This is a genomic window from Nocardia altamirensis NBRC 108246 (assembly GCF_001612685.1).
Classification (GTDB): Bacteria; Actinomycetota; Actinomycetes; order Mycobacteriales; family Mycobacteriaceae; genus Nocardia; species Nocardia altamirensis.
This window is the reverse complement of record NZ_BDAY01000012.1, coordinates 1-115343: the sequence shown is the minus strand read 5'-3', so window position 1 is coordinate 115343 and position 115343 is coordinate 1. Positions and strand designations below refer to the sequence as shown.

At 66.5% G+C, this 115343-nt stretch carries 106 protein-coding genes (1 of these 106 running past the window's edge); 67 read left to right on the top strand and 39 right to left on the bottom strand.

Features of this window, described 5'->3' with window-relative positions:
* The 6 genes from NA11_RS08925 to NA11_RS47020 form a co-directional block, all read left to right on the top strand.
* Positions 1 to 258, top strand: the final stretch of a protein-coding gene (locus NA11_RS08925; RefSeq protein ID WP_069161305.1) for an AIM24 family protein. Its footprint begins 366 nt before the window's first position; the window shows 258 of its 624 coding nt (coding positions 367-624); its start codon lies beyond the left edge, outside the window; the stop codon is at positions 256 to 258.
* A gap of 10 nt (positions 259 to 268) precedes the next feature.
* Positions 269 to 970: an AIM24 family protein gene (locus tag NA11_RS08920; RefSeq protein WP_069161304.1), complete on the top strand. Its 702-nt coding sequence runs from the start codon at positions 269 to 271 to the stop codon at positions 968 to 970.
* 2 nt (positions 971 to 972) lie between these two features.
* Positions 973 to 1737 carry an AIM24 family protein gene (locus NA11_RS08915; protein WP_069161303.1) on the top strand — a complete coding sequence of 255 codons (765 nt, stop codon included), beginning with the start codon at positions 973 to 975 and terminating at the stop codon, positions 1735 to 1737.
* A 143-nt stretch (positions 1738 to 1880) separates the two neighbouring features.
* Complete coding sequence (locus NA11_RS08910; protein ID WP_174567671.1) at positions 1881 to 2471, top strand: DUF1453 domain-containing protein; 591 nt, start codon at positions 1881 to 1883, stop codon at positions 2469 to 2471.
* Between the two features lie 122 nt (positions 2472 to 2593).
* A complete protein-coding gene (locus NA11_RS08905) occupies positions 2594 to 2842 on the top strand; it encodes a hypothetical protein (RefSeq protein ID WP_069161301.1) in 249 nt (82 codons plus the stop codon).
* A 296-nt stretch (positions 2843 to 3138) separates the two neighbouring features.
* Entirely contained in the window at positions 3139 to 3993 is an 855-nt protein-coding gene (locus tag NA11_RS47020; RefSeq protein ID WP_218023269.1) for a helix-turn-helix domain-containing protein, read from the top strand.
* 29 nt (positions 3994 to 4022) lie between these two features.
* Here the strand turns inward: NA11_RS47020 and NA11_RS08895 are convergent, their stop codons facing one another.
* The gene (locus NA11_RS08895; protein WP_069161300.1) at positions 4023 to 4820 is read right to left on the bottom strand and encodes an MBL fold metallo-hydrolase; all 798 of its coding nucleotides are present in this window, start codon (positions 4818 to 4820) and stop codon (positions 4023 to 4025) included.
* A 47-nt stretch (positions 4821 to 4867) separates the two neighbouring features.
* Between NA11_RS08895 and NA11_RS08890 the strand changes: the two genes are divergently transcribed.
* Positions 4868 to 5290, top strand: a complete 423-nt coding sequence (locus NA11_RS08890; RefSeq protein ID WP_069161299.1) for a MerR family transcriptional regulator — start codon at positions 4868 to 4870, stop codon at positions 5288 to 5290.
* Here NA11_RS08890 and NA11_RS08885 read toward each other — a convergent pair.
* From NA11_RS08885 to NA11_RS08870, 4 genes are read right to left on the bottom strand one after another with little or no spacing between them, the layout of a single operon-like run.
* Positions 5287 to 6132 (bottom strand): HAD family hydrolase, encoded by an 846-nt coding sequence (locus NA11_RS08885; protein WP_069161298.1) that lies wholly within the window; start codon positions 6130 to 6132, stop codon positions 5287 to 5289. The two genes, NA11_RS08890 and NA11_RS08885, sit on opposite strands and share 4 nt — an antisense overlap.
* Before the next feature lie 33 nt (positions 6133 to 6165).
* Complete coding sequence (locus NA11_RS08880; RefSeq protein ID WP_084654377.1) at positions 6166 to 8715, bottom strand: phosphoribosyltransferase domain-containing protein; 2550 nt, start codon at positions 8713 to 8715, stop codon at positions 6166 to 6168.
* On the bottom strand, positions 8712 to 9926 hold the full coding sequence (locus tag NA11_RS08875) for an HpcH/HpaI aldolase/citrate lyase family protein (protein ID WP_174567670.1): 1215 nt from the start codon (positions 9924 to 9926) through the stop codon (positions 8712 to 8714). Before NA11_RS08875 ends, NA11_RS08880 begins: the two co-directional genes overlap by 4 nt.
* 13 nt (positions 9927 to 9939) lie before the next feature.
* On the bottom strand, positions 9940 to 11157 hold the full coding sequence (locus tag NA11_RS08870) for a hypothetical protein (protein WP_084654376.1): 1218 nt from the start codon (positions 11155 to 11157) through the stop codon (positions 9940 to 9942).
* 286 nt (positions 11158 to 11443) lie between these two features.
* Between NA11_RS08870 and NA11_RS08865 the strand changes: the two genes are divergently transcribed.
* The 3 genes from NA11_RS08865 to NA11_RS08855 all read left to right on the top strand — a co-directional run bounded on the left by NA11_RS08865 (position 11444) and on the right by NA11_RS08855 (position 14156).
* Positions 11444 to 12019 (top strand): TerD family protein, encoded by a 576-nt coding sequence (locus tag NA11_RS08865; RefSeq protein WP_069161296.1) that lies wholly within the window; start codon positions 11444 to 11446, stop codon positions 12017 to 12019.
* Between the two features lie 309 nt (positions 12020 to 12328).
* On the top strand, positions 12329 to 13447 hold the full coding sequence (locus NA11_RS08860) for a DUF475 domain-containing protein (protein WP_069161295.1): 1119 nt from the start codon (positions 12329 to 12331) through the stop codon (positions 13445 to 13447).
* An 85-nt stretch (positions 13448 to 13532) separates the two neighbouring features.
* A complete protein-coding gene (locus tag NA11_RS08855; RefSeq protein ID WP_069161294.1) occupies positions 13533 to 14156 on the top strand; it encodes a TerD family protein in 624 nt (207 codons plus the stop codon).
* A gap of 122 nt (positions 14157 to 14278) precedes the next feature.
* Here the strand turns inward: NA11_RS08855 and NA11_RS08850 are convergent, their stop codons facing one another.
* Positions 14279 to 15163 carry a DMT family transporter gene (locus NA11_RS08850; RefSeq protein WP_245745787.1) on the bottom strand — a complete coding sequence of 295 codons (885 nt, stop codon included), beginning with the start codon at positions 15161 to 15163 and terminating at the stop codon, positions 14279 to 14281.
* A 98-nt stretch (positions 15164 to 15261) separates the two neighbouring features.
* On the opposite strand from NA11_RS08850, the gene NA11_RS08845 reads away from it, so the two are divergent.
* Both NA11_RS08845 and NA11_RS08840 read left to right on the top strand, forming a co-directional pair.
* Positions 15262 to 15789 carry a CGNR zinc finger domain-containing protein gene (locus tag NA11_RS08845; RefSeq protein ID WP_069161331.1) on the top strand — a complete coding sequence of 176 codons (528 nt, stop codon included), beginning with the start codon at positions 15262 to 15264 and terminating at the stop codon, positions 15787 to 15789.
* Positions 15790 to 15897: 108 nt separating this feature from the next.
* A complete protein-coding gene (locus NA11_RS08840) occupies positions 15898 to 16617 on the top strand; it encodes an alpha/beta fold hydrolase (RefSeq protein WP_069161293.1) in 720 nt (239 codons plus the stop codon).
* Between the two features lie 274 nt (positions 16618 to 16891).
* On the opposite strand, the gene NA11_RS08835 is transcribed toward NA11_RS08840, so the two are convergent.
* Together NA11_RS08835 and NA11_RS08830 are read right to left on the bottom strand one after the other, a co-directional pair.
* The gene (locus NA11_RS08835; RefSeq protein ID WP_141717483.1) at positions 16892 to 20551 is read right to left on the bottom strand and encodes an ATP-binding protein; all 3660 of its coding nucleotides are present in this window, start codon (positions 20549 to 20551) and stop codon (positions 16892 to 16894) included.
* A 242-nt stretch (positions 20552 to 20793) separates the two neighbouring features.
* Positions 20794 to 22179 carry a glycosyltransferase family 87 protein gene (locus NA11_RS08830; protein WP_069161291.1) on the bottom strand — a complete coding sequence of 462 codons (1386 nt, stop codon included), beginning with the start codon at positions 22177 to 22179 and terminating at the stop codon, positions 20794 to 20796.
* A 214-nt stretch (positions 22180 to 22393) separates the two neighbouring features.
* Here NA11_RS08830 and rpsF point away from each other — a divergent pair, with 214 nt between their 5' ends.
* The 5 genes from rpsF (at position 22394) to NA11_RS08805 (ending at position 27431) form a co-directional block, all read left to right on the top strand.
* Entirely contained in the window at positions 22394 to 22681 is a 288-nt protein-coding gene (gene rpsF / locus NA11_RS08825; protein ID WP_014989072.1) for a 30S ribosomal protein S6, read from the top strand.
* Between the two features lie 89 nt (positions 22682 to 22770).
* Positions 22771 to 23334 carry a single-stranded DNA-binding protein gene (locus NA11_RS08820; protein ID WP_069161290.1) on the top strand — a complete coding sequence of 188 codons (564 nt, stop codon included), beginning with the start codon at positions 22771 to 22773 and terminating at the stop codon, positions 23332 to 23334.
* 58 nt (positions 23335 to 23392) lie between these two features.
* Entirely contained in the window at positions 23393 to 23644 is a 252-nt protein-coding gene (rpsR, locus tag NA11_RS08815) for a 30S ribosomal protein S18 (RefSeq protein ID WP_014989074.1), read from the top strand.
* A 17-nt stretch (positions 23645 to 23661) separates the two neighbouring features.
* A complete protein-coding gene (gene rplI, locus NA11_RS08810) occupies positions 23662 to 24114 on the top strand; it encodes a 50S ribosomal protein L9 (protein WP_069161289.1) in 453 nt (150 codons plus the stop codon).
* 659 nt (positions 24115 to 24773) lie between these two features.
* A complete protein-coding gene (locus NA11_RS08805) occupies positions 24774 to 27431 on the top strand; it encodes a replicative DNA helicase (RefSeq protein ID WP_069161288.1) in 2658 nt (885 codons plus the stop codon).
* Between the two features lie 107 nt (positions 27432 to 27538).
* Here NA11_RS08805 and NA11_RS08800 read toward each other — a convergent pair whose 3' ends face one another.
* The gene (locus NA11_RS08800) at positions 27539 to 27949 is read right to left on the bottom strand and encodes a Rid family hydrolase (RefSeq protein ID WP_069161287.1); all 411 of its coding nucleotides are present in this window, start codon (positions 27947 to 27949) and stop codon (positions 27539 to 27541) included.
* Between the two features lie 77 nt (positions 27950 to 28026).
* Between NA11_RS08800 and NA11_RS08795 the strand changes: the two genes are divergently transcribed.
* On the top strand, positions 28027 to 28428 hold the full coding sequence (locus NA11_RS08795) for a winged helix-turn-helix transcriptional regulator (RefSeq protein ID WP_069161330.1): 402 nt from the start codon (positions 28027 to 28029) through the stop codon (positions 28426 to 28428).
* 34 nt (positions 28429 to 28462) lie between these two features.
* On the opposite strand, the gene NA11_RS08790 is transcribed toward NA11_RS08795, so the two are convergent.
* The gene (locus tag NA11_RS08790) at positions 28463 to 29086 is read right to left on the bottom strand and encodes a winged helix-turn-helix transcriptional regulator (RefSeq protein WP_069161329.1); all 624 of its coding nucleotides are present in this window, start codon (positions 29084 to 29086) and stop codon (positions 28463 to 28465) included.
* A 68-nt stretch (positions 29087 to 29154) separates the two neighbouring features.
* Here NA11_RS08790 and NA11_RS08785 point away from each other — a divergent pair, with 68 nt between their 5' ends.
* On the top strand, positions 29155 to 30033 hold the full coding sequence (locus NA11_RS08785; protein ID WP_069161286.1) for an alpha/beta fold hydrolase: 879 nt from the start codon (positions 29155 to 29157) through the stop codon (positions 30031 to 30033).
* Between the two features lie 171 nt (positions 30034 to 30204).
* Here the strand turns inward: NA11_RS08785 and NA11_RS08780 are convergent, their stop codons facing one another.
* On the bottom strand, positions 30205 to 30600 hold the full coding sequence (locus NA11_RS08780) for a DUF4186 domain-containing protein (RefSeq protein ID WP_069161285.1): 396 nt from the start codon (positions 30598 to 30600) through the stop codon (positions 30205 to 30207).
* A 120-nt stretch (positions 30601 to 30720) separates the two neighbouring features.
* Positions 30721 to 32067: a M28 family metallopeptidase gene (locus tag NA11_RS08775; RefSeq protein WP_069161284.1), complete on the bottom strand. Its 1347-nt coding sequence runs from the start codon at positions 32065 to 32067 to the stop codon at positions 30721 to 30723.
* A 172-nt stretch (positions 32068 to 32239) separates the two neighbouring features.
* Between NA11_RS08775 and NA11_RS08770 the strand changes: the two genes are divergently transcribed.
* Entirely contained in the window at positions 32240 to 33088 is an 849-nt protein-coding gene (locus tag NA11_RS08770) for a poly(ethylene terephthalate) hydrolase family protein (RefSeq protein ID WP_069161328.1), read from the top strand.
* 171 nt (positions 33089 to 33259) lie between these two features.
* Positions 33260 to 34510: an SGNH/GDSL hydrolase family protein gene (locus NA11_RS08765; protein ID WP_069161283.1), complete on the top strand. Its 1251-nt coding sequence runs from the start codon at positions 33260 to 33262 to the stop codon at positions 34508 to 34510.
* A gap of 99 nt (positions 34511 to 34609) precedes the next feature.
* On the opposite strand, the gene NA11_RS08760 is transcribed toward NA11_RS08765, so the two are convergent.
* Together NA11_RS08760 and NA11_RS08755 are read right to left on the bottom strand one after the other, a co-directional pair.
* Positions 34610 to 35101 carry a DUF488 domain-containing protein gene (locus NA11_RS08760; RefSeq protein ID WP_069161282.1) on the bottom strand — a complete coding sequence of 164 codons (492 nt, stop codon included), beginning with the start codon at positions 35099 to 35101 and terminating at the stop codon, positions 34610 to 34612.
* A 130-nt stretch (positions 35102 to 35231) separates the two neighbouring features.
* Complete coding sequence (locus NA11_RS08755; RefSeq protein ID WP_218023268.1) at positions 35232 to 35585, bottom strand: YybH family protein; 354 nt, start codon at positions 35583 to 35585, stop codon at positions 35232 to 35234.
* 61 nt (positions 35586 to 35646) lie between these two features.
* Here NA11_RS08755 and NA11_RS08750 point away from each other — a divergent pair, with 61 nt between their 5' ends.
* The gene (locus NA11_RS08750; RefSeq protein WP_069161281.1) at positions 35647 to 36618 is read left to right on the top strand and encodes a helix-turn-helix transcriptional regulator; all 972 of its coding nucleotides are present in this window, start codon (positions 35647 to 35649) and stop codon (positions 36616 to 36618) included.
* Positions 36619 to 36709: 91 nt separating this feature from the next.
* Here NA11_RS08750 and NA11_RS08745 read toward each other — a convergent pair whose 3' ends face one another.
* Both NA11_RS08745 and NA11_RS08740 read right to left on the bottom strand, forming a co-directional pair.
* Positions 36710 to 37795 (bottom strand): serine hydrolase domain-containing protein, encoded by a 1086-nt coding sequence (locus tag NA11_RS08745; protein WP_167837601.1) that lies wholly within the window; start codon positions 37793 to 37795, stop codon positions 36710 to 36712.
* A gap of 222 nt (positions 37796 to 38017) precedes the next feature.
* Complete coding sequence (locus NA11_RS08740; RefSeq protein ID WP_501193642.1) at positions 38018 to 38662, bottom strand: DUF8020 domain-containing protein; 645 nt, start codon at positions 38660 to 38662, stop codon at positions 38018 to 38020.
* 321 nt (positions 38663 to 38983) lie between these two features.
* Between NA11_RS08740 and NA11_RS08735 the strand changes: the two genes are divergently transcribed.
* From NA11_RS08735 to NA11_RS08725, 4 genes are all read left to right on the top strand, one after another.
* A complete protein-coding gene (locus tag NA11_RS08735; protein WP_069161279.1) occupies positions 38984 to 39562 on the top strand; it encodes a TetR/AcrR family transcriptional regulator in 579 nt (192 codons plus the stop codon).
* A 93-nt stretch (positions 39563 to 39655) separates the two neighbouring features.
* Complete coding sequence (locus tag NA11_RS08730) at positions 39656 to 40447, top strand: SDR family oxidoreductase (protein WP_069161278.1); 792 nt, start codon at positions 39656 to 39658, stop codon at positions 40445 to 40447.
* Between the two features lie 149 nt (positions 40448 to 40596).
* Entirely contained in the window at positions 40597 to 40740 is a 144-nt protein-coding gene (locus NA11_RS45540; RefSeq protein WP_167837600.1) for a hypothetical protein, read from the top strand.
* Positions 40740 to 41294, top strand: coding sequence for a hypothetical protein (locus tag NA11_RS08725; RefSeq protein WP_069161277.1), 555 nt, complete (start codon positions 40740 to 40742; stop codon positions 41292 to 41294). Before NA11_RS45540 ends, NA11_RS08725 begins: the two co-directional genes overlap by 1 nt.
* On the opposite strand, the gene NA11_RS08720 is transcribed toward NA11_RS08725, so the two are convergent.
* From NA11_RS08720 to NA11_RS08695, 6 genes are all read right to left on the bottom strand, one after another.
* Complete coding sequence (locus tag NA11_RS08720; protein WP_069161325.1) at positions 41201 to 42346, bottom strand: RNA polymerase sigma factor; 1146 nt, start codon at positions 42344 to 42346, stop codon at positions 41201 to 41203. The genes NA11_RS08725 and NA11_RS08720 overlap by 94 nt on opposite strands.
* A 5-nt stretch (positions 42347 to 42351) precedes the next feature.
* Positions 42352 to 42759 carry a YciI family protein gene (locus NA11_RS08715; protein ID WP_069161276.1) on the bottom strand — a complete coding sequence of 136 codons (408 nt, stop codon included), beginning with the start codon at positions 42757 to 42759 and terminating at the stop codon, positions 42352 to 42354.
* 43 nt (positions 42760 to 42802) lie between these two features.
* Positions 42803 to 43300 carry a pyridoxamine 5'-phosphate oxidase family protein gene (locus NA11_RS08710; protein WP_069161275.1) on the bottom strand — a complete coding sequence of 166 codons (498 nt, stop codon included), beginning with the start codon at positions 43298 to 43300 and terminating at the stop codon, positions 42803 to 42805.
* Positions 43301 to 43495: 195 nt separating this feature from the next.
* Positions 43496 to 44671, bottom strand: coding sequence for an NAD(P)/FAD-dependent oxidoreductase (locus NA11_RS08705; RefSeq protein WP_069161274.1), 1176 nt, complete (start codon positions 44669 to 44671; stop codon positions 43496 to 43498).
* Between the two features lie 81 nt (positions 44672 to 44752).
* Complete coding sequence (gene sigJ, locus NA11_RS08700) at positions 44753 to 45721, bottom strand: RNA polymerase sigma factor SigJ (protein WP_084654387.1); 969 nt, start codon at positions 45719 to 45721, stop codon at positions 44753 to 44755.
* A gap of 8 nt (positions 45722 to 45729) precedes the next feature.
* The gene (locus NA11_RS08695) at positions 45730 to 46677 is read right to left on the bottom strand and encodes a hypothetical protein (RefSeq protein WP_069161273.1); all 948 of its coding nucleotides are present in this window, start codon (positions 46675 to 46677) and stop codon (positions 45730 to 45732) included.
* Positions 46678 to 46758: 81 nt separating this feature from the next.
* On the opposite strand from NA11_RS08695, the gene NA11_RS08690 reads away from it, so the two are divergent.
* From NA11_RS08690 to NA11_RS08675, 4 genes are all read left to right on the top strand, one after another.
* Positions 46759 to 47457 carry a helix-turn-helix transcriptional regulator gene (locus NA11_RS08690; protein ID WP_069161272.1) on the top strand — a complete coding sequence of 233 codons (699 nt, stop codon included), beginning with the start codon at positions 46759 to 46761 and terminating at the stop codon, positions 47455 to 47457.
* Positions 47458 to 47537: 80 nt separating this feature from the next.
* On the top strand, positions 47538 to 47900 hold the full coding sequence (locus NA11_RS08685; RefSeq protein ID WP_069161271.1) for a VOC family protein: 363 nt from the start codon (positions 47538 to 47540) through the stop codon (positions 47898 to 47900).
* A 200-nt stretch (positions 47901 to 48100) separates the two neighbouring features.
* The gene (locus tag NA11_RS08680) at positions 48101 to 49441 is read left to right on the top strand and encodes a family 1 glycosylhydrolase (protein WP_069161270.1); all 1341 of its coding nucleotides are present in this window, start codon (positions 48101 to 48103) and stop codon (positions 49439 to 49441) included.
* 87 nt (positions 49442 to 49528) lie between these two features.
* Positions 49529 to 50722: an NAD(P)/FAD-dependent oxidoreductase gene (locus NA11_RS08675; RefSeq protein WP_069161269.1), complete on the top strand. Its 1194-nt coding sequence runs from the start codon at positions 49529 to 49531 to the stop codon at positions 50720 to 50722.
* Positions 50723 to 50778: 56 nt separating this feature from the next.
* Here NA11_RS08675 and rpoB read toward each other — a convergent pair whose 3' ends face one another.
* On the bottom strand, positions 50779 to 54273 hold the full coding sequence (gene rpoB / locus NA11_RS08670) for a DNA-directed RNA polymerase subunit beta (RefSeq protein WP_069161323.1): 3495 nt from the start codon (positions 54271 to 54273) through the stop codon (positions 50779 to 50781).
* Positions 54274 to 54690: 417 nt separating this feature from the next.
* On the opposite strand from rpoB, the gene NA11_RS08665 reads away from it, so the two are divergent.
* Entirely contained in the window at positions 54691 to 55563 is an 873-nt protein-coding gene (locus tag NA11_RS08665; RefSeq protein ID WP_069161268.1) for a hypothetical protein, read from the top strand.
* A 271-nt stretch (positions 55564 to 55834) separates the two neighbouring features.
* A complete protein-coding gene (locus NA11_RS08660; protein WP_069161267.1) occupies positions 55835 to 57580 on the top strand; it encodes a cutinase family protein in 1746 nt (581 codons plus the stop codon).
* A 101-nt stretch (positions 57581 to 57681) separates the two neighbouring features.
* Here the strand turns inward: NA11_RS08660 and NA11_RS08655 are convergent, their stop codons facing one another.
* A complete protein-coding gene (locus tag NA11_RS08655; RefSeq protein ID WP_069161266.1) occupies positions 57682 to 59088 on the bottom strand; it encodes an AMP nucleosidase in 1407 nt (468 codons plus the stop codon).
* Between the two features lie 143 nt (positions 59089 to 59231).
* Here NA11_RS08655 and NA11_RS08650 point away from each other — a divergent pair, with 143 nt between their 5' ends.
* The 6 genes from NA11_RS08650 (at position 59232) to NA11_RS08625 (ending at position 65252) form a co-directional block, all read left to right on the top strand.
* The gene (locus NA11_RS08650; protein ID WP_069161265.1) at positions 59232 to 60026 is read left to right on the top strand and encodes a class I SAM-dependent methyltransferase; all 795 of its coding nucleotides are present in this window, start codon (positions 59232 to 59234) and stop codon (positions 60024 to 60026) included.
* Between the two features lie 165 nt (positions 60027 to 60191).
* The gene (locus NA11_RS08645) at positions 60192 to 61178 is read left to right on the top strand and encodes a DMT family transporter (protein ID WP_084654385.1); all 987 of its coding nucleotides are present in this window, start codon (positions 60192 to 60194) and stop codon (positions 61176 to 61178) included.
* A gap of 57 nt (positions 61179 to 61235) precedes the next feature.
* Positions 61236 to 61730, top strand: a complete 495-nt coding sequence (locus NA11_RS08640) for a nuclear transport factor 2 family protein (protein ID WP_245745789.1) — start codon at positions 61236 to 61238, stop codon at positions 61728 to 61730.
* A gap of 53 nt (positions 61731 to 61783) precedes the next feature.
* Positions 61784 to 62437, top strand: coding sequence for a class I SAM-dependent DNA methyltransferase (locus tag NA11_RS08635; protein WP_069161321.1), 654 nt, complete (start codon positions 61784 to 61786; stop codon positions 62435 to 62437).
* Between the two features lie 133 nt (positions 62438 to 62570).
* The gene (locus NA11_RS08630) at positions 62571 to 63923 is read left to right on the top strand and encodes a WS/DGAT/MGAT family O-acyltransferase (protein WP_069161320.1); all 1353 of its coding nucleotides are present in this window, start codon (positions 62571 to 62573) and stop codon (positions 63921 to 63923) included.
* Between the two features lie 204 nt (positions 63924 to 64127).
* Positions 64128 to 65252 carry an NAD(P)H-dependent flavin oxidoreductase gene (locus NA11_RS08625; RefSeq protein ID WP_069161264.1) on the top strand — a complete coding sequence of 375 codons (1125 nt, stop codon included), beginning with the start codon at positions 64128 to 64130 and terminating at the stop codon, positions 65250 to 65252.
* 15 nt (positions 65253 to 65267) lie between these two features.
* Here the strand turns inward: NA11_RS08625 and NA11_RS08620 are convergent, their stop codons facing one another.
* Positions 65268 to 66173 (bottom strand): SDR family NAD(P)-dependent oxidoreductase, encoded by a 906-nt coding sequence (locus NA11_RS08620; protein ID WP_069161263.1) that lies wholly within the window; start codon positions 66171 to 66173, stop codon positions 65268 to 65270.
* Between the two features lie 122 nt (positions 66174 to 66295).
* Here NA11_RS08620 and NA11_RS08615 point away from each other — a divergent pair, with 122 nt between their 5' ends.
* Genes NA11_RS08615 through NA11_RS08605 form a run of 3 tightly spaced genes read left to right on the top strand, consistent with a single transcriptional unit; the run spans position 66296 to position 68965 of the window.
* Positions 66296 to 67381: an alpha/beta hydrolase gene (locus tag NA11_RS08615; RefSeq protein WP_069161262.1), complete on the top strand. Its 1086-nt coding sequence runs from the start codon at positions 66296 to 66298 to the stop codon at positions 67379 to 67381.
* Positions 67382 to 67397: 16 nt separating this feature from the next.
* Positions 67398 to 68372 (top strand): SDR family NAD(P)-dependent oxidoreductase, encoded by a 975-nt coding sequence (locus NA11_RS08610; RefSeq protein ID WP_069161261.1) that lies wholly within the window; start codon positions 67398 to 67400, stop codon positions 68370 to 68372.
* Complete coding sequence (locus NA11_RS08605; RefSeq protein WP_084654372.1) at positions 68369 to 68965, top strand: SRPBCC family protein; 597 nt, start codon at positions 68369 to 68371, stop codon at positions 68963 to 68965. The genes NA11_RS08610 and NA11_RS08605 overlap by 4 nt, the downstream gene beginning before the upstream one ends.
* 29 nt (positions 68966 to 68994) lie before the next feature.
* Here the strand turns inward: NA11_RS08605 and NA11_RS08600 are convergent, their stop codons facing one another.
* Positions 68995 to 70332 carry an ABC1 kinase family protein gene (locus tag NA11_RS08600; RefSeq protein WP_069161260.1) on the bottom strand — a complete coding sequence of 446 codons (1338 nt, stop codon included), beginning with the start codon at positions 70330 to 70332 and terminating at the stop codon, positions 68995 to 68997.
* Positions 70333 to 70480: 148 nt separating this feature from the next.
* Entirely contained in the window at positions 70481 to 71257 is a 777-nt protein-coding gene (locus tag NA11_RS08595; RefSeq protein ID WP_069161259.1) for a GntR family transcriptional regulator, read from the bottom strand.
* 106 nt (positions 71258 to 71363) lie between these two features.
* Between NA11_RS08595 and NA11_RS08590 the strand changes: the two genes are divergently transcribed.
* The 5 genes from NA11_RS08590 to NA11_RS08570 all read left to right on the top strand — a co-directional run bounded on the left by NA11_RS08590 (position 71364) and on the right by NA11_RS08570 (position 77975).
* The gene (locus NA11_RS08590) at positions 71364 to 72884 is read left to right on the top strand and encodes an ABC1 kinase family protein (protein ID WP_245745786.1); all 1521 of its coding nucleotides are present in this window, start codon (positions 71364 to 71366) and stop codon (positions 72882 to 72884) included.
* Between the two features lie 116 nt (positions 72885 to 73000).
* A complete protein-coding gene (locus NA11_RS08585; protein WP_069161258.1) occupies positions 73001 to 74650 on the top strand; it encodes a flavin-containing monooxygenase in 1650 nt (549 codons plus the stop codon).
* 15 nt (positions 74651 to 74665) lie between these two features.
* Positions 74666 to 76285: a flavin-containing monooxygenase gene (locus NA11_RS08580; protein ID WP_069161257.1), complete on the top strand. Its 1620-nt coding sequence runs from the start codon at positions 74666 to 74668 to the stop codon at positions 76283 to 76285.
* Positions 76286 to 76426: 141 nt separating this feature from the next.
* Positions 76427 to 77224: a 2OG-Fe(II) oxygenase family protein gene (locus tag NA11_RS08575; protein WP_069161256.1), complete on the top strand. Its 798-nt coding sequence runs from the start codon at positions 76427 to 76429 to the stop codon at positions 77222 to 77224.
* Complete coding sequence (locus tag NA11_RS08570) at positions 77211 to 77975, top strand: SDR family NAD(P)-dependent oxidoreductase (RefSeq protein ID WP_245745785.1); 765 nt, start codon at positions 77211 to 77213, stop codon at positions 77973 to 77975. Before NA11_RS08575 ends, NA11_RS08570 begins: the two co-directional genes overlap by 14 nt.
* On the opposite strand, the gene NA11_RS08565 is transcribed toward NA11_RS08570, so the two are convergent.
* Together NA11_RS08565 and NA11_RS08560 are read right to left on the bottom strand one after the other, a co-directional pair.
* A complete protein-coding gene (locus NA11_RS08565) occupies positions 77972 to 78817 on the bottom strand; it encodes an SDR family NAD(P)-dependent oxidoreductase (RefSeq protein WP_245745784.1) in 846 nt (281 codons plus the stop codon). The genes NA11_RS08570 and NA11_RS08565 overlap by 4 nt on opposite strands.
* 21 nt (positions 78818 to 78838) lie before the next feature.
* Entirely contained in the window at positions 78839 to 79738 is a 900-nt protein-coding gene (locus tag NA11_RS08560) for a polysaccharide deacetylase family protein (RefSeq protein ID WP_069161315.1), read from the bottom strand.
* 206 nt (positions 79739 to 79944) lie between these two features.
* Between NA11_RS08560 and NA11_RS08555 the strand changes: the two genes are divergently transcribed.
* Positions 79945 to 82314, top strand: coding sequence for a lysylphosphatidylglycerol synthase transmembrane domain-containing protein (locus NA11_RS08555; protein ID WP_069161255.1), 2370 nt, complete (start codon positions 79945 to 79947; stop codon positions 82312 to 82314).
* 302 nt (positions 82315 to 82616) lie between these two features.
* Positions 82617 to 83189 carry a TetR/AcrR family transcriptional regulator gene (locus NA11_RS08550; protein WP_069161254.1) on the top strand — a complete coding sequence of 191 codons (573 nt, stop codon included), beginning with the start codon at positions 82617 to 82619 and terminating at the stop codon, positions 83187 to 83189.
* A 17-nt stretch (positions 83190 to 83206) separates the two neighbouring features.
* Here the strand turns inward: NA11_RS08550 and NA11_RS08545 are convergent, their stop codons facing one another.
* Positions 83207 to 84184: an NAD(P)H-dependent flavin oxidoreductase gene (locus NA11_RS08545; RefSeq protein WP_174567669.1), complete on the bottom strand. Its 978-nt coding sequence runs from the start codon at positions 84182 to 84184 to the stop codon at positions 83207 to 83209.
* Between the two features lie 344 nt (positions 84185 to 84528).
* Between NA11_RS08545 and fadD5 the strand changes: the two genes are divergently transcribed.
* The 3 genes from fadD5 to NA11_RS08530 all read left to right on the top strand — a co-directional run bounded on the left by fadD5 (position 84529) and on the right by NA11_RS08530 (position 87944).
* Positions 84529 to 86148: a fatty-acid--CoA ligase FadD5 gene (fadD5, locus tag NA11_RS08540; RefSeq protein WP_069161253.1), complete on the top strand. Its 1620-nt coding sequence runs from the start codon at positions 84529 to 84531 to the stop codon at positions 86146 to 86148.
* Positions 86149 to 86176: 28 nt separating this feature from the next.
* Complete coding sequence (locus NA11_RS08535) at positions 86177 to 86782, top strand: cysteine hydrolase family protein (protein WP_069161252.1); 606 nt, start codon at positions 86177 to 86179, stop codon at positions 86780 to 86782.
* Positions 86783 to 86855: 73 nt separating this feature from the next.
* A complete protein-coding gene (locus NA11_RS08530) occupies positions 86856 to 87944 on the top strand; it encodes an RNA ligase (ATP) (protein ID WP_069161251.1) in 1089 nt (362 codons plus the stop codon).
* Between the two features lie 36 nt (positions 87945 to 87980).
* Here NA11_RS08530 and NA11_RS08525 read toward each other — a convergent pair whose 3' ends face one another.
* A complete protein-coding gene (locus NA11_RS08525) occupies positions 87981 to 88940 on the bottom strand; it encodes an MBL fold metallo-hydrolase (RefSeq protein ID WP_245745783.1) in 960 nt (319 codons plus the stop codon).
* A 142-nt stretch (positions 88941 to 89082) separates the two neighbouring features.
* Between NA11_RS08525 and NA11_RS08520 the strand changes: the two genes are divergently transcribed.
* The 5 genes from NA11_RS08520 to NA11_RS08500 all read left to right on the top strand — a co-directional run bounded on the left by NA11_RS08520 (position 89083) and on the right by NA11_RS08500 (position 97398).
* Positions 89083 to 89322: an acyl carrier protein gene (locus NA11_RS08520; protein WP_069161312.1), complete on the top strand. Its 240-nt coding sequence runs from the start codon at positions 89083 to 89085 to the stop codon at positions 89320 to 89322.
* Complete coding sequence (locus NA11_RS08515; protein ID WP_069161250.1) at positions 89319 to 94079, top strand: type I polyketide synthase; 4761 nt, start codon at positions 89319 to 89321, stop codon at positions 94077 to 94079. Before NA11_RS08520 ends, NA11_RS08515 begins: the two co-directional genes overlap by 4 nt.
* A complete protein-coding gene (locus NA11_RS08510) occupies positions 94076 to 95797 on the top strand; it encodes a fatty acyl-AMP ligase (RefSeq protein ID WP_069161249.1) in 1722 nt (573 codons plus the stop codon). The genes NA11_RS08515 and NA11_RS08510 overlap by 4 nt, the downstream gene beginning before the upstream one ends.
* Positions 95798 to 95863: 66 nt before the next feature.
* Positions 95864 to 96253 (top strand): hypothetical protein, encoded by a 390-nt coding sequence (locus tag NA11_RS08505; protein WP_069161248.1) that lies wholly within the window; start codon positions 95864 to 95866, stop codon positions 96251 to 96253.
* Entirely contained in the window at positions 96250 to 97398 is a 1149-nt protein-coding gene (locus NA11_RS08500; RefSeq protein ID WP_069161247.1) for a cation:proton antiporter, read from the top strand. Before NA11_RS08505 ends, NA11_RS08500 begins: the two co-directional genes overlap by 4 nt.
* Positions 97399 to 97472: 74 nt before the next feature.
* Here NA11_RS08500 and NA11_RS08495 read toward each other — a convergent pair whose 3' ends face one another.
* The 3 genes from NA11_RS08495 to NA11_RS08485 all read right to left on the bottom strand — a co-directional run bounded on the left by NA11_RS08495 (position 97473) and on the right by NA11_RS08485 (position 99203).
* Positions 97473 to 97892, bottom strand: coding sequence for an RNA-binding S4 domain-containing protein (locus NA11_RS08495; protein ID WP_245745782.1), 420 nt, complete (start codon positions 97890 to 97892; stop codon positions 97473 to 97475).
* Positions 97893 to 97895: 3 nt separating this feature from the next.
* Entirely contained in the window at positions 97896 to 98486 is a 591-nt protein-coding gene (locus NA11_RS08490) for a C40 family peptidase (protein ID WP_069161246.1), read from the bottom strand.
* Between the two features lie 438 nt (positions 98487 to 98924).
* A complete protein-coding gene (locus NA11_RS08485; RefSeq protein ID WP_069161245.1) occupies positions 98925 to 99203 on the bottom strand; it encodes a hypothetical protein in 279 nt (92 codons plus the stop codon).
* Positions 99204 to 99394: 191 nt separating this feature from the next.
* On the opposite strand from NA11_RS08485, the gene NA11_RS08480 reads away from it, so the two are divergent.
* From NA11_RS08480 to NA11_RS08465, 4 genes are all read left to right on the top strand, one after another.
* Positions 99395 to 100576 carry an ATP-binding protein gene (locus NA11_RS08480; protein WP_069161244.1) on the top strand — a complete coding sequence of 394 codons (1182 nt, stop codon included), beginning with the start codon at positions 99395 to 99397 and terminating at the stop codon, positions 100574 to 100576.
* Between the two features lie 153 nt (positions 100577 to 100729).
* Positions 100730 to 102685: an acyl-CoA dehydrogenase family protein gene (locus NA11_RS08475; RefSeq protein WP_069161310.1), complete on the top strand. Its 1956-nt coding sequence runs from the start codon at positions 100730 to 100732 to the stop codon at positions 102683 to 102685.
* A gap of 559 nt (positions 102686 to 103244) precedes the next feature.
* Positions 103245 to 104210 (top strand): alpha/beta fold hydrolase, encoded by a 966-nt coding sequence (locus NA11_RS08470; RefSeq protein ID WP_069161309.1) that lies wholly within the window; start codon positions 103245 to 103247, stop codon positions 104208 to 104210.
* Between the two features lie 436 nt (positions 104211 to 104646).
* The gene (locus NA11_RS08465; protein WP_069161243.1) at positions 104647 to 104934 is read left to right on the top strand and encodes an Rv0250c family protein; all 288 of its coding nucleotides are present in this window, start codon (positions 104647 to 104649) and stop codon (positions 104932 to 104934) included.
* Between the two features lie 220 nt (positions 104935 to 105154).
* Here the strand turns inward: NA11_RS08465 and NA11_RS08460 are convergent, their stop codons facing one another.
* Positions 105155 to 106381 carry a thiolase family protein gene (locus NA11_RS08460; protein ID WP_084654365.1) on the bottom strand — a complete coding sequence of 409 codons (1227 nt, stop codon included), beginning with the start codon at positions 106379 to 106381 and terminating at the stop codon, positions 105155 to 105157.
* Positions 106382 to 106830: 449 nt separating this feature from the next.
* Here NA11_RS08460 and sdhC point away from each other — a divergent pair, with 449 nt between their 5' ends.
* The 3 genes from sdhC to NA11_RS08445 are packed head-to-tail and all read left to right on the top strand — an operon-like array spanning position 106831 to position 110387.
* Positions 106831 to 107667, top strand: coding sequence for a succinate dehydrogenase subunit SdhC (sdhC, locus tag NA11_RS08455; RefSeq protein WP_069161242.1), 837 nt, complete (start codon positions 106831 to 106833; stop codon positions 107665 to 107667).
* A 30-nt stretch (positions 107668 to 107697) separates the two neighbouring features.
* Positions 107698 to 109638, top strand: a complete 1941-nt coding sequence (locus NA11_RS08450; protein WP_069161241.1) for a fumarate reductase/succinate dehydrogenase flavoprotein subunit — start codon at positions 107698 to 107700, stop codon at positions 109636 to 109638.
* A 2-nt stretch (positions 109639 to 109640) separates the two neighbouring features.
* On the top strand, positions 109641 to 110387 hold the full coding sequence (locus tag NA11_RS08445; protein ID WP_069161240.1) for a succinate dehydrogenase/fumarate reductase iron-sulfur subunit: 747 nt from the start codon (positions 109641 to 109643) through the stop codon (positions 110385 to 110387).
* 62 nt (positions 110388 to 110449) lie between these two features.
* On the opposite strand, the gene NA11_RS47015 is transcribed toward NA11_RS08445, so the two are convergent.
* The 4 genes from NA11_RS47015 to NA11_RS08430 all read right to left on the bottom strand — a co-directional run bounded on the left by NA11_RS47015 (position 110450) and on the right by NA11_RS08430 (position 112316).
* Positions 110450 to 110578 (bottom strand): hypothetical protein, encoded by a 129-nt coding sequence (locus NA11_RS47015; protein ID WP_281196841.1) that lies wholly within the window; start codon positions 110576 to 110578, stop codon positions 110450 to 110452.
* 302 nt (positions 110579 to 110880) lie between these two features.
* The gene (locus tag NA11_RS08435) at positions 110881 to 111105 is read right to left on the bottom strand and encodes a DUF397 domain-containing protein (RefSeq protein WP_069161238.1); all 225 of its coding nucleotides are present in this window, start codon (positions 111103 to 111105) and stop codon (positions 110881 to 110883) included.
* 57 nt (positions 111106 to 111162) lie between these two features.
* Positions 111163 to 111366: a DUF397 domain-containing protein gene (locus NA11_RS43775; RefSeq protein WP_084654363.1), complete on the bottom strand. Its 204-nt coding sequence runs from the start codon at positions 111364 to 111366 to the stop codon at positions 111163 to 111165.
* On the bottom strand, positions 111363 to 112316 hold the full coding sequence (locus tag NA11_RS08430; RefSeq protein WP_069161237.1) for a helix-turn-helix domain-containing protein: 954 nt from the start codon (positions 112314 to 112316) through the stop codon (positions 111363 to 111365). The genes NA11_RS43775 and NA11_RS08430 overlap by 4 nt, the downstream gene beginning before the upstream one ends.
* 303 nt (positions 112317 to 112619) lie before the next feature.
* On the opposite strand from NA11_RS08430, the gene NA11_RS08425 reads away from it, so the two are divergent.
* From NA11_RS08425 to NA11_RS08410, 4 genes are all read left to right on the top strand, one after another.
* The gene (locus NA11_RS08425) at positions 112620 to 112940 is read left to right on the top strand and encodes a hypothetical protein (RefSeq protein ID WP_069161236.1); all 321 of its coding nucleotides are present in this window, start codon (positions 112620 to 112622) and stop codon (positions 112938 to 112940) included.
* Complete coding sequence (locus NA11_RS08420; protein ID WP_069161235.1) at positions 112940 to 113146, top strand: hypothetical protein; 207 nt, start codon at positions 112940 to 112942, stop codon at positions 113144 to 113146. Before NA11_RS08425 ends, NA11_RS08420 begins: the two co-directional genes overlap by 1 nt.
* A 164-nt stretch (positions 113147 to 113310) precedes the next feature.
* A complete protein-coding gene (locus NA11_RS08415; RefSeq protein WP_167837598.1) occupies positions 113311 to 114774 on the top strand; it encodes an alpha/beta hydrolase in 1464 nt (487 codons plus the stop codon).
* 16 nt (positions 114775 to 114790) lie between these two features.
* Positions 114791 to 115186, top strand: a complete 396-nt coding sequence (locus tag NA11_RS08410) for a ferredoxin (protein WP_174567668.1) — start codon at positions 114791 to 114793, stop codon at positions 115184 to 115186.
* Positions 115187 to 115343: the final 157 nt, after the last annotated feature.

Here is a 115343-nt window from a genome sequence, read left to right as displayed (position 1 = left end):
CTGTTCACCACCACGGTGACCGGACAGGGTCAGGTCGCGCTGCTCTCGGCGGGCGGACCGCTGATCCACCTCGAGGTATCGCCGCAGTATCCGCTGGTGGTCGACCCCGACGCGTTCGTCGCGGCGCGCGGCAACCTCAATCAGTCGTTCATCACCGACATCTCGTGGCGCACCGTCGTCGGTCAGGATGCCGGTGAGGCGTTCTCGCTGCGGTGGGACGGTCAAGGCGTCGTGTTGATCCAGCCTGCGGAACGGTAAGGGCGAGCGGATGTTCGAGAAAGTCAACGGCAAGGTCGTCAAGGTCAACGTCGGGATGTCGGGTGGCGTTGTCGCCCGCACCGGCGCGATGCTGTTCTATACCGGCGATGTTTCCTTTGCGCCGCACCAGATTCCGGGCGGCCAAGGGATGGGCGGCGGTGGCGGGCTGATGCGGATGGCCGGGCGCATGATGGCAGGTGAGCACGAGCGCACCATGCTGGCGCAAGGCAACGGCGAGGTGCATTACGGGTTCGCCGGGCTGGAAGTCCATGTGGTGCAGATGCAACCGGGCGCGACACTGCGCGTCGAGGCGTCGCGGCTGCTTGCCAATACCGCAGGCTTGCAGAGTTCGATTGTCTCCGTGATGAGTTCCGGTGGCGGAGGCGGCGGTGGTGGCGGCCTGATGGGTGCGCTGCGCGGCGCCGCGTCCGGCGCGCTGACCGGCCAGGGCATGTTCACCACGCAGCTGTCCGGACAGGGCGCCGCGGTGCTGCTCGCGCACGGCGGATTCCTGGAACTGCAAGTAGGCGGGCCGAATCCGATCGTCGTCGATCCGCAGGCGTTCGTCGCCGCGTACGGCAATGTGCAGACCGAGCTGAAAACGGCGCTCAGCTGGCGCGACGCGGTCGGTCGCGGCGCAGGAGAAGCCATGCAATTGCATTGTGTCGGACAGGGTGTGGTCTACGTGCAGGCCTCCGAAGAGAAGTTGTGAACATGACTGACATCTTGAGCCCGATGAATCTCGGTGAGAGCGACAACATTCCGGGCAACAGCTACGCGTACTGCATCGACCTGAACAAGCCGTGGTTCATGCGCAAGGGCGCGATGATCGCCTACTACGGCGACATGCGCTTCCAGATGCTCACCCACGGCCTGCAGGGCGGGCTGCTGCACATGGTGTCGCAGCAGTTCTCGGCGCCGTTGTTCACCGGCGACTACGTCGTTGCCGAGGGGCACGGCAAGCTGATCATCGGTGACCGCGGCTACGACATCAATTCCTATGACCTCGAGGACAACGGCAACCTCACCATTCGCGCCTCGAACCTGCTGGCGTTCGAACCCGGTCTTTCGCTGAATCAGTCGATCGTGCCCGGCTTCCTCACGCTCATCGGCACCGGTAAATTCCTCGCCTCCTCCAACGGTCCGGTCATGTTCGCCGAGCCGCCGCTGCGGGTCGACCCGGAATCCCTGGTCGGCTGGGCCGACTGCCCGTCGCCGAGCCATCACTACGACCAGCGGTGGGTCAACAGTTTCCTCGCCGCGGGCGCCGCGCGCTTCGGGGTCAGCTCCGGTGAGGAACGCCAGTTCGACTTCACCGGTGCGGGGACGGTGCTGATCCAGTCCAGCGAAAAGGTGCTCAGCGACGCGATGCTCGTGCGCACCATCGAAGGGCAGATCCAGAGCGGGATCTCACCGACCGGACTGCAGCGCTTGCAGGGGTTCATCACCCAGCAGTTGGGTGGGCAACAGCACTACTGATCGAGCGGGGCGCCCGTGCCCGTCGGGCGGGCGCCCTCTCGTCGGACGACTCGGAGTCATCCCCCGACTCATCCATTCGGCGGACTCGACCGAGCTCAGGGCGACGTTAGTTTTCCAGCACGACTTTCATGCTGGGAGGCATCATGAGCATCGGTCTGATGTTCCTCATCATCGCCGGAGCAATCGTCTTGATCGTGAAGCGATTCCTCGGCGAACCTGTCGACGCCCGTGACACATTCGTCACCCCGCTGATCCTGGTCGGTATCGGCATCTACAGCGTCGCGCACGTCGACAACCTCACCGCCACCGACATCAGCTGGCTGATCATCGGCGGCCTGGTCGGCATTGCCTTCGGCGCCCTCCGCGGCACTACCACCATCCTCTTCGCCCGCGACGGCCACCTGTGGCAGCGCTACACCGTCAAAACCCTTGTCGTCTGGGCAACTTCCGCCGCCGCAGGTTTCGCCGTCACCCTCCTCGGCAGCACGATGGGCATGCACCCCGACGCCCGCCCCATCACCCTCTCGCTCGGCGTCGGCATGCTCGGCGAAATGCTCACCCTCGGCCTCCGTGCCCTCGCCACCGGCATCCCCTTCGCCCCCGATAAACGCGCCACCGCACCCACTTCCCAACCCCCACACGACCGTTCCCTCCACGTCGACCCCGAGCACAACGCCTCCCCCACCCTCCGCGACGGCCTCGACTGGCTCAACCGCTCCCTCGGCCGCCGCTAGTGGACATCACACGCACGGTCCACCGATCGGACAGATTTCCTGCCGTTGCACCGCTGGTTCGGTCCGCAGCGGGTATCTCACGGTGAGGGGACGTCGTCTACGGCACGAAGGAGATCGGTCCGATGTTGGATATGAACAAGCGCAATCTCGTGTACTTCGAAAGTCCTTCCATGCGAGGGCTGTACGAGCGCATGGAAGAGTGGCAGCAGGCGAATGAACGACGTCTGCTGTCCGTCAGCGTTCAGCACGATCAGGACAACTACTGTTGCATCGCGCTGACCAATCCGACCGAGGTCGTGATCACCAGCGCCGATGGACACAACCACGCGAGCGTCACTCGGTTCGGGATGCTTGCCGTGGACGCGCAATAGACCTGCCGTAAGAATCGCGGACGCCAGCCACGAGTGGTACCCGGTTGCGGCACGGTACGAGAAGCAGGCTCGGTGGTGTGCCACTCGTGGGTGCGGTGGCAGGTTACGGGTCGGGGATGTGGTTGCGAATTGTTGTGATTTGCGCGGCGGCGCCGTTGACGTGGGTTGGTGGGGGCGTGACGATGAGGTCGAACGATTCGTCGAAACTTTGAGGTAGGTGGGGTCTTGGGTGTGATCCCAGGTATGCGGTTGTGGTGCCGGGTTTTTCGTGACCAGAGTGCGGTCGTCATCGCATCGTGACCGGTAAGCGGAAGGGCTCCGTTGAGCAGGTGCGGCGGGAGCTGGGTGGGCGGCTGCGGGAAGTGCGGCGGGCCGCCGGGCTGACGGGCCGCCAGCTTGCGGCGGCGACGGGGCAGCATTTCACGCGGGTCAGCAAAATCGAGAACGGGGTGCAGGCGCCGACCGAACGGGACGTGCGGGAGTGGTGCGCGGCGTGTGCGGCGGCGGATCAGGAAGCGGACCTGATTGCGGTGCTGCGCGTGGCGGATTCGGCGTCGGTCGAGTCGCGGCGGGAGAGCAGGGCGGGGATGCGGCGGGTGCTCGGGGCGCACACGCTGAAGCAGTACGAGAAGACGGATCTCTTTCGGATCTATGAGCACAACATGATCCCCGGGTTGTTTCAGACGGCCGAGTATTCGGCGGCAATACTGTCGTTCTGGATCAGCTTCCTGCGGGCGCCGAACGATGTGGATCAGGCGGTGGCGGTGCGCATGGAGCGGCGCCAGGTGCTCCAGCTGGAGGGCAAGCGATTCGTGGTCGTGCTCGAGGAGCAGGCGCTGCGGACCTTGTTCGGCTCCGCGGAAACCCAAGTGGGACAACTGGGTCACCTGCTCGAGCTGATGTCACTGCCCCATATCTCGCTGGGGATCATCCCGCTGATGACCGAACGCACCGGCGTCGGCGCGACCGGATTCTGGATGTTCGACGACTCCCTGGTCGCGCTGGAGACGCCGACCGCAAGCATCCAGGTGACTCAGCCGAGCGAGCTGGGTTTGTACGCCCGGATGTTCGATGCGCTGCAGGACTCCGCCGTCTACGGCAAAGAGGCAAGAGCCCTGATCGTCGGCGTACTCAACGAAATCGATTCATAGCAAAGCACATTCGGCCAGCAGCGGTGGAATCAGTGGTAGCGGGCGAACTCCCACGGATCGTGGGCGCTGAAGACCGAGACCTCGTCGGCATGGTCGCGGACGAGTTCACGCAGCCGCGCCTGGGTGCCGACACGGAGGTCGTGGTGCACCTCCGAGGAGGTCTGGACCATATCCAAGATCGGGTGCGGATGGTGGTCGGTGGCCAGTTCGCGGTGGTAGTAGTAGGCGTCGCCGCAATGCAACAGCCAGTGATCCCCTTCTCGCACAGCAACTCCCGTGTGGCCCGCAGTGTGGCCACCGAGTGGGATCAGCCGGAAATCGTCGGATAGACCCTGCACCGGGGTCGATGCGAAACCGAACCAGTCGTCGCCACCGTCCGGGGTGTAGGTGACCCACCGCGGGCCATGCGCCCAGTGCGCGTCCCGATACCGGCGGGTCGGCGCCTCGGCGCGCGCCGCCGCCAGCTCGGCGGCCAAGACGTGCACCTCGGCCTGCGGAAAGTCGGGCAGACCACCGCAGTGATCCACATCGAGGTGGGTGAGCAGGATGTGGCGGACGTCCGCCGGCGCGTAGCCGAGACGCTCGATCTGGCGAATCGCGGTTTCCGCTTCGGCGAGCACCGGCTGCGCCATCGCCACCCACTCCGCGCCGAGGGTGCCTTCGGGATCGCGGACATCGTCGAGGCCCATGCCCGTCTCGACGAGAACCAGTCCTGCCGAATCGGTTTCGACCAGCAAGCAATGGTTCACGGCGTGGGCGGGCGCAGGCCCGGGGTAGGTGGCTTCGATCTGTCGCACAGACCCGCAATTGAGGTGATGGATGGTCATGCCGAGTAGTCTCTGACTTGAAGCGCGCTTCAAGTCAAGGAGAAAACATGACCTTGTTGGACATCGCCGAGGTGGCCGAACAGTCCGGCCTCGCCCCCTCTGCCATCCGGTTCTACGAGAAGCGCGGCCTCGTCACCTCGGCAGGCCGCAACGGTCTGCGTCGCACCTTCCGGCCGGACGTGCTCGCCCGCCTCGCGCTGGTGTCGTGTGCCCGGCGCGCCGGATTCACGATCGCCGAAATCACCCGGTTCCTGCAGGCCACCCCGCGCGACACCGATCTGCGCGCACGGTTGGCACGCAAGGCCGACGAGGTGGACGCGGACATCGCCCGCCTCACCCGCATGCGCGAGGGGCTGCGCCACGCGGCCACCTGCACGCACGAGCCGCTCGTCGAATGCCCGGACTTCAAGCGAACTCTCGACGACCCTGCGGTCCGCGCAGCTCAGGCGTGCAAGGCGCGATCCGCCTAGTCCAGCGGCGGTGCACCCTTGATGAACCAGTTGATGATTTCCTCACCGGCGAGGATGCCGGTGGCGCGGGTGACGGTGAGATTGGGGTGGGTCCAGTTGAGGTGTTCCAGCTCCCCGTGCCTCGGCCGGATGGCGAAGTCGGCGGCGCGCAGCATCTCGGCGTCGAGCGCACCGTCGCCCGCGGCGAAAGTCGGTGCCTCCGTGACGAGTTCGCCGGAATCGAGCAGCCTGCGGCGAACCTCCGCGACCGCGTGGCTCTTACAGACGACGTCCGGCATCGAGTAGATCTTGCGCCCCTGCTGCGAGGCGGACCAGCCGCGGGCCCGGCACCAGGCGTCCCATTCGGCGAGGAATCCCTCGGGAACTTCCTTGGGCCGCACCACCAGATAGCAGAACAGGTCGTCGGCGACGCGGAATTTGGACACCCACGAATCATCGATCCTGGATCGCAGTTCGGCGGTGACCTCGGAGAGGGTGACACCACCGGCGCGCACCTTGGCGTCGATGTCGATGCGCCACCGCAGGTCGGGGACGCCGTCGACGAGGATGTTGCCTCCGTTGCTGGTGATGGCGTAACGCCATGGGGCACCGGGCAATTGGATGCGGTCGAACTGCTTGATGGTGCGCGTGGTGGTGGGGACGACGGCCGCGGGCTCGGTGAGCGTCTGCATCTTCAGTGCGGCGGCGGTCGTCATGAACGACAGCGGTGCACCCTCCAGGTGTTCCACGCAGACTGTCGGCACATCGGAATGCGCGCTGAAGGCGTTGCGCGAGTAGATCATCGTTCGGTCCAGGTCGGTGGCGACCAGCGTATGTCTTCGTAGTCGGCTCGAGTCAAGCATCAGCCAGCTCCCTCCTGCATAAGCCCAGCTCTCTCATGTCTGCAGGTCCTTGATCAGTCCCATGCATGAATAGGCCAGGTCGGGGACGACCTCGACCGGCACGCCGCGGGCCGCGGCGAGCAGGCGAATATGCGCGTGCTCGGGAGCTTGCGCGTCCCGAACCAGCACCAGCCACGGCAGTCGCCGCAGCAGCACCCGGGTGGTCTCGCCGACGCCGGGTTTCACGAAATTCACACTGGCGATGCCGTATTCGGCACGGACCTGCTCGACCGAGGTCCAGCCGGTCCAGGTCGGGGTGCGATCGCTGGACGCCACGGCGGCGACGTGAGCAGGCACCCGATCGCGGATCGCGTCGAACGCGGCACTCACGATGTCGAGCAGGCGCAGCGAGACATCGTCCTCGGCCAGCTCGCGGTAGTACTTGGCGCCGTGGAATTGACCGGGTCCGATCAGGGTGTCGTTGAGCACGGTGCGCGAAACCAGGCCGGACACCGTCGAATTCAGGCAGGCCGAGGCGATCAGGAAGTCGTCGCGGGTGCCGTAGGTGCGCACGCAATGGCCCGGATCGGCCAGCACGGCGAGCTGGTCGTTGAACCGCGCGCCGCCTGCCGCGTGGTACGCGTCGAGGGCTTCGGTGAGTTCCCTGGTGATGGCGCCCTTGCCGGTCCAGCCGTCCACGAACACGATCGTGGCCGGATCATGGTGGCGCGCTAGATAATCCAGCGCGACCGTATCGATGCCGCGATCGCGCACGATCGACACCGCGTAATGCGGCACGTCGAGGCTCGGCCGTCCGGCGCCACGCCCGGAGCGCAACCAGCGCCGCATCAGGATCCCGATCGGCGTGCCCGCCCGAGCCAGCGACACCAGCACGATGTCGTCGCCGCGCTCGGCGACCACGAGTTCGGCAACGGTCGCCACGGCGAGCGCGAGCCGCTCGGCGCTTTCCGCGAGCACCTCGTCGAACAGTGCACGGTAGGCCGCGTCCGGCTGGTATTCGATGGGCAACGATTCGGCGTAGTGTGCGACGCCCGCCTGGATCCGGCGTTCTCTGTCGAGGACGTTGGCCTCGAGCTCCGCGTCCGACAGGTCCGTCAGCAGCCAGGAAACCTCGTCGGCCGCATACGAGCCGAAATCCGGACCGTGCAGCGGCGCAGGCAGATCCGAGGCCGCAGGCAACGCGGACTCCGCAACCGAATCGGGCACCGAGACGGCGGTGACCGCCAATTCGGCACGGGCGATACCCAACTCGCGCGGATCGGCTCCTGGCAGCACCGCGACAACGACATCGGACCCGGACGCGGTGAGCACATCGACCAGCCCACCGTCGGCGACGAGTTCCGCAGTATCGGCGGGCGCATCGACGACAACGAGCAAGACCGGCTCGACCGCATGTCCCGCAGTGCTCGACACCCCGGACGCACCGGAGAACTCCTCGGTCCAGTGCGCGTTGTACAGATAGCGCGGCTGTTCCTGCCCGGATTCCGGTGCGGTGAAACGGAATCCACGACGCAGCGGATACCCGGGCTCATCCAGCACATACGCGGGCGAACGGGTGGTCGTCTGGTACCGCGTCGGCGTCCCCGACTCGGCCAGCGCCGCGGCCAACCGCAACGGCAGGTACATCAATTCCTCGTGCCCGAGCACGATCACGGGCCGATCCGGAAAGTCCGCCGCGAGCCGAGCCCGCACCACGTCGGTCGCCGCGGCGACGGCGGCGTCGAAGGCCGTGACATCCGAGCGCAGCATTCCGTGCCTGCCGCCTTCCGGCACCGAAGCAGGCCACGGCACCTCGAGCCGGATCGACGAACCACGCTGCGCGGCCACCGGATTCAGGGCAGGTTCCGGAAGCTCGGCCACCGCGTCCACCAACCCGTTCGGCAGCACGGTGCGCCCCGAAGCCAGGCAGACGGTGTCGATCCGCACCCCGAGCTCCGCGGCCGCCTTGTCGAACACGGCGCGATCGGCCGCAGGCCGCATATCGACCAGCGACGCCAGCACGTAATGCGCGCGCGGCGCGAAGGCATGCAGCGCGCGAATCGCATCGAGTGCGGTTGCGCCGGTAGAGATTTCGTCATCGACGAGGACCAGCGGCAGGTCGTTCACGAAGATATCGGCGGGCACCGGTTGCAGCTGATGCGAGGTGGCATGCGAATGCCCCTCCTCGAATCCGGTGAGGGTCTGCGCCGCGTCGACATCACGTCGCGTCGAATGCAGATACCCCACCGCTTCGATCCGTGCCGCGACGCAATGCCCGAGCCCGGTCGCGGTTTCCGCGAAGCCGAGCACCAAAGCCGCACGCGCGCCGAGCACCTCGCGCACCAGGTCACCGAGCCGGTTCCCGCTGTCGAGCACCACCCGCGGATCGGTCGGCAGATGCTTGCCCAACACGGTCGACACCAGCAAGTGTGCCCGGCGCGGATTGCGCCGCAGGCCGGGCTGAATCAGCGAAGCAATCGCCAGTTCGGCGGGCAACGCGCTATCCGGCGCGGCTGCGCCGAACGACTCTTCGTGATCCAGCCGCAAGCCGAGAGTTTTTGTTGCCCAAGGAATTCCCACAAAATCGAGCGTCGCGCCGCTCATACGGTCACCAACGCCGTCAACAAATCCACGAACGAAACTCCCTTATTCGCCACCCCGAAAACCCGCGCCCGCAACAGCGTCTGCCGCGCCCAACTCCGGTGCGGTCGCATCTCGTTCATCTTGTTCCGATAACCCGACGCCGCCACTCCGCCGACGTCGACCTGCAGAATGTCCAACGCATCCGAGTACTCCTCGTGCGTCACCACCGACAGCGCGTGCACCGCAGCCACATGCGACGGATGAATCACCGTCTTGCCCTGAATCCCGTTGGCGCGGTCCAGGGTTATCTCGCGCAACAGCCCGTCCAGGTCCCGGCTGACCAGGTACTGCCGGAACGGCACCGCGTCGGATTCCTCGAACGGCGCGGTGCGCAGCAACGGCCGGAACATCCGCTCGTGATCGGCGAAATACTCCCAGACCGGCCCGGTGATCACGTAGCCCGTCCCGTCCGCCCGCCCCAGGTAGTTCACGATGTCGGCAATGACATCGGCGACCACCCGCACGTCGTAGATCGTCAGATCCCGGTCCCGGCGAATGCCGAACGTGGAGCACATGTCGGTCGCCCCGACCCGAACAGCAAGCACCCGTTCCCGGTGCGCGGCAAGCAACTCCGCGATCTGCGTCAGCTCCTGATCCCGCGTCTGCCGGTGCACCAGGCCCGGCGATTCGAGCACCGGCATCCCGTAGATCGGCCGGTCGAGCCGCTGCACCGCGGCGCTCAACGTGTCCAGATACGCCGGGCCCGTTCTGCTGTCGAACTTCGGAAAGACGAACCCGGTCAACACCCCGGCGCCCGCACCCAATTGCTCGACCAGCTCGCTGATCGTGTCCGCGTCCCGCACCCGGACGAACAGCAGCGGATTCGCATCCCCGTTGGCCGCCAACAGATCCAGTGCCGCGACCGTCTGCCGCTTGGCCAATTCCACCTCGTGATCGGCGACCGCGTCCTCGAGGTCGATCACCATCGAGCACACGCCACGCTCGGCCCGCCTGCTGATGGTGTGTGCGAGATCCGGTCGGGTCGCCGGTGCGTACAACGTCGCACCGAGCCCGACCGCAAGCAATTCGCGATCCGTATGGTCGTCGCCGAACGGTTCGGGTTCCCGGTGAAAAAGATTCCGGGCCTCCGGGCCGTGCAGCTGCCGGAAGTGGCGCAGCGGCATTCGCTTCCGCAGGGAAACCTCCCGCTGGACGGCGATGCCTGCGGTCATCGTTATCCCACTCTCATTCTCGTCGTGGTCCTGCTTGTTTTCTCATTCGATCCACCACTCCGGCGATGAAGTCGGTGACGGTATCCAGTTCGGCCACGTAGGCCCAGTAGTCGGGGTGGCGCCCCGTCAGTGTTTCGCTGATTCGATCGATCCGGGCGGCCTGTGCGTCGAGCACAGAGCCCCATTCGGTGACGAGCCCGCGGCTAACAGCGAGCATCTGTGCATCCCGCAGCCGAAATCGTACGGCCTTGGCCTTGTCTTGCGGGTCGGACCTGACTTCTCGCAACAGGGACAACCGCTTCGTTACGGCGTCGACCAGGCGTTCGGCCTCGGTGAGGTACCCGCGGGCGGATGTGGTCAGATCAAGTGCAATCTCCGGGTTGTTCTCCGCCGCTGCCGCACGCGCCCGCGCCAGGGCAGCGTCCGCGGCCTCGATGGCTCGCTGGCTTTCGCGACCATTGTCAGCTAGATCGGCCGAACTCGCAGCATTGAATTCTCGCAGCAACGCGGAATAGGCGGGCGCGAGCCCCTCCGCCTTAGTATGGGCCGCGGCCAGCCGAGTGGTCACCGAGGTGATCGCGGTCTTCGCCGCGCCCGCCCGAGATGGGGCCTGCGCCAACGCATCTGCCAAGACTTTTGTGGCCGCTTCCAGCCGGTTCGCCGCCTCACGGACGGCCGCGACTGGGGCGTCTCGTTCCGCGGCCTCCAATGTGACCAGAGCCTCATCCACGGTTCCGGCGTGTTCGCGCACCGAAGGGAAGCTCGCGTACGCCGACTCGGCGGCCTGGCGGCGCACGCCTGCCGCGGTGATCTTCACCTGCCTGGCAAACTGCGGGACAGTGCCGAGGACGGACACCGCGTTTTCGAGCTGCGTCTGGTTGCCGCGGTAGAACTCGTCGACGGCGCGCGCCGCGTCGGTCAACTGCCTGGTCACGGCTTCGACGCGGGCTGGGCCGTCCGTGATCGGGGTGTCGTCGCGTTCGGCCTGTTCGAGCTGCTCGGTCAACGTCACATAGGCGCCTGCCGCGTCATAACAGCGGCTGCGCACCGGCTCCCAGCGCACGGCCAGTCTGCGGTCGGGGAACACCTGCTCGGACGCGTGCACCGCCGCCTCCGCCGCGCTCTGGCGCTTGTCCATGTCGAGGAACGCCGAGGCCAGCGACCCTCGCGCCTGCTCGATCCATTCGCTGTTCCCGGATGACCGGAACCATCCGCGCCTTCGGCCTACCACGCTCCGATCGTAGGCGGATCCTGCGCCTTCGCTGCGGCTAGCGCGATTATCGGCGGACTTCGCCCGACAGCGCCTGTTCTGTGGATCCTCCGCCTGCGCAACGAGTAGCGCGAATATCGGCGGACAACCCCACCATTTGCCCGTACCCGGTAGTAGGTCTGCCGTGTTCACCCAGCGTTCTGCGGGTTCCTACGCAAGTTCGCGGAAACCTACTACTGTCGTAAGGCGTACCCGGCGATTCGGACATGCTGGGAACCAATGACGGACTATTGAAAGGGAATCCCGCATGGGTGTCAGTTTGTCCAAGGGCGGCAATGTCTCGCTGACCAAGGCGGCGCCTAACCTGACCGCCGTTGCGGTCGGCCTAGGGTGGGATGTGCGGACCACCACCGGTACCGACTTCGACCTCGACGCCAGCGCCATCGCGACCGGTGAGGACAAGAAGGTGCTGTCGGACCAGCACTTCGTGTTCTTCAACAACTTGAAGTCGCCGGAGGGCGCCATCGAGCACGCGGGTGACAACACCACCGGCGAGGGCGAGGGCGACGACGAGGTCATCAACGTCGACCTGGCCAACACCCCGGCGACCATCGCGAGCATCTTCTTCCCGGTCTCGATCTACGACGCCGAGACCAGGCAGCAGTCGTTCGGCCAGGTCCGCAACGCCTACATCCGCGTTGTCGACCGCAGCAACAACAACGAGCTCGCCCGCTACGACCTCACCGAGGACGCCTCCACCGAGACCGCCATGGTCTTCGGCGAGCTGTACCGCAACGGTGCGGAGTGGAAGTTCCGCGCCATCGGTCAGGGCTACGCCTCCGGTCTTTCCGGGATCGCCCGCGACTACGGCGTGAACGTCTAAGAAACGCTTCGTGGTTCGAGGGGGCTCGGCGACGGGCCCCCTCGTCGTGCGACCGGCGCGCCGGGAACGTCAACGGCCGCTGGGCCGTTAGACGGTTAACGGAAATGGCGGCTGTGCCGTTAGATGGTTGACGTGCTGTGATTGCCTCTGGCAGCAGTACAGTCGGCACACCGTCGACAAACCGATCACAGCTCCGTTGGACATCCGGCGGATCTGCGGCCACGCTGGTAACAGCGGCGCCAACTCGGATACATCAGACAAGCGCTCGGGCGGACACACGTCCGGCCGACGCAAACGAAAGGTCCCCGCGTGGTCCTGCGCATATTCGGCATGTCCCTCATCGTGACGGTGCTGTCGCTCGTGGTTGCGCTGCTGTACGGCGGGCCGACCGCCCTGGCACTGGTCGCGATCCTCGGCATCCTCGAAGTCTCACTCTCTTTCGACAACGCGGTCATCAACGCGACTGTGCTCCGGCGGATGAGCGATTTCTGGCAGCGGATCTTCCTTACCGTCGGCATCTTGATCGCCGTGTTCGGCATGCGCCTGGTGTTCCCGCTGGCGATCGTGTGGATCACCGCGGGGCTCAGCCCGGTGAAGGCCTTCGACCTGGCGCTCAATCCGCCGGAAGGCGATGCCGCCTACTTCCCGAACGGCGACCCGAGCTACGAGACACTGCTCACCGACGCGCATCCGCAGATCGCCGCGTTCGGTGGCATGTTCCTGCTGTTGCTGTTCCTCAACTTCATCTTCGAAGAGCGCGAGATCACCTGGCTGTCTTGGCTCGAGCGTCCGCTCGCGCAGCTCGGCAAGCTCGACATGCTTTCGGTGGTCGTCGCGGCCATCGGCCTGGTACTCACCGCGGAACTGCTTACGCCTGAGGACAAGCGCTCCACCGTCCTGCTCGCCGGCCTGCTCGGCATGGTTGTCTACATCGTGGTCGACGGGCTCGGCTCGATGTTCCACACCGAGGAGATGACCGAGGAGGGCGAGTCGAAGGGCGGCCCCTCCGAGCTGGTCAAGGCCACCGGTAAGGCAGGCTTCTTCCTCTTCCTCTACCTCGAGGTCCTCGACGCGTCGTTCTCCTTCGACGGTGTGATCGGCGCGTTCGCCATCACCGCCGACCCCATCATCATCGCGCTCGGCCTCGGTTTGATCGGCGCCATGTTCGTTCGCTCGATCACCGTGTACCTGGTCCGCAAGGGCACGCTGTCCGAGTACGTGTTCCTCGAGCACGGCGCGCACTGGGCGATCGGCGCGCTGGCGGTCATCCTGTTCGTCTCGATCGGTGTGCACATCAACGAGCTCATCACCGGCCTGGTCGGTGTCGCGTTCATCGGTGCGGCGTTCATTTCCAGCATCATCCGCAACCGCCGCGAGAACGACGACCAAGAAGTCAACAGCGAACGAGAGCCCACCCCGGTAGGCTGATTTTCAGCCGAAGACCCATGCGGCAGCGGCCACTCCTGCGGGAGGACCGCTGCCGCTCTCATTTCTCTGGAGGGGGATCGCGCCGATGGCGATCGACAACAACGCCGGTGGGGTCAACCTGTCCAAGGTGACCCTGTCGAAAGCGACACCGAGCATCAACCTCACCAAACCCGGTGAGCAGCAAGGGGCCATGCGGGTGAACCTGAATTGGTCCTCGGGGTCGAAGGGCTTCTTCCGCAAGGCCAAACCGATCGACCTCGATCTCGGGTGCCTCTACGAGCTCGCCAACGGCAACAAGGGTGTCGTGCAGGCGATCGGCAACAATTTCGGGTCGCTGGAGGGCGAGCCGTATATCCAGCTCGACGGTGACGACCGCAGCGGCACCGCGACCGGTGGCGAGAACATGCACATCAATCTCGCTCGGCCCGAACTGTTTCGGCGCATTCTGATCTTCGCCTTCATCTACGAGGGCGTGCCGAACTGGGCCGCCGCCGATGGTGTGGTCACGCTGTATCCGACGGCGGGCCCGCAGATCGAGGTACGCCTCGATTCACCGGTGGACGGTGCGCGCTCGTGTGCCATCGCCCTGCTGCAGAACCAGGGCTCCGGGATCACCGTGCACCGGGAAGTCCACTACATCAACGGTGCTCAGCGCGAGATCGACGAGGCGTACCGATGGGGCATGAACTGGCACAGCGCTCGTAAGTGAGCCACTCAGCGATTTCCGCAAAGTGGGAACTGGTGGCGGCATCGCCCGAGTAGCGTCCGCCACCAGTTCCCACTTTCTTGAATCCACCGCGCGGTGCGTAACGTGTTCGCGGCGGTGCTGATTCAGCGCACTGCCAGTGCGGGCTGTGGGGCGGTAGCGGCGGGGCTCGACGGCTTGCGTGCGGCGAACACCAGACCGATCAGGCCGATCGCGAGGCCGACAACGGTCAAGGCGCCCACCGACTGACCGATCAGCACCCATGCCAGGAGCGCGGTGACCACGGGAGTGGCGAAGAACAACTTGCCGACCCTGGTCGCATCCCACTGGCGCAGCATCATGTTCAGCAGCAGGAACGCGGCGATCGAATTCACCAGCACCATCCAGGTGAGCGATCCGGCGAACCGCGCCACGTCCGATACGTGCGTCTGCCCGGTCGCCAAGGCCAGCGCGCCTGCGATGGGTGCACTCACCACCACGTGCAGCGCGGTGGACGCTCGCGGATCGACGTCGGGAACGTAGTGCTTCTGATACACCGTGCCGATGCTCAATCCGAGCAACCCGATCAGGCAGAGCACCAGGCCGATCAGCGAGAAACTCGACTGGTCGAGGACCGCCATCGCAACGCCGACGCCGCCGATACCGAAGCCGAACCACTGTCGCGCCGTGACGGTTTCGCCGAGCACTCCGGCAAACAAGGCGATGACGACCGGATTCAGACCCTGCACCAGCGCGATCACCGCGGCGGGCACATGGTTGCCCATCGCCGTGTAGAACGCGCCGAACTGCACCATCTGCATCAGCAGCCCGGCGACCGCGACGTGGCGCAGCCTGCGGCCGCGTGGCCAGGTCACGCGCACCATGACGGCGTACCCGGTGAGCAGCACACCCGCGATCGCGTAGCGCCCGAACAAGACAAGCATCGGCGGCGCGGCGCCGACGCCGACGATGCCCGCGATGAACGCGCTGCTCCACAGGACGACGAACACTGGCTGCGCGGCCATCGTCATGAATCGAGTCTGCACAGGCCCTCCTGAAATAACCGCCTTAGGTGGTTATCACCGTGGCAGGCTTCCACCTAACCTGTCAAGGTGGTTACTATGTGCAGGTGTTCACCTTCGTGAGTGGCAACCTCGCCCTCGACTTCGCGGGCACGGTCAAGGCCCGCACCGGGACAGCCGACGATGGCCTCGGCGCGCCCGCCGATCTCGCCGACTGGCTGGTCGCCGCCGACCTGCTCGACCGCGCCCCCGACTGCGACGCGGCCACCCTCGCCGCAGCCGTGCGCCTGCGGGAAGCCGCGTATCGCATGGCCGTCGCGAAGTCACGCGGCGAAGCACCCGCCGATGCCGACCGCAGGCTGGTGAACACCGTGGCCAAAGGCGAACTTCCGCAGATCGCCCTCGGCTCCGACGGCGCCATCACCCGCTCGGGCACGCCCGCCGCCGCACTCACCGCGATCGCCCGCTCGGCCATCGAACTGTGCGGCAGCTCCGCCTCGATCAAGGAATGCGGCAGGCCGGCATGCACCCGCCTGTACGTCGACGCCTCCCGCGGCGGCACCCGGCGCTGGTGCGACATGACCATCTGCGGAAACCGCGTCAAAGGTGCTGCGTTCCGCGCTCGGCACACCTAGGGGCGCTGAGCTGCACGTTCGGCGGACATTCAGACCACGTTCAGTCGGCTGAGGATGCTGTGGTCGATCGCCCGCGCAGGCGATCGGACGCGAACTTGGAGGAACTGAATGACCACCGCCCCGAATGTGTTGCTCGTGCACGGCGCCTGGGCCGACGGGTCCTGCTGGAACAGGGTGATCGAGCGGCTGAGCGACAAGGGTTTCGGCACCGTGGTGGCCAGTCAGCTCCCGCTGCGCGGGTTCGCCGAGGACGTGGCCGTCGTCGTCCGCGACCTCGACGCGCTGACCGGGCCGACGATCCTGGTCGGCCACTCCTACGGCGGTGCGGTGATCAGCCAGGCCGGCTCGGGCCGCGCCGACGTCACCGGGCTGGTGTATGTCGCCGCCTACGCACCCACCGCAGGCCAGTCCGCGTTCCAGATCAACCAGGAGTTCGGTGAGCAGCTGCCGAGCGGCGCCGACCTGGTGAACATCGGCACGGCCGATACCCCGGAGCTGATCATCGCCCGCGACCGCTACCACGCCGACTTCGCCGCCGACGCCGACCCGCGCGAGGCCGCGTTGCTCGCCGCCACCCAGAAGCCGACTTCGGTACTCTCGCTTGCCGGTTCGGGCACCGCGACGCCCGCGTGGGAAGCACTGCGGGACAACACCTGGTACCAGATCTCCACACTGGACGCGATGATCCCGCCCGCCCTGCAGTCCCGGATGGCGCACCAGGTGACCACCACGGACCACATCGTGTCACTGGTGACCGGGCACGCGTCGATGATCACCGCGCCGGACGCGATCGCCGACCTGATCACCCAGGCTGCCGCCGGCCAGTAGTCCACGGGTACAACGTCGTTCGGTGGACAACCCGCCGAAGTGAGATCATCCCGGGTAGGCGACCTCACCTGCGGTCGGCCGGCAGTCAACGGGTGCAACGACATTCGGTGGACACCACCAGCTCGGGGGCAGTCGGCGTACTGATCGCGCCTGAGTTATTGCCGCGCACAAGACCTTCAGGGCCTTCGACGGTCGGCGGACAACCCGCCGAACGGGGACCGGACCGGATGCGGTCGTCGACCTCACACAGGTTGCCAGACCCGCCGCGCACTCGTCACCCGGCGGACACCCCGCCGGGTGACGGCGGCGGCGTGGTGCCGAGCAGACCGGCGATGATTTCGAGATATCGTGCGGCACCGATGGTTTCGGCCATCGCATGGGCTTCCCAGCGCAGCTCGCGTGCGCTGTCGACGTCGCCGTGGTCCTGCCGGACGGCGGCCAGTTCCAGCAGAGCAGGAATCAGTTCGACCGGAGAGTCGTAGCGGCGCAGCAGGTCGACGGCGCGGGCAAGCATATCCGCGTCCACCCCGTCGGTATCGGTGACAGCCAATGCGCGCAGTGCCCTTCCGACGGTGCCTGGGGTATCCCAGCGCTGGGCCACGTCGAGCTCGGCGGTGGCCAGCTCGCGGGCGCGTTCGTGCTCACCGAGGCGCACCAGCTCGATGGCGGCCGAGCTGCGCCACGGGATGTGCGCCGGGTTGACAATGCCCACCGCGGCGGTGCGTCGGCCGCAGTCGAGGAAATGCGCTACCGCAGAACGGGAATCACCGCGCGCGGCGCAGAGCATGCCTTTGACGTGGATGACCACCGTCCACTCCCAGGTCTCCGGGTTGGCGTGCGCGGTCACGCTGGTGAGCCACCGTTCGGCCTCGACGAGTCGGCCGAGACCGAGCAGGGCGTGCGCATACTGGGCGACCAGCGCGAGCGGCGGCCGGATGGATTCGTCGCCGAGACTGCCGACCGCAGGGGCCACCTGGCGCAACGCCTCGCGGTAATCGCCACAGCGCAGCAGCGCTTCCGAATGCAGGACGAGGCGATAGACGTCGATGGTGCCGAAGTAGTGGTCCTTGCGCTGTCCGCTGAGTTGTCTGGCCAGCGCGAGATCGCCGGACCACATCGACAATTGGGCGAGTATCCCGACCAGTTGCGGCGGCAACGCATCCCAGCCGCGGGCCGGATCCGGTTCGGACGGGAACCGCGCCAGCGTTGCCCGCGCGGTGTACCGAACGTGGAAAGCATCGTCCCAGGTGAGCACCGCGGCGGTGATCTGATCGGCGGGCTCGACCGAACCGTCGGATCCGGGAGCCCCGATGCGAGGGAGCGTGGCGATGAATTCCTGCCACGTCGCCGCCGTCAGCGCGGCGACCGCCCACGAGGCGGCTCGAATGTTCCTGGCCGCCCTCGGGTCTCGCGCCGCCGTCTCGGCATGCACCGCGTCGATCAGCGCCATCGCCGCGGTGGCCCGCCCATGGGTCGCCAAGGTCCAGGCCAGCGGCATGAGGGCGGTCGGCGCGACGCGGCGGTCACGTTCGCTGCCGAGCGCCGCCTCCAGGTGCACGCGGGCCGCCGCCGGGTTGGTCCACAGTTCCAGCTGACCGAGCCGGACCAGGATGTCGTCCCGGTCGGCGGGCGCGGCGATCCGCAACGCCACCTCGAGCTGGCGCACCGCGTCGGCGATCATGCCGTGGCGCAGGCCTTCCTCGGCGGCGTCGAGCAGCACCACTGTCCAGCGGGCGTACTCGGCCCCGGTCAGGTCACGCAGGTAGGTCGCGACCTGTCTGGCCGAGTATCCGGCGATGCGCGCCTGTTCGGCCGCGGCGACGCGGAAGCGGTCCGCGTCCTCGCGGCGAACGAGCCAGCGAATCGTGTTGCCGACCAGCGGATGTGGAAAAGACGGCGGCGACGCCGTTGCCAAAATTCCTGCGGCGGTAAGTAATTCACAGCGGTCCCGGACCACGTCCGCCGGTTCGGCGCAGGCGGCGGCGAGCACATCGATGGTCGGTGTGACGTCTTGCAGGACAGCGAGTGCCGTCAGCATGACGACGCCGCGCGGCGAGAAGCTGCCGAGCAGTCGCCTGATCGAGCGCGAATAGCACCCGTCGGGCAGATAGTCCGGCAGCTGCCCCTGGTCGCGCAGCGTGGCCAGATCCGTGATCAACGCACCCGCCAGCAGCGGGATGCTCGCCGTCGCCTGCTGAATGTCGGCGGCCAACCCTGGCGGGCACTCGGTCCCGGTGCGCAGTGTGTACAGCCGCTCGATCGCGCCGATGCTGAGACCACTCAGCCGGACGATCGCGACGGCGGGCGGCTCCAGCTTCGCGTGCAGATCGAGAATCGCTGGTTCCCACGATCTTTCGTCCAATGCCAGCACCAGCAGCACCGGCATTCTGCGCAGCCGTGGCGCCGCGGCTGCGAGCACCCGCGCCGACCGTTCATCCATCTGCTCCGCGTTGTCGACGAGCACGATCAGTGGACGCTCCGCAGAATCGCGAGTCAACGTGGCGCACAACGCTTCCGCCACCTGCGCATCGGTGTAGGCGACGGCAAGTCCCGGGTCGCTTTCCCCGGCCAGCTCCGACACCAGGCCGAGAGTCGGTGCGGCACCCCACGGTGTCGACAGGTCGATCCGCCGCGCACCGGGCACTCGACGACCGACCTCATCGAGCAGTTGCGTTTTGCCGAGTCCTGGTCGCCCCGAAATCACCAGCAGCCCACCGCCACCGGCTCCGGTCTGGTCCACCCACGCCGCGATCCGAGCCAGCTCCTGCTCACGTTCGAAGACCACCGGTGCCGCCTGGTCGGGCAACGCGACCGGCTCCAGCCGTAGCGCCGCCACCGCGGCGAACCGATCATCCGCCACCGGCTGCTCATCGCTATCATCCGAAATACTCTGTGCACCAGGACTATTCACTGCATCGACGGCGGGGGCTCGAATATCTGACTCGGTGCGTGCGTTGTCTCCGATCACGGCTGACGACCTGGCAGCTGTCAGACCATTGCCCGTCTTGCCGTGACCGACCACGACATCCGACATACCCGCACCGGACAGGATCTGTTCGTGCAGCGCACGCAGCTTCGCACCTGGCTCGACGCCGAGCCGATCCACCAGCAGAGCCCGAGTTTCCCGGTAGACGTCCAGCGCCTCGGACTGCCGGCCCCGCGCGTACAACGCGCGCATCAACACCGCTCTCGGGCCTTCCCGCAACGGATGTTCCGCGGTGAGCACCCGCAGACGATCGATGACCTCATCGGAACGACCAAGTGCGACAGCGACATCGAGGCTGTCCTCGACGACGGCGAGTCGCCGCTCCGCCAGTGCCTCGCGCTGGCGTTGCGCGAACGGGCCAGGCAGGCCTGCCAGCGGTTCGCCTGAATAAAGCGCAAGCGCCTGCGCGTACCGGTCTTCGGCGCGCGCCAGATCACCGGCTTCGCGCGCCCGGCCCGCCTCGCCGACCAGCCGGTCGAACACACCGAGGTCGGTCTGTTCGTCCGCGATCCGCAGCTGATATCCACCGTGCCCGGACAACAAGACGACGGGTGGCGTCCGGGGCTTGCGGTCCGGCTCGAGCACCCGGCGCAGCGCCGACACATAGGTCTGGATCACGCCGACGCCACTGGCCGGCGGCACATCGTCGTACAGCGCGGCAAGCAGACTCGACGCCGAGACCCATTGCCGCCGCCGAAATGCCAGTACGCACAGCACCGCACGGCGCTGCGGCGGGCCGAGCGGAAGGACCTGATCGCCGCGGCGCGCCTCAACGCCGTTGAGCAACGTCAACCGCACGGCGGCAGGCGAGTGCGCATCCGCTTGGTCCATCCCGTTCTCCACCGCCTCGAAATCGCCGTCTGCTCGACGCGGCCAGACGCAGTCGTGCCCAACTCCCGCCGGGTCGAGCGAATGCGAGGCAGCCACCTCATCGATACCACGGGACAACGCCGCACCTCATGCCCGCAGCCCCACCCGACCACCGAAGAGGAGCGAAGACGCGCCCAGTGAGGCCAGCGTAAACGGACAAAAGACCAGACGGGGTGCGCCCCTCGGCTGATCGGCGGCAACCACCGCCCGACACTGCGCCGCGGGCACGACCTCGGTCAGCGCGCGAGCTGGGCGTTCGGCAAGTCTCGGGCAACTGACGCAGGTGCGCGCAGTGATGCACCTCGCACGGTGCGCACGACCTACCCGACCGGGATCAACGCGCCCGGCGCGAAGCGCGGAATGGGTGGCAGCACCGGACGGAAGCCGCGTGGTGCGGCACGCATGAACAGCACGAACAGGGCGACCAACAGGATGGCCCTGCCCCACACCCCGAACTGCACGACCTTCTCGGTCAACTCGTACGGTCTACCGGTGCCCAACGCGTAGAAGTATCGGAACACCCCGATCCCGAGCGCGGCGTCGGCGACCAGATAGGCGCCGATCACCGACCACGGCACCTCGAGCAGCACGAGGAACGGCACCAACCACAGCGTGTACTGCGGCGAATGCACCTTGTGGAACAACAGGAATCCGCACAGCATCGCGGCGCTCACCCCGACCCACGGGAACACCCCGGTCGCGGCGTAGCGCTTCCAGCCGAGCCACATGGCCAGCGCGAACGCGGCGAGTACCAGCGTCGGCGACGCGACCGACACGATCTGCTGGAAGGACGACTCGCTCTCGGTGTCCGAACCGAACAGCGGCCGAAGTCCCCAGTACCAAATGGAATTCGTGGTGATATCGGCCTGACGCAACTGCTGGAAGGTGATCGACGCGCGCCAGCCCTCGTAGCCGGCGAGCGCGAACGGCAGGTTCACCGCGATGACGGTGCCGATCGCCGCACCAGCGGCCATCAGCGCGCCGCGCACATCGAGACCGCGCTCGTCGGGGTCACGCTCGACACCACCGGTCAGCACGTACGCCAGCAGCGGCAGCACGAAAATGCCGGGATAAAGCTTGAAGCAGAAGCCGAGACCGAGCAGCACCGCGGCCAGTATTCCCCTGGTGCGCAACGAATATCGGGTCAGCGTGGCAACCACGTACACCGCGGCGACCGCCATGCACACCACCGGAAGTTCCCAGTTGTGGAAGGCGTAGAGCACCAGTGGCGGCCCCGCCGCCCACAGCAGTGCCGCTCGACCCGCGAGCCTGGAAAGCATCCAGGCGGTCAGCAACGCGAACGGCGCCAGCAGCAGCGCGGAGTGCTGCAGGAATTCGGCGTCGTTGTCCGCGCCGAGCGCGCCGAGCCACATCAGCGTGCCGCTGAGCACCGGATATTCGACAGCGCCGCCGACAAGCGTGCCGTCGTCGGTGATGCCGCCATGGACATAGGGAAAGACGTGCTCGTTGATGTCGCGGCCGAGCCAGAGGAACTGGATGTCGGAATAACAGACGTTCGAATCCTTGGTGTTGTCGAAGATCGAGCTTCGACCCTCCGCGTCGAACGGCGCTCCCGCGCAACGGGCCTTGTTCGCATACCCGAGCGCGAGCGTGAGCCCGCACAGCACCAACACCGCCGCCGCCAGCGCTACACGGCGGGTCACGCGGCGCGCGAGCAAGTCGCGAGTGGCGAGTCCGGTCGACATGGGGACCACCCTAAGCGGCGCAGGCATCGCTTGCCGGTAACTCTCGTGCGAATATCGGCGCGACGTCCGGCTTCCGGCGGACCCAGCGCTCTGCTCGGACCTGGTTTCGCTGGTCACCGAGGGGTCAGGTAGCCTATTCGGGTTGCTGACGCAACGACCCTCCTGCCACGGACCGTCCGTGGCCGTTTCCTAGTCCACAGGAGGTGATTGGTCCGTGCGTCATTACGAAGTGATGGTTATCCTCGATCCCAGTCTGGACGAGCGCACCGTTGGTCCGTCTCTCGAGACGATGCTCAACGTGGTTCGTACCGAAGGCGGCAAGGTCGACAAGGTCGATATCTGGGGCCGCCGCAGGCTTGCCTACGAGATCGCCAAGCAGGCCGAGGGCATCTACGCGGTGGTCGATCTGACCGCGGAGCCCGCGACCGTGAGCGAACTCGACCGCCAGCTCGGCCTGAACGAGTCGGTGTTGCGCACCAAGGTTCTGCGCCACGACAAGTAGTCCCGCAAACCTCGATTGCGTCGGAGTCTGTCTCTAGGCTCTAGCGCAACAGCGAGACGCGGACTGCAACCCCGAGCAGGAGGAACCACATGGCAGGCGACACGGTCATCACCGTCATCGGAAACTTGACGGCCGACCCCGAGCTTCGATTCACGCCCGCGGGAGCGGCGGTGGCCAATTTCACCGTCGCGTCGACTCCCCGGATGTTCGACCGTAATTCGAACGAATGGAAAGACGGCGAAGCCCTTTTCCTGCGCTGCAATATCTGGCGCGAGGCTGCGGAAAATGTCGCCGAAAGCCTGACCCGGGGTTCCCGAGTCATCGTGAGTGGGCGGCTGAAGCAGCGCTCCTACGAAACCGCTCAGGGTGAGAAGCGCACCGTCGTCGAGCTCGAGGTCGATGAAGTCGGCCCCTCGTTGAAGTACGCCACCGCGAAGGTCAACAAGACCAGTCGCGGCGGCGGTGGCGGTGGTGGTGGCTTCGGTTCCGGCGGCAGCGGTGGTTCCGGCGGCGGAGGCAACTTCGCACCGGCAGGCTCCGGTTCCGGTGGTGGCAGTGGGCGTTCCGGCGGTGCCGAGGACGACCCTTGGGGCAGTGCGCCCGCGGCAGGCTCCTTCGGGGGCGGCCGCATGGATGACGAACCGCCGTTCTGATAACGGCACTCATAGGCCCACTTCGCGTGGACCATCAATGATTACGGAGTAAACGACCATGCCTAAAGCGCCCGCGCGCGAAAAGGTGCTCAAGAAGAAGGCCTGCGCATTCTGCAAGGAAGCCAAGTCCGGAATCGTCAACATCGACTACAAGGACACGGCACTGCTGCGTAAGTACGTCAGCGATCGCGGCAAGATCCGCGCCCGCCGCGTCACCGGCAACTGCGTGCAGCACCAGCGTGATATCGCGGTTGCCGTCAAGAACTCGCGTGAGGTGGCCCTGCTTCCTTACGTGTCGACGGCTCGCTGAGTAAGGGAGGCACGCAAATGAAGTTGATTCTGACTGCTGACGTGGACAACCTCGGTGCGCCCGGCGACACCGTCGAGGTCAAGGACGGCTACGGCCGTAACTACCTGCTGCCGCGCGGCCTGGCGATCGTTGCCAGCCGTGGCGCCGAGAAGCAGGTCGCTGGCATCCGTCGGGCGCAGGACGCGCGCAAGGTGCGCGACCTGGACCACGCCAACGAGCTGAAGCAGGCCATCGAGGGCCTGACGTCGGTCTCGTTGTCGGTGAAGACGGCGGGCACCGGCAAGCTGTTCGGCTCGGTGACCCAGGCGGATGTCGCCGCGGCCATCAAGTCGGCAGGCGGACCCGTGCTCGACAGGCGCAGCATCGAGCTGCCGAAGTCGCACATCAAGTCGATCGGCAAGCACGGCGTCGTGGTGCACCTGCACCCGGACGTGGTGGCCAAGTTCGACCTGCAGGTCGCTGCCAGCTGACGTAATACACACCGCTGAGACCACTCCCGTGTTCGGCACGGGAGTGGTCTTCGGCTGTGCGATTCTGCCCACCTTTTCTGATAACTGATTGTTAGCGCGGTGGGCAGCCTTGCCATACGGAACATTCTCGGTTAATCGTCGCTGGTCATCGGGGTCGTATGCGAGCGGCCTGTGGATTAGTAGAGAAACCGACCGGTGGCAATGTGATTCAGTTCATAGCCGTCACCCGTGCTGTTAACCCAACACGCCCGGCTGTTCAACTTGACCGACACGCCGCGACTTTATTAATCCACACGTGGATAGATCAGGAAATCGATATCTATCTGCGGGTTCTGGTCGAATGACCTGGGTTTTCCCCAAGTAGTACACAGGGGGTGCACACGGTTAGGTGAACAGTCCCCAACTTATCCACAGGTGTGTGCACAGTAGGGTTTGGCGACCACCCGCGAGGTCGCCTAGGTTCGTCGCTACGACGTGAACACGGGGCAGAGCACGTCCGGAATCCGTGGATTTCACAACGGTAGCTGGAAGCCGCAGGTGGCACCAACCATCGCGCGGCAGACCGCCGCTGCCGCTGCGGCAGACGTGTCGTAGCCCGAGAGTAGAACCAGTCATCAATAGGGTGAGCCCGGTGGGTGGAGAGAGGACGGTCGAGTCGCATGGCAGTCGTCGATGACCGCGGACACGCGAACTTCCCGCCCGAACCGCCCGGCGAAGATTTCGGGCGCCAACCCCCGCACGACATGGCGGCCGAACAGTCCGTGCTCGGCGGCATGCTGCTCAGCAAGGACGCCATCGCCGACGTCATCGAAGTGCTGCGGCCCGGCGACTTCTACCGTCCCGCACATCAAGCCGTCTACGACACCATCCTCGATCTCTACGGTCGCGGCGAACCCGCCGACCCGGTCACCGTCTCGGCAGGCCTCGACCGCCGCGGCGAACTCAAACGCATCGGCGGCCCGCCCTACCTCGTCACCCTCACCCAGACCGTCCCGACCGCGGCCAACGCAGGCTTCTACGCCGAAATCGTCGCCGAGAAGGCGATCCTGCGCCGCCTCGTCGAAGCAGGCACCCGCATCGTCCAATACGGCTACGCCGGCGCCGACGGCCAAGACATCGCCGAGGTCGTCGACCGCGCCCAAGCCGAGGTCTACGAGGTCACCGAACGCCGAACCACCGAAGACTTCATGCCGCTCGAGGAACTCCTCCAGCCGACGATGGACGAAATCGACTCCATCGCCAGCCGCGGCGGCATCTCCCTCGGCGTCCCCACCGGCTTCACCGAACTGGACGAACTCACCAACGGCCTGCACCCAGGCCAAATGATCATCGTCGCCGCCCGACCCGGTGTCGGTAAATCCACGCTCGGTATGGACTTCATGCGTAGTTGCTCGATCAAGCATGGGTTGGCCAGTGTCATTTTTTCGCTCGAGATGAGTCGCACCGAGATTGTGATGCGGCTGCTGTCGGCGGAGGCGAAAATCAAGCTTGGCGATATGCGTTCGGGGCGGATGAGTGACGACGACTGGACGAAGCTGGCGCGGCGGATGAGTGAGATCAGCGAAGCGCCACTGTTCGTCGACGATTCACCCAACCTGACGATGATGGAGATTCGGGCGAAGGCGCGGCGGATGAAACAGCGCCACGACCTGAAACTCGTTGTGGTGGACTACCTCCAGCTGATGACCTCCGGCAAGAAGGTCGAATCCCGCCAGCAGGAAGTCTCGGACTTCTCCCGAAACCTGAAGCTGCTCGCCAAGGAACTCGAAGTTCCAGTGATCGCGATCAGTCAGCTGAACCGTGGTCCGGAACAACGAACCGACAAGCGACCGATGGTGTCCGACCTTCGCGAATCGGGTTGCTTGCCTGCGTCGACACGAATCCTGCGGGCCGACACCGGTGGTGAGACCACGCTCGGGGAGCTGTTGGCCAGTGGCGAACAGCCGCTGGTGTGGTCGCTGGATGAGCGAATGCGCATGGTTGCGCGTCCGATGGTGAAAGTTTTCCCCAGCGGACGCAAGGAAGTGTTTCGCCTGCGCCTCGCCTCCGGGCGAGTAGTCGAGGCCACCGGCAACCATCCGTTCTTGACCGTCGACGGCTGGATCGCGTTGGAGAAGTTGGCGATCGGCGACCGTCTGGCTACGCCACGCCTCGTCCCAGAGCCCGTGCAGACCACTCGGATGCCGGACGCCGAAATCATCCTGCTTGCGCACATGATCGGCGATGGTTCCTGCGTCAAACGGCAGCCGATCCGCTACGCGAGCGTCGACGAAGAAAACCTCAGCGCAGTCACCGAAGCCGCCACCCACTTCGGTGTCACCGCGGCGCGCGACGAATACGCGGTTGCCCGCGTGACTACGCTGCGCCTGCGCGCGCCCGAGCAACTCACCCACGGCAAACGCAATCCCATCGCGGCGTGGCTCGACGAGCTCGGGCTCTTCGGCTTGCGCAGCTACGAAAAGTTCGTCCCGCAACAGATTTTCGCACTGCCCAACGACCAAGTCGCACTCTTCCTTCGCCACCTGTGGGCTACGGATGGCTCCGTGCGCTGGGACGCCAAGGGTCGACAGGCTCGGGTGTACTACGCGTCGACCAGCCGCCGTCTCATCGATGACGTTGCGCAGCTACTGCTTCGAGTCGGTGTCCACGGCCGCATCAAGCGGGTCACCAAGACCGGCTATCGAGATTGCTGGCACCTGACCATCGACGGGGCGGACAACCAGACCGCTTTCCTGCAGGATGTCGGCGTCCACGGTGCTCGTGGACAAGCCGCGCAGGTCGCGTTGGCCGAGCTGGCCTCGATGGTGCGCAATACCAACGTCGACACGGTGCCCAAGGAAGTGTGGTCCAAGGTCCGCGGCCTGCTCGCCACCAAACAGATGACCCACCGCGAATTCTCGGCGGCCATGGGCTCACGCTTCTGCGGCTCCACCATGTGGAAGAAGTCACCGAGCCGTTCCCGCCTGGCGCGGGTTGCCGCCGTCCTCGAAGACGCCGACATCGACATGTTGGCGACCAACGATGTCTTCTGGGACAAGATCGTGGAGATCACCGGCCTCGGCGAACAAGACGTCTACGACGGCACCGTTCCTGGAACGAATAACTTTGTGGCCCAAGGGATTTCAGTCCACAATTCGCTGGAACAGGATGCCGACATGGTCATCCTGTTGCACCGTCCGGATGCGTTCGAACGGGACGACCCGCGTGGTGGTGAGGCCGACTTGATTGTCGGCAAGCACCGTAATGGTCCGACTGCGACCATTACCGTGGCGCACCAGCTGCACCTGAGTCGGTTCGTGGATATGGCGCGCGGCTGAGAGAGCGGTTTGTCGCGTCTCGGAGGTTGTGGTGGCGGCTCAGGGTGTTTGGTGGTGACGTGGCGGATCTGCCACGTCACCACGGTCATGAGGCGGGGGTCTGGATCTCAGTCGAGTATGGCGAATGCTTCGACTTCGACTAGTACGTCGGGTTCGAAAAGGCAGTCGACGCCGATCGCCGACAGGGGCGGCAACGGTTGTGGTAGGTCGAGTTCTTCTGTGACGCGCTCGATTCCGGCGACGAAGTCGTCGTACTTGTCCGGGGTCCAGTTCGTGACGAAGAACCGGAGACGCACCACGTCGGCGAAGGTTGCTCCGGCGCCGGCGAGGCCGCGGGCTGTGTTGCGCAGTGCGTGTGCGAGCTGGCCTGCGAGGTCACCTGTCGCGACCGGGTTGCCGTCGGCGTCGCGCGCGATCTGGCCTGCCACGTGCACGTGGCGAGTACCTGTGCTGATCGAAACATGGTGGTAAGGAACAGGAGTGAACATGCCCTCCGGGGTCAGCAGCTGGACTGCCATGGGTGTCCTTTCACGATTGAAGTAGGTATCTGATGTCTACCTGGTACTCCAAGGACACTTCAACGAAACTAGGTGTCATGCCGGAAACCGCTCTGCCCCACACGGACAGCCCTCAACTCACCGAGCAACACCGCGAGCTGCTCGACCAGATGCTCGACAAGTGGTCACTCCAGATCCTCGACGCACTGTGCGAAGGAGGGCCCTTGCGCTTCAACGAGTTGCGTCGAACGATCCCCGCTGTGACGCAGAAGTCACTCACCGCCGCACTCCGCCGCCTGGAGCGCAACGGGATGGTCGAGCGCGTCGTCACAAGTACCCGACCCGTCGCCGTCGAGTACCGCCTCACGTCCGTCGGACGGTCGCTGCAAGACCTCATCGACGCACTCCTACGTTGGGCCACAACCACATTGCCCGACGTCGAGCGCGCCCGCGCCCGCTTCGACGACCAGGCGCTAGCTGACGAAATGCCCTCACCCTGAGACTGGCGGAGGTGGCGACGACCCAACCCACTTGTCACGCACCAAAGATGGCCCGCAAGGCGGTTTCATCACCTTCGACCTCGACGAGCGGACGGATTTCGTCGAAGTCGAGCATCCCTGCCGCCAGGCCGAGAACGATCGCTGCCTCCGCGCGCACGACAGCGTCGAGCGCGCGACCATCATGCGGACTGGCATCCAGGCCCTTGCCGGTCACCTGCACCTGAAACAGCTGCCCGTCGATCGCGACCCCGACCGTCGCTGACCGATCTGTCTTCACCCTGCTGCCGAGCAGGGCGGGCAGCGCAACGGCGAGCCATTCTGGGCGGAACCGGTCCTCGGCGGGACCACGCACCATGAGCGGTGCCGACCACCGGATGAGCCCTTCGATCGGCTCCCGCAACTGGGCACCCCACGCGGTGAGTGCGTAGATCACCGCATTGCCCTCGTCGGCCAACCGTCGCTCGACGACACCTGCGGCCTCGAGGTCGCGCAGCCGGTCGGAGAGCAGATTGGTGGCAACGCCGGCGAGCCCATCGAGCAGGTCGCGGTAGCGGGCGGGGGCTACCAGGAGCTGACGGACGATGAGCAGATTCCACCGGTCGCCAATGACATCGAGCGCCCGGGCAAGACCGCAGTACTGGCCGTAACTTCGACTCATCCACACCTACTTGACATTCTAAAGTTCACGTGACTATATCAAGTGTAGTCGCGAATCGAGGTGAAGTCATGACCGAGACGGAAAGACCGGCATGGGTCGACGATGAACTGTTCCCGTTCCAGAGCAGGTTCGTCGCCATCGACGGTCACACGATCCACTACATCGACGAAGGTTCGGGGCCAACACTGCTGTTCCTACACGGCAACCCGACCTGGTCGTTTGTGTATCGCGACGTGATCGACGCCCTGCGAGACCAATTCCGGTGCATCGCACTCGATTACCCCGGCTTCGGCCTGTCCTCGGCCCGCCCGGACCATCGGCATCTGCCCGAGGACCACATCCAGGTCGTCACCTCCTTCGTCGACGCCATGGCCTTGAGCGAGGTCACTCTCGTGGCCCACGACTGGGGCGGTCCCATCGGCCTCGCCACGGTCGCGCAGCGGCCCGCCGTCTTCGAGCGACTGGTGCTGACGAACACCTGGGGCTGGCCGACCGGTGATCCAAAGGCGCACATCGCCTCTCATGTGATGGGCGGACCACTGGGACGTCTGCTGATCAGACAGTTCAACGTGTTCGTCGAGGCGACGATCCCACTCGGGCACCGGCTGCGGAAACTGACCGTCGAGGAGATGAGCCACTACCGCAAGGCGCTTGCCACGCCCGACCGGCGCAACGCCTCAGCCGTACTGCCCCGGTGCATCACCGCCAGCCGCGCCCTTCTTGCCGATGTCGAAGCCTCTCTTTCCGACCTCGCGTCGCTCCCGACACTCATCATCTGGGGCAACGCCGACGTCGTGTTCGGAGACAAGGACCGACGGCGGTGGGAGCAGCTCTTTCCTGACCACCACACCGTGATAGTCGACGGCGCAGGGCATTTCGTGCAGTCCGACGCACCAGACCGGTTCGCGGCCGCGATCCGCGACTGGCGAGGGAAGGACTCCTCGTGAGCCGCAAGGCCTGCATCCGCGTCTCGGTCTACATCGCAGTTCTCGCCATCAACCACGACATCACCGCGGCCTGAGTTCATCGGATTCCGCCTCCTTCGCCGATGAAGTGGCGCACGTTCCTCGCCAGTCCTGTTCCAGCGCAACAGGATTCGGGTGACCAGACGGGCGCGGTTACGTCGGCGGGGATTGGGGGGCGTACTGGTTGGCAATCCATCGGCAGATCGCTTCGACGACGTAGGTGCGTTCGGCGGGGTCCAGCGCGTGTCCGGCGGGGATGTGGTGCCAGCGAGCCAGGCAGGTGCGACAGCAGGTTGCAGTGGCGTGTTGGGCGACGAAGACGGGGTGCCCGCGGTAGGGGGTTTGGCGGCCGTCGTTGGGTGGTTCGGCCGGGGCCAGCCTGCGGGCGATCAGGTCCTCGGCGTGTTTGCGGACGGTGGTGATGCCGCGCAGGTCGACCACCGCGCGATCTCGGCCCCGCAACCGGAACTTCGCGCGAAAGGGCTGCTGCCCGATCTGGTGCAACCTGGCGTCCAGCTCGTCCAGCACCGCGTCACCTCCGTATCCCATGCCATTGAGCTTCGCACCGGATACACGACATCCTGTGTCGCGTATTCGCGAAAGATCTTCGTACGCGTGACGATCGGTTGGTCTCGTTTGTGCTGCTGTGCCGGAAATTCGTAGTCGCGCTCAGGTCGTGCGCGGGGGCTTGTGTCCTGCGGTGGCGGCGACGATATGGATGGCTGCGCGGCTGAGTGGTACCAGCCCGTCGGCATCGATTTTGTCGAGCGTGTCGCAGGAGTCGAACAGGTACGGCGGGGCGGTGATGAAATGCACCAGCGGAACCCGTTCGCGGTGGAAATGGGCGCCGTCGGTGGGCGGTTCGGGGAACAGCGCATCGGGCGGGAAGATCAGTGAGCGGCGCAGCCCCTGCTCGGTGATCGCATCGAGCACCACATCCTCGAGCCCGGAGCTGGCGAACCACCATCTCACTTCGGGTTCGTCCGTGGCCACCAGTTTTCCGTCCTCGGGGCGGCAGCGCAGCGCGGCGTGCTCGAGATGGAGTTCCAGAACGACGTTGGGTAGCAGATCCTGACGATGGCGTGCGACGAACGCCCGCCCACCCGCCAAGCCGGCCATATGACCGCCGTTCAACAGGAACATCAAATTGTGCGGCCGCTGCGCTTGTGGCACCCGAGACCAATGGGTCGCTGCCGCCAGGACCATGGCGATTCCTGAGGCGTCCTCCACCGCTGACGCCCATGGTGCATCGTGGTGCGAGCCGATGATCACCCAGTGGTCGGAGGCGCCGGGCAGGGTGGCCACCACGTTCTCGGTGGTGGTGTCCGCCAGGTCGGATTGCGCGGTCAAGACGCCGCTGCACGGCCCTTGACTCATCAGGTCGAGTACGCGGCGCGAGTCCGAGCGGGTCATCCACATCCCCGGAATCGGGCGCCGCACAGCGTCATAGGGTACGTAGTAGTCGCAGGTGTCCCAAGGGAATCCGGTGGTCGCGCCGAGATACCCTGCCGCTCCTGCGGCCATGGCGGGTTCGGCGACCTGCTGCATCTGCGGCCCGAACGGCAACGTCTGGGTCAACGTGTCGAACTCACCGTCCGGGTCGTAGACGCTGACAGCTATCTCGCGCAAAGTAGACAGCGGCACCTCGCTGAGTTCGACCTCGTCGACGGCGAGAAAGCCTGGGGTGGTTGGCATCTCCTCGGTCATCCGAACGAGCGGACCCGCGGTGCCCGTAGACGATTCGGTGAAAGGCAACGGAAACCCGTGCACCTGAATCTTCCGATCGGGCTCGGCATCCAACCAGGCCGACAACGATGCCGGACCGGACTCCCAGCCCAGCACCTCGACCGGTTCGGTGCGAACCTCGCAGCCGAGGCCGCGGAGCTGTTCGGCAACCCAGTGCCGCACCGACGCGTCGGCCGGGTAGCCGGACCGCCTGATCCCTTGGGCGACAACGGTTTCGATCCAGGACAGCATCTCTTCTGTGGTGGGTAGCCAGTCCACGAACTCCGACATGCGCCTCACTCCTCGTCCGCCGACGGTCGGGTTCGCTCGCCACGAACCGCTTCTTCTGCAGTAACTCGTTCAACTGGGGACGTTACGTGCCGACAGTCGGTTGTGGGTGGAGGCCGACCCGGCGACCATCGTTGTGAAGATACTTCCTTCACCCACACGATGGGAGATTCCCTTGTCTCGCAATGATTTTGCCCCGAATCGACGCACACTGTTAACTCTGACCGGCACCGTCGGCGCCGCCCTTCTCCTCGCCCCTGCCCTGCCTGCCGTCGCCGCGCCACCCGCGGTCGAGTGGGACAAGCCGGGCCCGCACAAAGTGCAGGTACAGGGCATAAAGGAGCACACACTGTACTTTCCGACCAAGATGGATCGACATCCCGTGATCATCTGGGGCAACGGCTCGCTTGCCGTGCCACCGATCTACGACGGCTTGCTCAAGCATTGGGCCAGCCACGGGTTCATCGTCGCCGCAGCGAATACCGTGTGGGCCACCACCGGTGTCGAGATGCTCCAGGGCATCGATCTGCTCGCTCGATTGAACCAGCAGTCGGACAGTCCTTTCCACCAGAAGGTCGATCTGGCGCACATCGGCGCCTCCGGTCATTCCAGAGGCGGTGGCGGCAGCCTCAATGCCGGCGCGGATCCGCGGGTCGGCACCACCGTGCCGATCCAGCCTGGTCCGCGGCCCAATCCTGCTGGCCTGCACGGACCTACGCTCCTACTCGCCGGTGCGGACGACACCATTGTCGAACCGGCGGGGGTGAAGCAGTTCTACGAGAGCGCCAGTCACATAGTCGCAATCTATGGGTCACTGGCCGGCGCCGGGCATTTCACCCCGCTGAACGACGCCGGCGGGTTCCGGGGACCGAGCACGGCCTGGTTCGCCTTCCACCTGAAGGGTGACGAGCGGGCCAGGGGTGAGTTCTTCGGCGCCAACTGCGGGATGTGTACGAGCAAGGCGTGGAGCGAAGTTCAGCGCAACCGCCTGGCGCAGCAGGTGCCAGGCCCGCGCGGCGACTAGCCGAACGACCCTGGCCCGGCCGGAATCGGGTGATCCTCGGAAGTCGACGCGGAGGCAACCAGGTGATCTAAACGGGAATACAGTTTCATTAATGTCGGTTGTGGAGTACTGTCGCCCTAGCGCTAATGGGAACGCAGAACCATTAGCGAGGGTTTACGAGAGGACAGTACGATGCAGAACACCTTGCGAGTCCGCCTGGCCGCGACCGCCGTCGCCGCCGTTGCCGTGCTCGGCGGCCTCGCCATCGGCACCGCCGCAGAACCCGACGCGGCGTGGGACACCGGTTGGATGGCCGCCCCACAGCAGCCGAGCATCGGCTTCGAACCGAACTGGGCGGAGGAAGGTTTCGACAACCAGACGGTGCGGCAGGTGGTCAAGATGACCGATGGTGGCAGCGCGGCCAGAATCACGCTGTCCAACCAGTTCGGCAGCACGGCGCTGCGGGTCGATCACGTCACCATCGCCCGCACCGCAGGCGGCGCCGCAGTGGATTCGAAGTCATTGCGGGAGTTGACCTTCGACGGAAAACCCGCGGCAGAGATACCGATCGGCCAGACGCTGACCAGCGATGCCGCCGACCTGAACCTCGGGTCCATGGATTCCGCGAGCGTCACCATGTATCTCGCGGGCCGAACCGGTCCTGCCACTTTCCATTCGCAGGCGTACGCGAGCACTTACCGCGCCGCGGGCAATCGTGTCGCCGACCCGGCAGCGTCGGCATTCACCGAGACCACGCACTCCTGGTACTACCTGACCGACGTCCAGGTGTCCGGTGCCGAAGACGCGGGCGGCACGGTCGTCACTGTCGGCGACTCGATCACCGACGGCTACGGATCCGACTACGACACCAACACCCGCTACCCGGACCGGCTTGCGCAACGACTGGTCGAGGCGGGAACCCCGCGCCCGGTCCTCAACGCAGGCATCGGCGGCAACTTGATCCTCAACGATTCCCCCTGGTTCGGCGAAGCGGCGGTGCGGCGCTTCGAAAGGGACGTGCTGGCCAAGCCCGACGTCTCCAGCGTGATCGTGCTCGGCGGCCTCAATGATTTCGGCTTCTCCGAAGTCGATCTGCCTACCTACAAGCCGAATCCGGAGGTCTCGGTGGCACAGCTGATCGACGGCCATCGTCGGCTCATCGCCGCCGCGCACCGCGCAGGCGTTCGGATCATCGGCGCCACCCTGCTGCCGATGAAGGGCGCCGAGTACTACACCGACACCTCGGCGGCGAAGATCCGTGCGTTCAACGAGTGGCTGCGTACCAGCGGCGAATACGACGCGATCGTCGATTTCAATGCGGCCGTCCGCGATCCGGCCGACCCCGAAAACCTCAACCCCGCCTTCGATTCCGGCGACCGCAAACACCCGAACGCCGCGGGCTACCGCGCCATGGCCGACGCGATCGACCTGGCAACGCTCTGAAGCAGGAACCGCCGACAGCGACACTCGGAACCTCGGGTGTCGCTGTCGGCGTATCAGGCGATTCCCCAGCCTCGACTCGCGGCTCCTTTCCGCCTGGAGTCACAGTTCAACCGGGCGGAGGTTGGTGACCGGCACACCATGCTCGGCGTGCATGCGTGCGGCGACAAGCGAGCGGTGGCATGCCGCCGGATCGCACTCGACGCAGAAGAGGGCGGTCGTCGAGTCGCGCGGCAGTTCGGCCACGAGTACGGCGAGTTCGACGGGGTCGAGGATCTCGCGGGTGTAGCGCTCGACGTACTCGGGCGCAAGCATGACGCGGTTGCGCTTGCCGACACCCTGGCGGTCGTCCTCGCGATATTGGAGTTGGCGCAGTTCGGTTGTCGGCGCCAACTCTTTGACATGCCGGTAGGCGATGCCGGCGGTGGCGAGCGCGCGCTGCAGCCGCGCTGAATTCGCCCAGGTGTAGTCGGGACCCCGGACACCGCGGCGTTGACGGAGGTCGAGCAGCAGGCCGACGCCGGCGGCGGTCAGCTGTTCGGCGAAGGTTTCGGCGGTGAAGCCGTAGACGCCGATCGTCGTGATGCGCCTCATCGCAACACCTGGCCAGCTCGGTCGGGTGCTTCGACCCCGAGCTCATCGCCGAAACTTGCTCTGCGCGTACGCCGTTCGTCTCCCCTCAGTGCGGCAGTGGGCCGGGCCGCGCCGGCCCACCGCCGCCCCGCTAAGGCACGAGTGCAGGCTGGTCTACGGCCCACAACCATGATCCGTCCGATTGGCGGCGGGCGATCTCGACGGTCACCTCGCCGGTGGTCAGCGTGGTTGCCGTCAGCGCCAGATCACCGCTCACCAGCGCCGGATGCGGCCTGCCCGGCGTGAGCACCGGTGCGGCCGCGACGAATTGCTCGTACACCTTGCGGATTTCCGCATGTCCGGTCGCGAGGGTGCCCGGCGGGAAAGCCAGCACGGCGTCCGGCTCGTACAGCGCCACCAGCCCGTCGACGTCGCCCGCGTTGGCGCGCTCGATGAAGTACCTGCCCAGGTCGTTCGGCTCAGTAGCCACTTTCTTGTTGGTCACACTGATAAGCCTCCACCGTAATCACGACATCTTGTGTCGTGTATTCCGATAGAGTTTTCGCATGCGCGCAGACCGGCTGGTGTCGCTGGTCCTGCTGCTGCGGCAGCACGATCGGCTGTCCGCGCCCGCGCTGGCCCGCGAGCTCGAGGTGTCCACGCGCACCGTGCTGCGCGATATCGAAGCGCTGTCCGCGGCCGGGGTCCCGGTGTACGCCGAACGCGGTCGGCACGGCGGCTTCGCGTTGCTGCCCGGCTTCCGGACCGAGCTCACCGGGCTGAATCACGACGAGGCGCTTGCCCTGCTTGTCGCCGGATCACGGCGTGGCGCACAGACATTCGGCCTCGACTCGGCGCTCGCTTCGGCCATGCGCAAAGTGGTCGACGCGCTGCCCGAAAGCCATCGGACCACCGCGGCAGGCGCGGCGCAACGCTTGCTCATCGACCCGGAGACCGACCTGCTCGCGCGTCGGCTGGTGACCGACGTGTCCGACACCGTCGTCGCCGAGGTCCGGCGCGCGGTGTTCGCCGGACACAAGCTGCGCATTCACTACGCGGCGGTCGACCAGACCCCGCAGTGGCGGACCGTGGACCCGATCGGCCTGGTCACCGTGCGTGACCAGGGCTATCTGCTGGCCACGCGGTCCGGCGCTGACCGCACCTACCGGTTGTCCCGGATCTTGGCCGCCGAGGAACTCGCCGAGCAGGCACAGCGACCGGACCGGGTCGATCTGGATCGGGCCTGGCAGGAACGCAGCGCGCGATTTCGGACTGGCGGCGACCAAGTCGCCGTGCTCGTCCGGGTAAACCCCGCAGCGCGAGGCGAGCTGGTGGATACCGCGCTGGCCGTCCGCGCCGAAGAAGCCGAGGCAGACGGCTGGTCGCGACTGGAGGTGACCTTCCAAGATTCCAGGCACGCCGAATGGGCGCTGTGGCAGCTCGCGACGAACGCGGAAGCCCTTGCCCCACAGTGGTTGCGCGACGCCCTGCGCGATCGCGCCGCAGCGCTCACCACCTGCTACGGAACGACGTCATGAGCATCGACACCTGCCGTGATCCGAAATCTATTGTCCCCCAATAAAACTAGAACTCGAGCGGACAGCCCACCGACACAGTGACCATCGCGCTTCACTTCCCGCAGATCGCGGTGTCCATGATTACGGACGCCAGTGGCGTGTCCCCTTCGGTGACGAGCTTCTCCGGGAGCTGGTTGATACTCAGACTCACTGCGCTGTCCCTGGTCGCCATGGCCGCGACGCCGTAGCCGGGGTAAGCGCCGTCGTGGCCCCAGGTTTCGAGACCACAGCTGTTCGACATGCGGAACAGGCCGAGACCGGCGGCGTGCGGCGACGCCGGATCCGGGTGGGGAAAGGTGCGCTGCATTTCCGCCAGCTGGGCAGGCGGGACGATCCGACCGGAGAGCAGGCCCATGAAGTGGCGGTTGAGGTCGGCGGGAGTGGAGACCATGGCACCATCGGCAAGGCCCCACGCCGGGTCGAAATCGTCGAGGTCGACGCGTTTGCCGCCGAAGAGCGCGTAACCGTGCGGGTGCGGCCCGCGGATCACCTGTTCGCGCGGGAAATCCGGCCAATAGGTGTCGGCAAGGCCGAGCGGTTCGATCACCCGGCTGGTGACCTCTTCACGTAGCGACCTGCCGGTCACTCGTTTGATCAGCTCGCCGGCCAGCAGATAATTGGTATTGGAGTAGCTGTAGGCGGTGCCGGGGGCGAAAAGCGAGGGCTGGTCGAGTCCGAGGCGAAGCAACTCCTCGACCGGGCGCGGGTTGCGCAGCGCCGCTTCCGTCGAGATATCCAGTGTGTCGAGGTAGTCGGGAATTCCGGTGGTGTGCTGCAACAGATTCCGGACGGTGATCGCAGTGCCGTCACCGCCGGGACCGTGCACGACGCCGGGCAGATAGTGCTGCACCGGGGCATCGAGCTCGACCCGCTGCTCGGCCACCAGCAGCAGAACCGTCGCTGCGACAAAGGATTTGGTGATGCTGGCGATGCGGACCTGCGCGGTCTCCGGGAACGGTGCGCCGGTGGCCAGATTCCCGACGCCACTCGTGAGCCGGATGTCGCGTCCTCGCTCGGTGATCACCAGTTGCGCTCCGGGGATATCGGACTCGCGGACCAGCCGGTCCAGCAGTGCCTGCAGCCTGCCGGTGCGCGGGTCCGCGCTCCCGGTGTCCGCGACCGCCGGTGCAGTACTCATTGCGCAAGACAACGCCACACCGACCATGAGCGCCGAGATCATCGCGAATCGTCGCACCACGAACTCCTGCCATCGAGACGTACGGAACTCCGACGATAGGCCGCCCATGTCTCGAAAAGTCCTGTGCACAAAGCATATCCGGGAAAGATCAGGGAACGCCTCAGGGAGATCGAGCAGAAAGATCATCCTGCGGTAGGACGCGCCGCGGCCATCTCGTGTCGCTCAGCGGCAGAAGATGGAGTCGCGGTTGTACCCGTAGCAGCCGGGACTCGGGCTTGGGCTCGACGGCTGATCCGGCACGTAGTCCCAGCGATCGGGGACGTCCGAATTCGGGACGGCCGCGCCGAGGCCGTAACCGATGGCGGCGCCGATCAGCGCGCCGCCGAACATCCCGATCGGCACGGTGATGACGGCGAGCACGACTCCCCCCGCGATGCCGATGGCCAAACCGACGATGACGCCGATCAGCGTGCCAGGTATCGCACCGAGGACCATGCCGAGCTCGGCGCTGCGCTGTCTCGGCGAGGTTTGCCGCCAGTAGCCGACAGGCTCGGCGGTGAGACGCGTGCCGCTCGCATCGATCTGCGGCCGCAGATCGACGGTGCCCTGCTCGAGTTCAACGGTCAGCGGCAGGCTGGCAATGACCGTGCCTGCCGCATCGGCGATGTGCACCGCGGCGTCGGTCATCGTCAAGGTGCCGCCGGACAGGCTGGCGGCCAGGCGCTTTCCATCGGCCGACGCCGAGACATCGAAGGCGACACCGCCCTCTGCGCCGCGCACGGTGGTCGGATTCACGCTGGCAGGCGCGGGTATAGGCGCGGCGTGCGCGACACCAGCGGTAATGCTCGTTGCCGCGATGGTGAACATGACAGCCACCGCGATCTTCTTGATTCTCAAAGTGGTCCCCCGACTCAGGCACGTCCCATAGTGCGACGCAGTACTTCTATACGAGAGCATAGATTTCGCCCAACGCCGAAGCCATACGGTGAAACATGCTGCGCTGCCCATACTTTCATTGACACCAGAAGTGTCGGTAGCGGTTCGCGAGCTCGGCGAAGTCGTCGACCATGCAGGTCGAGACATCGGTGATTTTCACGCGACCGACGAGGCATTCCCGTGGCGGCCCGGCGGCAACGATGCCCGAGGCTTTATTTGACTTATGAGTACAGAATATCTAGCGTCGCCTGCATGGCACGCACGAAGAGCTTCGATCCCGACGACGCGGTCGCGAAGGCGATGGAGGTGTTCTGGCGCAAGGGTTATGCCCGCACCACACCGCAGGACCTGCTCGATGCGATCGGCATCGGCCGAGGCAGCCTGTACAACGCGTTCACCGGCAAGCACGACCTGTTCGAGCGGGCGCTGCGCCGGTATCAAGCGCAAGAAACGGTTCAGGTGATCGATCTGCTCGACGGCCCCGGTTCACCGCGCGAGCGGGTGCGCGGCGCATTGATCATGGTGCTGGACGCGGCCTGCGCGGACACGGAACGCCGAGGCTGCCTGGCCACGAATACCGCTGTGGAACTGGGTGATTCCGACGACACGGCCGCGCTACTGGTTCGGCGCATCTTCGACAGGCAGCACGATGCTTTCCGTGGCGCCATCCAGGAGGGGCAGCGCGCAGGGGAGTTCAGCAAGGAGCTCGATCCGCACACGGCGGCCAACTTCCTGCTCGCCACCATCAACGGCATGCGGGTGCTCGCGAAGGCCGATCCGCGCCCCGCCCGGCTCGATGGACTCGTCGAAATCGCCATGCGCGCACTGTGATTGATCTTCGTCGGGGCAGCTGAACGTCCGAACCGTCAACAACGGGCTGGCTTGCTGTCCCAAATTTGTAACTGTAGTTCAACAAAGGAAATCATGGATCTGCAACTCGCCGGAAAGACCGCTGTAGTCACCGGAGCCAGCAAGGGCATCGGCCTGGAGATCGTCCGGGCACTTACCGCCGAAGGCGTCCGGGTTGTCGCCGCCGCACGCACCATTACCCCGGAACTCCACGCACTCGACGGTCCCTCGACCGCGGTGCCCGTCGACCTGGCCACCACAGACGAGGCAACCACTCTGATCGATCGCGCCACCGAGATCCTCGGCGAGATCGACGTCCTGATCAACAATGTCGGCGGCGTCGTTCCCGGCAGTGCCGAGGCGAGCGGCTTCCTGGACATCGCCGACGACGCCTGGCAGCGCACCTACGAACTCAACCTGTTCGGCACGGTTCGGGTCACCCGCCGCGCACTACCCAGCCTGCTTCGCCGGCGCGGCATGATCATCAACATCTCCTCCATCGGCGCCAGCGCCGCCTATCACCCCGTCGACTACGGCACCGCAAAAGCCGCGCTGAACAACCTCACCAAGGCGCTCGCCGAGGAGTTCGGCGCGCAAGGCTTGCGCGCACTCACGGTCTCCCCCGGCCCCACCCGCACCCGCAACTGGTCGGCCCCCGACGGCTACGCCGCCGACGTCGCCGCCCAGAGCGGCCGCACCCTCGAGGAATTCCTTGCCGAGGCCCCCGCTCGGATGGGCATCACCACCGGCAGGCTCACCGAACCGCACGAAACCGCGGCGCTTGTCACCTTCCTGGCCTCTCCGGTGTCCGGAAACCTCACCGGCGCAAACTATTTGGCCGACGGCGGAGCGATCAAAACAGTCTGACGCATACCTCGCCCGCATTCCGGGCGACCAGCACTGCCGGACTTCCGAGACCGTTCCCAACGATCAGCGCACAGAGGTGGCTGAATATTTACTAACAGTGTCACTAATGCCACTGTTGGCTGTAAATAGATGCTGGCAAACTTGCAGCCATGCTCACCATCGTGCTCACCACCATGTTCACGCTGCTGATCGCGTCGGCCGTCCGGGTATTCCTCCACCACGAAATCACCCTTCCCCCACTCGGATCCAGCGAAATAGCCGATCCAGACGCCCAGCGAGCGGAACTCGTCTGATGCGCGCGACAGACCGGCTCGGAGTGGTCCGCGTGTTGGCGATCATCGCAGTCCTGGCCGCCGTACCGCTGTCAGCCGCGGTCGGCGTGGCTCGCTACGACGCCGCCCGGGCCGGGATACCGGCCGACAATGCGGGGAAAGTCGCGCTGGCGGCCACGGTGACCAGCGATCCGACAACAGTGACGTCCTCGCGATCCATCGGATACCACGACTACTACACGGCCACCGTGCAGTGGGTCAGAGACGGCAAGCAAAGCGCGGCGCGCATCGAGGTTCCCGACACTGCGCACCCAGGCGACCAGGTTGCATTGTGGCTCGACCGCGACGGTCGCCCGACCACTGCGCCGTTGCCCGCGAGTTCCGCCGCATGGGAGGGCATCGGACTCACCCTCGCCACCCTGATCGAACTGTGGATCATCATCGCAGCACTGGTCGGGCTGACCTTCTGGCTGCGCGGCGCTCACCCACGCAGTTGGGCGTTGAGCCGTGCAGCCTGCCGGGTGAGGTGGTTACGTTCGGGCATGTTGGGGGCTGATTCGGCGGATTCGGCATAGAGCCGCGCCGCGGTGGTCAGATCTCCGGCGCGCTCATGCAGATAGGCCGCGACAGCGGTGTAGCGAGGCAGTGCGGGGTCGAGCCCGGCGAGCGCGGCCAAACCGGCGTGCGGGCCGTCGGCCTCGCCGACCGCGACGGCGCGGTTGAGCCGCGCTACCGGACTGTCGGTGAGGCCGATCAATTCGTCGTACCACTCGACAATCTGCACCCAATCGGTTTCGTCCGCCGTCCTGGCATCGGCGTGCAGCGCGGCGATGGCGGCCTGGGCTTGGAAATCGCCGAGACGATCGCGGGCAAGGGCGGCTTGGAGGATATCGACGCCCTCGGCGATCAATCGGGTGTCCCACCGGGTGCGGTCCTGCTCGGCAAGCGGCACGAGACTGCCGTCGGCGGCGGTCCGCGCCGGGCGCCTGGCGTGATGCAGCAGCATGAGTGCCAGCAGGCCGGCGACCTCCTCGTGGTGGGTCATGGCCGCCAGTTGGCGGGTGAGCCGGATCGCTTCGGCGGCAAGGTCGACGTCACCCGAGTAGCCCTCGTTGAAAACGAGGTAGAGCACGCGGAGCACCGTCGCGACGTCGCCGTGCTGGTTGAGCCGGACGCCCGAGATGGTGCGTTTAGCCCTGCTGATGCGTTGCGCCATAGTCGCTTCCGGCACCAGGTAGGCCTGCGCGATCTGACGCGTGGTCAATCCGCCGACGGCGCGCAGCGTGAGCGCGACGGCCGAGGCCGGTGTCAGCGAAGGATGCGCGCACCGGAAGTACAGCTGGAGCGTGTCGTCGACCAGTTCGGCGGGGCCGGGCATCGGCTCGTCCTCGACACGCACCTCACGGTCGCGCCGCGAACTATCGGCGCGCACCGCGTCGAGAAACTTGCGCCAGGCCACGGTGACGAGCCAGCCCTGCGGATCGCGCGGCGGGTCGTCCTGCCACACCCGCACCGCCTCGATCAACGCCTCCTGCACGGCGTCCTCGGCCGCCGCGAAGTCCGCGCCGCGACGACTGAGGATCCCGATGACCGTGGGGGTGAGGGTGCGCAACAGGGCCTCGTCCACCCCGGTCACTCCGTGATGGTGGGAAGCGAGCCCATGATCGGGCGCAGCTCCAGCCATTCCTGAACCGGCTTGCCACCGGCGCCCGGCGCCGCGGACAGTTCGCCTGCCAACTCCAGCGCCCGCTCGTAGCTGTCGACGTCGATCATCATCCAGCCTGCGATCAGATCCTTGGTCTCCGCGAACGGGCCGTCGGTGATCGGCGGCCGCCCCTCGCCGTCGTTGCGGACGAAGGTGCCCTCCGCGAAGAGCGCCTGCTCGTCGATGAATTCGCCGGTGCTCTGCAGCCGGGCCGCGAAGTCCTGCATGTATTGGATGTGGGCCGTGACCTCCTCGGGTGTCCACTGGTCCATCGGTATGTCGTTGACCGAGGCAGGCGCGCCACGGTAGTGCTTGAGCAGTAGGTATTTGGCCATCGTGTTCTCCTTCGCTGCGTGTGTCCCGTTGTGGCCGTGAGTATTACGCGCGCTGCCGCGCGTCCCGCTGCCGGATCAGCTCTTCGACCGGGCTCGGCAGCGTCGTCTCGAAGTCGAGCAGCTTCACCCAGGTCGGGGTCACGACGATCCGGACCATGCCGTCGTAGAGCGAGCGGACCTCGGCCTCCCACACGACCCGCTGCTCGGGCGTCATCACGTAACTGCCGTTCATCTGGAGATACTCGTCCGGAATGCCGTCCACCACATCCAGCTCGGCCCGACCGCGGATGAGCAGGGTCTTGGGCGGGTGCACCTCGGTGTCGATCGTCAGGGCCACCATCGGATTCTGGCGCAGGGCATGGAGTTTCGGGGCGTTCGTCGACGTGCACATGACGATCTCGGAGCCGTTCCAGGTGAATCCGATCGGAATCGTGCGTGGCGTGCCGTCCTTGGCGACGTAGGCCAGCCGGGTCAGGTCGCGGGCCAGCAGTTCCTGGCTGTACGGCCGGTGCAGAACCTCGGTGATCTCGTGCTGCCGCATGGTCGTTCTCCTTGGTGAGGTACGGCCCATTCTGGCCGTGTTCACTGTGGGGACGGAGCCGTGTGCGAGTTCTCGACATCCCACCGCGATATTTTTTGGCGGACTTTCGACGACGCTACCCGGCCACCGGTCCGGGGAACCTGGACCGGTGGCTGCCGCCGCTGCGTCGGCGGTGTCGGGGCGATCGCGTCCGCGTCACGCGGTGACGTGTGCCTGCGTTTCGACCGGCGCGAGGCGCCTGCGGCGGCTCGGCAACAGGAAAGTCGGGTGGTAGATGCTCCAAGCAGCCGACGCGCAGATGAGTTCCTTGACGCGGGCGGCGATTCGGCCGGTGAGGACCTTGGACGTCGGCTGATCTTCGGGAGTCACCTTCTGGAAGATTGCGTCACGGCGACCGAGACTGATGCACTGAGCGGCGTAGCCGATCGGTGCCTCGGGGACCTTGCGGCCGGTCAGCCGGGCGGCCAGCGCATCAGCGCCTTGCCACGCCATCGGAGTTGCGGTGGCGCAACCCATTCGGAGTGTCTTGCCGCCTATGCCCGACGTGTGTGCGGCGTCGCCGATCGCGTACACGTCAGGATGCGACACCGAACGCAGGGTGCCGTCGACGACGATCCGCCCGGTGCCGGACACCGTCAGCGTGGTCGCGGCAGCAATCGGGTGCACGGTGAAACCTGCTGTCCACACCGTCAGCTGCGCCGGAATCGGTCCCGCCGCGGTGATTACGCCGTCCGCCTCGACGCAGGTGACATCGGCCTGCTCGTACACGGTGATGCCGAGCCGATCGAAGACGCGACGCAGGTGCCGTTGCGCCTTCTCGTCGAGCCAGTCGCCGACCCCGCCGCGCGCGGCGATCGCGACCTCCAGGTCCGGGCGGGCTTCGGCAATCTCGGTGACCGCTTCGATACCGGTCAGCCGACCGCCGACGACCAGAACGGTGGCGCCGGAAGCCAACTCGGGCAGACGTGCCCGCAGCCGCAACGCGGCCTGCTTTCCGGCCACGTTGTGCGCGTACTCGGCGACACCGGGGACGCCGTAGTCCGCGACGGTGCTCCCGAGGGCGTACACCAGGGTGTCGTATTCGAGGGCACCGTTCTCGCCGGCGAGGTCGACGGTCTTGCGGTCGACGTCGACCGCGGTGACCGCCGCCGTCCTGACCTGAACGCCGGTGCCGGCGAAGACATCGCGCAGCGGGCGAACGGGCAGGTCCTGCCCGCTCGCGAGCTGGTGCAGCCGCACCCGTTCGACGAATTCGGGGTCGGCGTTGACCAGGGTGATCTCGATGTCGTCGCGGTGCAGCCGCTTGGCGAGGCGGCCCGCGGCGTTGGCTCCGGCGTATCCGGCGCCGAGGACGACGATGCGATGCTTCATGGTCTTGCTCCTGTCTCGATGGGTTCGCTTCCTGAACCGGACAGCGGCACGAATGCTGACAGGAGGGGACTGTGAAGTGGATCACCAGGATTCGGGCAGCGGCGCTCCGTGTTCGACCGTCGCCCATGCGCGGTTGGCGCGTTCGAGCTTTTCGGGATTGACCTGCGCATGGATCGAGGCGATGCCTTCGGAGGTCACCCCGAGTGCCACGACGCCGACGACTCGATCCGCCACCACCATGACGAGCGCGGGCCCGTCGTTGGCCATCGCGACGAAGAAGGCGGGATCGCCGCCGACCAGTTCGCGCTTGGCGTCGCTCGACCTGAAGCTGAGACGCAGGAAGCGCGCGACCCGAAACGCACCGACAAGTGGCCTGCTCAGGGTGGCGTAGAAGCTGCCGCCGTCGCCGATGATGGCGGCGTCCTCGGTCAGCAGTTCGACCAACGTCTCGGTCCGCCCGCTGACCGCGGCGGCGAGGAACTCCTCGACAATTCTGCGGGCGGCGGCGTCGTCGACGTCGACCCGCGTCCGGTCGGTGGCCATATGCTGCTTGGCCCGCCGGTAGATCTGCTGGCAGTTCGACTCGCTGATCTCGAGCATCTCGGCGATCTCGTTGTGCGCGTACCCGAATGCCTCGCGCAGCACATACACCACGCGTTCTTTGGCCGAGAGCCGCTCCATCAGCGTGAGCATCGCGATCGACACCGATTCGCGCTGCTCAACGGTGTCGGCCGGGCCGAGCATCCGGTCACCGGCGAACACCGGCTCCGGCAACCACTGGCCCACATACGTTTCCCGCCTGACCCGCGCCGAGTCGAGCTGGTTCAGGCACAGGTTGGTGAGCACGGTGGTCAGCCACGCCACTGGCGTCTCGACGTAGCCGCGGTCGGCGGCCTGCCAGCGCAGAAACGTCTCCTGCACCGCGTCCTCGGCATCACTGGCCGACCCGAGCAGCCGGTAGGCGATCGCCTCCAGGCGGCCACGGTGGCTCTCGAACAGATCGGCTTCGTGCGTGGTGGTGCTGAGCGACATCCTCTGATCATTCAGCATGGCTGTCCTCACACGGTCAGGCCCGCCTGGCGCAGCAGATCGATGGCCGCCGGCAGCCACGCGGGGTGCCAGGCCGGGTCCCGGTGGGCCATCGGGACGACCACCGACCGCCACCAGAACGGTGGCTTGTCGGGTGTGGTGTTGTCGGTCCAGACCGGCCGATCGAAGACCGGCTCGATCCGGCAGGCGCCGTCCCTGCCTTCGATGATCAGGCCGGTGAGGCGCCCGGTGCGGTCGTCGCCGATCTCCTCGTACAGACGGAAACCCTCATCGCGGACTGCCTTGACGAGGTTCTCGGACAACTCGCCGGTGCCCGCATCCACCCGCCGGTGCGACGACACGTCGGCAGTGACCAGGACAGCCAGCACGAAGCCGGGCTCGTCCGGCGACATCGCCTCGGTCAATCGCTGTGCGGCGGCGGCCAACCCGGGTTCGGGTCCGGACCGCGGCAAGGCATAGTCGTCGGGTATCGCCCGCAGCACCGCCGCCATCTCCCGATCCAGCTCGGCGCGAGTCAGTGCCGCAGGCTGCAGGATTCGACCGTCCTCGGCCACCGAGACGAACGCGGCCTCGGCCGCGAACCGCTGGAGGTCGTCCGGTGCCCAGCCACACACCCGCGCGACGGTGGCGAACACCGTCATCGCCGCGGACCAGAAAGCTTGCGGCTCCGACCGCAATGGCGCGTTGGCCGTGAGGTGGCCGCAGCCATCGAGCACCGCGAGCGTGAGCCCGCTGCCGCTGACCACGACGATCTCGTACGGCCGCTCCATCTCCTCTTCCGGTGCGAAATCGTCGATGAACTCGTCCTGATCGCGCACCACCGGCAATCCCCGGTCCCGTAGTTCGGCAGCCACCGCATCCGCCGAGGCGACCGCCGCCGGGGTGCTGCGCCAGCGGGCGTTGTCCGCCGAAGACAACGATCGGTCACTGGACAGCAGGCTTACCTCGAACCGCACGCTCGGAGTATAGGGTCGCTCAGTTCCCTTGCCAGGCCGTGGAACAGCGGAGATGTCGGTGCTCGGGGCTACCGTGACGGCGTGAACAGGACGGATCGGCTGTACGCCATCGTCGAGGATTTGCGGGCGGTGGCGCCGCGGCTGCGGACCGCGCGGGAACTGGCCGGGCGGTACGAGGTCAGCGTGCGCACCATCGAGCGGGACATCGGTGCGCTGCAGCAGGCGGGGGTGCCGATCTATGCCGACGTCGGGCGACGCGGCGGTTATGCGCTCGAGAAGACGATGTCCTTGCCGCCGCTCAACTTCACCCCGGCGGAGGCGGTCGCCATCGCGGTCGCGTTGGAACGCGGTCAGGGTGCGCCGTTCGATCGGGCCGGGCGCAGCGCGCTGGACAAGATTCTCGCGGCGATGCCGGAACGCAATGCCAGCGGCGCACGCGAGCTGGCCGCGCGGGTGCGGGTGCTGGAGTCGCGGGAGACGCAGCCGGCACAGCAGATTCCGGCGGTGATCGAGCAGGCGATCGAGGTCGAACGCGTGCTGCGGTTGAAGTATCAGGACAAGGTCGGCGAGTGCACCGAACGCGAGGTGGAGCCGTCCGGGTTCCTCGTCGGCGAGCGGGGCTGGTACCTCGTCGCGTGGTGCAGGTTGCGCGAAGGTCAGCGCGTTTTTCGCCTCGACCGCATCGCGGATGTGGCAGTCACCGACATTCCGATGCCTGCGGGCGGCCGTCCGGAAATGACCATCCCCGCCGAATGCATTGTGCGGATGGTCTCGCTCTAGAAAACACCGACAGGGGGTTGTCGCCGCGCCGCGTGAGAGTGGTCCCGCACAACGACATCCACTCTCCCGGAGGCACAGAGATGACCAACACGATCAACTGGTTCCAGGTCGGCAGCAACGAGCCGGAGCAGGCCAAGTCCTTCTACGGTGCACTGTTCGGCTGGACCTTCGTCAGCGACCCCGAGAACGACAGCTACGACCTGGTCCGTTACCCGGGCAGCGAGATTCCCGTCGGCGGTATCGCGCACACCGAGCAGGCCGCGCAGAATCACGCGGTCGTCTTCGTCGAGGTGGCGAATGTCGGCGCCACCGTCGCCGAGGCGGAGCGCTTGGGCGCCAAGGTGGTTGTGCCACCGATCACCAGCGCATCCGGACTGACCTTCGCGCATCTCGCCGACGTTTCGGGCAACGAGTTCGGCGTCTACAGTTCGCCTGCCGCCTGATTCGCGCGTTGTCGTGATGTCGCCGATCGGGGCACTCGCCACGCCCGCCACGGAAAATATTCTGGCGAGTCTCCGATCGTCGGCGTTTCGTACGCTACCCAGGGCAGCCGTGCCTTATCGGTAAAACATATTGGCGCGCAACTGTTCTTGATTCTCGCGATCGCGGATGTCGGCGGTGCACAGCCAGTTACCCTGAGGTGATGCGATTCCGGTATGCCCTGGCCGTACTCGCCGCCACCGCGTCGACCGTGCTGGTGTGCACGACCGCATCGGCGTCCCCGCTGCTACGGCCGGTCGCCGCGGCAGCGCCGTTGGACGGTGGCTTCCTCTGGGGTGTCGCGTCTTCCGGATTCCAATCCGAAGGACGTGCGCCCGACAGCAATTGGACGCGATACATTCCCAACCATCCCGACTACGACGGGTTGCAGGATTCGGTCGACTTCTATGGCCGCTATGCGTCCGATATCGACTTGGCCGCCGGGCTCGGCGTGCAAGTGTTCCGGGTCGGCATCGAATGGGCTCGGCTGCAGCCGGCGCCAGGAGTCTGGGACGAGGGCGCATTCCGCTTCTACGACGCCGTCATCGCGAAGATCGCGCAGTCGGGGATGCGGCCGATGATCACCCTCGACCACTGGGTCTACCCCGGCTGGGCCGTCGACCGCGGCGGCTGGCGCAACCCTGGCATGGTCGAGGACTGGCTGTCCGCCATGCGCGGCGTCGTCGACCGCTACGCCTCCCGTAATCCGCTGTGGGTCACGGTGAACGAGCCGATCGCCTACATCTCGCACGAGGTCCGCAGGGGCAAGGCGGACGCCGGCGAGATGGAGGTGCGACTCGCGCAGGCGCACAACGCCATCTACGACCACATTCACGCCGTCCAGCCCGGCGCCCAGGTGACCAGCAACGTCGGCTATGTCGCAGGCGCGAACGACCAGATCAACGGTTCGTTCATCAACCGCATCGCGGACCGGCTCGACTATGTCGGCATCGACTACTACTTCGCCTACGACCCGATGCAGACTGTGCTCGGGGCGGTCACCAGGGCGCTCGGCTCCGCCGCGCCGACGCTGCCCGGCATGAACATCTGGGATCTGCCGATCCGCACCGAAGGCATCTACTATGCGCTGCAACACTATTCGCAGCGCTTCCCGGGCAAACCGCTCTACATCGTCGAGAACGGCATGCCCACCGCCAACGGCGGGCCGCGCCCCGACGGCTACAGCCGCAGCGACCATCTGCGCGACACCGTCTACTGGATCCAGCGCGCGAAGGCCGACGGCATGAACGTCATCGGCTACAACTACTGGAGCATCACCGACAACTACGAATGGGGCAGCTACACCCCACGATTCGGCCTCTACACGGTCGACGTGCGCACCGACCCCTCGCTCTCCCGCCGCCCCACCGACGCGGTCGGCACCTACACCCAGCTCATCTCCGCAGGTGGTGTCCCCGGCGACTACCAACCCACCCGCGCGCCCGCCTTCTGCATCCTGATCGATCCCCCAGCGAGCTGCGCGTTCCCGGTCGCGGGCCGATAGCCGCTGCGTGACCTGCGTCACCGGGTGTCACACGGGACGCGGGGGCGGTGTCTTGTGTTCGAACCCTCTGGGAGCGAAGGAGACACCATGACTGGGAACACCACAGTGGTTGTGATCGGCGGCGGGTACGCCGGTGTCCTGGCCGCCAACCGGCTGACACAGCGTGCCGACGTGACGGTGACGCTGATCAACCCGCGCGCGACTTTCGTCGAGCGGATTCGCCTGCATCAGCTCGTGGGTGGCACCGACGATGCGGTGGTCGACTACCGGGACGTGCTCGGCTCGGACATCCGGCTGATTGTCGACACCGTCTCGCGGATCGACGCCGCCGGGCGGAGCCTGACGTTGGCGGCAGGCGGGACGGTCGAGTACGACTATCTGATCTATGCGGTGGGCAGCGGCAGTGCCGATCCGCAGGTGCCGGGTGTGGCCGAGTTCGCCTATCCGGTCGCCTCGTTGGAGGAGGCGCAGCGGCTGCGCGCCGTGCTTGCCGCCACGCCTGCGACGGCCGCGATCACCGTGGTCGGTGGCGGGCCGACCGGGATCGAGACGGCCGCGGAGTTGGCGGAGTCGGGTCGCATCGTGACCCTGGTCTGCGGCGGAGTGCTCGGGCCGTATCTACGGTCCGGGGGTCGGCGTGCGGTGGCCAAGCGGTTGGCACAGTTGGGGGTGACCGTGCTCGACGGCCCCGAAGCGAAGGTGACGGCGGTGACGCGAGCTACCGTGCAGCTCAGCGGCGGTCACACGCTGCGGAGTGCGGTGACCGTGTGGACCGCCGGATTCGGGGTGCCGGATATGGCCGTGCGCAGTGGGCTGCGCACCGACGCGCTGGGTCGGCTGCTCACGGACGAGACGTTGACCAGTGTGGATGACGCGCGCATCGTCGCGGCCGGTGATGCGGCGGCGCCGTCGGACCTGCCGTTCCGGATGAGCTGCCAGGCCGCGGGTCCGCTGGGTGCGTACGCCGCCGATACGGTGCTCAGCCGCATCGCGGGGACTGAGCCAACGCCTATCGCGCTGGTGTTCGTCGGACAGGGCATCAGCCTCGGCCGTCGAGCCGGCGTCATCCAGCTCGGTCATCGCAACGACACTGCGACCCGGTTTCATCTGGGCGGTCGTGCCGCTGCGGCGCTCAAGGAGCTCGTGTGCTGGAGCACCGTCAAGCAGTTGGGCATGGAGGCAAGGAAGCCGGGTTCGTTCCGCATCCCGGCCTGGGCCACCGACAAGAAGCGCCGAGAGGTGTTGCAGGCCAACCGCCGTGACGCGGTGACAACGCGCTGACCTGGAACCGAAAAGCCGCGCACCAAAATTCGGTGCGCGGCGATCCGGCGAGCGGGTCAGCCGGGGAGATCGGTGACCGTTGCGGGTTCGTTGCGGGACAGGGTGATTCCGAGATTGGCGGCGGTGCGGTCTATTTCGTCGTCGTCACCGCGATTGAGTTCGATGGCAGAGCCCGCGGAGAGGACTTCGACGTTGAGGCACAGCGACTGGAGCTCCTTGAGCAGGACTTTGAACGACTCCGGGACGCCCGGCTCCGGGATGTTCTCGCCCTTGACGATCGCCTCGTAAACCTTCACCCGCCCGACGATGTCGTCGGACTTGATGGTCAGCAGTTCCTGCAGCGTGTACGCCGCGCCGTAGGCCTGCATCGCCCAGCACTCCATTTCACCGAAGCGCTGGCCACCGAACTGGGCCTTACCGCCGAGCGGCTGCTGGGTGATCATCGAGTACGGACCGGTCGAACGGGCGTGGATCTTGTCGTCGACCAGGTGATGCAATTTGAGAATGTACATATAGCCGACGGCGATGGGGTACGGGAACGGTTCACCGCTGCGGCCGTCGAAAAGCGTTGCCTTGCCATCTGTTCCGACCATGACCTCGCCGTCGCGGTTGGGCAGTGTCGAGCCGAGCAGGCCGGCGAGCTCTTCCTCGCGCGCGCCGTCGAAGACCGGCGTGGCCAGATTCGTGTCCGGTTCGGCGGACAACAACTCCGCGGGCAAAGCCTTGGCCCAGTCCGGCCGGGTGCCATCGGCGACCTGAATGTTCCAGCCTGCCTTGCCGATCCAGCCGAGGTGCGTTTCCAGGATCTGGCCGATGTTCATCCGGCGCGGCACACCGTGCGTATTGAGGATGATGTCGACCGGGGTGCCGTCGGGCAGGAACGGCATGTCCTCGATGGGGAGGATCTTGCCGATGACGCCCTTGTTGCCGTGGCGGCCTGCGAGCTTGTCGCCGTCCTGGATCTTGCGCTTCTGCGCCACATACACGCGCACAAGCTCATTGACACCGGGTGGCAGGTCATCGTCGTCTTCGCGCGAGAACATACGGATGCCGATGACTTTGCCGGACTCACCGTGCTTCATCTTCAGTGAGGTGTCGCGGACTTCGCGGGCCTTCTCACCGAAGATCGCGCGCAGCAGCCGCTCTTCCGGGGTCAGCTCGGTTTCCCCCTTCGGGGTGACCTTGCCGACCAGGATGTCACCGTCGCGCACCTCGGCACCGATACGAATGATGCCGCGCTCGTCGAGATCGGCTAGTGATTCGTCCGAGGCGTTCGGGATGTCGCGGGTGATCTCTTCGGCACCGAGTTTGGTGTCGCGGGCATCGATCTCGTGTTCCTCGATGTGGATCGAGGTGAGCACGTCTTCCTCGACGAGGCGCTGCGACAGGATGATCGCGTCCTCGTAGTTGTGCCCCTCCCACGGCATGATCGCCACCAAAAGGTTCTTCCCCAGCGCCATCTCGCCGTTCACGGTGCACGGACCATCGGCGAGCACCTCGCCGACCTCCACCCGCTGTCCCTCACCGACGATCGGACGCTGATTGAGGCAGGTGCCCTGGTTCGAGCGAGCGAACTTGCGCAGGCGATACGACTTGCGGGCCCCGTCGTCGGCCATCACGGTGATGTAGTCGGCCGAAACCTCCTCCACCACACCGGGCTTCTCGTTCACCACCATCTCGCCCGAATCGATCGCGGCGCGCGACTCCATCCCGGTGCCGACCACCGGAGCCTCCGACCGGACCAGCGGAACGGCCTGCTTCTGCATGTTCGCGCCCATCAGGGCACGGTTGGCGTCGTCGTGCTCGAGAAACGGAATCATCGCCGTCGCCACCGAAACCATCTGGCGCGGTGACACATCCATGTAGTCGACCTGCGTCGAATCGATGATCTCGACCTCGGAATTCTTGCGCCGCACCGCGACTCGCGCGGCGACGAGCCTGCCATCGGCATCGACCGGCTCGTTCGCCTGCGCCACCACCCGCAGGTCTTCCTGATCGGCGGTCAGATACTCGATCTCGTCGGTCACCCTGCCGCCGACCACTTTTCGATACGGCGTCTCGATGAACCCGAACGGATTGACCCGCGCGTACACCGACAGATAACCCATCAACCCGATGCTCGGGCCTTCGGGCGTCTCGATCGGGCACATCCGGCCGTAGTGGCTGTAGTGCACGTCGCGCACCTCGAGGCTGGCGCGTTCCCTGCTCAACCCGCCAGGCCCGAGCGCAGACAGGCGACGCTTGTGGGTCAGGCTGGACAGCGGGTTGCGCTGGTCCATGAACTGCGACATCTGCGAGGTGCCGAAGAACTCCCTGATCGCGGCGACGACCGGGCGAATATTCATCAGCGACTGCGGCGTGATCGCCTCGACGTCCTGGGTCGTCATCCGCTCGCGGACCACCCGCTCCATCCGGGACAACCCGATTCGCATCTGGTTCTGAATCAGCTCACCGACGGTGCGCAGCCGACGATTACCGAAGTGGTCGATGTCGTCGACCTCGACCGGCACCTCGATCCCGCCCGGCGCGGTCATCACCGATTCCCCCGCGTGCAGCCGCAGCAGGTATTCGATGATCGTGACGAGATCTTCCTCGGTGAGCACCCTGGACCCGATGGCCTCGCCGGTATGGATGCCGAGCTTCTTGTTCATCTTGTAGCGACCGACGCGCGCCAGGTCGTAGCGCTTCTCCTTGAAGAAGAGGTTCTCCAGCAGGTGCTGCGCGGACTCCTTGGTCGGCGGCTCGCCGGGACGCAGCTTGCGATGGATATCGAGCAACGCCTCGTCGGTGCCAGGGGTGTTGTCCTTCTCCAGCGACGTCATCATGATCCCGGAGAAGCCGAACCGCTCGGCGATCTGCGCGCTGGTCCAGCCGAGCGCCTTGAGCAGGACCGTCACCGGCTGCCTGCGTTTGCGGTCGATGCGAACGCCGACGGTGTCGCGCTTATCGATATCGAACTCCAGCCAGGCGCCGCGCGACGGGATGACGCGCACGCTGTGCAGATCCTTGTTGGTCGTCTCGTCGACGTCCTGCTCGAAGTACACCCCCGGCGACCGGACCAGCTGCGAAATGACAACGCGCTCGGTGCCGTTGACGACGAAGGTGCCCTTGTCGGACATCATCGGGAAATCCCCCATGAAGACCGTCTGGCTCTTGATCTCACCGGTGTTGTTGTTGATGAACTCCGCGGTGACGAACAGCGGCGCCGCGTAGGTCATGTCCTTGTCTTTGCATTCCGCGACCGAGGCCTTGACCTCCTCGAAGCGGGGTTCGGACAGGGTCAGCGACATCGTCGCGGCGAAGTCCTCGATCGGGCTGATCTCGTCGAGCATCTCCGCGAGCCCGCCCCCGGAGGTATCCTCGCGGGCCGCCGCCCGTTCGAGCCAGGCCGGTGCGCCGATCAACCAGTCGAACGATTCGCGCTGGATGTCCAGCAAGCCTGGAACCTCTAGGGGTTCACGGAGTTTGGCGAAGGACACCCGCTTCGGCGTGGTATCGGTAGTGGTGAACTCGGTCTGATTCGAGAGTGCCAAGATGCGTCCTTCCAGCACCTCGCGCCGCCCACACATTCGCGTGGTCGTCGCGGTATCTGCTTGTCCTGTTGGCCGTTTTTCCCTGTGCGCACCGTGCGGGATGCCGTCCTGACCTGACTCGACAACAACGGGTGGAAAGTGGCGCGCAGACTGCGCCGCTTTCCACGGTCATTTCATATTTCGAGAGTTGGACAGCACACGCCCCGGGCGCGAAGTCTCAAATTACACCCGAATACGACAGATGTCGAGGGCAGAAAGAAAGAAGACATCCAATTCCCGATGTCCTCCTGTATTAATAATGACATCTCAATAGGCCATTCGTCAAGACCATTAGCGACATTTGGTCAACGCGTGGACGGGACCGGCCGCCGACCGAGGCGGGCACAGCGGTCACCTTGATCAGTTAAGGTGCGGCCCCTCAGACAGAGGGAGCTCATGAACACCTGGCGTGACCTGGACCGTGCCACCCGCAAGGCACTACTGCGCGGCGAACCCGCCGCCGATCCCGAGACCGACCGCATCGCGCGGGCGTATGCCGAGAAAGCGTTGCAGCGCTTCCCGGTTCAGACGGCCGCGATCGTCCTTCCCGCCATCCCGATCCTCGGTTTCCTACTGGGGTTCGGCACAGGGAAGATGGGCCTGAAGTCCACAGATTCGTTGCCCGTGATCATCATTGGCGCGATCGGACTTGTCGTCGTCGCCGCTCGCCGCAAGCTCGCATTGACCAAGATCCTGAACGTCAGCCAGGGGGCACCTCGGGAACAGATCGCGCCCGGGTCATCCGAGCCACTGGAGATCAGGGTTCGATTGCGCGGCCTCCTACTGATCTTGGCGCCCTACGTGTGCATAAGCATTCTGCTGCTCGTTACGGGCTGGCTCGTGTCGAACCCGTGGGTGACGGGAATCGCGGTAGTCGTGGCTGTCCCAGTCTTTTGGTATTGCGGCTGGTTGTTGTACTCGGCGCTCTCGGGTGGAGCGGTTGTCCTCGATGCCGATGGCGTGCACACGTCGAAGCACAAGGTGCGAGTCGGCTGGGAATCAGTCCGCGAGATCAGGGTCATTCCGCTGCGCGCGACAGCAAGCGACCCCCGCCAGGTGCTCGCTTTCGTGTTGCACGACGACGACATCTACCTGCGGCAGCTCTCCAGCTGGCAGGCTTCCCTCGCCAGGACCAACAGCCGGACCTACCAGTCGCCGATGGTCAGCATCGAGGGCTTGGTAGACAAGCCGATCGATGAGATCGCCGCGACCGCAGCAGCACTGTCGGGCCTCCCCGTATCCCGGACACCACGCGGCGCCACGCGATGAAAGGCATCGCCTCCATATAGAAAATGAATCCCCCGACAATTCGGGGCAAATTGACCTCAGTGTTAGCGGAGCTTAACTGTGCCGGTTGTCACGGAAACCGCTGATACCGTCGGTGACCAGCAAAGTCGGCGGACTGCCGTGCCCACTGGTCAAGATCACCAATCCATCCAGTCGGTAACACTCGACCCCCCATTCACGACGTCCTTGGTGACATACGGCCTCGGGGGGCTGTCCGTCTGTTTTGTCGCTAATTTGGAATGGGGATCAGGACATGGGTTTACGCGAGCTCCTCGCGCGACATCGCCTCGCTTCGGCCGTTGCCGCGCCTGCGGTGCTCGGCGTTGCGGCGATCGTCGCAACTTCGTTCGCATTGACATCGACGCCGAAATCAGTGGACACGCAGCTCAGGGCATCCGTCACCGAGTGCAAGGACATGGTGAGCGTCTCGGTGGCCGGCCGTGGCGACACTCCGGTCGCGGGGACAACGAAGCTGCTGGTCGACGCGAACGGTAATGAGCTGCCCGCCGCGCTGTCCGGCGATCACAAGAGCGAGTGGCTGGATCCGGTCGTCAACGCGCCGGGCGCCTCGGTCGATCCGAGCAAGTACGCCGCGGTGTACATCGCGTACCCGGCGAACATGGCGACCTATGAGGACGCCGTCAACACAGGCGTCGCGAACACCGAGAAGGTGATGCGCGAGATCCGCCAGGCCTGCCCGAACACCCGGTTCTCCATCGTCGGCTACAGCGAGGGCGCGGATGTGGTGCGTCGCGTCGCGATGAAGATCGGCAATCAGGAGGCCGACAAGGACGGCAGGTACGGGATCGTCAACCCCGACAATGTCGTCGGCGTCGTCATCTTTGCCGACTCCGGCCGCTCGGCGGGCGATGGACCGTTCATCGGCGCGAAGGATCCGAACCACCCCGACGGGTTCGACCAGAACTTCGGCGGAAAGCCGGTCTCCGGCAAGGGCGCATTGCCAGGCACCAGCGGTGATTTCGGCAAGTTGAACGGCAAGATCGCCTCGTTCTGTTCCGAGGGCGACCTCACCTGTGCTGCGCCGGAGAACATTTCGCTGCTGCAGCTGGTGGTGAACGTCGGCAGGCAGATCAATGTCGACGCACTCGAACGTGACGGGCTCAACCCGGAGAACGGCCAGGGCGTCGCCATGGCGCTCGGCAAGATCGCTTTGGCGGCCTTCGCGGACATCAATTCGCAGCCGAACTGGCTCAAGAGCGACGAGACGTTCCTCGACGTGCTGCTGAAGGTGTCGGATCCGAACTACAAGCCCGGCGCTGCGCCGAAGACACCGGTGAACAAGGCGGACGCGATTGCGTCCGACGACATGTCGCCGCTGGCCTACCTGCCGCAGAAGGTGTTCAACGAGATCATCGGTCTCATCGTGACCAACCAGAACACCATCCCGGTGATTATGAGCGACCCGTACAAGCTGACTCTCGGCCCGAACCACACCGGACACCACTTCGACTACTGGAAGGACGCGAACGCGTCCGAAGGCAAGCCGTTGACGTCCGCCGAGTACGCGGCCGCCTGGCTGTCCAACCTGGCCAAGCAGGCGCAGGACGGCAAGCCGCTCAACACCAAGGCCGCGCCGCAGGAGTCGGATCTCGCCGCCATGTACAAGGCGGTCGACACCACCACCAAGCCGAAGTCGGAGCGGTGGGCGAGCACGACGACCACCTCCGCGGCGCCGACCACCACGAGCGGCACCGCAACGACGACGCCGACCACCGCAACCACTACGACCAGCGGCACCGCGACGACGAGCCCGGCGCCGACGACCACCTCGACAGCGCCGACCACCACCGCCACCCAGCTCGCCGCTCCCGAGGTGACCACGACCGCGCCCGCGCCGACCACGACGGTGGCCCCCACCGAGACGGCGGCGCCGACCACCACGGTCGCACCGGCCAAGACACCGGCCGCGGCGCGGGTCACGACAACAGAATCCGCGGCGCCGACCATCACCAGCACGACGGTGAAACCGGCGAACTAACCGCACCGCACGACAATCGGCCACCGAACGGCCCGGTTGTCAACCGCAACAACGATGTCCGGCCCGGAGATTTCCGGGCCGGACATCGCTTTTCCCGTAGTTCAGCGGAACGCGGGCTCGTCGAACCCACGCAACTTGCGAGAGTGCAGCCGGTCGACCCCTTGCGCGCGCAGCAGGTTCATCGTCTCGATGCCGACCCGCAGATGCTGGCTGACCCGCTCGCGGTAGAACGCGTTGGCCATGCCGCGCAGCTTGAGCTCACCGTGCAACGGCTTGTCCGAGACACACAGCAACGCGCCGTACGGAACGCGGAAGCGAAAGCCGTTGGCGGCGATGGCCGCCGATTCCATGTCGACCGCGATGGCCCGACTTTGGTTGAGCCGCGCGAACTCCTCGTCGATGCGCAGCTCCCAGTTGCGGTTGTCGGTGGACACGACGGTGCCGGTGCGCAGGCGCGTCTTGAGTTTCTGGCCGCTGAGCCCGGTGATGGTGGTGGTCGCTTCCTGCAGCGCCACTTGGACTTCGGCGATCGGCGGCAGCGGCGTCCACAGCGGCAGGTCCTTGTCGAGCACGTGGTCGTCGCGGACGTAGGCGTGGGCAAGCACGTAGTCGCCGAGCAACTGACTGCGCCGCAGGCCTGCGCAGTGGCCGACCATCAGCCAGCAGTGCGGCCGCAGCACCGCGAGATGGTCGGTGATGTTCTTCGCATTGCTCGGTCCGACACCGATATTGATCAGCGTGATGCCGTCGCCTGCCGGTCGCTTCAGGTGATAGGCGGGCATCTGCGGTAGCGAGGATCGGGTGCCGTCACTGGGTGGTTCGACGAAACCGGAATGACCGTCGGTCGACGCCTCGGCTCGGCCGTATGCCACGAACTCGTCTACGTAGCGTTGATAATTGGTGAACAGGACGAAGCTCTGAAAATGTTCGGGCGCGGTTCCGGTGTAGTGGTGCAGGCGAGCCAGTGAATAGTCGACGCGCTCCGCGGTGAACAGCGCGAGCGGCCGCGGCTCGTCCGCGTGCCGGACGAAGGTGCCGTTGGCGATGCGGTCGTCGGTGGCCGAAAGATCCGGCAGCGCAAACAGATCCTGGAGCCCGCGCACCTCCGCCTCGGTCACGTCGGTGACGCTCTCCTCGATGATGAACGGCAGCGGGATGGCGCGGTCGCTGACCCCGACCTGCACCGCGACGCCGTGATGACGCAAGAGCAGATCGATCTGCTCGCGGTAGTAGCGCCCGAACAAATCCGGCCGCGTCAGTGTGGTGCCGTAGGCGCCCGGCTCCAGTAGGACGCCGTAGGACAGCCGCGCGTCGACATGCAGTTCCGAACGGCCCGCACTGACTTCGAGATACGGATACGTGGCAGTGACCGGATCGATGTGCTCGCCGCGACGAACGGCAGCGAAACTGCGGCGAATAGTCTCGGCACTGTCCTGGTAGAGCGAGGTGATGTGCGCAACTGCCGCATCGGCATCGGTAAAGGTAACGAGATCACGGGCCGCATTCATCCCACGATTCTGCCGACTGAACTCGTTCAGCGAAACCCGTTTGCGCGACGGCGTCAGCTCGGCGGTGACCGGCTCGCCGGGCCATAATCTGCGGTGACGAGTCGCCGGGTCAGTCGTGGTGACCGAGCAGCACCGAGGTGGATATGGACGATGCACGCGGGAAGTCCGGCGGTCTGTTCAGTGGTGCTGCTTGGCATTACGCGCGATACCGGCCTGGATATCCCTCGACGCTGGTCGCGGACATCGTCGACCGGTTCCGGCTCGACCGGACCGGGCGACTGCTCGACCTCGGTTGCGGGACAGGGCAATTGACTGTTCCGCTGGCCGCGCATGTCGGCGCGGCGGTCGGCGTGGATCCCGAGATCGAGATGCTCGTCGAGGCGGCGATCCAGGCGGAGGCCGCGCATGTTGCCAATGTTGCTTGGGTGCGCGGCAGTTCGGTGGATCTGCCGGGAAGGTTCGGGAGCTTTCGGCTGGTGACGATGGGGCGGTCGTTTCACTGGATGGATCGCGAGCAGGTGCTGTCGGCGCTCGACGGGATGGTTGTCGAGGACGGCGGCATCGTGATCGCGAACGACAGTTGCCTTGTCCGGCCGCAGACTCCGTGGCAGCAGGTCATCGAGGACATCCAGGACCGTTTCCTGCCGAACGTGCACGAAGCGCGGCCCGCCCTGGCCGATGACGGGCGCACGCACGAGGATGTGTTGGCGCGCTCGACATTTCGACAGGTACAGCGGCGGGTCTACGAATTCGATCGATGCTGGACGGTGGCACAGACCATCGGCTACCTCTACTCGACGTCGCTCCCGCTGCGCAGGCTGCTCGGCGCCAGGCAGACCGATTTCGAGGAAGCGATCAGCGAAGCGCTGCTGGCGATCGCGCCGGACGGACGGTTCATCGAGCCGGTCACCATGGAAGTACTCACCGCAACCAGATAGGGCCGAAGCTGCCTGGCCACCGAAGTGGACTGGCCCCCCAATGGCAGGAATTGGATCTGTCGGATGATCCGACCAGCTGTATAAGCTCCGGTTGATCGAAAGCGAGTGCGGTATGTCAATGATCTCTCCACCAGCCGGAATTCCCACCAGAGGGACGGTCACGCGATGACACAACGCGGCTGGGCGCTGTTCCTCGGCATGGGCGTGATCTGGGGCGTGCCGTACGCGATGATCCGGATCGCAGTGGAAGACTTCGACCCGGTGTTCGTCGCGTTCGGCCGGACGTTCATCGGTGCGCTGGTGCTGGTGCCGATCGCGATGTACACCAAGGCGCTCGCTCCGGTGTTCCGCCGCTGGCGGCCGTTGCTGCTGTACACGGTGGTGGAGATCGTCGGCCCGTGGCTGTTCATCGGATACGCCGAGACCACGCTGAACAGTTCGACGGTCGGCCTGTTGATCGCGGCGGTGCCGCTGATCGCGGTGGTCATCGTGACCAAGCTCGGCCAGGACAAGTTCGATCAGCGCCGCGTCATCGGGCTGCTCGTCGGATTCGCCGGCGTGGTCACCCTGGTCGGCCTCGATATCGACCTGACCAACCCCGCAGCCATCGGTGCGATCGCGTTGACCACCATCGGATACGCCGTCGGCCCGATCATCATCAACCGCTCTCTTGCCGACCTGCCGCCGCTCGGCGTGGTGACGGCCTCGCTGCTCATCGCGGCCGTCGTGTACGCACCGTTCGCCGCATTGCGCAGGCCGGCAAGCTATCCCGTCGACGCGTCGCTCTCGGTGGTCGGTCTCGCACTGATCTGCACGGCCGCCGCGTTCCTGATGTTCTTCGCGCTCATCTCCGAGGTCGGCCCGGCCCGCGCGACGGTGATCACCTACATCAACCCGGCGGTAGCCATCGTGCTCGGCGTGACGGCGCTCGGCGAACCGCTCACCGCGGGCATGGCGATCGGCTTCCCGCTGGTGATCCTCGGCTCGATCCTCGGCACCGCGCGCAGCCGCGACGCGAGCGAAGACGCGCTGGTCGCCTCGCCTGCCGCACCGGAAGCGGTGACCGAATGCTGCGAGCACCAACTGAGCGTCGCCAAGGACGATGTCGGCGCGGTCCGAAGTCACAGCGGCCGCGCCGACGAACACACCTAGTGGAGCGTGGTCGATTACCTGTCAGGTAATCGACCACGACGAGATGTCGTGACAACAATGGTGATCCGGCTGCGTCGATCGGACGCGGCGCGGTGGATCGGAGGGATCACCATGTCGTCTGCGCACACCCGCGCGGTAGTCGACGAACTGCTGCGCCGCCTCGGCGCGGGGGACGCCGACGCGATCGCGGACCTGTATGCCGACGAGGTCGACTGGCGGCTGAACTGGCCGGAGGCCGAGCACGGACGCGCCGTGACCCCGTGGATCCGGCATCGATCGACCGGCGCGGAATCCTCCGCGCATTTCCGCTCGATCGCCGATCACCATGTGCCGGAGGCGGCGGCGACCGAGATCGAACGGGTCATTGTCGACGGCGCCGAGGCGATCGTGCTCGGCGAGATCCGGCAGACGGCGCGCGGCACCGGCCGCGCCTATCGCGCGCGGTTCGCACTGCACCTGACGGTCGAGGCGGGCCGGATCACCCGGCACCACGTCTACGAGGACAGCCTGGCCGTCGCGCAGGCCTTCGAACCGGTGACACCAGGGCGGTAGCCGTCACAGGTGGGGTGCTGGCCGCGCCCGCCGCGCCTGTGGATGATGTTGGGGTGGTTGAAAATCCGAGTGCCCCCGCCGACGTGCACACCACCCGTCAGGCCTACAACGAGATCGCTGCCGTCTACACCGAGTTCGTCAAGGGACACCTCGACACGGCGCCGTTCGATCGCGCGATGCTTTCGGTGTTCGCGGAACGGGTCCGCGCAGGCGGGTCCGGCTCGGTGGCCGACATCGGCTGCGGGGAGGGGCGCATCACCGCCCATCTGAATGCGCTCGGCGTGCCTGCCTTCGGCATCGACCTCGCTCCGGAATTGCTCGCCATCGCCAGGCAGCAGTATCCGGAGCTGTCCTTCGACGAGGGTTCGATGGAGCAGTTGGCCTTGGGTGACGGCAGTCTCGCCGGTCTCGTCGTGTGGTACTCGATGATCCATCTCCCACCCGAGCGCGTGCCGGATGTGTTGAACGAGTTGTATCGGGTACTCGCGTGGGAAGGGCACGCACTGCTGGCATTCCAGGCGACCGACGTACCCGACACGGTAGAAGCGTTCGACCACAAGGTGACTCGCGCCTACCGATGGTCGCCGGAACGGTTGGCCGGACTGTTGCGTGACGCCGGTTTCACGGTGCACGCGCAATTGGTCAGGGAGCCAGAGCCGGACGAACGGTTCCAGCAGGCCTACTTACTGGCGTCAAAGCTTCGCTAATCACCGGGCACACCCCGCCCGGTCCAGGTAAGTTGGTTCTATCGCGCAGGATTCATGGCTGCGCACGGGCCCGCCCGACAACGTGGTCGATTCGATTGCAACCACACCACTGTCGTCAGGGGGCGACCACATCATGGATCTCATCGCACCGATCGATGCCGTCTTCCTTCTCGCCGAATCCCGCGAACACCCGATGCACGTCGGTGGCCTGCAACTCTTCGAGGCCCCCGAAGACGCCGGACCCGACTTCGGCCGGGAAACCTACGAAAAGTTGTTGTCGTGCAAGGACATCGACTCGACCTTCCGTAAGCGCCCGGCCACGCTCTTCGGCGCGCCGCAGATGGCGTGGACCCGCGAGGACGACGTGGAACTCGAATACCACGTCCGCCGCCTCGCGCTGCCGCGCCCCGGCCGCATCGACCAACTGGTCGAGCTCGCGTCCGGATTGCACAGCACCCTGCTCGATCGGCACCGCCCGCTGTGGGAGATCTATCTCATCGAGGGTTTGGCCGACGGCCGCTTCGCCGTCTACTCGAAGATGCACCACGCCCTGATCGACGGCGTCTCCGCGCAACGCGTCATGCAGCGCACGCTGACGAACGAAGCGGACGCCGAACCTCGGGTCCCGTGGAATCTGCCGAGAACGCCGCGTAAATCCGCGGCCGAGCCGACCTCCGGGCTTCGCGGCATAGCACGAAACATGTTGTCAGCAGCCGCATCTGGGCCGACACTGCTGCGCACGGCCCGCTCGGTCCTGCTCCAGCAACAGCTGACGATGCCGTTCGAGGCGCCGCGCACGATGTTCAACGTGCCCATCGGCGGGGCGCGCCGCACCGTGGTGCGTTCCTGGCCGCTGGAGCGGATCAAGCAGGTCAAGAAGGCGACCGGCTCGACCGTCAACGACGTGGTGCTCTCCATGTCCTCCGGTGCGCTGCGCGCCTACCTCGCGGAGCGAAACGAGTTGCCGGACAAGCCGTTGATCGCCATGGTGCCGATGTCGCTGCGTTCGGAGGACGACACCGAGACCAACGGCGTGAAGGTCGGCGCAGTGCTGTGCAATCTCGGCACCGATGTCGCCGATCCGCTGGAGCGCCTGCGCGTGGTGACCGAATCCATGCGCAAGAGCAAGGGCGTCTACAGCTCGCTGTCGAGCATGCAGACGATGGCACTGTCCGCGTTGATGCTCAGCCCGCTGGCCCTGAGCCTGCTGCCCGGCCTCATCCCGCACACCAATCCGGCGTTCAACATCGTCATCTCGAACGTGCCAGGCCCGCGCGAACCGATGTACTGGAACGGCGCCCGCCTCGACGCCAGCTACCCGATGTCGATCCCGTTCGACGGCCAGGCCGTGAACATCACGCTGACCACCAACGGCGGCAATCTCGACTTCGGGCTCGTCGGCTGCCGACGCAGCGTCCCGGAACTCCCTCGGCTGCTCGACCACCTCGAGGATGCGCTGACCGAGCTGGAGGATGCCGCCCTCTGACGCGACTATTCCGAGCAAAACTAGAACGTGTTACTGTCGGATGATGGTGCACCGACCCGTCGAGGAAGCCACGGCCGCGTCATGGCGATACTTGCGGTTCACCGCCGATTCGACGGTCGGGCGCCCCGAGCAACTCTGTAACTCGTTCTAGGACAGCTGTCGGTCGCCGTCACGGCGATGGGGCAGTGAGGAGACCAGCACGCCATGCGTACCGAAATCTGCGAACGGCTCGGGATCGAATTCCCCATCTTCGCGTTCACCCACTGCCGCGACGTGGCGGCCGCGGTCAGCAATGCCGGCGGGCTCGGCGTGCTCGGTGCGGTCGGTTTCACCGCCGAAGAACTCGAGGTCGAGCTCGCCTGGCTCGACGAACACGTGCACGGCGTCTACGGCGTCGACCTGGTCATCCCCAGCAAATACGAGGGCCAGGGCATCGACGGCCTGACGCCGGAGGAATTGGAAGCCAAGCTGGCGGAGCTGGTCCCGCACGGGCACCGCGACTTCGCCGAGAAGATCCTCGCCGACCACGGCGTCCCGCAACTGCCCGACGGCGAGCGACACAACCAGCTACTCGGCTGGACCGCAACCACCGCCGCGCCGCAGGTCGAGGTGATCTTGCGCCACCCGAAGGCCAAGCTGGTCGCCAACGCGCTCGGCACGCCGCCCGACGACGTGATCAAGCAGGTGCAGGATTCCGGCAGGCTCATCGGCGCACTCTGCGGTTCGGTGAAGCACGCGCTCAACCACAAGAACGCGGGCCTCGACTTCGTGGTCTGCCAGGGCACCGAGGGCGGCGGGCACTGCGGCGAGATCTCCTCGCTGGTGCTGTGGCCGCAGGTGATCGACGCGGTCGGCGACCTGCCGGTGCTCGCGGCGGGCGGCATCGGCAACGGCCGCCAGGTCGCGGCCGCCATGGCGATGGGCGCGGCGGGCGCGTGGACCGGGTCGCTCTGGCTGACCGTCGAGGAAGCGAATGTGCCGCCCGCACAAATGCAGACCTACATCGACGCGTCCAGCCACGACACCGTGCGCTCGCGGTCATGGACCGGCAAGCCGTGCCGCATGCTGCGCAACGACTGGACCGACGCATGGGAGCAGACCGACACCCCGGATCCGCTGCCCATGCCGCTGCAGATGATGGTGGCGCTGGACGGCGTCAAACGCGGGCACCGCTACCCCGAGGCCGCCAAGGACGTGAACTTCAACCCGGTCGGCCAGGTCGTCGGCATGATGACGAAGGTCGAACGCTCCGCCGACGTGGTGAATCGACTGATCCAGGAATACGTCGAATCCTGCGACCGGCTCAACAAACTCAACGGCGGACTGTGACCGGCCGCGGAAACATCACGGCCTGAGCCGGTGTTCGAGGAAGTCGTCCAGCTTGCCGAGGACGGCTTCCGGGACAAGGCGATTGAGTAGGTCGGACAGGTCGTCGACCTTCAGGAAGCGGGCGACCAGGCGCGCGGCGCTCGGAGAGATCCGGGTGGCGAGGTAGACGGCGCGCGCTTCGATCGGGGTCGGCACCACCGCCGGGTTGCGGGCGGCCACCCGGACAATGGTTTTCGCGACGGTGTCGGGGCTGTGCGCGACGAGCTTCGCAGCGTACTGGGAGATGTTGCTGGCCCGGCGGGCCGCGGTGTCGTTCAGCCCGATCGGCTGCGCGGCCTCGTAGAAGCCGGTGTCGATGAAGGCCGGGCAGATCGCGGTCACCCCGACGCCGGTGCCAGCGAACTCCAATCGCAAACCCTCGGTGAGCATTTGGGCTGCCGCCTTGGTGGTGCAGTAGGGCGTGCTGAGCGGAATCGGCAGGAAGGCCGCCACCGAGGTGACATTGATGATGCGTCCGCCGGTGCCCGCGTCGACCATCTGCCTGCCGAAGAACGTCGAGCCGTAGACCAGGCCCCAGACGTTGACGCCCATCAAACGGTCCCAGTCCGCGATGGTGTGTTCGAGAAATGGTCCCGCCGTGGTGAATCCGGCGTTGTTCACCAGCACCCGCGCGACGCCGTGCGCGTCGTGCACCTCGTCGGCGAAGCCCTGCATCGCCTCGGCGTCGGACACGTCGACCTGGTAGGGCACCGCGCGATACCCGTCGGCGAGGATCGCATCGACGGTGCCGATCACGCGCTCCTTCTCGATATCGGCGGCGATGACGGTGGCGCCTTTGCGGGCGAAGCGGTGCGCGGTGGCGCGGCCGATCCCACTCCCAGCGCCGGTGATGACGACGATCTCGTTGTCGAAGCCTGCCATCTGACTTCCCCTGTTCGTGGATCAACCAGCGGGCTTACGCTCACTGTCTGAGACAGTATATACTGCTTCAGGCGCGCCCAATGCCGAAGCGCGCAAGGGATTTGCGCCTGGAGGACCCGCGTATGACCTCGACCAACGCCCCCGCGGCGCAACTGCCGGTTGTCTCGCCCCGCTCCAGCGTCACGGTGGAAATACCGAACCGGGCAAGCCCCATCGCCCGTCTGATCCACCCCCTGCTGTTCGCCACCGTGCGCGCCGCCCTCGAAACCGTGACCATGGCCGGCAACTACGGCCCGATCAGGGACAAGCGGATCTTCGCGATCAGCAACGCGATCGATGCGCCCGCCGCCGCTCTCGTCGCGGTCGCAGGCACACGGCGCAGGCCGGTGCTGTTCGACGGATTCCACGGCGAATGGGTCTGGCATCGCGACACCGCCGACCCAGGCATGCGCACCGACAGCGCGATCCTCTACTTCCACGGTGGCGGATTCATCGCGTGCGGGCTGCGCACCCACCGGCGGATCGTCTCGCGCCTCGCGCGGGCGAGCGGCATGCCGGTGCTCAATGTCGCGTATCGCCAACTGCCGCATGCCCATATCACCGAAAGCATCGCCGACGGTGTCGCCGCGTATCGATACCTGCTGAGTCGCGGCTTCCCCGGTGCGCGGATCATCGTCGCGGGCGATTCGGCAGGCGGCGGACTCGCCTTCAGCGTGACGCTCGCCGCGCGCGACGCGGGACTGCCGATGCCGGGCGGCATCACCGCGGTGGCACCGTGGGCCGACCTCGACACCACAGGCAAGCGTGCGCACCCGAATGCCCGCCGCGACCCGGTCATTCCGGTCCGTGGCCTGGATCTGGTCGTGCGCAGAGGCTTTCACGTCGACGGCACGCTCGATCCGGCATGGTCGCCGGTCAACCACGACTTCACCGGGCTGCCACCGGTGCTCATCCTCGTCGGTTCGACCGAGGTGCTGCTCGCCGACGCCGAACAGCTCGCCGCCCGCTGCGACCAAGCGAATGTCGTATGCAGGCTGCAGATCTGGGACCGGCAGGCCCACGTCTTCGTCGCGGGTGCCGACCTGCTGCCGGAGGGCCGTGCCGCCTTCCGTGAGATCGGCGCCTTCCATCAACAGCTGCTGAACGGCAGCGCCACCGCCTATCGCGGCAGGCTGCGGCGGTTGTTCCGCGGCAGCGCGGCGGCATGAACTCGAGGAGCGCCCGATGACGAACTTCTATCCAGGTCTGGCCGTGGTCACCGGGGCGGGCAGCGGCATAGGCCGCGGCACTGCGAAGGCGCTCGCCGAGCTCGGCGCCGAGGTGATCGTCGCCGACATCAACCTCGCGACCGCGAAAGAGACGGTGGCACTGATTCGTTCGGCGGGCGGGCTGGCCTTCCCCTACGCCCTCGATGTCTCCGACACCGAGGCGTTGGAGGCCTTCGGGCGGTACGTCAAGGACAACCACGGCGTGCCCGATGTGGTGGTCAACAATGCCGGAATCCTGGTCGGCGGGCCATTTTTGGAGGTTCCGCTCGATGATCTGCGCCGCATCATCGACATCAACATGATGGCGATGATCCACGGCTGCCGCATCTTCGGCGCGCAGATGGTGGCGCGCGGCGCAGGCGGCCACCTGGTGAACATTTCCTCCATGGCGGCGTTCGCCCCCGCTCGGCTCGCCACCCCGTACAGCATCGGCAAAGCCGGGGTGAAGCATTTCAGCGAGACGCTGCGGGCCGAGTTCGCCGGCCACAAGATCGGCGTGACGGTGGTCTGTCCCGGGCTGATCGCCACGAATCTCGCTGCGACAGCGGCAGTCTCGTCGGTCACCGCGGAGCAGGTCGAGATCGGTAAACAGGGGATCACCAAGGGCATGACGATGCTCGGGATGCATCCGGACAAGGCGGGCCACAAGATCGTCGCGGCGATCCGCAGGAACGAGGCGGTCATGACGCTGCGGCCGGAGTCGTGGTTGGGTTACCGCATCGCGCGGGCACTCCCCCGCACCACACGCACCGCCATGCGGATCATCACCGGGCCCGAACTCGAACGCGTCGCCCGGTTGCTGATCGATCGGCCGGGTGCGCTGGACTCCGCTCGACGCGCGGTCGAACGGATGCCGAGTCGCCAAGGGCTGCAAACCTATTGGGCCCCGCCAGCAGACAGCCAAGCCACCACCCCTGGAGTGCACGGATGACAACGCTGCTCATCATCGCCGCCGTCGTGCTCGTCGTCGGCGTGCTTGCCGGGCTGGTGGCGCTGATCGTTTCGCGCCGCTGGACCAAGGCGCTGCTCGCGGGCGGCGGGCATCGGCTCACTCCGATCCGCGCCGCGAAGATGCGCGGATTCGTCGAGGACAAGGCAGCGCTCGTCGTCACCGCCGAGCACACCTTCGACGCCACGCCGGAACAGGTATGGGCCGCCCTGGACACCAACGGCCTCTACTCGTGGTTGCCGCTGGTCAATGGCATGCGCTACCCGAACGGCGACCGCGGTGTCGGCGCCACCCGGGTATTCGACGGGACGCTGGTTGCCGGCGTCGAGGAGGTCATCGCCAGGGACGAGGGCCGTCGCATCGCGCTCACCGCGACCAAGTCCTCGGTGCCCTTCGTCATGAAGTCGATCGCCGAAGAATACGTGCTGACCCGCACCGACTCCGGCGCAACGACCCTCACCTGGACGCTTGCCGTGCATCCCCGCTTCGGCGGCCTGCTTCCGCTGCAGATCGTCGCGCCCCTCGCGCGCCCCGTCGCCCGCTGGAGCCTGCGCGGGCTCGGCACCCGGATCTAGACGCCCGCACAACCGCCCCCCAGCGGCGGTTATGCGGCCTCGCCGTCCTCGGTGAAACCGGGAAGCCACTGGGTGACCAGGTCGACGAACGGTCCTTCGGCATCGAGCTGTGCGCAGACCCCGATGACGCCGGCGAAGACCCGGCCGAGCATCGCCAGTTCCGGAATCTCGGTCGGCGCCTTGACCGCCTTGCTGTTGGTCAGCGAGATGTTGCGCTTCTCGAGGGCGCGAACAGTGTGCCCCTGCAACAACTCTCGGCTGATGTGGACGCTCTCGCCGCGGAGCTGGGCGACGATCGGCGTGACCAGCCGCTCGATCGGACCGAGATCCAAGGCGTGGCCATGGCGCACGAATCCGTTGTCCTGCAGCACAGTGACCAGGTGGTCGTAGTCCTCGTCCATGGCACAGCGCGCGAGTTCGCCGATCACGGGCGGAATTCCACCGGGCAACGCGATCGACGCACCGAAGTCGATGACCCCGAGTCGCCCGTCGTCGAGCAACTGGAAGTTGCCAGGATGCGGATCGCAGTGCAGATACCCGACCCGCACCGGCGCGGACAGCGAGAATTCGATGAGCAGGTGACCTGCCCGGTCACGCTGCGCCTTGGTGCCCCCTGCGATGATCGTGGCCAGCGGGGTGGCCTGCAGCCATTCCGAGACAAGGACTTTCGGCGCGCTCGCGATCACCCTCGGCACCTCGAAGGCCGGGTCGCCCGCGAAGACCTTGGCGAAGCGGCGCTGGTGATCCGCCTCGATCCGATAGTCGAGCTCGTCGGCGGTGCGGTCGATGAACTCCGCGATCAACGCCTTGGTGTCCGCACCGGGCATCATGAGACCGAAAGCGCCGGAGAACATCTGGAGCATCTTCAGATCCGACATGAGCGCGGTGTCCGCACCGGGATACTGCACTTTCACCGCGACGGTGCGCCCGTCCCGCCAGATCGCGCGATGCACCTGGCCGATGCTGGCCGCCGCGATCGGTGTGTCGTCGAAGGTGGTGAAGCGCTCGCGCCAGCGGGTGCCGAGTTGCTCGGCGAGCATGCGATGCACGGAACTGGTCGGCATCGGCGGCGCCTGGGATTGCAGCCTGGTGAGCGCCTCGCGATAACGGTCGGCGAAGCGTGGCGGGATGCTGGCCTCGGCGACGCTCAATGCCTGGCCGAGTTTCATCGCGCCGCCCTTGAGTTCGCCGAGCACCGCGAACACCTGGTCGGCCGCCTTGTCGATGAGTTCGTCATCGAGGTCGCCGCGCGAGGCGCCGGTCATCATCGCGCGACCGGTCGCGGTGACCCGGCGGGCCATGATGCTCATCGGCAACCCCGCCAATTTCGCCGACCTGGCCAATCCCTTACGCCTGCTGCCTGCCATGGTTACCTCGCTTCGCTGCGTGCCACCACCCTATTCTGTCTGAGACAGAGGGTCAATCGGTAACGCGCACGACTAGGGCCGTTTCAGTGCACAGCAGAGGCGCCCGCGGCAGGGCAGAACCGAGTTGCTAAGAGTGTGCCGGGAACTGTCAGGCGCTGGCAGCGTGCCCGTCGTCGGCCTGTTCTTCTGTGCCGCCGACCAACTCGTCGAAGCGGAGCAACACCTTCTCGTGGTACATCCCGAATAAGTCCTCGAACAGTGCCACCTGCGCGTCCGACGGACCGGAACCCGAATCCCACACCGCGGCGAGCGCCCGCCAGACGAGCACGTGCAGGTCCGGCGCGCCGGCGAAGAACGCGTCGACCGCCTCCGGCACCTCGAGCACCATCTCGCCGATCGAGTTCAAGATCGCCCGCTGCATGGAGAGTCCGAGCGCGGTGAGCAGCCTGCGGACCAGTCCGACCTCGATCGCCAAGATCTCGCGCAGATCCGGATCATCCTGCCTGGCAAGCGTTTCGAGCTTGTCGATCTCGGCCTTGAGGACCGCTTGATCCACATCCTGCCCGCTGCTGGTGTAGGCGAGCAATGTCTCCATCACGATGCCGCGCTCGACGTCGACGATGTCGCGGAACATCTCGATCGCGATGTCGGGCATGGGAATCGAGAAGCGGAACAGCTGGCGGTACACATCGACACCGCCGGCCTCGCGCACATCGCGGATGGTGAAGCCCTTGCCGCGGCGCGCTTCGACGAATCCGTTCGTCTCCAGCCGTCCCAGCGTCAGTTGCGCGGTCGCCCGGTTCATCTCGAACTCCTCGGCGACCTGGCGAACAGACGGCATGAGATCCCCCGGCTGATACTCCCCCGCGGCAACCCGGCGCGCCAATTCATCGGCAACGTCGGCGACTACCGTCTGGGATCCCATCGAAGTCACCTTTCGACTACGTTCGTTTACGTCCCAGACAGTCTAAGCCCTACTGTGCCAGACTGCACGTGTGCAACACTGGTCCGCGCACAGTGTGAGGTGAGTCATGAGCATCCGGCGCATCGGCGAAGGTGCCGACGAGGGTTCCGCTAGCGAACGTGCACGGCTGTTCGCGTCTCGCTCCGATGGCAAACCTCCAGTTCGCGGTGCTATTCGCAATGCCAAACTCGCCGCGCTGCCGGTGGCCTTCGCGGGGCGGCGGGCCGCGGGTCTCGGCAAACGTGCGTTGGGCAGGTCGTCCGAAGAAGTCAATCGCGACATCCAATTGCGGACCGCGCAGCACATGTTCGAGGTACTCGGCGAGCTGAAGGGCTGTGCCGCGAAACTCGGTCAGCTGCTTGCCATTTACGAGCTCGGGCTGCCGCAGGAACTCGCCGAACCCTATCGGATCGCCCTGAGCAGGCTGCAGGATTCGGCGCCTGCGATGCTGCCGAAGACCGTGCACGCGGCCATCGCGGCCAGCATGGGCGAGGACTGGCGTTGGCACTTCCAGGAATTCGACGACCGCCGCGCGGCCGCAGCCTCGCTCGGCCAGGTGCACCGCGCGGTGTGGCACGACGGCAGGCAGGTCGCGGTCAAGGTGATGTACCCCGGCGGCCGCCAGTCTGTCGCGGCCGACCTGGAGCAATTGCGCCGGATCTCGCATCTTGCCACCGTTTTTCTGCCCGGCGCCGACGTCAAGGCGGTCACCGAGGCGATCTGCGACTGCGTCAGTGCCGAACTCGATTACGCGGCCGAAGCCGAGTACCAGCGCACCTTCGCGGCGGCCTACGCCGACGACCCGGATTTCTATGTGCCTGCGGTGGTCGCGCAGCGCGGCGACGTGTTGATCACCGAATGGGTCGAGGGCACGCCCGTCACCCGCATCGTGGCCGCGGGCGCGCAGGCCGAGCGGGATCGGGTCGGCATGCTGATGCTGCGGTTCGTCACTTCGGGGTGGGGGCGGCACGGGTTGCTCTACGCCGATCCGCATCCCGGCAATTTCCGGGTGCTGCCGGACGGGCGGCTCGGGGTGGTCGACTTCGGGGCTTGCTGCGACTGGCCGCCCGAGGGTTTCCAGGAGCTGGCCATCGACTACTGCAAGGCCTTCTTCGAGGGCGGGCCGACCGAGCTGGCGGCCGCGACCCGGCGGCACGGTTTCGTCGCGTCCGGACGCGCGTTCGATATCGAGGCGCTCTATGCGGCGGTCGAACCGTGCAGCGAGCCCTTCAAGCACTCGACGTATCGGCTGACCACCCCGTGGCTGCGCAGGCAAGTGCGGCGCACCACGAATCCCCGGCTGTCGAATGTGGTGCGGGAGATGACGATGCCGCCGTACTTCACCCCGTTCGCCCGTGCGGCGTTGACGCTGGCGGGTGTGCTGAGCCAGCTGGAGACCGAGGGTCCGTACCGCGACGAGGTCCTGCGATGGTTGCCGGTGCTGGCCGAAACCCTCGGCGCGATCGCGCCGGCCGACCCCATCGATCCGGCCGACGCAGGCGAGTCCGACCTGCAGGAACCGGTGGACCTGGCCGCGGTGCGAGAACGACGCGCCGCGGCGGCGAACCGCGAGATGTCCGTCAGCTGAACCATATTCCGAGGTGGCCGCGGGGATGCCGCGGCCGCTTCGGCATGCCAGGTCAACTATGGCATGGTGTCCCAGACAGTGATACCGTCGGTAGAGCACTACCAACGGAGGTAATCGTGTCGACAGCACCTGCGCAGGCGGCGCATTCACGTTCGGTCGAGCACCCCGATTTCGAGGTCGTCGTCATCGGTGCCGGCTTCGGCGGCATCGGGATGGGCGTCGAACTCCGCAAGGCGGGAATTCACAACTTCCTGATCATCGACAAGAACAGCGATATCGGCGGCACCTGGCAGGCGAACACCTATCCCGGTGTGGCGGTGGATATTCCGTCGGTCTACTACAGCTTCTCCTACGAGCCGCCGAAGGTGTGGTCGCGCATGTTCGCGCCGGGCGCCGAGGTGAAGCAGTACGCCGACCAGGTGGTCGACAAGTACGGGCTGCGGCCGCGAATCCTGTTGAACACCAAGGTCGTCGGTGGCGAGTGGGACGAAGACAACCACCTGTGGCGCGGCAAACTCGATACCGGCCAGGAGGTGAGCTCGCGGTACGTCGTCGGCGCGGTCGGCGGTCTCGAAGTGCCGAAGATGCCCGAGATCGAGGGCATCGACGGCTTCGGCGGCAAGATCGTGCACACCGCGCAGTGGGATCACGACTACGACTACTCGGGCAAGCGGATCGCGGTCATCGGCACCGGCGCGACCGCGCTGCAACTGATTCCGGAAATGGCCGATATCGCCGCCCAGCTCACGGTCTTCCAACGCCGTCCGATCTGGGTGGCGCCGAAACCGGACTTCCCGATTCCGGCCATCGCCAAGGAGCTGATGGTCAATGTCGGCCCGCTGCGCCGGGCACTGCGCGCGGCGGTGACACTCGGCATCGACTTCGGCATCTCCGGCGTCGGGGTGTTCCACAGCCGAATCCCCGGCCTGGTCAAGCTCGCCCGACGTGGCGGAGGCGCGATGTATCGCGCCCAACTGCCTGGCGATCCCGAACTGGCACAACGGTTGACGCCGGAGTACGCGCCCGGCTGCAAGCGGCCGTCGGTGTCGAACCGCTACCTGCGCACGTTCACCAAGGACCATGTCGAGCTGGTCACCGATCCGATCAAGAAGATCACCAAGACCGGCATCGTCACCGCGGACGGAGTACTGCGCAAGGCCGATGTCCTGGTGTGCGCCACCGGATTCCGGGTGATGGACAAGGGCTATACGCCGCCGTATCCGCTGATCGGGCGTGACGGTCTCGATCTCGGCGAGTTCTGGGACCGCCATCATTACCAGGCGTATCAGGGCGTGACCATCCCGAAGTTCCCGAATCTGTTCATGATCACCGGGCCGTACGGCTTCGCGGCAGGCTCCTATCTCGCGATGATCGAGTGCACCAGCAGGCACGCCGCCCGGGCGATCAAGGAGGCGCGCAGGCGCGGAGCCACCGCGGTGGAGATCAAACAGGAGCCGCACGACGCCTACTACGCGCAGTGCGTGCGGCGTGGGTCGAAGACGATGTGGCTGTCGGATGCCTGCGAAGGCTCCAATACCTACTACGTCAACTACCAGGGCGATCCGGCCGCCATCCGGCCCAGCACCCACCTCGAAATGTGGTGGGGCAACAAGCATTTCCCGTTCAACCACTACTCGTTCACGCAGCTGCCCGGCCGGACGAGCGTGGTGCACACCGGCGAGCTCGAGGACGTCCGGCCTGCGTCGTTCACCAACGACGACATGGCCGAGTTCTTCCGCACCCGCAGGTCGAGCGTCCGCACCTAGGAGAGAAGTAGACCCGTGGTAGTTCCCTCGAAAGTCCCTGATTCCGACCAGGGTTCGGCGCCGTACGACCACGAGGTGGTCGTCATCGGCGCCGGGCCGGGCGGTATCGCGGCGGGCGTGAAGTTGCAGCAGGCAGGCGTCGCGAACTTCGCCATCCTCGAACGTGCCGACGAGGTCGGCGGTAGCTGGCACGAGAACCGCTACCCCGGGCTGAGCGTCGACGTGCCCGCGCTCACCTACCAGTATTCGTTCGCGCGAAACCCCAACTGGACCAGGTTCTTTCCGCGCGGCCCCGAAGTGAAGGCGTACCACGTCGACGTGGCGAAGCGGTTCGGCCTGTACCCGCACCTGCGCTTAGGCGTCGACATCGTCAAACAGGTCTGGGACGAGCAGCGGCACGTGTGGCAGCTGTTCGCCGCCGACGGCACCGTGGTCACCGCGCGTTTCGTGATCAGCGCGGTCGGCGCCTTCATCAACCCGAAGGCCGATCCCGGCATCCCCGGTCTGGCCGCCTACACCGGCAAAGTGCAGCGGCCCAGCGATTGGGACGCGGACTACGACTACACGGGCAAGCGCGTCGCGGTGATCGGCACCGGCGCGAGCTCGGTGCAGATCGTGCCGTCGCTGGCGCCACAGGTCGCCGAACTCGCGGTGTTCCAACGGACTCCGGTCTGGTCGGTGCCCAAACCCGACTACGCGGTGCCACCCTCGGTGCAGGCCGTCCTGCGCGTGCCCGGCGTCCAGGCGGGGATCAACACCACGGTGCTCGTCGCCGTCGACCTCACCCTGCGCGCCGGTGTTTCCGCGCCGCTGTGGCTGGCGAAACCGGCGCTGCGTTCGATGGACGCGGTGGCGATCGCGGCCTACCGACGCTACCTGCGCTGGGTGGTCAAGGATCCGGCGACCGCGGCCGCACTCACACCGAACTACGGCCCGATTGCCAAGCGCCCCACCATGTCCAACTACACCTTCGCCTTCAATCGGGACAACGTCGAGCTGATCACCACCCCGATCGCCCGAATCACCGAGGCGGGCATCGAAACCGCCGACGGCGTCGAGCACCGGTTCGACATGATCGTCCTCGCCACCGGCTACGAGGTGTTCTCCGACCCGGAGTCCTACCGCCCCGGCGCCATCCTCGGCCGCGACGGATTCGACCTGAGCACGTTCTTCACCGAGCACGGTCTGCAGGCATACCAGAGCGTGGCGCTGCCCGACCTGCCGAACTGGTGGATGCTGGTCGGACCGTATTCGTGGACCGGAAGCGGCTGGCACGCGTTCGTCGAGATGACGGCCGACCACGCGGTGCGCGCGATCACCGAAGCGCGGCGCAGGAAGGCATCGATGATGGCGGTGCGGCAGTCGGTGCACGAGGCCTACCACCGGCGCATCCATCGCAAGGCCGCGGCGCTGCGCTTCTACCTGGCCGAGTTGAACGGCCACGTGCCGACCTACTACCGGAACTCTCAGGGCGACACCACCTATGTGCGCCCGTCGGGCTTCTACGAGGCGCGCCGCGGCAACCGCAAGTTCCCTCTCGACGACTACGAATACGGCGTGCTCGGCGCTGCTCCCGCCGTCGTCCCTGCGAAATCGAACGGAAAGGCACCACGCACGACGACCATCACCGCCTGATCATCGATCGGTCGCGGATTTTCCCGACCTACCAGGTCACCTGAACTCCGTCCGTCTCCTGACCGGCCGCCCCGATAACTCCCGCCAGCGCGGGCGCGCGTCGGGCAATATGATCGCCAGTGGTTCGACCACGAGGGAGTGATGGTGACAGCCGAGTCGGTGCTGGAGGCGCAAACGACGGCCAAGGAGTTCGCGGACCTGTTCGCCCATCGGCGCTGGGTACACCGCACGCAACCGTTCCCGCACGTGTACGCCAGGGACGTGTTCGTTCCCGAGTTCTATCAGCGGCTCACCGACGACCTCGCCAAGCTCCGCGAGGAATCCCCCGGCCTGTTCGGCAAGGTGGCGGCGAACTACAGCGCCGACGGCGTCCGGCTGGCCGATGTGCCGAAGGACAGCGCCCTCGCCGTGTTCGCCTCCCGCGCATGGCACGACCTCGTCGCCGGGATCGCAGGCATCACCGCGACCGGCGACGTCGAGGGATCCGTGCACCATCATGCGCCGGGCGCGCCGTACGGCTGGCCGCACAACGATCTCAATCCCGCCTGGTTTCCCGGCGAACCGCCCGGCCCCGACGAGGTGCGGCTACCGAACGGCACCGTGGATATCAAGACCGGTCACCGCGCGGACGGCGTCGACGCGCGCGCGACGGTGCGCGCCGTGGCAGTGCTGTTCTACCTCGGTAACCCCGACTGGGAGCACGGCGACGGCGGCGAGACCGCGCTCTACGACCACCTCGGCGAGAACGGGCGGGCACCGCAGCTCACTCTCATTCCGCCACTGAACAATTCGCTGCTCCTGTTCGAGGTCACGCCGCGAACGTGGCATACCTTCGCCGGCGGCAACACCAAGGACCGCAACAGCGTCGTGATGTGGGTGCATCGGACCAAGGCCGAGGCCGTCGACCGCTTCGGAGGAGACCGCATTGTCTACTGGTGAACGCAGGGTCTGTCTGCTCACGGGCGCGAGCGGCACCCTGGGTGACCTCTTCTGCCGCACCTACTACACCGACTACGACATCGTCGCGGTGTGCCGCACCCGCACGCCTGCGGTGCCGTCGCAGCTGGAGTGGTACGTCGATCCGCTCGCACCGGAACAGCCACTCCCCGAGAACGATTCGCGAGTGTTCGTGGTCAGAGCCGACCTCACCGAACCTGGCGAGGTGGAGCGGGTGGTCGATCTCGCACTCGCCCGCTACGGGCGCGTCGATCTGCTGGTCAACAATGCCGCGCATGTGCAGCTGCACCCGCGCGGGATCGTCGACGGTGACGCCGCGCTCGACGCGTTCGATCCGCATTTCCAGCTGAATGTCGCAGTGCCGCTGCGCTTCTCGGCCAGGCTGGCACAGCGGTTCTGGATGCAGGCCGGTCCGCAGAACCGGGCAGCGAACCGGAATATCGTGAACGTCTCCAGCATTTCCGGCACCGAGGTGTACCCGGGCCAGGCGATGTACTCGGCGTCGAAGGCCGCGCTGAACCAGCTGACCAGAAGCATCGCCGACGAGTTCGCGGAGTTCGGGGTGCGCGCGAATGCCATCGCGCCGACCACCTTTCCGGCGCTGGTGCCGACCGAGCAGGTCGCGCAGTCGATCATCGAGCTCGATCAGAGCACGCTGACCGGTGGCGTGTTCGGTGTCGGTGTCGAGCCGGACGCCGCGGCAGGCGCCCGGCTCGCCGACGCCGAACACTAGCGCGGCGCGCCGGTGATCTGCTCGGACATCTCCCACAGCTGTTGGGCCAGAGCAGGATCCACCGCCTGCTTGACGCTCGGCGGTTCCAGCTTCGTCCGGTGGAAGTACTGACCGTTGATCGGCTCGTCCGTGGTCGCCAAGTGCACCAACGGTTCCGAGCCCTTCTCGGGCCTGATGAAGAACGGCTTGCTCAACGGAGACCGGATGAGCGTGCCGAGCCCGAACGGCGCGTTGTCGTAGACGTGGGTGGCAACCGCGCCGGGATGGAAAGCGGCGGTGACCAATCCGGTGCCCTCGGTGCGCCTGGCCAGCTCCCTGGTGAACACGATGTTGGCCAGCTTGGACGCGGCGTAGGCGCCCATCTGGTTGAACGAGCCGGTCGTCGCGTTGACGGTGTCGAGATTCAGCTTGGCCATCCGGTACGTCACGCTCGCGGTGTTGATCACGCGCGCCTGCGACTGGACGAGCCGGTCGAGGAGCAGGGTGGTCAGCAGGAACGGGGACAGGTGGTTGACCTGGAAGGTCAGCTCGTTGCCGTCGGCGGTGGCGGTGCGCTTGGGCCATGAGCCGCCCGCGTTGTTGGCGAGCACGTCGATCCGCGGATAGCGATCGAGCAGCTGGTCGGCGAGTTTGCGCACCTCGTCGAAGCGGGCGAAATCGGCGAGGAACGGCTCGCCGCCCGCCTTGGCCGCGACCTCGGCGGTGCGCTCCGGGTCACGACCGACCACCGCGACGGTGGCGCCGCGCGCCCCCAAGGTCGCCGCCGCCACCGCGCCGATGCCGGAACTAGCCCCGGTCAGCACCACTGTCTTGCCTGTCAGATCCTGGTCCTGCACAGCCATCCCTGCCTCCTGAGCATTGGCCTACCTGACCTGATCGTCTTCGGCCTGCGCGGATTCGGCAAGTGGTGACGCGCTAGAGAAGTGCGCGGCGATATCGTCGGCGGTGGTCAGCCACACCCCGGGATAATTCGCCACGTAGTCCAGCGCTTGGTCCAGGTACTTGGCCCGGAACGCCTGCCCGATGACGAACGGGTGCAGGGCCAGCGCCAGTATCCGGCCGCTGTCGGCCGACTCGGCGTAGAGCTGGTCGAGCTGGTCCTTGACGATCTGGACGAAATCCGGCCCGCTGGTGGCTTTGCCGACGAACAGCGAGATGTCGTTCAGCTCAACGCTGTACGGGACGCTGAGCAGGCCGGGCACGTTCAGCCGGTAGGGCTGATCGTCGTTGGTCCAGTCGAGCACATAGCTCAGCCCGAGCTCGGCCAAAAGCTCAGGGGTGTGGAAGGTTTCGGAGAGCGCGGGTCCCATCCAGCCGCGCGGCCTGGTGCCGGTGGCCTGTTCGATGGTGTCGACCACCTCGGTGAGGTAGTCGCGCTCTTGCTCGATCGACATGTCAGCCTGCAGGATCGAGTTGTTCTTGCCGTGGGCGAGCCACGCCCATTCCCTGGCGACGCCGGCCGTGATGATCTGCGGATTATGTTCGACCACATCGGAATTGAGCAGCACACTGGCGCGGAGGTGATGCCGGTCGAGGATGTCGAGCACCCGCCAGAAGCCGACCCGTGGGCCGTAATCGCGCCAGCCGTAGTTCAACGGGTCGGGGGTCAGTTCTGCGGTGCCCGCGAAAATGCTCGTCGAAGGCCGATCCACTTGGTAGTGCTCGATATTGAGGCCGACATAAAAGGCGACCCGAGCACCATCGGGCCAGTGGATCGGCGCGCGGTCGACAATGGGGCTGAAGTCATAGAGTCCGTTGTCCATACCGCCATTGTCGAACCTGACACCAATGTCAGATACAACGATCGGCCGGGTGAGATACCGCACACGGCAAGCCGGCCACGCGGACTTGGCCAGCACAGACGCGGCGTGTTGGTGTGTATCGTGCACGCCGGTCTCCTGCATACTCACCGAAAGGTGAGCGAGGGTGCCCGACGCAGCTCCAACTCGATCCGAAAGTACCGATACTCATGCGAGTCGACGGGCGGGAAATCCCGGTAACGGGCAACCTGCTACAACCGCTGATCCGGCGGACCAGTGACATCGTCCGAGTCGTGCTCGCGGCGTTGTGGGTTGGGGTCGTCATCGCCGCGTCGTTGATCACCCGGCCGGAATGGCTGCAGCTGGAAAAGTCACTGTCCAACATCGTCGGATTCCTCGAACCCGAGCAGTCCAACCTGGTGTACCTCGTCTACGGCATGGCGATCGTCGCGTTGCCCTTCGCCATCTTGATCGAGCTCATCATCGGCAGACAATGGAAACTGCTTGCCGGGTACGCGGCGGCAGGCCTGATCGCCGGACTCCTGCTCTCGATCACCGGAACCGGCCTTTCCGCGCCGAAATGGCATTTCGAGCCCAATCGGCTCGATACCTTCCTCTCCCAATTCCTGGACGATCCGCGCTGGATCGCGATGCTGGCGGCGGTGCTCACGGTGTCGAGCCCGTGGCTGCCCAACCGCCCGCGCCGGTATCTGTGGTTCCTGCTGCTCGCGTTCGCGCCGATCCACCTGGTCGTCAGTACCGTCGTGCCCGCGCGGGCGATGTTCGGGCTCGCCGTCGGCTGGCTGGTCGGCGCGATTCTCGTGTGGCTGGTCGGCACGCCCGCACTGGAGGTGCCGCTGGACGCGGCCGCGCGGGTGCTGGCCAAGCGGGGGCACACGGTCACCCGGTTCACCGTCGTGCATCCGGCAGGCCGGGGTCCGCTGGTGCTCGCCGCCGCCATCGACGGGCCGGAACGCGAGCTCGTCATCGAGCTGTACGGCAAGAATCAGCGCAGCTTCGGGGCGCTGCGCCAGCTGTGGCGCTGGCTCACCTTCCGCGCCAGCGAAACCGCGGCGCTGCACGGATCGATGCACCGTGCCGTCGAGCATCGCGCGCTGATCACCATCGCGGTCGGCGACCTCGGGCTGGCGAGCAGCACCTCGGTCGCGGTCGCTGCGCTCGATCGCGGCTGGATGCTGCACGCGCACACCATGCCGAAGGGCACACCGCTCACCGAACTGCCAGCCGAACAGCTGACGCAGGTGTGGACCGGGCTGCGCGCACTGCACGACGGCCAGATCTCGCACGGCGACCTGCGCCCCACCGAGATCCGAATCGACAACGGCAGCACGCTGTTCGGCGGATTCGCCAGCGCGGAGTACGGCGCGTCGACCAAGCAGCAGCAGTCCGACATCGCACAGCTGCTGGTGTCGACGACCGCGATCTTCGGCAAGGAGGCCGCGGTGTGCGCGGCCATCGAATCACTCGGCGCACCGGCCGTACTGGCCGCGGCGAGCCGATTGATCAAGTCCGCCATGCCGGTCGGGCTCCGCAGGTCGGTCCCCGAGTGGAAGCACGCCCTGTCCGAGGCGCGCGATGAAGTGCGTAAGCAGACCGGGCAGGATCGGATCGAAGCCGAGCAGATCACCCGGTTCACCCGCAACCAGATCATTCAGCTCGTGCTGCTGATCGGGCTCGTCTACGTCGCGTATCCGTTCATCAGCGCGGTGCCGACCTTCTTCACCCAGCTGAAGTCGGCGAACTGGTGGTGGGCGCTGCTCGGGCTCGCCGTGTCGTGCCTGACGTATGTCGGTGCGGCAGCGGCACTGTGGGCCTGCGCCTCCGGTGCGGTCAGCTTCCGCAATCTGGTGATCATGCAGATCGCCAACACCTTTGCCGCGACGACCACCCCGGCCAGGGTCGGTGGGCTCGCGCTCAGCGTGCGGTTCCTGCAGAAAGGCGGCATCGGCGCCGTGCGTGCCACCGCCTCGGTCGCGTTGCAGCAGGCGGTGCAGGTGATCACGCACCTGAGCCTGCTCGCCGTGTTCAGCGTCGCGGCGGGCACCTCGGCCAATCTCTCGCATTTCGTGCCGGACCCCACGGTGTTGTATCTGCTTGCCGGTGTCGGGGTCGGCATCATCGGCACGTTCATGTTCGTGCCGACATTGCGTCGCTGGCTGAACAATTCGGTGCGGCCCCAATTGCAGGAAGTGCTCGGTGAACTCGGCCAGCTGGCCCGCGATCCCAAGCGTTTCTCGGTGATCATCCTCGGCTGTGCCGCGATCACCCTCGGCATGGCGGGTGCGCTGTGGGCCAGCGTCGAGGCATTCGGTGGCGGCACCACTTTCGTGACCGTCACCATCGTCACCATGATCGGCGGCACGCTCGCCTCCGCGGCGCCGACGCCAGGCGGTGTCGGCGCCGTCGAGGCCGCGCTGATCGGCGGTCTCGCCGCCTTCGGCCTTCCTGCGAATATCGCGGTGCCCTCGGTGCTGCTCTACCGCGTGCTCACCTGCTGGCTTCCGGTGTTCTGCGGCTGGCCGACCATGCGCTGGCTGGCGTCGAAGGACATGATCTAGCCCCTAATTCCTTGGTGGCGCACGGAAATGTGAAAGTCACCAAAACGAAGCTGGCATCCGATGGCAGTCGAACGGAAATACTGCCGCGAATACGCCATAACCGTGGGAGTTGGTAGGCAGAACTCCGGTTTCGGTGTCATGGTGACTGGGTCCGATGGAAGACTGGGGTGCGTTTTTGGTCATGCGTTCATGGCCGGGAGGTGTCCACACTTCGACCAGGGGCAAAATATCGGAAACCGTTCCGCTCGGGACGGATTCGCGACAGTTGTACGGGAGGCACATTGTCGTCGGAAGTGAAAAGAGTGACAGGCAGCACGGATCGCCGGGTACGGCGGACCAAGAGCCTGCTGCATCGGGCATTGATCGAACTCATGCTCGAACGTGGCTATGACCGAATCTCGGTGCGCGACATACTGCATCGCGCCGACGTCGGCCGGTCCACGTTCTACGCGCACTTCCGGGACAAGGACGATCTGCTGCTGCTGAGCAGCACCGACTATCTGCGCGCCGCGGTGACCGCGACCGGATCCGGCGACACCGACGCCACGGTGCCGCTGGCGCCGGTGCACACGCTTTTCCAGATGGCGGCGGCGAATCCCGAGGTGTACCAGGCCCTACTCGGCCGCAAAAGCGGTGCGCTGCTGCTGCGTACGACGCGGGAAATGGTCGCCGACATCCTCACCGAGCACCTATCCGAACTGCTGGACATGGACGAGGCCGAGTTCGCCGCGACCATGACGTTCCTGTCCTGGGGCATCGTCGGGGTGCTCGGTGCGATCGCCGATGCCGACCCGCCCATCGCCCCTGCCGAGGCGTATCAGCGCCTGGAGCAACTGATCGAACCCGGCCTGTCCAGCCGGGTCCGCACCGGTTGAGTCGCAAAGATGGCTGGCTAGCCGACGATAACGGTGTCGGCTAGGCGGGCGGTGATGAGTTCTTCGGCCTCGCGGACCATCCGGGTGATCAGCTCTTCGCAGGTCGGGATGTCGTGGATGAGGCCTTGGACCTGACCTGCGCTCCAGATGCCTGCGTCGAGGTCGCCCTCCTCGAAGACGCGCCGGCCGCGGGCACCGGCGACGAGATCACGGACGTCCTCGAAAGTGCCTCCTGCCTTTTCGATTTCGACGACCTTGCGGCTGATCTCGTTGTCGGCGACGCGGGCGGTATTGCGCATGGTGCGGAAGATCAGCTGAGTGTCGCGCTCGGAGTGGGCGACGATCTGTTCCTTGACCTTCTGGTGCACCGCGGATTCCTGGGTGCACAGGAAGCGGGTGCCCATGTTGACGCCGTCCGCGCCGAGCGCAAGGGCGGCGACGAGGCCGCTGGCGTCGGCGAAACCGCCGGAGGCGACCATCGGGATCTCCAAAACCCGTGCGGCGGCAGGGATCAGGATCAGACCGGGGACATCGTCCTCGCCGGGGTGGCCCGCGCATTCGAAGCCGTCGATGCTGACGCCGTCGACGCCGATCCGCTGCGCCTTCAGCGCGTGCCGGACGCTGGTGCACTTGTGCAGCACCTTGATGCCCGCGTCCTTGTAGTACGGCAGGAACGGTTCGGGATTGCTGCCCGCCGTCTCGACGATCTTGACGCCGCTCTCGATGATGGCCTGCACGTACTCGGCGTACGGCGGCGGGTTGATCGACGGCAGGATGGTGACGTTCACGCCGAACGGCTTGTCGGTCAGCTCCCTGGTGCGGTCGATCTCGCGCCGCAGATCGTCCGGCGTCGGCTGAGTGAGCGCGGTGATGAACCCGAGCCCGCCCGCGTTGGCGACGGCCGCGACGAGTTCGGCACGGCCGACCCACATCATGCCGCCCTGCACGATCGGGTGTTCCACACCGAAGGTTTCGGTGAACCTGGTACGCAGCATTGCGCTCTCCTTGTGTTCGCGCGGGCGTGCCAGTTCGCCCGGACCCGTCGATGGTGACACGAGGGTCCGCTCGGGTTCAACTCCTAAGTAAGCCAGCGTTCGCATCCCGATGACACGTCAGAGCAGCTTCTACCGGACCACAACGCCTCGATGTAGCGGGAAACTAGCAGCTAACAGGCATTTGCTCGGAGCGGCCACACGATCAGCTCGATTAACGACGGTTCGTATGCCGAACGCTTGCCCGGCGATTAAGTTAATTGCTATTCTGCTGTCCAGATCAGCCCGCACCCTGCTCTCGACCACCTCAGGCGGACGCAGGTTCGGGTCCGAGAGGAGTTCGTGGCATGACCACCGGTTTCCAGGCGCTCGACGAACCGATCAGGTCGCGCCGCAACCACTGGAACAACCAGCTCGCCACCCACGCGCAGATGCGCCCGGACGCGACCGCCGTGCGATTCCGCGGGACGGACACCACGTGGCGGCAGCTGCACGAGCGCTCACTGAAGTTCGCCGACGCGCTGGCCCGCCGCGGCATCGGCTTCGGCGACCGGGTGCTGATCCTGGCGCTGAACTACCCCGAATACCTGGAGACCGTCTTCGGCATCAACGCGCTCGGCGCCATCGCGGTGCCGGTGAACTTCCGGCTCACCCCGCCCGAGGTCGCCTACATCGTGAGCGACAGCGGCGCCAAGGCCATCGTCACCGACACCGTGCTGCAGCCGCTGGCCGCCGCCGTCCGGGCCCAGTCGCCCGCGCTGGAGACCTGCATCGTGATCGGTGGTCAGAGCGCCCCCGGCGCCAACGACCTCAGCGTCCCCGGCGCCAACGACCTCAGCGGCGACGGCGTCCTCGGCTTCGACGACCTGCTCGCCGAGGACGGCGCGCCACACGCGCCGCTGGATATCGCGGAAGACACTCCGGCGCTGATCATGTACACCTCGGGAACCACCGGAAGCCCGAAGGGCGCGGTGCTGTCCTACGCGAACATGAATTCCCAAGCGCTGACCTGCATTCGGGCGCTGACGATGACCCAGGATTCCGTCGGCTTCTGCACCTCGCCGCTCTTCCACATCGCCGGACTCGGCAGTCTCGCACCGGCTTTCCTGCTCGGCTGCAAAACCGTGCTGCATCCGCTCGGCGCGTTCGACGCAGGCGAATTCCTCGACGCGGTCGAACGCGAGCAAGCCACCTCGGCCTTCTGCGTGCCCGCCCAGTGGCAGCTCATCTGCGATCACCCCACGGTGCGCGACCGCAAGCTGGCGCTCGAGGTGCTCAGCTGGGGTGCGGCCCCCGCCTCGGATACGGTGCTGCGCGCCATGTCCGACTGCTTCCCGAACGCGGTCAACGTCGCGGTCTTCGGGCAGACCGAGATGTCGCCGATCACCTGCGTGCTCGAGGGCAAGGACGCGTTGCGCAAACTCGGCTCGGTCGGCACGCCGATTCCGACCATCCAGACGCGCATCGTCGACGACGAGATGAACGATGTCGCACCCGGTGAGATCGGCGAAATCGTCTATCGCGGACCGACTCTCATGCAGGGCTACTGGAACAAGCCGGAGGCGACGGCGGAAGCGTTCGCCGGCGGCTGGTTCCACTCGGGCGACCTGGTGCGCCGAGACGCGGACGGCTTCATCTACGTGGTCGACCGCAAGAAGGACATGATCATTTCCGGCGGCGAGAACATCTACTGCGCGGAGGTGGAGAACGTGCTCTTCGCGCATCCGAAGATCCGCGAGGCGGCCGTGATCGGCAGGGCGCACGAGAAATGGGGCGAGGTTCCGGTCGCCGTCGTCGCGCTCACCAGCGCCGACGACACGCTGACCCTGGCAGAGTTGACGGAATTCCTCAACGAGAACCTGGCGCGCTACAAACACCCCAAGGACCTGGTGCTGGTCGCGGAGCTGCCGCGCAATGCGAGCGGCAAGGTGGTCAAAGTCCAACTGCGCAAGGATTATTCATCCTGACCCCAGCCACCTGGGATACGGTCGGTCCATGGCCATCCCTCGTATCCGCGCGGCAGTGCTCGCGCTGCACTGGCAGGTGAATGTGATCAAGCCCGAAGGCTTCTTCGGGCCGATGCTGGCCGAGCCGGTCGCCGCCAGCGGCGTGCTGGCGCGCGCGGTGCGCTTCCACGAGGCGGCCGCCGCCGCGGAAACGCCGGTGATCTTCACCAGGTTCACCATTCCGGTCGGCGAAGGCGAACTGGTCCGCAACACCGGCTTCATGCGGTCGGTGGGCGCGGCACAGACCGAGTTCCGGCCGGAATCCCCAGGCACCCAGCTCATTCCGGAGATGTCAGGCCAGCCGAGCGAGGTGTTCGACAACCAGAAGCTGTCCGGGCTGGCCGGCAACAAACTCGCCGACTGGTTCGCCGGGCACGGCATCGACACGCTGTTCGTCACCGGCGTCGCGACCAACCTGACCGTGGAGCAAACCGCAAGGCACGCCACCGATCTCGGTTTCACCGTGCACGCGGTGGCCGACTGCGTCGCGGCGGCGACACCGGATGCGCACGAGGCCGCGCTGGCCAACCTCGAACTCGTCACGGCGGGCTCGCTGACCGCAGCGCAGTCCTTGGAGCTGATCACCCGCCGCTGATCGGGCCCGCGAAAACCGTTCGACCAGCGGCGGTTCCGAGCCATACGCTGACCTGGAATCGAACGGGGGTTCCATGTCTACGTTTCAAGTAACCGCTGAGCGGCTGGTCGTCCACCCGCATCCGAACGCGGATCGGCTCGAGCTCGCGCAGGTCGGGCTCTACCGGGCCGTTGTCGCCAAGGGCGCGTTCGTGACCGGTGACTACGCGCTGTACATCCCCGAGCAGGCGGTGTTGCCCGAGGCACTGATCGCCGAGCTCGGGCTGACCGGCAAGCTGGCGGGTGGCGCGCACAACCGGGTCAAGACGGTGCGGCTGCGCGGCGAGGTGTCGCAGGGCATCGTCTGCCTGCCAGAGCTGGTCGGCGCGGTGGACCTGGCGCAGGCCGCGACCGAGCGCACCGATTTCGCCGAGCTGCTCGGCGTGGTCAAGTGGGTCCCGCCGATCCCGGTGTCGATGTCGGGTGCGGTGGAGTCCGCGCCCGACCTGATCCGGTGGATCGACGTCGAGAACATCAAGCGCTACCCGGACATCTTCGTCCCGGGCGAACCGGTGGTCGCCACCGAAAAGATCCACGGCACCGCCTGTTTGCTGACCTACCTCCGGGAGTCGGACCGAATCCAGGTGTCCTCCAAGGGCATCGGCGCGCAGTCGCTGGCGCTGATGTCGGTCGAGGGCAACCTGTACTGGCGCGCCGCGCACCGGCACGGCCTCATCGAGGCCGCACGCAAGCTCGCTGCGGCACTCGACGTCGCGCGGGTCGGCCTGTTCGGCGAGGTCTACGGCGCGGGCGTGCAGGACCTGCACTACGGCGCCAGCGCCAGGCAGGACGAGACCCTCGGCTACGCGCTGTTCGACATCGCGATCGAACAGGCAGGCGTGGTGCGCTGGCTCGACCACGCCGAAATCGGTGCGGTGCTCGGCGATCTCGGGGTGACGGTGCCGCGCGCACCCGTGCTGCACGAAGGCCCGTACGACATCGAGCTGCTGCTCCGGCTCGCGGAGGGCGCCGAGACGGTCACCGGCACGGCGACCAACATCCGTGAGGGTGTGGTGATCCGGCCTGCGGCAGAACGGTATTCGCCGATCCTCGGCGGCCGGGCGATCGGCAAGATCGTGTCCGACGCGTACCTGCTCCGCGACGGGGGCACCGAGTACGAGTGAGGCCGCGGGGCCGGGTAGGCATATCCGGCCCCGCCGCTACGCCCTGGCGTGCACCGCAGCGTAGTCGTGGCTTGCGATGATCTCGATGTCCGCGGGCAGCGCATGCATGCGCTGGATGGTGCGGAACGCCTCGTCGCGGTCGGCATCGACGAGTTGCCCCGGCATCGGCGCCTTCTCCCGAATCAGCTCCACCTGCAGTTTGTTCCAGATCGAGTCGCCTGCCAGCAGCACCCGGGTGCCGTCGTCGACCGCGAGCAGGACACCGATGCTGCCAGGGGTGTGACCCGCAAGGTCGACGAGCACGACCGCGCCGTCGCCGAACACATCATGGCTGCGCGGGAAGGTGAGCACGGGCGGCCCGTCGAGTTCCACCGGCGCGATGGTCTGGCCACGCAAGGGTGCGCGGACCACACCGATCGGGGCCTCGTCGCCGTGCATGGCCCAGTCGTACTCGACGGCGGGCAGCCGGAGCTCGAGCGAGTCCGGCAGCTCGAGCAGGCCGGAAACGTGGTCCCAGTGCAGGTGGGTGGCCAGCATGAAGTCGATATCGGACGGCCCGAGGTCGCGCGCGGCGAGCGCGTTGCTCAGTCCGAGCACCGGCTTGTCCGGGGACACCAGCTTGCCGAAGGGAAACGGCAGCCCGGGCAGGACGCGCTCGTGCACGTCCGAGCAGATGGCCGGATCGACGAGGAACCGCGCCTGCGGATGCTCGACCAGGAATGTGCCCATCGCCATCGGCACCTCGCGCAGGCTGCGCACGCCCTCGGCGACCAGGATGGTCGGTGCGGCCATCTTGGCCTGCGGTATGGCGGTCAGCCGGACCGTTGCCTCGCCCTTCGGGGCGGGGGCGGTGCTGAGCCCGGCAAGAAACGCCTGGTCAGGTTGGCGTGGTCGGAGCAGGCGGCGCGGCGTGGCAGCCAGTGCCGTGCAGCACCTGGCCAGCGTGCTGAACGTTCCGGGTCGTCCATCGGCCAGGCCTGCGGCGTTTTCGGTCACCTCGCCACGGTAGGGGATGGACACGCCACGCAAAAGACTCTTCTCCACGGTCCGATATCTCGGCATAATCGCGGGGAGTAACTGGGCGGTCGAGGTACGCCGCCACCATGGGGGAGTGCGAAGTGGGATGGATCGGAGCTCGATGGTGCACATTCGACGTGCGGCGCAGGCCGCGGCGGTAACCGCCGTGGCCGAATTGCTCGGCGTCGACGCGGCCGCCGTGTCCACCGACGCGCCCTTCGCCGATCTCGGCCTGAGCTCCACTCAACTCGCCCGGTTGACGGCCTGTCTGGAAGACGCCATGGGTGTCGAGGTGTCCGTCGCCGCGATGTACGACTATCCCGACATAGATCAATTAGTCGAGCATCTCGCGATGCGATGACGGCAACCGGGGTAGCTATCGTCGGCATCGGCTGCCGAGTGCCTGGCGCCGTTGGCGCGGAGGAATTCTGGCGCATGCTGCTGGCCGGACGCGACGCCACCGGTCCACCGCCCGCGGGACGTCTCGGCAGGCACGGCGGATACCTGAACGACATCGAGTCGTTCGACAACGACTGGTTCGCCATCGCCGACCGGGAGGCCGCGCTGCTCGACCCGCAGCAGCGGCTCGCCATGGAGGTCGCGGTCGAAGCCCTCGATGACGCTGGGATAGGTTATCGCACAAAGGGTTCGGAGGCAGCGGTAATCTTCGGCGCGTCCGGTTACGACCACGGGGTCGCGGTGCTCAGCCGTTCCGGTTTCGACGCGACGTACGCCGTCGCCGGTGCCGCGCTGAGCATCATCGCCAACCGCCTGTCCTACGTCCTCGATGTGCACGGTCCGAGCCTGGTGCTCGACAGTGCCTGCTCGTCCTCGCTGGCCGCCGTCGACCTGGCGGTGCGGCTGCTCACCGATCACACCGTGCCGTTCGCGATCGTCGGCGGCGTCAACCTCACCCTGCTGCCGAACCCCTCGAACTACCTGGCGGAGAGCGGTTTTCTGGCGCCCGACGGGCGGGCGACACCGTTCGATGCCGACGCGGACGGCTACACCCGCGCCGACGGCTGCGCGGTGGTGATTCTGCAACGCACGGAAGACGCGGTGCGCGAAGGCAATCGGATCTATGCGGAGATCGCCGGTTCGGCGGTCGGGTCGGACGGTCGCACGAATGGCCTGTCCGCCCCGAACGGCCGGGCGCAGCAGGAGGTTGTGCGCGCCGCCTGGGCACGCGCCGAGCTCGCACCGGGCGACGCAGGCTACTTCGAATGCCATGCGAGCAGCACCTCGCTCGGCGATGCGGTGGAGATCGAGGCGCTGTCTGCCGTTGTCGCACAGGGTGATTCGATACCGGACACACCGATCAGGATCGGGTCGGTGAAGGCCAATATCGGGCACACCGAAGCGGCGGCGGGCATCATCGGATTGATCAAAGCCGCACTGTCGGTGTACCACGGAACGATCGCCCCGACGATCGGCCTGCGCACCGAGAACCCGCTGCTGAAACTGGCCGAGCGCGGGCTGTGCGTGCCGACGTCACCCGTCGATTGGCGTGCCGTGCCCATCGGCGAACGCCACGCCGGCGTCAGTGCGTTCGGTTTCGGCGGCACCAACGCGCATGTGGTGCTGCGCGGTGCCGCGACGACCCCGACGGCGCCGGGCGCCGATCCGCCGACGCTGATCCCGGTCACCGGCCGCGACACCGCGGAGCTGCGCGCCCGCGCGCTCCGGTACGCCGACCGGCTCGCGCTCGACGACGAACCGCTACGCGAATTCGCCGCGGCGGCAGCCAGATTGCTGCCGGAACAACATCGTTCGGCGGTGCTGGCGCGTGACCGCGGCGAGGCGGTGGCGCGGCTGCGCGCACTGGGGAACGGCGCGACCGATGCGGTCATCGGCCCGGCGTCGATGCGCAGGCACGGCGGGCTGCTCTTCGTGTTCTCCGGGCAGGGTGGGCAGCACCTGGCGATGGGCAGGGCCCTCGCGGCACGGCATCGCGCCTTCGCCTGCGCGGTGGCCGAGGCCGCGGACGCGATCGTCGCCGCAGGCGGGCCGCGGGTGTGGACGCCTCGGCACGGCTTCGCGCTTGGCGCGCCGAGCAACGGAAACGGCACGCACGTCACCGAGCTCGTCCAGCCCGCGCTGTTCGCCTGCCAGGTGGCGTTGGCGGAGTTGCTCGCGGCGTGGGGAATTCGGCCGGACGCGGTGGCCGGGCACGGTCTCGGCGAGATTGCCGCTGCCACCGCCTGCGGCGCGTTGTCGCTGTCCGACGGTGCGCTGATCGCGGTGCAGCGCGGCAAGGCACTCGCCGGTGTGGCAGGCGACGATGCGATGGCGCTGCTGACGGCGGCGCCGTACGAGGCGGCGAAACTGGTAGAGCCGATGCGGGCGCAAGTGCGCATCGCGGCGGTCAACGGGCCGCGGTCGGTGGTGGTGTCGGGTGCGGCGCGATACGTGGACACGCTCGTCCGACGGGCCAACCGCCGCAACATGATCGCGGAGCGGATCACGGTCGACTGCACCGCACCCGCCGCCGTGCTGCCGGAGTTCGTCGACGCACTTGCCGAGCTGACGCCGTTGCCGCCGCGCGTCCCCATGTACTCCACCGCCCGCCGTGGCGAAGCGCTGACAACGGCGGTGCTCGACGGCGCCTACTGGGCCGAGAATGCCTCGGGAACAGTGGAACTCGCCGCGGCACTGGAACACGCTGTCGCGGACGGCATCTCGACCGTGCTCGAGGTCGGGCCGCATCCCGTGCTGCTGCCCGCGCTGCGCGAGTATCCCGAATTCCGGGACGCCGCACACCCGGTGGCGACGCGCGCCGACGAGGCAGGCGATTTCCTGAGCTGTCTGGCCGAGTTGCATCTGGAGGGCCGCGCAGTCGATTGGTCCGCGCAAGGCCCGTTCACGGTCGTACCACCGCGCGGATGGCGCAGTCGCCGCTTCCCGCTGATCACCACCGCAGCAGCCCGGGATGCAGGCGAATACACCCTTCCCCCTGAGGATCTCACCGACCATGTGGTGCATGGCGTGCCGACCGTACCCGCGGTCTTCTGGCTGCGCAGACTGCTGCACCTGGCGAGCGCCGAGGCGGTGACGATGCTCGCCGACTTCGTGGTGCGCGCCCAGCTCGAGCTCGCGGCGCTGCCTGAGGTCACTTATCGCCGACACGACGATGGCAGCTTGCGGGCGGAGGTCACCGACGCCGGAGCGCTGGCGTCGGCCCGGCAGGTCGGTGACCCCACGCCCGCAGATATCGTCGCATGGATGCGGGTGGTGGACGCCAACCGGGCTGGGCGACACCAGATGCGGGCCGTCCAGCCCGCCACCTTCTACGACGATCTGCGCGGGCTGCGGCTGGAATACGGACCTGGCTTCCGCGTGCTGCGCGGCATCGCGGTCGGGCCCGAGCGCGCCGTCGGCACCTTCGACGTCGCCGAATTGCGCAGTGCGGCAACACTGGACGGCTGCCTGCAACTGCTCGCCGCCACCGGGCACGACGGCATGCCCGCGGGACTGGTTCCGCTCACCGTCGGCATCGAGTCCGCGTGGCTGTCGGCCGAACCGCACCGGACCGTGCTCGAGGCGCATGCGTTCCTGCGCACCCGCACCGGCACCGAGCTCATCGGCGACGTCATCGGCACCGATCAGCACGGTGTCCCGTGTCTTGCCATGTCCGGCGTGCACATTCGCTTCGCGCAACCGGGCGCGCACAACCCGATCGGCACCGCACCCGAGCGGGCGGCGGCGGAGCGAGCCGCCCCGTTCCGCCAGGAAACCTGGGAGCCGTGCGGCATCGAAGCGCTCCGCCTGGCGAATTCGGACCCGGTCGCCGAGCGCGCGCTGGTGGTCGGCGGCTCCGGCCTTGCTCTGCGGCTGGCCACCGCGCTCGACGACGCGCTGCCGACCGAGCGGGTGACGCGGGAGCTCGATGCCGCGAGCGGAATCGTCACCGCCGTGCTCACCAGACGACCCGGCCACGCACGTACCGCGGTGGTGCTGTGCTGGTCGGCCGAAAGGAGTGCGGCTGCCAAGGTTTCCGATGCGGCCGACGGTCTCGCGACGGTGCTCGGCCGCGTTCTCGATCTGCTCCAGCGGGTCGACGCCGACGACGGTGCGGCCACGGTAACGGTCGTGCTCCCGCTGCCTGCACCGTCGGCGGCGACGCAGGCAATCGCCGGATTGGTGCGGTCGCTGCAACTCGAATCCCGCCGCCCCGTCCGCCTGGTGTGGACCGACGCGGACCCGCGGAATGTGGCATCGCTGTGTCGGCTGATCGCAGGCGACCCGGCCCGATTGCCGGACGAAATGCGGCTGTCCGCTGGGCAACTCGCGGTGCGCCGCTTCACCGCGGCGCGCTACGGGCCGGCCAAGGCCGTCCCCATCGACGTGCACGGCACCTATGTGGTCACCGGCGGGCTCGGGATCCTGGGTTCGGTCGCGGTGCGTTGGCTGCTCGATGCCGGAGCCCGCGACGTGGTGGTGCTGACCCGCGCACCACGGCCGGTACCCGCGTTGCTCGACGGGCTGGAGGATCGGATCGTCGTCGTCCGCTGCGATGCCGCCGACCACGGCGATCTGGCCAACGCGCTCAACGACGTTCGCGCGTGCGGCTCCACCATCCGCGGCGTCGTACACGCGGCAGGCAGCACGGCGGACGCCGACTTCCCGGCAGTCAGCACCGAGCAGCTGGTCACGATGTTCGCCCCCAAGGTGACCGCGGCGGCCAACCTGATCGAGCTCACCGCGGCCGACCCGACCGACTTCATCCTGCTGTGCTCGGCCGCCACCGGTGCGCTCGGCGGATCCGGCCAGGCCGCCTCCGCCGCCGCCAATGCCGCGATGGACGCGCTGGCCCGCGCGTATCCGGAGCGTGGCGTGCGCAGCGTCGGCTGGGGCCGGTGGACGACGGTGCCGGACACCGATTCGGCGCCACGGCCGCTGGACGCGTTCGACACCGGCCACGGCGCCGCCCTGCTCGGCCAGGCGCTCCGATATGACCAGCCCTACCTGCTCGCCGTGCCGGACGCCGCACCGGGGAATGCACGACGACCGGATCCGGTTTCCCCACGGTGGAATTCGAACGGCATCGGTCGCCCGCCTGCCCGACACAGCTCCGCCGCCGATCCGGTTCCGGCGGGGCAGATCGGCGAGGCGCTGTGACGACGAGCCCGACGCGAAACAGCCTGGCCGTCCGGGTCGCGGCGTGGGCCGAGTCGAGGCCCGAGTCCGTTGCCTACACCCTGCTGCGCTACCGGATGCAGGAGCGGACGCCGAGCACCGTGACCTACGCTCGCTTGCACGCTGCCGCAGGCGAACTCGCCGATCGCCTGCGCGAGATCAGCGCACCCGGCGACCGCGTGGCCATCCTGTGCGCGCACGGACTCGACTACGCCGTCGCATTCCTCGCCTGCCTGTACAGCAATCGCATTGCGGTGCCGCTGTTTCCGGCCGCAGGCCCGCGCAATCGGGAGCGGCTGCACGGGGTACTCGCCGACGCACGGCCCACGGTGTCGCTGCTGTCACACGGTGATTCGACCAGCGCAGCCCTGCTCGGCCCGGTACTCGGTCAGGTGCTGGACCTGGCTCCGGATGTCGCCGCGCCGACCACGCCTTCGGCCCCGCCGACCATCGACCCCATCCACGGCGAGCTCGCTTACCTGCAGTACACCTCGGGATCGACGCAGGCGCCCACCGGAGTTCGGGTCACGCACGCGAATATGACCACAGCACTGGAACAGCTGTGCCACGCGCTGCACCCAGCCCCGGACAAGTCGATCCTGACCTGGCTGCCGTTCTTCCACGACATGGGTCTCATCCTCGGCATGTCGCTACCGCTCTACTGCGGGGTGCTCGGCGTGACGATGTCGCCCTCGGATTTCGTGAAGCGGCCGATCCGCTGGCTGGAGGCCGCAACCGACTATCGTGCTGGCATCACCGGCGGCCCCAATTTCGGCATCACCCTTGCGGTTTCGTCGACAACCCCGCAGGAGCGCGCCGCACTCGACCTGTCCGGACTCGACCTGATGCTCAACGGCTCCGAGCCGGTAAGGGCCGACACGCTCGCCGAGTTCACCGCGACCTTCGCCGACCACGGCTTCCGGCACTCCGCGCACACGCCCGGCTTCGGCCTGGCCGAGGCGACGCTGACCGTGACGATCTGCGACCCGCATTCGGCGCCGACGGTCCACCGCTTCGACCGCAGCGCATTGGCCGACGGGCGGGCGATCCCACTGCCCGCCGACGCATTGTGCGGACCGGTGCTGGTCGGCTGCGGTACCCCGGCGGACGGGCAGCAGGTGCGCATCGTCGATCCGGCCGACGGTGTCGAGCTGCCCGCAGGCCGGGTCGGGGAAATCTGGGTGGCGGGCGCCAACGTGTGCGACGGCTATTACGGCAGGCCCGACGCCACCGCCGCGACGTTCCACGCCACCCTCGCCGGCCACGACGGCAGCTGGCTGCGCACCGGCGATCTCGGCTTCCTGTTCGAGAACCAGCTCTACATCGCGGGCCGACGCAAGGATGTCATCGTCGTCGACGGGCGTAATCACTATCCCGCCGACATCGAAGCGACGGTCGAGTCCTGCGCACCCGAAGTCAGGCCCGGCCACGTGACGGCGTTCGGGCACGACGACGGGCGGCGCGAGGACCTCGTCGTGGTCGCCGAACTCACCAGCGTGGATGCCGTTGCGCCCGAGGATCTTTCGGCGCTCGCCCGGCGGATCCGGACGGCGGTCGCGGTCGCGCACGAGGTGATGCCCGGCGCGGTCATGCTCGTGGAACCTGGCCGCATTCCCAAGACGACGAGCGGTAAGCTGCGCCGCGGCGAATGCCGGGCCCGCTACATCGCCGGTCATTTGGATCCGATCGCGGTGATCTGACCGAGCGGAGGAGAAAACGCCGTCGAGGTCCCGCTGATCCGGCGCGGCGACCGCGAAGATGATGCGATGGCTACCGACATCATCACCGTGCACTGGAAAGACGAGCCCGAGGAGCACGACTACCCGGCCGCGGCCGACTATCTGGAGTTGCTGGCCGGTCCGAAGATCGTCAGTGCCGTAGTGGACGACCTGCGCGCCGCTCCCATCGTGCACAAGAAGGCCAAGGACATTCTGCGGGCCGCGCAGCTGGAGCTGCTTTCGCCGGACAATCAGCATGTCCGGCGCGATCTGATCAAGATCGCCACTGGTAAGACGCTGTCCCCGATCCTCTTGGTGCGCGGCGACTTTCGCACCGGCACCCCGATGGTGATCGCAGACGGCTACCACCGGGTCTGCGCCATCCACTGGGCCGACGAGAACATCGCGATACCGGCGAAGATCGCCGCCCTGCCGTGACGTTCTCCACCCTCGCCCTGGTGGTCGTGCTCGGGCTCTGCGGCCCGCTGCTCGCGCTACGCACCGCCTGGCATGTGCCGGTGATCCTCGGCGAGCTGATCGCCGGAATCATCTTCGGCGCCACCGGGTTCGGCGTGCTGCACAGCGCGGACCCGCTGTTCACCTTCCTTGCGGACATGGGGTTCGCGGTGGTGATGTTCGTGGCGGGTAGCCGGGTACCGGTGCTCGACCCGCAGGTGCGGTCGGCGCTCGGGGTCGGCGCGGTGCGCGCGGTACTGGTCGGATTGCCCGCCGCCGCAGTGGGTTTCGGTATCGCCCACTGGTTCGACACCGGGCACGGCGCGATGTATGCGGTGCTGCTCGCCTCCTCCTCGGCGGCATTGGTGATACCAATCATCGACTCGCTCGGCCTGAGCGGTGCGCCGGTGCTCGCGTTGACCGCACAGGTCGCCATCGCCGACACCGTCTGCGTGGTGGCATTGCCGCTGGCGATCGATCCCGGCAATGCCGGGCGTGCGGCGCTCGGCGCGGCGGCGGTCGCAGGCTGTGCAGTGGTGTCGTTCCTACTGCTGCGGTGGTCGGAGAAGTCGGGGGCCCGCAGGCGGGTGCATCGGATTTCCGAGGAACGCAAGCTCGCGCTGGAGTTGCGGGTGAGCCTGGCGGCGTTGTTCGCGCTCTGCGCCGTGGCCACCCAGACCCGGGTGTCGATCATGCTGGCGGGGTTCGCCGCCGGGCTCGCGGTGGCCGCCGTCGGCGAGCCGCGGCGGGTGGCCAGGCAGTTGTTCGCGATCAGCGACGGGTTTCTCGCGCCGCTGTTCTTCGTCTGGCTCGGCGCCCGGCTCAATCTGCGCGATTTCGGGGAGCATCCGCACCTGATCGCACTCGGCATCGCGCTCGGGATCGGTGCGGTGCTCGTGCACTTGGTGCCGCGGCTCATCGGCCAGCCGGTCGGGTACGGCGCACTCGCGGCCGCCCAAATCGGCGTGCCGGTCGCGGCGGTCACGGTCGGCACCGCGTTGGATGTGCTGGTGAAGGGTGAGGCGGCCGCGCTGATGCTCGGGGCACTGTGCACGATAGCGATCGCCGCGGTGGCGGCAAATCGGCTGGCCGCCAAAGCACCGACGAACACTGCCCAAACGGCTTAGTGCCTGGCAGTGCCCTCGGCGTGTTCAGCTGGATAAACAGACCACACGCCAACGGTGCTGCCGCAGGAGCAGGCTCAGTCTTCGGTGCGGCCGAGGAGCCGATCCGTTTCGCGGCGTTCGCGTTTGGTGGGTCGTCCCGACCCGCGGTCGCGGCGCGGCATGGTGGCGAGGACTTCGCGGGAGGGCGGCGGCGGGCTGCGGTCGATCAAGCATTGCGCGGCGATCGGAGCGCCGACGCGCTTGGTGACGATCCGCTCCACGATCACGATGCGTTCGACGCCGGCCTGGCGGATGCGCACCTCGTCGCCGGGCTTGACCGGCTGGGCCGGTTTCGCAGCAGCGCCGTTGACCCGGACGTGTCCACCTCGGCAAGCCTCGGCGGCAGCGGATCTCGTCTTGAACAGGCGCACCGCCCAGGTCCACGAATCAACGCGGGCCTGGGTTGCGGTGCTGGTGTTTCCGTTGGTACGGATGCCGTTGTCGGCAGGGGCCACTCGTTAAACGATACGACGTGCGGTGACGACCATGTCGGGGCGCAGCGTGGTGTAGGAGACCGGCTCACCGGACTGCACCGCGTTCAGCAGCTTGCCGTCGCCCGCGTAGAGGCCGACATGGCCGCCGTTGGCGGTCACGACGATGTCGCCGGGCTGCAAGTTCTGGAAGGCCACCGGAGCGCCGACGTGCGACTGCTCGAAACTGGTGCGGGGCAACTCGACGCCAGCCTGGCGGTAGGCCCACTGGACCAAGCCCGAGCAGTCGAAGTTCCTCGGACCTGCGGCACCCCAGGAGTACATGGCGCCGACCTTGCTCTTGGCGGCGTCGAGCGCGATATCACTCGCACTAGGGGCCTGCTGCTGGAACAGGTTGGGCATCCCAGGCATGCCGGGCGCGGCCGCCTGCGGTGCAGGAGCTTGCGCGTTCGGCATCGCCGAGACGGCCTGCTGGATCTGCTGATTCAGTTGCTGGACCGGCGCTTCGTATTCCTGCGGAACGGGAACATCGAAGTTGCCGAGGCCGGGAATGTTGATGGTCGCGGCCATCGCAGGGATCGCGGGCATGGCCCCGGTCGTTGCGGCCAGCGCGCCCATGACGACGGCACCCTTGACGGAATTCGGCAAGCGAGAATCCCGCTGCAAGCTGTGTTTACCCACCGAGCTACGTCTCCGATCGTGTGCTCTCCCGCCGACCGGGGCAGCTGACCAGAACATGGCCGCAAAGTGTCACCCAGACAAACCTTCAGGGTGCTCCCGGCACGACAGCCGGAGTGCTGGCCCCGACAGCCGTTTAGACGGTAACTCGGTGGCGCCGCTTCTCTTTCGAAACGACAGGACTCCACTAAGTCACGAAGAGATTACGATGCCGACGCACTGTTGTCCAGCGCAAGGACCAGCACGTTTTCCGGCGTCGACATAATGGCTGGACAGACGCTCGAGATCGCGACACGCCCGTCAGGTCACGACACGATATCTACCATCGCGCGCCGCGCAACGATCGTTACCCGACCGGACGAATCGGGCGCGGGGAGCTCAGAATTCGCGTGCGACGCCCGGTCCGCCATCGCGCTCGGCGAGCGCCCGCTCCAGCTCGACGATCCGGCGCTGCGCGTCGGCGAGCCCGACCTCCAGCTGTCCGAGTGCCATCACCAACGGACCGACCGCGAGATCGGCGACGAGCTGCGGATCGTCGTACCCGCGTTCGATCGCCACCAGGATGTTCGCGCGGATGCGCCGCGCAACGGCGGCTCCCGCCGGAACGTTCCATGACTCGACCACCTCGGCGGTGGTCGGGGTGGGTTCGTCGGACATGCCCCTCCGATACTCGTCAAACCGCCATCAGCGTAGTGACTTACGCGCCGCAGCAATAGGTGTACCTGCGCCGACGCCGCGGGCACGGCGTGCTGCGCCGACCATCGTGCAACAAGCGGCCGCTAGCGATATCTAGGACACGCCGTAGATGCGCGCATATTCTCCGGATCGACGGGCTACGGTGTCAGGGTATGGACCCCGTGCGGAATCCGTATGCTCCCGGAGCCGGACAGCGCCCACCCGAACTAGCCGGGCGCGACAAGCAACTCACCGCCTTCGACATCGTGCTGGAGCGCGTCGCGCGGAGCCGCCCGGAACGCAGTGTCATGCTCACCGGATTGCGTGGCGTCGGAAAAACCGTGCTGCTCAACCAACTTCGCTCCGCCGCGATCAGTAGAGGCTGGGGCACCGGCAAAATCGAGGCGCGGCCGGATCAAGAGCTGCGCCGTCCGTTGTCCTCCGCGCTGCACATGGCCGTCCGCGCGATCGCCATGGCACACCGCAATCCGGAACGGGTCGACGACTTCCTCGGCATCCTCAAGGCTTTCGCGCTGCGCGCCACCGCCGACAAGGGCATGCGCGAGCGCTGGCAACCAGGCATCGACGTACCCGCGGTCACCGGCCGCGCCGATTCCGGCGATATCGAGATCGATCTGGTCGAGCTGCTGGTCGAGGCGGCCGCGCTGGCCAGCGAAATCGGTGTCGGCATCGCGATTTTCATCGACGAGATGCAGGATCTCGGGCCCGCCGACGTCTCCGCGATCTGCGGCGCGTGCCACGAATTGAGCCAGGACGCAGCGCCTCTCATCGTGGTCGGCGCCGGACTGCCGCACCTGCCCGCGGTGCTGTCCGCCTCGAAGAGCTACTCGGAGCGACTGTTCAGCTATCACCGCATCGACCGGCTCGACCGCGAATCCGCGGATCTGGCGTTGATCGCGCCCGCCGAGCGCGAGGAGGTGAAGTTCACCGACGAAGCGCTGGATGCGTTGTACCACAAGGCCGATGGCTATCCGTACTTTGTGCAGGCCTACGGGAAGGCGGCGTGGGATCAGGCGCCGGAGAGCCCCATCTCGGCCGAGGATGTCGAGGTGGCCGCGCCGACCGCGGAGGAGGAGTTGGCGGTCGGCTTCTTCGGCTCCCGCTATGAACGGGCAACACCCGCGGAGCGCGAATACATGCGTGCGATGGCCGATTTGGCGGGCGACGACGGCCCGGTGGCGACCTCGGCGGTGGCCAGCGAGCTCGGCCGCAAGCCCGCCTCGCTCTCGCCGGCCCGGGATGGGCTGATCAAGAAGGGGCTGATCTATTCGGCCGAGCGCGGCACCATCGGATTCACCGTTCCGCACTTCGGTCGCTATCTGCGTAGCGTGTGACGGCCCGCGTCCCCCCTCCGGGATAGCCTCGCATTAGCTTGTCTACCAAGATCATTAGAGATCGATAGAAATCAATCGACCTGCGGCCCTACCGGCCGGTAACTAAAGTTCCTACACTCGAATGTGATCCTGATCACGTACGAGGAGGACATCATGGCGACACCCGCGAAAGTCGACGCCACCGAAGAACAGGCCCGCGCGCTGGTCGAGGAATCTCGCGAAACCACCTGGGCCAAACCGTCGTTCGCCAAGGAGATGTTTCTCGGACGGTTCCGGCTCGACCTGATCCATCCCTACCCGCAGCCGAGCGACGAGGACGCCGCGCGCACCGAGGCGTACCTGGCCAGGCTGCGGCCGTTCTGCGAATCCGTCGACGGCGCGGTGATCGAGGCCGAGGGCAGGATCCCCGACGAATACGTCAAGGGCCTCGCCGAACTCGGCTGCTTCGGGCTGAAGATCCCGGAATCCTTTGGTGGACAGGGCCTCTCCCAGTTCGGCTACAACCGCGCGCTGATGCTCGTCGGCTCGGCGCATCCCAGCCTCGGCGTGCTGCTCTCCGCGCACCAGTCCATCGGCGTGCCCGAGCCGCTGAAGCTGGCAGGCACCCCGGAGCAGAAGGCGGAATTCCTGCCACGCTGCGCGGCCGGCGCGGTCAGCGCCTTCCTGCTCACCGAGCCCGACGTCGGCTCCGACCCGGCCAGGATGGCGAGCACCGCCGTCCCGACCGAAGACGGAACGGCCTACGTAGTCAACGGCGTCAAGCTGTGGACAACCAATGGCGTGGTGGCCGAACTGCTCGTGGTGATGGCGCGGGTGCCCAAGAGCGAAGGACATCGCGGCGGCATCTCGGCGTTCGTCGTCGAGGCCGATTCACCGGGCATCACGGTGGAGCGGCGCAACGCGTTCATGGGACTGCGTGGCATCGAGAACGGCGTCACCAGGCTGCACGACGTGCGTGTGCCGAAGGCCAACCTGATCGGCCGCGAGGGCGACGGCCTGAAGATCGCGCTCACCACACTCAACGCGGGCAGGCTCGCGATCCCCGCGCTGTGCACCGCCTCCTCGAAGTGGTCGCTGAAGATCGCCAGGGAGTGGAGCCGCGAGCGGGTGCAGTGGGGCAGGCCGGTCGGCGAGCACGAGGCGGTCGGCCAGAAGATCTCGTTCATCGCCGCGACCACCTACGCGCTGGAGGCGGCGCTCGATCTGTCGGCCGCCATGTGCGACGAGGCCCGCAACGACATCAGGATCGAGGCGGCACTGGCCAAGCTGTGGGCCAGCGAGATGAGTTGCGCCATCGCCGATGAGCTCGTGCAGATCCGCGGCGGCCGCGGCTACGAAACCGCAGCGTCTCTTGCGGCCCGTGGCGAACGCGCGGTCGGCGCCGAACAGCTGGTCCGCGACCTGCGCATCAACCGGATCTTCGAAGGCTCGAGCGAGATCATGCGGCTGCTGGTCGCCAGAGAGATGGCCGACGCGCACATGGCCGCGGCGGGCGCACTGGTCGACCGCAACGCCGAGTTCAAGGACAAGGCCAAGGCGGCGGTCGGCGCGGCAGGCTTCTACGCCAAGTGGTTCCCGCAGCTCGCGGTCGGCGCGGGCACCACGGCCGCGACCTTCACCGAATTCGGCGCGCTCGCAAAGCATCTGCGGTTCGTCGAACGGAGCTCGCGCAAGCAGGCCAGGTCGTTGATGTACGCGATGGGTCGCTGGCAGGCGGGCCTCGAGTACAAGCAGAACTTCCTCGGCCGGATCGTCGACATCGCCGCCGAACTGTTCGCGATGTCGGCCGCCTGCGTGCGGGCGCATGCGCTGGCCGCGGCGGGCGCGCCCGAGGCCAAGGCCGCCGAGGAACTCGCCGACACCTTCTGCAGGCAGTCGAAGATTCGGGTGCGCAAGCTCTTCGACGCGCTGTGGGACAACACCGACGAGGACGATCGGGCCCTGACCCGCGGCGTGCTCGACGGCCGCTACACCTGGCTGGAAGACGGCGTCTTCGACCCGAGCGAAGGCACCGGCCCCTGGATCGCCGAATGGCAGATGGGCCCGTCCACCGAGCCCAACCTGCTGCGCCCGTTCCTGCCGTCCACCCGCGCAGGCGCGGGCACCTAGCCACCGGTCGGTCGGCCGCCCACCGGGTGCCGTGTTTCGATTACGGCGTACCTCGAACACGGCGCTCGGCGGGTGCCACCGATCGGCAATTATTGAGCTGTCTCGTCCAAACGCTAGACATAGATAGATTCCCATCACAGGGGATAGCCAACCCGTCGCGACGAGTAGCGTCGACGTCCCTAACAAAATCTAGGGAACTCTAGAAGATCCACTCACCAGCCCAAGAATGACCAAGCAACCCAAACCATCAACATCTATATATATCTACCAAATATCGAATAGTTCACTAGATTTCCAAATTCTCGCAACGAGACACCTGATCTCGCACGCACATGGGTAACTCCCCGGGTACCGGCGAACCAAGCCACCCCAGGCCCGCAGCCCGCTGGCGTTTCTGCGCCGCGCTCGAGTCTGGCGCAAAAACTCTCGGAGAGGCGGGACAGCTTCGGTTCCACAACTTGTCCGTAACGGCAGGTATGGGCCGCTAACGCGGCGGAAATGTATAACGACAACCGGGCAAGAACGCTCCGCAAGGATGCACCCTCCCCAGGAGGCCTTCATGTCCACGACTATCGCTCGCTGCGCCGCCGACTACGACGGCCACCGCGTCACCGTGTCGGCCGAGGACGGCGTCCCACTGTCGGTCCGCAGCTTCGGCACCGAGACCGCTCCCGTCACCGTGGTGTTCGCACACGGCCATTGCCTGCGCACCGAATCCTGGTCCTTCCTCCGTGATCAGCTGCTGCGGCAGTGGGGCGCGGAGACGAGGATGGTCTTCTACGACCATCGCGGCCACGGTGAATCCGGCGAGGCGCACCCGTCGACGTACACCATCGATCAACTCGGCCGCGACCTGGACACCGTGCTGCGGACGACGGTGCCGAGCGGGCCGGTGATTCTGGTCGGGCATTCGATGGGCGCGATGGTGGTGCTCGCCTATGCCAGGCAGTTCCCGGAGGCGATCGGCACCCGGGTGGTCGGCGTCGGGCTGATCGCAGGCGCGGCGAACGGCCTCACCGAGGTGGGGCTCGGGCGATTCCTGAAGCGGCGCGCGGTGAACTCGCTGCAGGTCGCGGTGGTGCGGGCGCCCCGGATGATGCAGGGCTCCAAGCGGATGTCGCGGCGGATCTTCGAGCCGATCATGCGGGCGGCGAATTCCGGCACCAGGCGGGTGAATCCGCGCATGGTCGCGGTGGCGACGGCGATGCTGAACGAGACGCCGCTGCTGACCATGTCGAGCTTCCTCGCCTCGTTGATCACCTTCGACGAGACCGCGACCTTGCACCGGCTCGGCAGCATTCCGGCGTTGGTGCTGGCAGGCACGGCCGACATCGTGGTGCCGTTCGCGCATTCGGTGGTGCTTGCCTCGCAGCTGGCCGGGTCGCAGCTGGTTCCGCTCGAGGGGGCGGGGCACAGCGTGATCTTCGAGCGGGCCGAGGAGGTCGCGCTGTCGATCGTCGGACTGGTCGAGCAGGTTGTCGCGAGCATGCGCGGGCCGGGGACGGAGTACGCCGTCGCCGGGTGAGAGTCGGATCCCGGTGTATCCGGGTCGGTGCGGGCTCGGTCTTACTCGATGTGGACGAGGCGTACCTGACACGGACACACCGAATGTGCCGCACCCGAGCGGAGCTGGGCACACCGACATCGCCTGAAGTACGGCAAGCGGGCTGGACGTCCGACGGTCCGCGAGCCGTGCCCGGAGAGTTGCTGAGCCGTGCCGGATCGCCGACGACGGACGTTCGGAGATTCACACGAACGTCGACTCTCGCCTTCAGGCAACATTCAGGCAAACCGCCCAACATCGTTTCTCGACAAGCCAGATCGGCATTCCTTCTGTACTGTGTTAGAGATCACGTTGTGTGGTGGCTCACACGACTCGGTGCAGCGTGCTTTGAGGAAGGCCATACTGGGACCCTGCTACCACCGAGTTCGCCTGTCCGCCAGGAACACAGGAGGTATCGATGACACGCAGCGAAATCGCGGAACTGCGCTTCGCGGTCGGCCAGCTCCGGCAATCCATCGGCGTACTGCGGAACCACTATGGCGACGCGAACATGGTGCGGCGACTGGAGAACGATCTCGAACGGCTCGTCATCGACGCCGACGAGCTCGAGCAGTCGCCGCCGGCCCTGGTGCCGCGCCGCCCGCAGGAGACCATCTACGTCCCGGACAGCAAGTCCGACGAGGCGGCCTGGATGGGCGCACAGGACGAGGGCCTCGGGTTCCACTCCCGGCCGAGGACCGAATAGCGCGTCAGGCAACGCCGCCGACGAGGTGAACAGCTGAGCTTCGCGGGCCCACGCCGTGCCGGTGGGTCCGCGAAGTGTTGTGTCCGATCTGCGACGCGGTCCCGACCTGCGACGCGGTCCCCCCGCCTGAGGTGCGTGGTCGCCGGATCGCGGCCGCTACCCACGAGGCCCGGTGTCGGCCGAACGCTTTCGGCGCGGACCAGGCAGGACTGGCGGTTCGTCAGGAAGCGCGGTGCTTGCCGAAGCGTCTCGCCGGCCGCACTCCATGGAAACGCGCACCACGCGGTGTTTCCGGGATCGGTGTCGACGTGGCCGATTCGAACAGCGCCGCGATCCCGTGGTCATGGCCGAGCGCGATCGCCTCGAGGCCGAGAGTGCCGTTGGTCCTGATCAGTTCGTGCAGCATCGTGGTCATGATGCGCAGGCCGGTGGCGCCGACCGGATGGCCGAGCGCGATCGCGGACCCGTTCACGTTGAGGCGGTCAGCCGGATCGAAATCCCATTCCCGCGCCAGCGCAAGCACTTCCACCGCAAACCCCTCGTTGACCTCGACCAGATCGATGTCGTCGAGTGTGTACCCGGTGCGCGCGAGCAGCTTCGCCACCGCCGGCGCGGCACCGAGAGTCGCTGTGCCCGAATCGCATCCGGCCGCGGCCCAGCCGACCAGGAACGCCATCGGGGTCAGCCCGAGCTCGACGAGCCGATCCTCGGCGACGACCAGGCAGGCCGCCGCACCGTGCCGGTGCGCACTCATGTTGCCCGCGGTGACCACGCCGTTGGCGAGCAACGGGCGCAGCGCCGACAACGTGTAGGTGGAGACGTCGTCGAGCACGCCCTCGTCGCGCAGGATCCGGTGCCCGCCGGTGCTTTCCTGACCGGGATCGGACCAGCGCGGTTCATCGAGCACGCCGACGCCGACCGGAATCACCTCGGCGCCGAACAAGCCCTGCCGCCACGCCCGCGCCGCCTTGCGATGGCTCGCCACCGCGAACTCGTCGGCCTCGGCGCGGCTGATCCCGTAGTGGCGGGCCAGCTGCTCGGCATTGGTGACGTCGGCCGCCGATTCGCCATGGCCCGCAACGGGATCCGTCGCACACTCGACACCGCCGGCCACCACGACATCGGCGGCCCCGGTCTGCACCATCATCGCCGCGGTGATCACCGCCTGCAGGCCGCTACCGCAGCGGCGGTCGGTGAGGAATCCGGGAACGGCGAAGGGCAGGCCTGCGCCGCGCGCGGCCAGCCTGCTCAGTTCCGGTCCGGTGCTGAGACTGCCGTCGACGCAGGCCATCGCGACGTCTTCGACGCGCATCGGATCGATCCCGGCCCGTTCGAGCACAGCCGACAGCACTGTTGTTGCCAGCCACTCCGGCGGCATGCCGGAGAGCGCTCCCCCTTCGATCCCACTCGGCGTGCGGACCGGCGCGACAATCGCGGCTCTTCTCACCTCGATACTCCTTCCCCCGGCCGATCAACGGCGCTCGCACAACCTTCGGTGGTCGCGCGGGCTGCCGCTGCGACGCCCGACCGGGCGCCGCGGCTGCGACGTGTACATCAGTGCACGTCAGCGGGTACATCTTCGGGAAAGAGGACCACAATTTTGTTGCCGCCGTGTGACGATCGGCGCGTCGTTATTTCAACTCGAGGTTTCGTTCAGCAAGCCCCTCTCGAATCTTGTTCTGTTTTAGTCGAGTTCGAAGAGTTAGCGGTTCGTTCACCACGGAACCATGTCGCGGGATGCGTCAAGCGGTGTGTCGCAAATCACGGGCATCCAGGTGGGCCGGGAATGCCGGGACCCCGCTCGAGCGATAGCGGGCGTGTCGTATGGTGCTGGGCATCACATTCGATTGCGGAGGTAACGATGACCACCCGCACAGAACAGCGAGGCATCCACCTGTGAGTGCCGCACCGATCACGACCACCACCCCGGAAACGGGGACCGGCGTCTTCAGCAAGACCAGGGCCCGAATCGCAGAACGCACACTGCGCACCGATCGATGGTGGGTACCGCCATTGGTCACGGTGCTCGGCCTGGCTGCGTTCGTTATCTACGCGACGATCAGATCTTATGTGCGAACGGCATATTGGGTGCCGGACTACCACTATCTGACGCCGTTCTACTCGCCGTGCCTGAGCACCTCGTGCGTCGAGGGATCCAGCCACTTCGGCACGCCGTTCGGTGAGCTGCCCGCGATCTTGCCGCTCGGCTTCGTGGTGCTGCCTTTCCTGCTCGGCTTCCGGCTGACCTGCTACTACTACCGCAAGGCCTACTACAGGGCCGTGTGGTTCTCCCCGCCCGCCTGCGCGGTCGCCGAGCCGCACGCCAAGTACACCGGCGAGACCAAGCTGCCGCTGATCATCCAGAACGTGCACCGCTACTTCTTCTATGTGGCCGTGCTGGTTTCGGTGATCAACACCTACGACGCGATCGTCGCGTTCCACGGCAAGGACGGCGGATTCGGCTTCGGCCTCGGCAACGTGGTGCTGTGGACCAACGTGATCCTGCTGTGGGCCTACACCCTCTCGTGCCACTCCTGCAGGCATATCGCAGGCGGCAGGCTCAAGCACTTCTCCGCCCATCCGGTGCGCTACTGGTTCTGGACCCAGGTCTCCAAACTCAACACCCGGCACATGGGATTGGCCTGGACAACTCTCGGCACGCTCGTGCTGACCGACTTCTACGTCATGTTGGTTGCCAGCAAGACGATTTCGGATCTGCGGTTCATCAACTGATCCGCCCCAACACCAGGAGTATTCGCGGCCATGCCAGAAGTGGAACGGCACAAGTACGACGTCGTGGTAATCGGGGCCGGTGGCGCCGGACTGCGAGCGGTGATCGAGGCCAGAGAACACGGCCACTCCGTCGCGGTGGTGTGTAAATCCTTGTTCGGCAAGGCACACACCGTGATGGCCGAAGGCGGCTGTGCCGCGTCGATGGGCAACGCCAACGAAAAGGACAACTGGCAAACGCATTTCAAGGACACGATGCGTGGCGGCAAGTTCCTGAACAACTGGCGGATGGCCGAACTGCACGCCCAGGAGGCGCCCGACCGGGTGTGGGAGCTGGAAACCTATGGGGCGCTGTTCGATCGGACCGAGGACGGCCGGATCAGCCAGCGCAACTTCGGCGGCCACACCTACCCGCGTCTCGCGCACGTCGGTGACCGCACCGGTCTCGAGATCATCCGCACCATGCAGCAGAAGATCGTTTCGCTGCAGCAGGAGGACTTCGCGGCGACCGGCGACTACGAGTCGCGGATCAAGGTGTTCTCCGAGTGCACCATCACCGAACTGCTCAAGGACGGCGACCGGATCTCCGGCGCGTTCGGCTACTGGCGCGAATCCGGCCGCTTCATCCTGTTCGAAACGCCCGCAGTCGTTTTGGCGACCGGCGGCATCGGCAAGTCGTACAAGGTGACCTCGAACTCGTGGGAATACACCGGCGACGGCCACGCGCTCGCGCTGCGGGCAGGCGCGACCCTGATCAACATGGAGTTCCTGCAGTTCCACCCGACCGGCATGGTCTGGCCGCCCAGCGTGAAGGGCATCCTCGTCACCGAGGGTGTGCGCGGCGACGGCGGGGTGCTGAAGAACACCGACGGCAAGCGCTTCATGTTCGACTACATCCCGCCGGTCTTCAAGGGGCAGTACGCCGAGACCGAGGAGGAGGCCGATCAGTGGTTGCGCGACAACGACTCCGCGCGCCGCACCCCGGACCTGCTGCCACGTGACGAAGTCGCGCGAGCGATCAACGAGGAGGTCAAGGCGGGCCGCGGCACGCCGCACGGCGGTGTGTTCCTCGATATCGCCTCGCGCATGCCCGCCGACGAGATCAAGCGGCGCCTGCCGTCCATGCACCACCAGTTCAAAGAGCTTGCGGACGTGGACATCACGGCGGAGCCGATGGAGGTCGGCCCGACCTGTCACTACGTGATGGGCGGCGTCGAAGTCGATCCCGACACCGGGGCGGCCACCGTGCCAGGACTGTTCGCCGCAGGCGAGTGTTCCGGCGGCATGCACGGCTCCAACCGGCTCGGCGGCAACTCGCTGTCGGATCTGCTGGTGTTCGGCCGCCGGGCCGGGCTCGGCGCCGCAGCGTATGTCGAGCAGCTCGCACAGCGTCCCGTTGTGTCCGATGCCGATGTCACCGAGGCCGCGAAACTCGCGCTCGCACCGTTCGATCCGCCGAGCGAAGGCGCGGGTGAGAACCCGTACACGCTGCACACCGACCTGCAGCAGTCGATGAACGATCTGGTCGGGATCATCCGCAAGGAAAACGAGGTGCGCGAGGCGATCGCCAAACTCGCCGAGCTGCGGGCCCGCTTCGAGCAGGTCACCGTCGAGGGGCATCGCCAGTTCAACCCGGGCTGGCACCTGGCGCTCGACCTGCAGAACATGCTGTTGGTCAGCGAATGTGTCGCGCAGGCTGCGCTGTTGCGCACCGAAAGTCGTGGCGGCCACACGCGTGACGACCATCCGTCCATGGACCCCGACTGGCGCAACAAACTGCTGGTCTGTGCGGTGGATCCGGGCACGGCCAAGGATGCGATCCCTGACGTCACAGTGACGCCGAAGAATCAGCTTCCGATGCGGCCGGAACTGCTCGCCCTCTTCGAACTCGGCGAGCTCGAAAAGTACTACACCCCGGACGAAGTCGCCGGGCATCCGGCCGCGGTCGGGAATTCGACAGAGCGAGAGGCGTAGCGATGGGTTACGACGCCAAATTCCGCGTATGGCGCGGCGACCTCGACGGCGGCGAGCTGCACGACTTCACCGTCGCGGTGAACGAGGGCGAGGTGGTGCTCGACATCATCCACCGGTTACAGGCCACCCAGGCACCCGACCTCGCGGTGCGCTGGAACTGCAAGGCGGGCAAGTGCGGATCGTGTTCCGCCGAGATCAACGGGCGCCCGCGCCTGCTGTGCATGACGCGGATGTCCACCTTCACCGAGGCCGAGGTCATCACGGTGACGCCGATGCGCACCTTCCCGGTGATCAAGGATCTTGTGACCGACGTGTCCTTCAATTATCAGAAGGCGCGGGAGATCCCGTCGTTCACGCCGCCCGCGGATCTGAAGCCGGGTGACTACCGGATGAAACAGGTCGATGTCGAGCGGTCCCAGGAGTTCCGCAAGTGCATCGAATGTTTCCTGTGCCAGAACACCTGTCACGTGGTGCGTGACCACGAGGAGAACAAGACCTCGTTCGCCGGGCCCCGATTCCTGATGCGGATCGCGGAATTGGAGATGCATCCACTCGATGTGGGCGATCGACGCGACCTCGCGCAGGACGAACAAGGCCTCGGACTCTGCAACATCACCAAGTGCTGTACCGAGGTTTGTCCGGAACATATCAAAATTACTGATAACGCGCTGATCCCATTGAAGGAACGCGTGGCCGATCGCAAGTACGATCCACTGGTGTGGTTGGGCAACAAACTGTTTCGTCGTTGACCTGATCGACGTCGACCAGGTGAGCACCGGCCGGGATCACTCCCGGCCGGTGCGCGCACCCTTCACAAGATTGCCACCACACCGATGGCGACCACCCACACCAGCACGCCGACAAGCAACGCAGGCAGCACTGAGCCGGTGAGAATGAAGACGCCGACCGCCGACACTGCGAAAAGCAGTGCAACGATCAACCATTCCACCCAATCCCCGGGCCGTAATTTCCTGTACCGGGAGTGGGAACCTTTGAGCCCACGGTCCACAAAGAGTGGGCTACCCGAAAGTTGCTTACGCGAAACACCAGGACGTGGCTGTTCCGCCTCTCCGGGATTTCTGGCCAGATCCAGGTGCGTGATCGGGCCATTGGCGGCTGACGGCAGCGTCGTGGGCGGAGTTGGCTCGTCCCCGGTGAGTTACCCATGTACTCGCTTGATCAGTTGTCCAGTAAACCGCCGGGCCCGGCGCACGCAGTACGTGGCCGGGCCCAGCGGGGCGTCTATTCTGGGCGGTCGAACTCGCCGTCGTGCACGCCCGCCGTGAACGCGGCCCACTCCGCCGGGGTGAAGACCAGCGCGGGACCGTCGGGATTCTTGCCGTCGCGTAGCCCGATGTGCCCGTCTGCCAGCACGGCGACTTCCACGCTGTCGTTGCCGGTGCCCGCGCCTGCCTTGCGCCAGGTCGCTCCGCTCAGATCGACATTCGCGCCACTATTGATACTCACGACTCCGCCTCGCTACGTTCGCTCACGAAAGAACTCCTTGGCTTGCCGGTACCGCTGTCACGAACCGGCGAATTCACCTTCCGTTACACAAGATGTGAACGTGTCCCATTCACCGGGAGTGAAAATCAGGGCGGGGCCGCCCGGGTTTTTGCTGTCGCGGACACCGACACGTCCACCGTCGAGGAAGGCCACCTCGACACAATCCTTGCTTCCGCTGCGCGTGCTCGTAAACCACTGCGCCGCAGACAGATCGATACTCATGCCGCAAACTCCTTCGCTATCTGCCGCAGCAGATGTCTACTGGTTTGGATATCCAGCGCGGCGCGCTGGAGGCACTCGTGTGCCCGATGGTACCGCTGCACGTCGACCGGTCTTTCGAGGTAGAGATCGCCGGTGAAACCCTCTACATACACCACCGGCGGCTCTACCGGCTGTCCTTTACTATCGGTACCGAACTCCAGAACCGTGAACGGTCCCGTTGAATCTCCGAGCGGAATGCCGGCCGCGAACGGCAGGATACGCACCGAAACATTGTTACTGGTACTCAAATCGGCAAGATGTCGTAGCTGCGCCGCCATCACTTTGGCGCCACCGACGACGCGGCGCAAGACCGACTCCTGCAACACCACGGCAACTGTCGCCGGCGAGGCCTTCCTGGTGATCAACGCCTGCCGCTGCAGCCGCAGCTGCACGCGCCGTTCCAACTCGATCACCGGATCGTCCGGATAGCCGAGACGATGCAGGGCCGTCGCGTAGTCCGCTGTCTGCAGCAAGCCGAGCACCAATTCCGATTGGTAGGAACTCAATTGCTGGGCCGATGCCTCCAAACCCACGTAGACATCGAAGTTTTCGGGAATCAGGTCACCGTACGCATGCCACCAACTCTTGACTGCGGCCTGCTGAGCCAGCCCCTTGAGGCCGTCCGCCAGCCCGTCAGGGATGCCGTAGATGCGACACAGCTCTTGGATATCGATGGTGCGAATACGATCGGCCTGCCCCTTCTCCAGGCGCTGCAAAGTGCTTGCGCCCCACTCCATCAGCCGCGACGCCTCGGCGATGGTGAGGCCGGCCTGGGTGCGCCAATCGCGCAGGTACCGGCCTAGCTGACGACGGGGTAAGGTAGAGGAGGCGCTGTCGGTACCGGTCGGTCTTTCCGACCCGCCGGACGCTCGCTCCGAACTCGCTGACGCTCTTGCCGAACTCGCTGACACAGTACGCTCCGTTCTGTGTTCGGCTGCTCACCCGTTGGACACGCGGGGGCAACCAGCAAGCTCGGTTCCCCGTCACTTCGCTTGGGCAGCGGGCTCTTTCGTCCACTATGGAGAATCCTCCCCTCCCGGCTGGTTTTCGTGCTGGGAATTCGCGCGAAATTTTTGGATATCCATCGCGGGCGTTGTTTCATGCACTCTTCAATGGTGTGCTGGAAGTATGCCCGGAGGGACCGTTCGCCATCTTTGTTCCCCTCGCGAAACCTCAGGGCACTCAGCAGGAGTCGCCCGCAGGAACGAGGAGTCATGGCTGTACATGTCATTGCGTCGTCCTTGATGACCAGCGATCTCACCCCGCATCGCGCCCGCAGCGTCGGACATGGGAGCTGGGTGGTTTCGTACCTTCCCGGCCGCACCCTGACGTGCGCACAGGCCGTTGCGGCACTGCGGGTTGCCGAAGTGGTGCCTGCCTTGCTCGACACCGTTGCCGAACTCGCCGACGAGGTCGGGCTCACGGCGCTGGAAGCGCTCGGCATGGCCGCCAGACAATCCTCATGGGGCGAGGAGTACGTCGCCCCGACCCGACATCGATGGAAGGTCGGCGCGACGCAGGTGGAGGTTGCCTGATGCCGCTCACCAACCTGAACATGCATGTGGCCGCCATGCTCGCCTGCGGGAGGGATCCCGGTGCGCTGACGACCGAACAAGCCCACGCGGCAATGCAACTGCACCTCGACTGCACCGTCGACCGGTGCCGCGTCCGCCGCCGGGCCAGGACGACGCTCGTCGAAGCGGGCAGGTGCGTGCTGGACGAACGCGCGCTTCCGCTCTGAATCATGACCAACGGGACATAGCGGTCACGGCCGCTGTGTCCCGTTGTGCGTGGGTGCACATCGGGTCGTGAGATCGGCTACGGTTCTCGACGCATCATCCGTGTGTGAGAGGCGTGTCGGCGACTGTGTTGTGGCGTTCGGTATCGATGGTTGCCGTTTTCCTGATGGCGGCAGCGCCGGTAAGCGGTGCGGCACCCGAGCGGCCCGCACCGACCGGATGGGATCGGTTCTACCAACAACAACTCGAGTGGAAGCCTTGCGGCGTCGAGAATTTGGACAAAGCGGACGGTGAATGTGCGGATGTGCTCGCGCCCATGGACTACGGGCAGCCCGACGGCCGCACCGTGACCGTGGCGATCTCGCGGGTGCATGCCACCGATCCGGCGCGCAGGCAAGGCATCCTGATGTCGAACCCCGGTGGACCGGGCGGGTCCGGGCTGGACAGCGTCGACCTGCTCGGTGATGTGCTGTCACCGGACGTGCTCGCGACACACGACCTGATCGGCATGGATCCGCGCGGAGTCGGCGACTCCACGCACACCGGACGCTGTGGGTGGCCGATCAGCGAGATGATTCATTCTGCGGGACTGGATCTGCTCGGCTTCGCGCAAGACACTGTGCTGTCCGCGGGCATGGCCGCAAGCTGTGTGGTGCGCGACCCGGACATGCTCAGGCAGTTCACCACCCGCAACACCGCACGAGACATGGACTTGGTGCGCGCTCTCCTCGGCGAACAGACCATCGACTACTACGGCGACTCCTACGGCACCTATCTCGGCGCCGTGTTCACCCAGATGTTCCCGCAGCGCAGCGGACGTATCGTGCTGGACAGCAACATCGACCCGGACCGGTACTGGGAAGGCCTGGTACAGGATTGGGGCCCGGCAGACGAAGCCGCGCTCGACAACTGGGCGATCTGGGCCGCCACCAAGGACGACACCTACCGGCTCGGCAGCACACCACAGCAGGTGCGGGCCACCATCGAGGAGCTGGTCCGCACGGCCCACCGCCAGCCGATCGTCATCGACGGTTACGCCATCGACGACCACTGGTTCCCGTTCATCCTGCACAGCCTGCTGCACAGCTACCGACTGAACGTGGCCGTCGCCGAAACGGTCCGCGAAATCGCCGACGCCGCAGGCGGTCCCCCGACCGCCTCGCGCTCGACCCGCATGCGCGCCATCGTCGCGCAGTTACGCGAAAGCGAAGACTCCGTCCTCGCCCAGATCGCCTGCGGTGACGCGGGCGCACCACGCGACCCGGCCTGGTACTGGCGCAACATCGAAGACACCCGCGCCACCCAACCGGTCTTCGGCGCACTGGGGAACAACATCCAACCCTGCGCCTTCTGGCCGGCCCCGGTCGAAACCCCCACGGTCGTCCGCAATTCCGTCCCCGCCCTCCTCCTGCAGGCGACCGGCGACCCACGCACCCCCTACGCCCACGGCGTCCGCCTGCACCAACTGATGACCGAGTCCCGCCTGGTCACCCTCCAAGACGTCCGCATCCACCTCACCTTCCGCCCCAACCTCAGCACCTGCGTCAACAACACCATCAACACCTACCTGGCCGAAGGCACCCTCCCGACCGAAGACATCACCTGCACCGCAGACAAACCCACCCAGTGAAATGTATTGGGACCCAATGCCAACGATCGCGGCGTCGGCTGACCTGCCACTGATCGGCACCAAGAGCCATGTGCTCGGCGAACCCCACACCTACCTGCGTGGACAGTGGGAGGAACGCGAGTGGCGCAACATACCCGGCCCCCTGTACGGCGCCAACACCGATTCCTGCTGGGTCGGCAGGCTGGTCGCGCCGAACCACGTCACGTACGAGGAAGACTGGGGCAGCGAAGTGGTGTTCCGCCAACCAAGCAACCCCCATGAAACGCACCAGGTGTTGTCCGCAGCACGCAGCGACCCGTACTTCGCCTACGCCTGCGATGGTGATCACCACTGGACCCTCGAGCTGATCCGCGAGTGGTGGGCCGGCCGAGCGAGACTCACCGAATGGCTCGACAAGCCCAACCGCAACTAGGGTGTCAGCGGCTACGACCAGGAACGCCAAGCCGAAGAGGGACTCCGCGCCTACTCGGCCTACCTGCACAACGGCCTCGAACCCTACCTACGCGAATACGCCTTCTGGCTCGAAACCGCCCGCCCCGCAACACCAACCGAAACCCTCCCCGATCTCT

Excerpts from the sequence above, each read along its gene's own strand:
- NA11_RS08920 (WP_069161304.1), top strand. The coding sequence starts at position 269 with ATGTTCGAGAAAGTCAACGGCAAGGTCGTCAAGGTCAACGTCGGGATG.
- NA11_RS08915 (WP_069161303.1), top strand. The coding sequence starts at position 973 with ATGACTGACATCTTGAGCCCGATGAATCTCGGTGAGAGCGACAACATT.
- NA11_RS08910 (WP_174567671.1), top strand. The coding sequence starts at position 1,881 with ATGAGCATCGGTCTGATGTTCCTCATCATCGCCGGAGCAATCGTCTTG.
- NA11_RS08905 (WP_069161301.1), top strand. The coding sequence starts at position 2,594 with ATGTTGGATATGAACAAGCGCAATCTCGTGTACTTCGAAAGTCCTTCC.
- NA11_RS08895 (WP_069161300.1), bottom strand. The coding sequence starts at position 4,820 with ATGACCATCCATCACCTCAATTGCGGGTCTGTGCGACAGATCGAAGCC.
- NA11_RS08890 (WP_069161299.1), top strand. The coding sequence starts at position 4,868 with ATGACCTTGTTGGACATCGCCGAGGTGGCCGAACAGTCCGGCCTCGCC.
- NA11_RS08885 (WP_069161298.1), bottom strand. The coding sequence starts at position 6,132 with ATGCTTGACTCGAGCCGACTACGAAGACATACGCTGGTCGCCACCGAC.
- NA11_RS08880 (WP_084654377.1), bottom strand. The coding sequence starts at position 8,715 with ATGAGCGGCGCGACGCTCGATTTTGTGGGAATTCCTTGGGCAACAAAA.
- NA11_RS08875 (WP_174567670.1), bottom strand. The coding sequence starts at position 9,926 with ATGACCGCAGGCATCGCCGTCCAGCGGGAGGTTTCCCTGCGGAAGCGA.
- NA11_RS08865 (WP_069161296.1), top strand. The coding sequence starts at position 11,444 with ATGGGTGTCAGTTTGTCCAAGGGCGGCAATGTCTCGCTGACCAAGGCG.
- NA11_RS08855 (WP_069161294.1), top strand. The coding sequence starts at position 13,533 with ATGGCGATCGACAACAACGCCGGTGGGGTCAACCTGTCCAAGGTGACC.
- NA11_RS08850 (WP_245745787.1), bottom strand. The coding sequence starts at position 15,163 with ATGACGATGGCCGCGCAGCCAGTGTTCGTCGTCCTGTGGAGCAGCGCG.
- NA11_RS08840 (WP_069161293.1), top strand. The coding sequence starts at position 15,898 with ATGACCACCGCCCCGAATGTGTTGCTCGTGCACGGCGCCTGGGCCGAC.
- NA11_RS08830 (WP_069161291.1), bottom strand. The coding sequence starts at position 22,179 with ATGTCGACCGGACTCGCCACTCGCGACTTGCTCGCGCGCCGCGTGACC.
- NA11_RS08820 (WP_069161290.1), top strand. The coding sequence starts at position 22,771 with ATGGCAGGCGACACGGTCATCACCGTCATCGGAAACTTGACGGCCGAC.
- rpsR (WP_014989074.1), top strand. The coding sequence starts at position 23,393 with ATGCCTAAAGCGCCCGCGCGCGAAAAGGTGCTCAAGAAGAAGGCCTGC.
- rplI (WP_069161289.1), top strand. The coding sequence starts at position 23,662 with ATGAAGTTGATTCTGACTGCTGACGTGGACAACCTCGGTGCGCCCGGC.
- NA11_RS08805 (WP_069161288.1), top strand. The coding sequence starts at position 24,774 with ATGGCAGTCGTCGATGACCGCGGACACGCGAACTTCCCGCCCGAACCG.
- NA11_RS08800 (WP_069161287.1), bottom strand. The coding sequence starts at position 27,949 with ATGGCAGTCCAGCTGCTGACCCCGGAGGGCATGTTCACTCCTGTTCCT.
- NA11_RS08795 (WP_069161330.1), top strand. The coding sequence starts at position 28,027 with ATGCCGGAAACCGCTCTGCCCCACACGGACAGCCCTCAACTCACCGAG.
- NA11_RS08790 (WP_069161329.1), bottom strand. The coding sequence starts at position 29,086 with ATGAGTCGAAGTTACGGCCAGTACTGCGGTCTTGCCCGGGCGCTCGAT.
- NA11_RS08785 (WP_069161286.1), top strand. The coding sequence starts at position 29,155 with ATGACCGAGACGGAAAGACCGGCATGGGTCGACGATGAACTGTTCCCG.
- NA11_RS08780 (WP_069161285.1), bottom strand. The coding sequence starts at position 30,600 with ATGGGATACGGAGGTGACGCGGTGCTGGACGAGCTGGACGCCAGGTTG.
- NA11_RS08775 (WP_069161284.1), bottom strand. The coding sequence starts at position 32,067 with ATGTCGGAGTTCGTGGACTGGCTACCCACCACAGAAGAGATGCTGTCC.
- NA11_RS08765 (WP_069161283.1), top strand. The coding sequence starts at position 33,260 with ATGCAGAACACCTTGCGAGTCCGCCTGGCCGCGACCGCCGTCGCCGCC.
- NA11_RS08760 (WP_069161282.1), bottom strand. The coding sequence starts at position 35,101 with ATGAGGCGCATCACGACGATCGGCGTCTACGGCTTCACCGCCGAAACC.
- NA11_RS08750 (WP_069161281.1), top strand. The coding sequence starts at position 35,647 with ATGCGCGCAGACCGGCTGGTGTCGCTGGTCCTGCTGCTGCGGCAGCAC.
- NA11_RS08745 (WP_167837601.1), bottom strand. The coding sequence starts at position 37,795 with ATGAGTACTGCACCGGCGGTCGCGGACACCGGGAGCGCGGACCCGCGC.
- NA11_RS08740 (WP_501193642.1), bottom strand. The coding sequence starts at position 38,662 with ATGTTCACCATCGCGGCAACGAGCATTACCGCTGGTGTCGCGCACGCC.
- NA11_RS08735 (WP_069161279.1), top strand. The coding sequence starts at position 38,984 with ATGGCACGCACGAAGAGCTTCGATCCCGACGACGCGGTCGCGAAGGCG.
- NA11_RS08730 (WP_069161278.1), top strand. The coding sequence starts at position 39,656 with ATGGATCTGCAACTCGCCGGAAAGACCGCTGTAGTCACCGGAGCCAGC.
- NA11_RS45540 (WP_167837600.1), top strand. The coding sequence starts at position 40,597 with ATGCTCACCATCGTGCTCACCACCATGTTCACGCTGCTGATCGCGTCG.
- NA11_RS08725 (WP_069161277.1), top strand. The coding sequence starts at position 40,740 with ATGCGCGCGACAGACCGGCTCGGAGTGGTCCGCGTGTTGGCGATCATC.
- NA11_RS08715 (WP_069161276.1), bottom strand. The coding sequence starts at position 42,759 with ATGGCCAAATACCTACTGCTCAAGCACTACCGTGGCGCGCCTGCCTCG.
- NA11_RS08710 (WP_069161275.1), bottom strand. The coding sequence starts at position 43,300 with ATGCGGCAGCACGAGATCACCGAGGTTCTGCACCGGCCGTACAGCCAG.
- NA11_RS08705 (WP_069161274.1), bottom strand. The coding sequence starts at position 44,671 with ATGAAGCATCGCATCGTCGTCCTCGGCGCCGGATACGCCGGAGCCAAC.
- sigJ (WP_084654387.1), bottom strand. The coding sequence starts at position 45,721 with ATGCTGAATGATCAGAGGATGTCGCTCAGCACCACCACGCACGAAGCC.
- NA11_RS08685 (WP_069161271.1), top strand. The coding sequence starts at position 47,538 with ATGACCAACACGATCAACTGGTTCCAGGTCGGCAGCAACGAGCCGGAG.
- NA11_RS08680 (WP_069161270.1), top strand. The coding sequence starts at position 48,101 with ATGCGATTCCGGTATGCCCTGGCCGTACTCGCCGCCACCGCGTCGACC.
- NA11_RS08675 (WP_069161269.1), top strand. The coding sequence starts at position 49,529 with ATGACTGGGAACACCACAGTGGTTGTGATCGGCGGCGGGTACGCCGGT.
- NA11_RS08665 (WP_069161268.1), top strand. The coding sequence starts at position 54,691 with ATGAACACCTGGCGTGACCTGGACCGTGCCACCCGCAAGGCACTACTG.
- NA11_RS08660 (WP_069161267.1), top strand. The coding sequence starts at position 55,835 with ATGGGTTTACGCGAGCTCCTCGCGCGACATCGCCTCGCTTCGGCCGTT.
- NA11_RS08655 (WP_069161266.1), bottom strand. The coding sequence starts at position 59,088 with ATGAATGCGGCCCGTGATCTCGTTACCTTTACCGATGCCGATGCGGCA.
- NA11_RS08650 (WP_069161265.1), top strand. The coding sequence starts at position 59,232 with ATGGACGATGCACGCGGGAAGTCCGGCGGTCTGTTCAGTGGTGCTGCT.
- NA11_RS08645 (WP_084654385.1), top strand. The coding sequence starts at position 60,192 with ATGACACAACGCGGCTGGGCGCTGTTCCTCGGCATGGGCGTGATCTGG.
- NA11_RS08640 (WP_245745789.1), top strand. The coding sequence starts at position 61,236 with ATGGTGATCCGGCTGCGTCGATCGGACGCGGCGCGGTGGATCGGAGGG.
- NA11_RS08630 (WP_069161320.1), top strand. The coding sequence starts at position 62,571 with ATGGATCTCATCGCACCGATCGATGCCGTCTTCCTTCTCGCCGAATCC.
- NA11_RS08625 (WP_069161264.1), top strand. The coding sequence starts at position 64,128 with ATGCGTACCGAAATCTGCGAACGGCTCGGGATCGAATTCCCCATCTTC.
- NA11_RS08620 (WP_069161263.1), bottom strand. The coding sequence starts at position 66,173 with ATGGCAGGCTTCGACAACGAGATCGTCGTCATCACCGGCGCTGGGAGT.
- NA11_RS08615 (WP_069161262.1), top strand. The coding sequence starts at position 66,296 with ATGACCTCGACCAACGCCCCCGCGGCGCAACTGCCGGTTGTCTCGCCC.
- NA11_RS08610 (WP_069161261.1), top strand. The coding sequence starts at position 67,398 with ATGACGAACTTCTATCCAGGTCTGGCCGTGGTCACCGGGGCGGGCAGC.
- NA11_RS08605 (WP_084654372.1), top strand. The coding sequence starts at position 68,369 with ATGACAACGCTGCTCATCATCGCCGCCGTCGTGCTCGTCGTCGGCGTG.
- NA11_RS08600 (WP_069161260.1), bottom strand. The coding sequence starts at position 70,332 with ATGGCAGGCAGCAGGCGTAAGGGATTGGCCAGGTCGGCGAAATTGGCG.
- NA11_RS08595 (WP_069161259.1), bottom strand. The coding sequence starts at position 71,257 with ATGGGATCCCAGACGGTAGTCGCCGACGTTGCCGATGAATTGGCGCGC.
- NA11_RS08590 (WP_245745786.1), top strand. The coding sequence starts at position 71,364 with ATGAGCATCCGGCGCATCGGCGAAGGTGCCGACGAGGGTTCCGCTAGC.
- NA11_RS08575 (WP_069161256.1), top strand. The coding sequence starts at position 76,427 with ATGGTGACAGCCGAGTCGGTGCTGGAGGCGCAAACGACGGCCAAGGAG.
- NA11_RS08565 (WP_245745784.1), bottom strand. The coding sequence starts at position 78,817 with ATGGCTGTGCAGGACCAGGATCTGACAGGCAAGACAGTGGTGCTGACC.
- NA11_RS08560 (WP_069161315.1), bottom strand. The coding sequence starts at position 79,738 with ATGGACAACGGACTCTATGACTTCAGCCCCATTGTCGACCGCGCGCCG.
- NA11_RS08555 (WP_069161255.1), top strand. The coding sequence starts at position 79,945 with ATGCGAGTCGACGGGCGGGAAATCCCGGTAACGGGCAACCTGCTACAA.
- NA11_RS08545 (WP_174567669.1), bottom strand. The coding sequence starts at position 84,184 with ATGCTGCGTACCAGGTTCACCGAAACCTTCGGTGTGGAACACCCGATC.
- fadD5 (WP_069161253.1), top strand. The coding sequence starts at position 84,529 with ATGACCACCGGTTTCCAGGCGCTCGACGAACCGATCAGGTCGCGCCGC.
- NA11_RS08535 (WP_069161252.1), top strand. The coding sequence starts at position 86,177 with ATGGCCATCCCTCGTATCCGCGCGGCAGTGCTCGCGCTGCACTGGCAG.
- NA11_RS08530 (WP_069161251.1), top strand. The coding sequence starts at position 86,856 with ATGTCTACGTTTCAAGTAACCGCTGAGCGGCTGGTCGTCCACCCGCAT.
- NA11_RS08520 (WP_069161312.1), top strand. The coding sequence starts at position 89,083 with ATGGTGCACATTCGACGTGCGGCGCAGGCCGCGGCGGTAACCGCCGTG.
- NA11_RS08515 (WP_069161250.1), top strand. The coding sequence starts at position 89,319 with ATGACGGCAACCGGGGTAGCTATCGTCGGCATCGGCTGCCGAGTGCCT.
- NA11_RS08505 (WP_069161248.1), top strand. The coding sequence starts at position 95,864 with ATGGCTACCGACATCATCACCGTGCACTGGAAAGACGAGCCCGAGGAG.
- NA11_RS08490 (WP_069161246.1), bottom strand. The coding sequence starts at position 98,486 with ATGGGCGCGCTGGCCGCAACGACCGGGGCCATGCCCGCGATCCCTGCG.
- NA11_RS08485 (WP_069161245.1), bottom strand. The coding sequence starts at position 99,203 with ATGTCCGACGAACCCACCCCGACCACCGCCGAGGTGGTCGAGTCATGG.
- NA11_RS08480 (WP_069161244.1), top strand. The coding sequence starts at position 99,395 with ATGGACCCCGTGCGGAATCCGTATGCTCCCGGAGCCGGACAGCGCCCA.
- NA11_RS08475 (WP_069161310.1), top strand. The coding sequence starts at position 100,730 with ATGGCGACACCCGCGAAAGTCGACGCCACCGAAGAACAGGCCCGCGCG.
- NA11_RS08470 (WP_069161309.1), top strand. The coding sequence starts at position 103,245 with ATGTCCACGACTATCGCTCGCTGCGCCGCCGACTACGACGGCCACCGC.
- NA11_RS08465 (WP_069161243.1), top strand. The coding sequence starts at position 104,647 with ATGACACGCAGCGAAATCGCGGAACTGCGCTTCGCGGTCGGCCAGCTC.
- NA11_RS08450 (WP_069161241.1), top strand. The coding sequence starts at position 107,698 with ATGCCAGAAGTGGAACGGCACAAGTACGACGTCGTGGTAATCGGGGCC.
- NA11_RS08445 (WP_069161240.1), top strand. The coding sequence starts at position 109,641 with ATGGGTTACGACGCCAAATTCCGCGTATGGCGCGGCGACCTCGACGGC.
- NA11_RS43775 (WP_084654363.1), bottom strand. The coding sequence starts at position 111,366 with ATGAGTATCGATCTGTCTGCGGCGCAGTGGTTTACGAGCACGCGCAGC.
- NA11_RS08425 (WP_069161236.1), top strand. The coding sequence starts at position 112,620 with ATGGCTGTACATGTCATTGCGTCGTCCTTGATGACCAGCGATCTCACC.
- NA11_RS08420 (WP_069161235.1), top strand. The coding sequence starts at position 112,940 with ATGCCGCTCACCAACCTGAACATGCATGTGGCCGCCATGCTCGCCTGC.
- NA11_RS08415 (WP_167837598.1), top strand. The coding sequence starts at position 113,311 with ATGGCGGCAGCGCCGGTAAGCGGTGCGGCACCCGAGCGGCCCGCACCG.
- NA11_RS08410 (WP_174567668.1), top strand. The coding sequence starts at position 114,791 with ATGCCAACGATCGCGGCGTCGGCTGACCTGCCACTGATCGGCACCAAG.